Annotated in this window: 107 protein-coding genes, 1 tRNA gene, 1 other RNA gene and 4 pseudogenes (2 of these 113 only partly in view); 46 read left to right on the forward strand and 67 right to left on the reverse strand. The window is 72.3% G+C overall.

All coding sequences use genetic code 11. The features are described 5' to 3' along the window. A protein-coding gene (locus ACTMSW_RS05540; protein ID WP_441179335.1) for an aldo/keto reductase crosses the window boundary here: on the forward strand, positions 1-446 show its final stretch. 565 nt of this gene lie to the left of the window's left edge; only the last 446 of its 1,011 coding nucleotides appear in the window; its start codon lies beyond the left edge, outside the window; the stop codon is at positions 444-446. A gap of 176 nt (positions 447-622) precedes the next feature. After that, positions 623-1,522, forward strand: coding sequence for a TIGR01777 family oxidoreductase (locus ACTMSW_RS05545; RefSeq protein WP_441179336.1), 900 nt, complete (start codon positions 623-625; stop codon positions 1,520-1,522). Between the two features lie 64 nt (positions 1,523-1,586). On the opposite strand, the gene ACTMSW_RS05550 is transcribed toward ACTMSW_RS05545, so the two are convergent. After that, complete coding sequence (locus tag ACTMSW_RS05550; protein WP_441179337.1) at positions 1,587-2,810, reverse strand: extracellular catalytic domain type 1 short-chain-length polyhydroxyalkanoate depolymerase; 1,224 nt, start codon at positions 2,808-2,810, stop codon at positions 1,587-1,589. 229 nt (positions 2,811-3,039) lie between these two features. Here ACTMSW_RS05550 and ACTMSW_RS05555 point away from each other — a divergent pair, with 229 nt between their 5' ends. The 6 genes from ACTMSW_RS05555 (at position 3,040) to ACTMSW_RS05580 (ending at position 8,963) form a co-directional block, all read left to right on the forward strand. Further along, on the forward strand, positions 3,040-4,860 hold the full coding sequence (locus tag ACTMSW_RS05555; RefSeq protein WP_441179338.1) for a DUF2079 domain-containing protein: 1,821 nt from the start codon (positions 3,040-3,042) through the stop codon (positions 4,858-4,860). Between the two features lie 50 nt (positions 4,861-4,910). After that, the gene (locus ACTMSW_RS05560) at positions 4,911-6,170 is read left to right on the forward strand and encodes a TolB family protein (RefSeq protein WP_441179339.1); all 1,260 of its coding nucleotides are present in this window, start codon (positions 4,911-4,913) and stop codon (positions 6,168-6,170) included. A gap of 28 nt (positions 6,171-6,198) precedes the next feature. Beyond that, the gene (gene lipB / locus ACTMSW_RS05565; protein ID WP_441179340.1) at positions 6,199-6,840 is read left to right on the forward strand and encodes a lipoyl(octanoyl) transferase LipB; all 642 of its coding nucleotides are present in this window, start codon (positions 6,199-6,201) and stop codon (positions 6,838-6,840) included. 109 nt (positions 6,841-6,949) lie between these two features. Continuing rightward, entirely contained in the window at positions 6,950-7,654 is a 705-nt protein-coding gene (locus tag ACTMSW_RS05570) for a hypothetical protein (protein WP_441179341.1), read from the forward strand. 5 nt (positions 7,655-7,659) lie between these two features. Next, positions 7,660-8,325, forward strand: a complete 666-nt coding sequence (locus ACTMSW_RS05575) for a DUF4166 domain-containing protein (RefSeq protein ID WP_441179342.1) — start codon at positions 7,660-7,662, stop codon at positions 8,323-8,325. Then, complete coding sequence (locus ACTMSW_RS05580; protein ID WP_441179343.1) at positions 8,322-8,963, forward strand: TetR/AcrR family transcriptional regulator; 642 nt, start codon at positions 8,322-8,324, stop codon at positions 8,961-8,963. Before ACTMSW_RS05575 ends, ACTMSW_RS05580 begins: the two co-directional genes overlap by 4 nt. A gap of 99 nt (positions 8,964-9,062) precedes the next feature. On the opposite strand, the gene aspS is transcribed toward ACTMSW_RS05580, so the two are convergent. Next, complete coding sequence (aspS, locus tag ACTMSW_RS05585; protein WP_441179344.1) at positions 9,063-10,349, reverse strand: aspartate--tRNA(Asn) ligase; 1,287 nt, start codon at positions 10,347-10,349, stop codon at positions 9,063-9,065. 402 nt (positions 10,350-10,751) lie between these two features. On the opposite strand from aspS, the gene lipA reads away from it, so the two are divergent. Together lipA and ACTMSW_RS05595 are read left to right on the forward strand one after the other, a co-directional pair. Continuing rightward, a complete protein-coding gene (gene lipA / locus ACTMSW_RS05590) occupies positions 10,752-11,804 on the forward strand; it encodes a lipoyl synthase (RefSeq protein ID WP_441179345.1) in 1,053 nt (350 codons plus the stop codon). 64 nt (positions 11,805-11,868) lie between these two features. Next, the gene (locus tag ACTMSW_RS05595; RefSeq protein WP_441179346.1) at positions 11,869-13,464 is read left to right on the forward strand and encodes a hypothetical protein; all 1,596 of its coding nucleotides are present in this window, start codon (positions 11,869-11,871) and stop codon (positions 13,462-13,464) included. A 167-nt stretch (positions 13,465-13,631) separates the two neighbouring features. On the opposite strand, the gene ACTMSW_RS05600 is transcribed toward ACTMSW_RS05595, so the two are convergent. Further along, positions 13,632-16,703 (reverse strand): ATP-binding protein, encoded by a 3,072-nt coding sequence (locus ACTMSW_RS05600; RefSeq protein WP_441179347.1) that lies wholly within the window; start codon positions 16,701-16,703, stop codon positions 13,632-13,634. Continuing rightward, positions 16,700-16,906 carry a hypothetical protein gene (locus ACTMSW_RS05605; RefSeq protein WP_441179348.1) on the reverse strand — a complete coding sequence of 69 codons (207 nt, stop codon included), beginning with the start codon at positions 16,904-16,906 and terminating at the stop codon, positions 16,700-16,702. Before ACTMSW_RS05605 ends, ACTMSW_RS05600 begins: the two co-directional genes overlap by 4 nt. 159 nt (positions 16,907-17,065) lie before the next feature. Between ACTMSW_RS05605 and ACTMSW_RS05610 the strand changes: the two genes are divergently transcribed. Then, a complete protein-coding gene (locus tag ACTMSW_RS05610) occupies positions 17,066-17,755 on the forward strand; it encodes a DUF4191 domain-containing protein (protein WP_441179349.1) in 690 nt (229 codons plus the stop codon). 238 nt (positions 17,756-17,993) lie between these two features. On the opposite strand, the gene ACTMSW_RS05615 is transcribed toward ACTMSW_RS05610, so the two are convergent. Further along, complete coding sequence (locus ACTMSW_RS05615; protein ID WP_441179350.1) at positions 17,994-18,401, reverse strand: RDD family protein; 408 nt, start codon at positions 18,399-18,401, stop codon at positions 17,994-17,996. Between the two features lie 312 nt (positions 18,402-18,713). On the opposite strand from ACTMSW_RS05615, the gene glnA reads away from it, so the two are divergent. Continuing rightward, positions 18,714-20,138: a type I glutamate--ammonia ligase gene (gene glnA / locus ACTMSW_RS05620; protein ID WP_441179351.1), complete on the forward strand. Its 1,425-nt coding sequence runs from the start codon at positions 18,714-18,716 to the stop codon at positions 20,136-20,138. 80 nt (positions 20,139-20,218) lie between these two features. On the opposite strand, the gene ACTMSW_RS05625 is transcribed toward glnA, so the two are convergent. The 4 genes and pseudogenes from ACTMSW_RS05625 to ACTMSW_RS05640 form a co-directional block, all read right to left on the reverse strand. Then, positions 20,219-20,422 (reverse strand): hypothetical protein, encoded by a 204-nt coding sequence (locus ACTMSW_RS05625; RefSeq protein ID WP_441179352.1) that lies wholly within the window; start codon positions 20,420-20,422, stop codon positions 20,219-20,221. Positions 20,423-20,778: 356 nt separating this feature from the next. Continuing rightward, a complete protein-coding gene (locus ACTMSW_RS05630; RefSeq protein ID WP_441179353.1) occupies positions 20,779-21,954 on the reverse strand; it encodes an iron-containing alcohol dehydrogenase in 1,176 nt (391 codons plus the stop codon). Positions 21,955-22,543: 589 nt separating this feature from the next. Then, positions 22,544-23,653 (reverse strand): NAD(P)-dependent alcohol dehydrogenase, encoded by a 1,110-nt coding sequence (locus tag ACTMSW_RS05635; protein WP_441179354.1) that lies wholly within the window; start codon positions 23,651-23,653, stop codon positions 22,544-22,546. A 104-nt stretch (positions 23,654-23,757) separates the two neighbouring features. Further along, positions 23,758-23,900: pseudogene (locus ACTMSW_RS05640) on the reverse strand (GMC oxidoreductase); the annotation flags it as partial. A gap of 389 nt (positions 23,901-24,289) precedes the next feature. Here ACTMSW_RS05640 and ACTMSW_RS05645 point away from each other — a divergent pair. Continuing rightward, on the forward strand, positions 24,290-24,655 hold the full coding sequence (locus ACTMSW_RS05645; RefSeq protein WP_441179355.1) for a PadR family transcriptional regulator: 366 nt from the start codon (positions 24,290-24,292) through the stop codon (positions 24,653-24,655). Then, complete coding sequence (locus ACTMSW_RS05650) at positions 24,652-25,653, forward strand: hypothetical protein (protein ID WP_441179356.1); 1,002 nt, start codon at positions 24,652-24,654, stop codon at positions 25,651-25,653. Before ACTMSW_RS05645 ends, ACTMSW_RS05650 begins: the two co-directional genes overlap by 4 nt. Positions 25,654-25,699: 46 nt before the next feature. On the opposite strand, the gene mptB (ACTMSW_RS05655) is transcribed toward ACTMSW_RS05650, so the two are convergent. Together mptB (ACTMSW_RS05655) and mptB (ACTMSW_RS05660) are read right to left on the reverse strand one after the other, a co-directional pair. Then, positions 25,700-27,175, reverse strand: coding sequence for a polyprenol phosphomannose-dependent alpha 1,6 mannosyltransferase MptB (mptB, locus tag ACTMSW_RS05655; RefSeq protein ID WP_441179676.1), 1,476 nt, complete (start codon positions 27,173-27,175; stop codon positions 25,700-25,702). Between the two features lie 17 nt (positions 27,176-27,192). Beyond that, positions 27,193-28,605 carry a polyprenol phosphomannose-dependent alpha 1,6 mannosyltransferase MptB gene (mptB, locus tag ACTMSW_RS05660; protein ID WP_441179357.1) on the reverse strand — a complete coding sequence of 471 codons (1,413 nt, stop codon included), beginning with the start codon at positions 28,603-28,605 and terminating at the stop codon, positions 27,193-27,195. 45 nt (positions 28,606-28,650) lie between these two features. Here mptB (ACTMSW_RS05660) and ACTMSW_RS05665 point away from each other — a divergent pair, with 45 nt between their 5' ends. Both ACTMSW_RS05665 and ACTMSW_RS05670 read left to right on the forward strand, forming a co-directional pair. Then, a complete protein-coding gene (locus ACTMSW_RS05665; RefSeq protein ID WP_441179358.1) occupies positions 28,651-30,300 on the forward strand; it encodes a hypothetical protein in 1,650 nt (549 codons plus the stop codon). A gap of 95 nt (positions 30,301-30,395) precedes the next feature. Continuing rightward, positions 30,396-31,034 carry a class I SAM-dependent methyltransferase gene (locus tag ACTMSW_RS05670; RefSeq protein ID WP_441179359.1) on the forward strand — a complete coding sequence of 213 codons (639 nt, stop codon included), beginning with the start codon at positions 30,396-30,398 and terminating at the stop codon, positions 31,032-31,034. 31 nt (positions 31,035-31,065) lie between these two features. On the opposite strand, the gene ACTMSW_RS05675 is transcribed toward ACTMSW_RS05670, so the two are convergent. Both ACTMSW_RS05675 and ACTMSW_RS05680 read right to left on the reverse strand, forming a co-directional pair. Continuing rightward, the gene (locus tag ACTMSW_RS05675) at positions 31,066-34,077 is read right to left on the reverse strand and encodes a bifunctional [glutamine synthetase] adenylyltransferase/[glutamine synthetase]-adenylyl-L-tyrosine phosphorylase (protein ID WP_441179360.1); all 3,012 of its coding nucleotides are present in this window, start codon (positions 34,075-34,077) and stop codon (positions 31,066-31,068) included. Then, positions 34,077-34,844, reverse strand: coding sequence for a type 1 glutamine amidotransferase (locus tag ACTMSW_RS05680; RefSeq protein ID WP_441179361.1), 768 nt, complete (start codon positions 34,842-34,844; stop codon positions 34,077-34,079). Before ACTMSW_RS05680 ends, ACTMSW_RS05675 begins: the two co-directional genes overlap by 1 nt. A gap of 53 nt (positions 34,845-34,897) precedes the next feature. Between ACTMSW_RS05680 and ACTMSW_RS05685 the strand changes: the two genes are divergently transcribed. The 3 genes from ACTMSW_RS05685 to ACTMSW_RS05695 all read left to right on the forward strand — a co-directional run bounded on the left by ACTMSW_RS05685 (position 34,898) and on the right by ACTMSW_RS05695 (position 37,203). Next, positions 34,898-35,827 (forward strand): S66 peptidase family protein, encoded by a 930-nt coding sequence (locus ACTMSW_RS05685; protein WP_441179362.1) that lies wholly within the window; start codon positions 34,898-34,900, stop codon positions 35,825-35,827. A gap of 56 nt (positions 35,828-35,883) precedes the next feature. Then, positions 35,884-36,309 (forward strand): MarR family winged helix-turn-helix transcriptional regulator, encoded by a 426-nt coding sequence (locus ACTMSW_RS05690; RefSeq protein ID WP_441179363.1) that lies wholly within the window; start codon positions 35,884-35,886, stop codon positions 36,307-36,309. 63 nt (positions 36,310-36,372) lie between these two features. After that, positions 36,373-37,203 (forward strand): SDR family NAD(P)-dependent oxidoreductase, encoded by an 831-nt coding sequence (locus ACTMSW_RS05695; protein ID WP_441179364.1) that lies wholly within the window; start codon positions 36,373-36,375, stop codon positions 37,201-37,203. An 81-nt stretch (positions 37,204-37,284) separates the two neighbouring features. Here ACTMSW_RS05695 and ACTMSW_RS05700 read toward each other — a convergent pair whose 3' ends face one another. The 6 genes from ACTMSW_RS05700 to ACTMSW_RS05725 all read right to left on the reverse strand — a co-directional run bounded on the left by ACTMSW_RS05700 (position 37,285) and on the right by ACTMSW_RS05725 (position 44,859). Further along, entirely contained in the window at positions 37,285-38,169 is an 885-nt protein-coding gene (locus ACTMSW_RS05700; protein ID WP_441179365.1) for a Vgb family protein, read from the reverse strand. Between the two features lie 199 nt (positions 38,170-38,368). Beyond that, positions 38,369-38,749, reverse strand: a complete 381-nt coding sequence (locus ACTMSW_RS05705; protein ID WP_441179366.1) for a VOC family protein — start codon at positions 38,747-38,749, stop codon at positions 38,369-38,371. 110 nt (positions 38,750-38,859) lie between these two features. Next, complete coding sequence (locus ACTMSW_RS05710) at positions 38,860-42,201, reverse strand: NACHT domain-containing protein (protein ID WP_441179367.1); 3,342 nt, start codon at positions 42,199-42,201, stop codon at positions 38,860-38,862. A 66-nt stretch (positions 42,202-42,267) separates the two neighbouring features. Then, positions 42,268-42,960 (reverse strand): helix-turn-helix transcriptional regulator, encoded by a 693-nt coding sequence (locus tag ACTMSW_RS05715; protein WP_441179368.1) that lies wholly within the window; start codon positions 42,958-42,960, stop codon positions 42,268-42,270. 36 nt (positions 42,961-42,996) lie between these two features. Beyond that, positions 42,997-43,422, reverse strand: coding sequence for a DUF350 domain-containing protein (locus ACTMSW_RS05720; RefSeq protein WP_441179369.1), 426 nt, complete (start codon positions 43,420-43,422; stop codon positions 42,997-42,999). 87 nt (positions 43,423-43,509) lie between these two features. Then, positions 43,510-44,859: a glutamine synthetase family protein gene (locus ACTMSW_RS05725; RefSeq protein ID WP_441179370.1), complete on the reverse strand. Its 1,350-nt coding sequence runs from the start codon at positions 44,857-44,859 to the stop codon at positions 43,510-43,512. Positions 44,860-45,088: 229 nt separating this feature from the next. Here ACTMSW_RS05725 and ACTMSW_RS05730 point away from each other — a divergent pair, with 229 nt between their 5' ends. The 3 genes from ACTMSW_RS05730 to ACTMSW_RS05740 all read left to right on the forward strand — a co-directional run bounded on the left by ACTMSW_RS05730 (position 45,089) and on the right by ACTMSW_RS05740 (position 48,557). Further along, positions 45,089-46,849, forward strand: a complete 1,761-nt coding sequence (locus tag ACTMSW_RS05730) for an NAD+ synthase (RefSeq protein WP_441179371.1) — start codon at positions 45,089-45,091, stop codon at positions 46,847-46,849. A 108-nt stretch (positions 46,850-46,957) separates the two neighbouring features. After that, positions 46,958-47,803 (forward strand): 3-methyl-2-oxobutanoate hydroxymethyltransferase, encoded by an 846-nt coding sequence (panB, locus tag ACTMSW_RS05735; protein WP_441179372.1) that lies wholly within the window; start codon positions 46,958-46,960, stop codon positions 47,801-47,803. Between the two features lie 223 nt (positions 47,804-48,026). Further along, positions 48,027-48,557, forward strand: a complete 531-nt coding sequence (locus tag ACTMSW_RS05740; RefSeq protein ID WP_441179373.1) for a hypothetical protein — start codon at positions 48,027-48,029, stop codon at positions 48,555-48,557. 162 nt (positions 48,558-48,719) lie between these two features. Here ACTMSW_RS05740 and npdG read toward each other — a convergent pair whose 3' ends face one another. Together npdG and ACTMSW_RS05750 are read right to left on the reverse strand one after the other, a co-directional pair. After that, positions 48,720-49,418: an NADPH-dependent F420 reductase gene (gene npdG, locus ACTMSW_RS05745; RefSeq protein ID WP_396712660.1), complete on the reverse strand. Its 699-nt coding sequence runs from the start codon at positions 49,416-49,418 to the stop codon at positions 48,720-48,722. 67 nt (positions 49,419-49,485) lie between these two features. Continuing rightward, positions 49,486-50,919, reverse strand: coding sequence for an RNB domain-containing ribonuclease (locus ACTMSW_RS05750; RefSeq protein WP_441179374.1), 1,434 nt, complete (start codon positions 50,917-50,919; stop codon positions 49,486-49,488). Between the two features lie 97 nt (positions 50,920-51,016). Between ACTMSW_RS05750 and ACTMSW_RS05755 the strand changes: the two genes are divergently transcribed. Beyond that, positions 51,017-51,826, forward strand: a complete 810-nt coding sequence (locus ACTMSW_RS05755) for a hypothetical protein (RefSeq protein WP_441179375.1) — start codon at positions 51,017-51,019, stop codon at positions 51,824-51,826. Positions 51,827-51,884: 58 nt separating this feature from the next. On the opposite strand, the gene ACTMSW_RS05760 is transcribed toward ACTMSW_RS05755, so the two are convergent. Next, complete coding sequence (locus ACTMSW_RS05760) at positions 51,885-52,088, reverse strand: hypothetical protein (RefSeq protein ID WP_441179376.1); 204 nt, start codon at positions 52,086-52,088, stop codon at positions 51,885-51,887. A gap of 184 nt (positions 52,089-52,272) precedes the next feature. Between ACTMSW_RS05760 and ACTMSW_RS05765 the strand changes: the two genes are divergently transcribed. Both ACTMSW_RS05765 and ACTMSW_RS05770 read left to right on the forward strand, forming a co-directional pair. Beyond that, positions 52,273-52,830, forward strand: coding sequence for an NUDIX hydrolase (locus tag ACTMSW_RS05765; protein WP_441179377.1), 558 nt, complete (start codon positions 52,273-52,275; stop codon positions 52,828-52,830). Between the two features lies 1 nt (position 52,831). Continuing rightward, a complete protein-coding gene (locus tag ACTMSW_RS05770) occupies positions 52,832-53,602 on the forward strand; it encodes a nucleotidyltransferase domain-containing protein (RefSeq protein WP_441179378.1) in 771 nt (256 codons plus the stop codon). Between the two features lie 10 nt (positions 53,603-53,612). Here ACTMSW_RS05770 and ACTMSW_RS05775 read toward each other — a convergent pair whose 3' ends face one another. The 9 genes from ACTMSW_RS05775 to ACTMSW_RS05815 all read right to left on the reverse strand — a co-directional run bounded on the left by ACTMSW_RS05775 (position 53,613) and on the right by ACTMSW_RS05815 (position 59,905). After that, a complete protein-coding gene (locus tag ACTMSW_RS05775; RefSeq protein WP_441179379.1) occupies positions 53,613-54,587 on the reverse strand; it encodes a hypothetical protein in 975 nt (324 codons plus the stop codon). Continuing rightward, positions 54,581-54,913: a PadR family transcriptional regulator gene (locus ACTMSW_RS05780; RefSeq protein ID WP_441179380.1), complete on the reverse strand. Its 333-nt coding sequence runs from the start codon at positions 54,911-54,913 to the stop codon at positions 54,581-54,583. The genes ACTMSW_RS05775 and ACTMSW_RS05780 overlap by 7 nt, the downstream gene beginning before the upstream one ends. Before the next feature lie 58 nt (positions 54,914-54,971). Next, positions 54,972-55,838: a helix-turn-helix domain-containing protein gene (locus ACTMSW_RS05785; RefSeq protein WP_441179381.1), complete on the reverse strand. Its 867-nt coding sequence runs from the start codon at positions 55,836-55,838 to the stop codon at positions 54,972-54,974. A gap of 118 nt (positions 55,839-55,956) precedes the next feature. Then, entirely contained in the window at positions 55,957-56,337 is a 381-nt protein-coding gene (locus ACTMSW_RS05790; protein WP_441179382.1) for a VOC family protein, read from the reverse strand. Positions 56,338-56,392: 55 nt separating this feature from the next. After that, the gene (locus ACTMSW_RS05795) at positions 56,393-56,863 is read right to left on the reverse strand and encodes a DUF1707 SHOCT-like domain-containing protein (RefSeq protein ID WP_441179383.1); all 471 of its coding nucleotides are present in this window, start codon (positions 56,861-56,863) and stop codon (positions 56,393-56,395) included. Between the two features lie 69 nt (positions 56,864-56,932). Further along, the gene (locus tag ACTMSW_RS05800) at positions 56,933-57,865 is read right to left on the reverse strand and encodes an NAD-dependent epimerase/dehydratase family protein (protein ID WP_441179384.1); all 933 of its coding nucleotides are present in this window, start codon (positions 57,863-57,865) and stop codon (positions 56,933-56,935) included. Positions 57,866-58,002: 137 nt separating this feature from the next. Further along, a complete protein-coding gene (locus ACTMSW_RS05805; RefSeq protein ID WP_441179385.1) occupies positions 58,003-58,686 on the reverse strand; it encodes a DUF1345 domain-containing protein in 684 nt (227 codons plus the stop codon). 96 nt (positions 58,687-58,782) lie between these two features. Then, complete coding sequence (locus ACTMSW_RS05810; protein ID WP_441179386.1) at positions 58,783-59,196, reverse strand: contact-dependent growth inhibition system immunity protein; 414 nt, start codon at positions 59,194-59,196, stop codon at positions 58,783-58,785. A gap of 94 nt (positions 59,197-59,290) precedes the next feature. Continuing rightward, entirely contained in the window at positions 59,291-59,905 is a 615-nt protein-coding gene (locus ACTMSW_RS05815) for an SMI1/KNR4 family protein (RefSeq protein WP_441179387.1), read from the reverse strand. Positions 59,906-60,251: 346 nt separating this feature from the next. Between ACTMSW_RS05815 and ACTMSW_RS05820 the strand changes: the two genes are divergently transcribed. Beyond that, on the forward strand, positions 60,252-60,560 hold the full coding sequence (locus tag ACTMSW_RS05820; RefSeq protein WP_441179388.1) for a hypothetical protein: 309 nt from the start codon (positions 60,252-60,254) through the stop codon (positions 60,558-60,560). A 149-nt stretch (positions 60,561-60,709) separates the two neighbouring features. On the opposite strand, the gene ACTMSW_RS05825 is transcribed toward ACTMSW_RS05820, so the two are convergent. Next, a complete protein-coding gene (locus ACTMSW_RS05825; protein ID WP_441179389.1) occupies positions 60,710-60,973 on the reverse strand; it encodes a hypothetical protein in 264 nt (87 codons plus the stop codon). A gap of 647 nt (positions 60,974-61,620) precedes the next feature. Between ACTMSW_RS05825 and ACTMSW_RS05830 the strand changes: the two are divergent. After that, positions 61,621-61,748 (forward strand): annotated as a pseudogene (locus ACTMSW_RS05830). A gap of 412 nt (positions 61,749-62,160) precedes the next feature. Here ACTMSW_RS05830 and ACTMSW_RS05835 read toward each other — a convergent pair. Together ACTMSW_RS05835 and ACTMSW_RS05840 are read right to left on the reverse strand one after the other, a co-directional pair. Next, positions 62,161-63,198 (reverse strand): HNH endonuclease signature motif containing protein, encoded by a 1,038-nt coding sequence (locus ACTMSW_RS05835; protein WP_441179390.1) that lies wholly within the window; start codon positions 63,196-63,198, stop codon positions 62,161-62,163. Positions 63,199-63,326: 128 nt separating this feature from the next. Then, on the reverse strand, positions 63,327-63,755 hold the full coding sequence (locus ACTMSW_RS05840; protein ID WP_441179391.1) for a hypothetical protein: 429 nt from the start codon (positions 63,753-63,755) through the stop codon (positions 63,327-63,329). 143 nt (positions 63,756-63,898) lie between these two features. Between ACTMSW_RS05840 and ACTMSW_RS05845 the strand changes: the two genes are divergently transcribed. Further along, entirely contained in the window at positions 63,899-64,243 is a 345-nt protein-coding gene (locus ACTMSW_RS05845) for a hypothetical protein (protein ID WP_441179392.1), read from the forward strand. A 158-nt stretch (positions 64,244-64,401) separates the two neighbouring features. Here ACTMSW_RS05845 and rnpB read toward each other — a convergent pair. The 3 genes from rnpB to ACTMSW_RS05860 all read right to left on the reverse strand — a co-directional run bounded on the left by rnpB (position 64,402) and on the right by ACTMSW_RS05860 (position 65,547). Beyond that, positions 64,402-64,816: RNase P RNA component class A (rnpB, locus tag ACTMSW_RS05850), an RNA gene on the reverse strand. Positions 64,817-64,876: 60 nt separating this feature from the next. Next, positions 64,877-65,248 (reverse strand): hypothetical protein, encoded by a 372-nt coding sequence (locus ACTMSW_RS05855; RefSeq protein ID WP_441179393.1) that lies wholly within the window; start codon positions 65,246-65,248, stop codon positions 64,877-64,879. 11 nt (positions 65,249-65,259) lie between these two features. Further along, positions 65,260-65,547 carry a hypothetical protein gene (locus ACTMSW_RS05860; RefSeq protein ID WP_441179394.1) on the reverse strand — a complete coding sequence of 96 codons (288 nt, stop codon included), beginning with the start codon at positions 65,545-65,547 and terminating at the stop codon, positions 65,260-65,262. A 99-nt stretch (positions 65,548-65,646) separates the two neighbouring features. Between ACTMSW_RS05860 and ACTMSW_RS05865 the strand changes: the two genes are divergently transcribed. After that, positions 65,647-66,237 (forward strand): GNAT family N-acetyltransferase, encoded by a 591-nt coding sequence (locus ACTMSW_RS05865; RefSeq protein WP_441179395.1) that lies wholly within the window; start codon positions 65,647-65,649, stop codon positions 66,235-66,237. A 22-nt stretch (positions 66,238-66,259) separates the two neighbouring features. Beyond that, positions 66,260-67,021: a sulfite exporter TauE/SafE family protein gene (locus ACTMSW_RS05870; RefSeq protein ID WP_441179396.1), complete on the forward strand. Its 762-nt coding sequence runs from the start codon at positions 66,260-66,262 to the stop codon at positions 67,019-67,021. Between the two features lie 119 nt (positions 67,022-67,140). Here ACTMSW_RS05870 and mctP read toward each other — a convergent pair whose 3' ends face one another. The 7 genes from mctP to ACTMSW_RS05905 all read right to left on the reverse strand — a co-directional run bounded on the left by mctP (position 67,141) and on the right by ACTMSW_RS05905 (position 73,944). Further along, entirely contained in the window at positions 67,141-68,787 is a 1,647-nt protein-coding gene (gene mctP / locus ACTMSW_RS05875; protein ID WP_441179397.1) for a monocarboxylate uptake permease MctP, read from the reverse strand. Continuing rightward, a complete protein-coding gene (locus ACTMSW_RS05880; protein ID WP_441179398.1) occupies positions 68,787-69,044 on the reverse strand; it encodes a DUF3311 domain-containing protein in 258 nt (85 codons plus the stop codon). The genes mctP and ACTMSW_RS05880 overlap by 1 nt, the downstream gene beginning before the upstream one ends. Before the next feature lie 168 nt (positions 69,045-69,212). Then, a complete protein-coding gene (locus ACTMSW_RS05885) occupies positions 69,213-70,427 on the reverse strand; it encodes a bifunctional RNase H/acid phosphatase (protein ID WP_441179399.1) in 1,215 nt (404 codons plus the stop codon). A gap of 3 nt (positions 70,428-70,430) precedes the next feature. Continuing rightward, positions 70,431-71,168, reverse strand: a complete 738-nt coding sequence (locus ACTMSW_RS05890) for a zinc ribbon domain-containing protein (RefSeq protein WP_441179400.1) — start codon at positions 71,166-71,168, stop codon at positions 70,431-70,433. Next, positions 71,165-71,995, reverse strand: a complete 831-nt coding sequence (locus ACTMSW_RS05895; RefSeq protein ID WP_441179677.1) for a Nif3-like dinuclear metal center hexameric protein — start codon at positions 71,993-71,995, stop codon at positions 71,165-71,167. The genes ACTMSW_RS05890 and ACTMSW_RS05895 overlap by 4 nt, the downstream gene beginning before the upstream one ends. Before the next feature lie 127 nt (positions 71,996-72,122). Then, on the reverse strand, positions 72,123-72,698 hold the full coding sequence (locus ACTMSW_RS05900) for a flavoprotein (RefSeq protein WP_441179401.1): 576 nt from the start codon (positions 72,696-72,698) through the stop codon (positions 72,123-72,125). A 16-nt stretch (positions 72,699-72,714) separates the two neighbouring features. After that, positions 72,715-73,944 (reverse strand): helix-turn-helix domain-containing protein, encoded by a 1,230-nt coding sequence (locus ACTMSW_RS05905; protein WP_441179402.1) that lies wholly within the window; start codon positions 73,942-73,944, stop codon positions 72,715-72,717. A gap of 240 nt (positions 73,945-74,184) precedes the next feature. Between ACTMSW_RS05905 and ACTMSW_RS05910 the strand changes: the two genes are divergently transcribed. Then, positions 74,185-74,865: a bifunctional DNA primase/polymerase gene (locus ACTMSW_RS05910; RefSeq protein ID WP_441179403.1), complete on the forward strand. Its 681-nt coding sequence runs from the start codon at positions 74,185-74,187 to the stop codon at positions 74,863-74,865. 113 nt (positions 74,866-74,978) lie between these two features. Beyond that, positions 74,979-75,140, forward strand: a complete 162-nt coding sequence (locus ACTMSW_RS05915; protein ID WP_441179404.1) for a hypothetical protein — start codon at positions 74,979-74,981, stop codon at positions 75,138-75,140. An 83-nt stretch (positions 75,141-75,223) separates the two neighbouring features. Here the strand turns inward: ACTMSW_RS05915 and ACTMSW_RS05920 are convergent, their stop codons facing one another. From ACTMSW_RS05920 to ACTMSW_RS05940, 5 genes are read right to left on the reverse strand one after another with little or no spacing between them, the layout of a single operon-like run. Further along, positions 75,224-75,943, reverse strand: a complete 720-nt coding sequence (locus ACTMSW_RS05920) for an FAD:protein FMN transferase (RefSeq protein WP_441179678.1) — start codon at positions 75,941-75,943, stop codon at positions 75,224-75,226. Positions 75,944-75,989: 46 nt separating this feature from the next. Beyond that, entirely contained in the window at positions 75,990-76,598 is a 609-nt protein-coding gene (locus tag ACTMSW_RS05925) for an FMN-binding protein (RefSeq protein WP_441179405.1), read from the reverse strand. 15 nt (positions 76,599-76,613) lie between these two features. Beyond that, positions 76,614-78,032, reverse strand: coding sequence for a ferredoxin reductase family protein (locus tag ACTMSW_RS05930; RefSeq protein WP_441179406.1), 1,419 nt, complete (start codon positions 78,030-78,032; stop codon positions 76,614-76,616). Beyond that, positions 78,029-79,405, reverse strand: a complete 1,377-nt coding sequence (locus ACTMSW_RS05935; RefSeq protein WP_441179408.1) for a DUF1501 domain-containing protein — start codon at positions 79,403-79,405, stop codon at positions 78,029-78,031. Before ACTMSW_RS05935 ends, ACTMSW_RS05930 begins: the two co-directional genes overlap by 4 nt. A 20-nt stretch (positions 79,406-79,425) precedes the next feature. Next, the gene (locus ACTMSW_RS05940) at positions 79,426-81,531 is read right to left on the reverse strand and encodes a DUF1800 family protein (RefSeq protein ID WP_441179409.1); all 2,106 of its coding nucleotides are present in this window, start codon (positions 81,529-81,531) and stop codon (positions 79,426-79,428) included. A 452-nt stretch (positions 81,532-81,983) separates the two neighbouring features. Here ACTMSW_RS05940 and ACTMSW_RS05945 point away from each other — a divergent pair, with 452 nt between their 5' ends. After that, a complete protein-coding gene (locus ACTMSW_RS05945; RefSeq protein WP_441179410.1) occupies positions 81,984-82,241 on the forward strand; it encodes a DUF3040 domain-containing protein in 258 nt (85 codons plus the stop codon). 13 nt (positions 82,242-82,254) lie between these two features. Here the strand turns inward: ACTMSW_RS05945 and ACTMSW_RS05950 are convergent, their stop codons facing one another. The 3 genes and pseudogenes from ACTMSW_RS05950 to ACTMSW_RS05960 all read right to left on the reverse strand — a co-directional run. After that, complete coding sequence (locus ACTMSW_RS05950; protein ID WP_441179412.1) at positions 82,255-83,154, reverse strand: SWIM zinc finger family protein; 900 nt, start codon at positions 83,152-83,154, stop codon at positions 82,255-82,257. Next, positions 83,151-85,295, reverse strand: a pseudogene (locus ACTMSW_RS05955) (DEAD/DEAH box helicase); the annotation flags it as partial. The pseudogene ACTMSW_RS05955 and the gene ACTMSW_RS05950, both read right to left, overlap by 4 nt. A gap of 68 nt (positions 85,296-85,363) precedes the next feature. Beyond that, positions 85,364-86,303 (reverse strand): annotated as a pseudogene (locus tag ACTMSW_RS05960) (ATP-dependent helicase); the annotation flags it as partial. Between the two features lie 64 nt (positions 86,304-86,367). Here ACTMSW_RS05960 and ACTMSW_RS05965 point away from each other — a divergent pair. Both ACTMSW_RS05965 and ACTMSW_RS05970 read left to right on the forward strand, forming a co-directional pair. Further along, positions 86,368-87,240: a carbohydrate kinase family protein gene (locus ACTMSW_RS05965; RefSeq protein ID WP_441179413.1), complete on the forward strand. Its 873-nt coding sequence runs from the start codon at positions 86,368-86,370 to the stop codon at positions 87,238-87,240. 199 nt (positions 87,241-87,439) lie between these two features. Continuing rightward, a complete protein-coding gene (locus ACTMSW_RS05970) occupies positions 87,440-87,646 on the forward strand; it encodes a hypothetical protein (protein WP_441179414.1) in 207 nt (68 codons plus the stop codon). Positions 87,647-87,669: 23 nt separating this feature from the next. On the opposite strand, the gene ACTMSW_RS05975 is transcribed toward ACTMSW_RS05970, so the two are convergent. Beyond that, positions 87,670-88,818 (reverse strand): polysaccharide pyruvyl transferase family protein, encoded by a 1,149-nt coding sequence (locus tag ACTMSW_RS05975; protein ID WP_441179415.1) that lies wholly within the window; start codon positions 88,816-88,818, stop codon positions 87,670-87,672. Between the two features lie 72 nt (positions 88,819-88,890). Then, positions 88,891-89,472 (reverse strand): TetR/AcrR family transcriptional regulator, encoded by a 582-nt coding sequence (locus ACTMSW_RS05980; protein WP_441179417.1) that lies wholly within the window; start codon positions 89,470-89,472, stop codon positions 88,891-88,893. A gap of 76 nt (positions 89,473-89,548) precedes the next feature. On the opposite strand from ACTMSW_RS05980, the gene ACTMSW_RS05985 reads away from it, so the two are divergent. Next, on the forward strand, positions 89,549-90,127 hold the full coding sequence (locus tag ACTMSW_RS05985; RefSeq protein WP_441179418.1) for a dihydrofolate reductase family protein: 579 nt from the start codon (positions 89,549-89,551) through the stop codon (positions 90,125-90,127). Between the two features lie 41 nt (positions 90,128-90,168). After that, entirely contained in the window at positions 90,169-91,092 is a 924-nt protein-coding gene (locus tag ACTMSW_RS05990) for a phosphotransferase family protein (RefSeq protein ID WP_441179419.1), read from the forward strand. A 26-nt stretch (positions 91,093-91,118) separates the two neighbouring features. Here the strand turns inward: ACTMSW_RS05990 and ACTMSW_RS05995 are convergent, their stop codons facing one another. From ACTMSW_RS05995 to ACTMSW_RS06010, 4 genes are all read right to left on the reverse strand, one after another. Continuing rightward, positions 91,119-91,772 carry an alpha/beta hydrolase gene (locus ACTMSW_RS05995; protein WP_441179420.1) on the reverse strand — a complete coding sequence of 218 codons (654 nt, stop codon included), beginning with the start codon at positions 91,770-91,772 and terminating at the stop codon, positions 91,119-91,121. A 69-nt stretch (positions 91,773-91,841) separates the two neighbouring features. Next, a complete protein-coding gene (locus tag ACTMSW_RS06000) occupies positions 91,842-92,456 on the reverse strand; it encodes a dihydrofolate reductase family protein (RefSeq protein WP_441179421.1) in 615 nt (204 codons plus the stop codon). A 125-nt stretch (positions 92,457-92,581) separates the two neighbouring features. Continuing rightward, positions 92,582-93,475: a hypothetical protein gene (locus ACTMSW_RS06005; RefSeq protein WP_441179422.1), complete on the reverse strand. Its 894-nt coding sequence runs from the start codon at positions 93,473-93,475 to the stop codon at positions 92,582-92,584. Then, the gene (locus ACTMSW_RS06010; protein ID WP_441179424.1) at positions 93,468-94,022 is read right to left on the reverse strand and encodes a SigE family RNA polymerase sigma factor; all 555 of its coding nucleotides are present in this window, start codon (positions 94,020-94,022) and stop codon (positions 93,468-93,470) included. The genes ACTMSW_RS06005 and ACTMSW_RS06010 overlap by 8 nt, the downstream gene beginning before the upstream one ends. Positions 94,023-94,196: 174 nt before the next feature. On the opposite strand from ACTMSW_RS06010, the gene ACTMSW_RS06015 reads away from it, so the two are divergent. After that, positions 94,197-94,952, forward strand: coding sequence for an SDR family oxidoreductase (locus tag ACTMSW_RS06015; RefSeq protein WP_441179426.1), 756 nt, complete (start codon positions 94,197-94,199; stop codon positions 94,950-94,952). 19 nt (positions 94,953-94,971) lie between these two features. On the opposite strand, the gene ACTMSW_RS06020 is transcribed toward ACTMSW_RS06015, so the two are convergent. Continuing rightward, complete coding sequence (locus ACTMSW_RS06020; RefSeq protein WP_441179427.1) at positions 94,972-95,361, reverse strand: nuclear transport factor 2 family protein; 390 nt, start codon at positions 95,359-95,361, stop codon at positions 94,972-94,974. Positions 95,362-95,441: 80 nt separating this feature from the next. On the opposite strand from ACTMSW_RS06020, the gene ACTMSW_RS06025 reads away from it, so the two are divergent. Then, positions 95,442-96,209, forward strand: a complete 768-nt coding sequence (locus tag ACTMSW_RS06025; protein WP_441179429.1) for a helix-turn-helix domain-containing protein — start codon at positions 95,442-95,444, stop codon at positions 96,207-96,209. A gap of 356 nt (positions 96,210-96,565) precedes the next feature. On the opposite strand, the gene ACTMSW_RS06030 is transcribed toward ACTMSW_RS06025, so the two are convergent. Beyond that, positions 96,566-97,129: a GNAT family N-acetyltransferase gene (locus ACTMSW_RS06030; RefSeq protein WP_441179431.1), complete on the reverse strand. Its 564-nt coding sequence runs from the start codon at positions 97,127-97,129 to the stop codon at positions 96,566-96,568. A gap of 2,562 nt (positions 97,130-99,691) precedes the next feature. On the opposite strand from ACTMSW_RS06030, the gene ACTMSW_RS06035 reads away from it, so the two are divergent. Then, positions 99,692-100,441 carry a DUF899 family protein gene (locus ACTMSW_RS06035; RefSeq protein ID WP_441179433.1) on the forward strand — a complete coding sequence of 250 codons (750 nt, stop codon included), beginning with the start codon at positions 99,692-99,694 and terminating at the stop codon, positions 100,439-100,441. A gap of 537 nt (positions 100,442-100,978) precedes the next feature. Beyond that, positions 100,979-101,530 carry a site-specific integrase gene (locus ACTMSW_RS06040; protein WP_441179435.1) on the forward strand — a complete coding sequence of 184 codons (552 nt, stop codon included), beginning with the start codon at positions 100,979-100,981 and terminating at the stop codon, positions 101,528-101,530. Between the two features lie 132 nt (positions 101,531-101,662). Here ACTMSW_RS06040 and ACTMSW_RS06045 read toward each other — a convergent pair. The 5 genes from ACTMSW_RS06045 to ACTMSW_RS06065 form a co-directional block, all read right to left on the reverse strand. Next, positions 101,663-101,737 (reverse strand) — tRNA-Val (locus tag ACTMSW_RS06045). A gap of 91 nt (positions 101,738-101,828) precedes the next feature. Then, entirely contained in the window at positions 101,829-102,296 is a 468-nt protein-coding gene (locus ACTMSW_RS06050) for a peroxiredoxin (RefSeq protein WP_441179437.1), read from the reverse strand. Between the two features lie 81 nt (positions 102,297-102,377). Next, positions 102,378-102,815, reverse strand: coding sequence for a DUF3052 domain-containing protein (locus ACTMSW_RS06055; protein ID WP_357034416.1), 438 nt, complete (start codon positions 102,813-102,815; stop codon positions 102,378-102,380). A 111-nt stretch (positions 102,816-102,926) separates the two neighbouring features. Next, a complete protein-coding gene (locus ACTMSW_RS06060) occupies positions 102,927-105,299 on the reverse strand; it encodes a thiamine pyrophosphate-dependent enzyme (protein ID WP_441179440.1) in 2,373 nt (790 codons plus the stop codon). Between the two features lie 56 nt (positions 105,300-105,355). After that, entirely contained in the window at positions 105,356-105,835 is a 480-nt protein-coding gene (locus ACTMSW_RS06065; RefSeq protein ID WP_441179441.1) for a MarR family winged helix-turn-helix transcriptional regulator, read from the reverse strand. Positions 105,836-105,928: 93 nt separating this feature from the next. Here ACTMSW_RS06065 and ACTMSW_RS06070 point away from each other — a divergent pair, with 93 nt between their 5' ends. The 4 genes from ACTMSW_RS06070 (at position 105,929) to ACTMSW_RS06085 (ending at position 108,894) form a co-directional block, all read left to right on the forward strand. Further along, complete coding sequence (locus tag ACTMSW_RS06070) at positions 105,929-106,513, forward strand: NADPH-dependent FMN reductase (protein WP_441179443.1); 585 nt, start codon at positions 105,929-105,931, stop codon at positions 106,511-106,513. 213 nt (positions 106,514-106,726) lie between these two features. Next, a complete protein-coding gene (locus ACTMSW_RS06075; protein ID WP_441179444.1) occupies positions 106,727-107,206 on the forward strand; it encodes a GbsR/MarR family transcriptional regulator in 480 nt (159 codons plus the stop codon). Continuing rightward, positions 107,199-108,110 (forward strand): ABC transporter ATP-binding protein, encoded by a 912-nt coding sequence (locus ACTMSW_RS06080; protein ID WP_441179446.1) that lies wholly within the window; start codon positions 107,199-107,201, stop codon positions 108,108-108,110. The genes ACTMSW_RS06075 and ACTMSW_RS06080 overlap by 8 nt, the downstream gene beginning before the upstream one ends. Continuing rightward, the gene (locus tag ACTMSW_RS06085) at positions 108,097-108,894 is read left to right on the forward strand and encodes an ABC transporter permease subunit (protein WP_441179448.1); all 798 of its coding nucleotides are present in this window, start codon (positions 108,097-108,099) and stop codon (positions 108,892-108,894) included. The genes ACTMSW_RS06080 and ACTMSW_RS06085 overlap by 14 nt, the downstream gene beginning before the upstream one ends. A 68-nt stretch (positions 108,895-108,962) precedes the next feature. Here ACTMSW_RS06085 and ACTMSW_RS06090 read toward each other — a convergent pair whose 3' ends face one another. Together ACTMSW_RS06090 and ACTMSW_RS06095 are read right to left on the reverse strand one after the other, a co-directional pair. Beyond that, entirely contained in the window at positions 108,963-109,367 is a 405-nt protein-coding gene (locus ACTMSW_RS06090) for a YjbQ family protein (RefSeq protein WP_441179449.1), read from the reverse strand. A 52-nt stretch (positions 109,368-109,419) separates the two neighbouring features. After that, positions 109,420-109,881, reverse strand: coding sequence for a hypothetical protein (locus tag ACTMSW_RS06095; protein ID WP_441179450.1), 462 nt, complete (start codon positions 109,879-109,881; stop codon positions 109,420-109,422). 195 nt (positions 109,882-110,076) lie between these two features. Between ACTMSW_RS06095 and aceE the strand changes: the two genes are divergently transcribed. Beyond that, positions 110,077-112,434, forward strand: partial view of a pyruvate dehydrogenase (acetyl-transferring), homodimeric type gene (aceE, locus tag ACTMSW_RS06100; protein ID WP_441179451.1) — the 5' portion only. 387 nt of this gene lie beyond the right edge of the window; only the first 2,358 of its 2,745 coding nucleotides appear in the window; the start codon lies at positions 110,077-110,079; the stop codon falls past the right edge of the window.

Consider the following 112,434-nt stretch of genomic DNA (forward strand, 5'->3'; position numbering starts at 1 on the left):
ACCAGTCGGTGTTGAAGGACAACGCGGCGATGTTCGCGGTCTGCGAGGAGTTCGACCTGGCCAGCCTCAACCGGGGACCGCTGGCGATGGGCCTGCTCACCGACCGGTACCAGGCCGCTCCGGCGGCCAAGGGCCGCGACGACGTGCGCGGGGTGGCCCCCGAGTGGCTGTCCTGGTTCACCGACGGCGTGCCGAACGCCGAATGGGCCGAGCGGGTGGCGCGGGTCCGCGAGGTCCTCACCGCCGACGGTCGTACCCTCGCCCAGGGCGCGCTGGGCTGGCTGCTCGCGCGCAGCCCGCGCACGGTGCCCATCCCCGGCTGCCGCACGGTGGTGCAGGCGGAGGAGAACTTCGGGACCCTGGCGTACGGTCCGCTGCCCGAGGCGGCCTTCGCCGAGGTGGAAAGGCTCCTCGCCGAGCTGCGCACCGCCGCGCCGACCGCCTGAGGCGGCCGCTGCTCGGCGTATCGGTGGAAGGGTGCGTGGGTGGAACACCATGGCTCTCTCCGCACCGCCTTGACACCCATGGTGTTCCACTCACCGACGCCACCGGCCGGTCGAGCAGGTGAGGGCTCTTGCCGCTCGGCGCATCCAAGACCGGCCCCGTGGCCGAAGATAGGAGCATGCGGATCCTCATGGCCGGCGCGTCCGGCTTCCTCGGCACCCGGCTGGTCGACCGGCTCACCCGGGACGGGCACCAGGTCGTCCGGCTGGTCCGGCGGACGCCGCGCAATCCCGACGAACGCCGGTGGGACCCGTCCGCCGGTCAGCTCGACCCGACGGTGGTCGCGGAGGCCGACGCCGTGGTCAACCTGGCCGGTGCGGGTGTCGGCGACAAGCGGTGGACCGACGAGTACCGGCAGCTCATCCGGACCAGCCGGGTCGACACCACGACCACCCTCGCGGTCATGATCGCCGGCCTGCCGGCTGCCGACCGGCCGAAGGTGCTGCTGAACTCCTCGGCGGTGGGTTGGTACGGCGACACCGGCGACCGGTCGGTCGAGGAGGACGCCCCGGCGGGCGAGGGCTTCCTCGCCGACGTGTGCCGGGTGTGGGAGGCGGCGACGCGGCCGGCCGAGGACGCGGGTGTACGGGTGGTGCGGCTGCGCACCGGCCTGCCCCTGCACCGCGACGGCGGGCTGCTCAAGCCGCAGCTCCTGCCGTTCCGGCTGGGCGTCGCCGGGCGGCTCGGCAGCGGCCGGCAGTGGCTGCCCTGGATCTCGATGACCGACTGGCTCGACGCGACCCGGTTCCTGCTGGACCGGGACGACGTGGCCGGCCCGGTGAACATGGTCGGGCCGGCGCCGGTGACCAACGCCGAGTTCACGAAGGAACTGGCCCGGCAACTGCACCGGCCGGCGGTCATCCCGATCCCGGCCCTGGCGCTGAAGGTGGCGCTCGGTGGTTTCGCGCAGGACGCCCTCGCGAGCACCCGTGTCCTGCCGGGCGTCCTGCCGAGGGCTGGCTTCACCTACCGCCACCCCGACCTGTCCAGCGCCCTGCACGCCGCCCTGACGGAGTAAGGAAGGGCCCCCCGTTAACGCCTGGTGTAGAGCAGGGGGCCCTTCTTAACGCGGGTCGGTCGGGTCAGCAGCCGATCACCCAGTAGCCGGGACCGGTCTGCCTGAGGGTGCTGCTGTAGAAGGTGTTGTTGAGGCCCATCCGCTGGTTGGAGCCGTTGGCGTACGCGTACCCGCCGGAGGCGTAGGCGCGACCGGCGGTGACGTGCGCGTAGTTGCTGGCGGTGACGCAGGTCGGGCTCGTCGGGGTGGGGGTCGGCGTCGCGGTCGGGCTGGGCGTCGGGCCGGTGGTCGGCGTCGGGGTGGGGCTGGTGCCGCCGCCGTTCAGGCCGAAGAAGAGCGCGTCGTGGTACGTCGAGCAGATGGTGTCCAGGATGTACGCGCCGGCGGTGCCGCACTGGTCCTGCGCCGGACCCGGGTCGACCGGCGTGCCATGGCCCATCCCGGAGACGCGGTAGACCCGCACGTCGTTGTCGCCGTACACCTCCAGGCTGGTGCTGGCGGGCAGCGACGCCGTGCTCGTCGGGGTCTGCGGGACACCCCGGACGTTGGTCCACTGGTCGCGCAGCTCGGTGGCGTTGGCCGGCACCACGACGTAGTCGGACGTACCGTGCCAGATCGAGACCCGGGGGTACGGGCCGGTGTAGCCGGGGTGGGCGTTGCGCACCAGGTCACCCCAGGCGGCCGGCGTCTTGTCGACGCCGCTGTACTGGCAGGTGCTGGTCGTGGCCGGCGGCGAGCAGCGGTACGGCAGGCCGGCGATGACCGAGCCGGCGCGGAAGACGTCCGGGTACGTGGCGAGCATGACCGCGCTCATCGCGCCACCGGCGGAGAGCCCGCTGACGAAGACGCGTCCCGGGTCGGTGCCGTAGGTGGTCCTGGCGTGGTCGACCATCTGCTTGATCGACAGCGCCTCGCCCTGACCGCGCCGGATGTCGCCCTCGACGAACCAGTTGAAGCAGGAGTTGCTCTGGTTGGCGCTGGACTGGCCGGCCACGATCACGACGAACTTCCACTGGTCGGCGTACTTCTGCCAGCCGGTGCCGTTGAAGTAGCCGGTGGCGTTCTGGGTGCAGCCGTGCAGGAGCACCACGACGGGGGCGTTGGCCGGCAGGTTGTCCGGACGGTACGCGTACATGGCCAGGTTGCCGGGGTTGGAACCGAACCCGGTGACCTGGGTGAGGCTGGCGGCCTGGGCGGGGGCGGACACCGCGACGACCGCCGCGGCGGCCAGGACGAGCCCGGCTGCCGCGCCGGCCAGCCGGGCGAGGAGGGTGGGGTTGCGGCGCACGGGGGCCTCCTGTCGGATGTGTGAACTGGGTCACCCGCGAGTTGCCGCGACGTTACGTCGATGTGTCGGTGATGTGACATGGGCCACCGTCACACATTCGCGGCCGTCGAGGTGTGCGGTCGGGGTCGCCCGTTAAGCGGGGGCCCTTCTCCTACGCGAGGCGTTAACGGGGGGCCCTTCCTTGCACGTCTGACCGGTGTGCCGAGATCCGGTTGGTAACGTCCGCTGCGTGCCGACCTCCCCGTCCCTGGCTCCCTCGCCGCCCTCCGTGCCCCGTGCCGTCCGCGACCGCCGGGCAGATCTCGTCGTGGTGGTGGCCGCGCTGATCCTGGCCGTCTGGGTCACCAGCGGCCTGTGGCGGGACCCGAACGGCCGCGCCATCACCGTCAACTCCAGCGACCAGGCGCTCTTCGAGTGGCTGCTGGCGTTCGGCGGCCACGCGGTGACCCACGGGGAGAACCCGCTCTTCACGTACCTGATCAACGTCCCGGACGGGGTCAACCTCGCGGTCAACACCTCGATCACCGTGTACGCGGTGGTCTTCGCGCCGCTGACGTACCTGATCGGGCCGCCGGCCACCTTCCTGGTGATCCTCACCCTGAACCTCGCCGCCACCGCGCTGGCCTGGTACTGGCTGCTGTCCCGGCAGTTCGGCCTGAGCGGGCTCGCCGCCGGCGTCGGCGGGCTGTTCGTCGGCTTCTCCCCCGGCATGGTCTCCCACGCCAACGCCCACCTGAACTGGACCGCCGGCTGGCTGGTGCCGCTGCTGATCTGGCGGGTCTTCGCGTTGCGCCGTCCGGAGAGCCGGCTGCGCAACGGGGTGATCCTCGGCGTGCTGGTCGCGGTCGCGTTCTCCATCGCGGCCGAGGGGCTCTTCTTCACCGCCCTGGCGCTCGGCGTCTTCGTCGCCGTGTGGGCACTGCACCCGGCCACCCGGGCGGAGGCGCGGGCGGTGCTGCCCGGCTTCCTGGGCGGGCTCGGGGTGACCGCCGTGACCGCCGGCGTGCTGCTGGCGTACCCCCTGTGGCTGCACTTCGCCGGCCCGCAGCGCTTCCACGGCACCGGGTTCGACCCGGTGATCCACTCCGAGGACATCGCCGCGTACGGGGCATGGCCGAGCCGGTCCGTCGCCGGCGAGGCGGGGCTGGATACTCCGCTCGCCCCCAATCCGACCGAGGAGAACTCGTTCTTCGGCTTCCCACTGCTGGTGCTGACGGTCGCCTGCCTCGTGCTCCTGTGGCGCCGGGCCACTCCCGGGCGCCGGGCCACCCTGTGGGCGCTGGGCGTGGTCGCCGTGACCTTCACGGTGCTCTCCTTCGGGCCGGTGGCGAAGATCGACGGCCGCCGGATCGACCTGCCGCTGCCCTTCGACCTGCTCGGGGAGCTGCCGGTGGTGAACGCCGCCCTGCCCGCCCGGCTGGCCCTCGTGGTGGCCCCGGTGATCGGGGTGCTGCTGGCGTACGCGGTGGACCAGCTCCGCGCCGATCCACCGCGGCGGCGGCCCGCGCGGCTGGCCTGGGGCGCGGGATTCGCGGTGGCGCTGCTGCCGCTGCTGCCGACGCCGCTGCTGACCGTCGCGCGCGAGCCGATCCCGAGGTTCATCACCTCCGGCACCTGGACGGAGTACGTCTCCCCGGGCGGCGTGCTCACCCCGCTGCCGCTGACCCTGGACGTGTACCCGGACGGTCAGCGCTGGCAGGCGCACGCCCTCGCGCACCGGCAGGGCGAGTTCGCCATCCCGGCCGGGTTCTTCCTCGGCCCCGGCGGCCCGGACGGACGGGGTCAGATCGGCCCGCCGCGTCGACTGCTGAGCGACCTGATGGACCAGGCCGGCCGTACCGGGCTGGTGCCGATCATCACCACCGGCACGATCGACGTGGTCCGGGCCGACGTGCGGCACTGGCGGATCGAGACGCTGGTGCTCGCCGACGAGGTGCACGGGGCCAAGTGGCCCGTCGACGAGGACGCGATCCGGCGTACCGCCACCGTCCTGTTCGGCGAGCCGCAGCGCGTCGACGACGTGTGGGTGTGGCGGGTACGTCAGGACTGAGGCACGCGCCGGGACACCACCGCGGCGCGCCGTCGGGTCTAATGGGCGGTGTGTCGACCGTCCGGAAGCGTGCCGTCGCCGCAGGCGTCGCGGCGGTGGCCTTCGTGGTGCTCGCCGCGCAGGCCCCCGGCTGGCTGGCGGGCCGCCGCGACCCGGTGCCCGCCACGGCCGTACCGGTCCGGGTGCACACCCCGTGGCTGTGGCAGGCGACCGTCGGGCAGCACCCGGTCGGCCCGGCGTCGGTGCTCTTCCTCACCGACCGCACCCGCTACGGGGAGGCCACCGGGGTGGTGGTCGGGCGCGACGGCGACTACCGCCTGCTGCCGCTGCAGGTCGGCGAGGAGCACGGCGCGCTGTCCCCGGACGGCCGGTGGTATGTGCGGTCCGGCACCGGTGGGCTGATCGACCTGCGGACCGGCGACGAGCAACGCACGCACCGCCGCGGCCTGCGCCCGCTGACCTGGTCCCCGGACGGCCGGCAGCTCCTCGCGACGCGGACCAACGACGACGCCGTCATCACGTACGGGCCGGACGGGGCGCAGCTGAACGATCCGGCGAAGCCGGACGACCTGGTGACCGTCGACCCGTGGAGCGGTGTGGAACGGGTGCTCACGGTGGGCACCTTCGCCAGCCACGCCGCGGCGTCCTGGTCACCGGACGGGTCCCTGCTCGCGGTGGCCGGGCCGGTGGACCCGGGCCAAGAGGTCGCCGAGCGGCACCGGCTCGTGGTGACCGATCCGGCCGGCGGGGTGCGCTGGCAGGTCGACCTGGCCGAGCGCCGGACGCTGGCCGGTCCGGCCGCCTGGTCCCCGGACGGACGGCGGGTGGCCCTGCTGGCGTACGACGGCTGCCAGGTCTGCACCGACACCGCCGAGCTGATGCGGCGGGCGTGGCGCATCGAGTACCTGGACGCCGCCACCGGTCGCCCGGCCGGTGACGCCGTGCCGGTCGCCGGCTCCGCGGCGGAGCTGGTCGGCTGGCGGGGGGCCGACCCCGTGCTGGAGCGGCACTCTCCGGACGCCGACCACGAGCGCCGGCACACCGCCCTGGTGGCGGTCACCGGCGGTGGGGAGCAGGTACTGCTGGACTCCCCGGGCGGCGTCACCGACCTGGTGGTGCCGCGCGACCTGCTGGACCGTGCCGCGTACGGCGGGCCGGCCTCGCGCCCGTCGCCGTTCGCCGCGCCGCCCTGGCTCCTCGCGCTCCTGGTCGTGTCGGCGGGGTTGCTCGGGACGGCACTCCACCGATGGTCGGCCCGGCGGCGGAGGCTGGTGGTGCCGGCCCGCCGTGAGCCGGCTCACCCGGGGTGACCGGCCGGTACGGGTCTAGGCTGGTCAGGTGACCGCCACGACCTCCGGCCTCACGGCCGTCCGCGCCGGTGTCCTCGACTACCGGGCCGCCTGGGACGAGCAGCGCCGGCTGCACGAGTCCGTGGTGGCCGGCGAGCGGGGGGACACGGTGCTGCTGCTGGAGCACCCGAGCGTCTACACCGCCGGCAAGCGCACCGAGCCGTGGGACCGCCCGATGGACGGCACCCCCGTCGTGGACGTGGACCGGGGCGGGAAGATCACCTGGCACGGCCCGGGTCAGCTGGTCGGCTACCCGATCCTGCGGCTGCCCGACCCCGTCGACGTGGTCGCCTACGTCCGGCGCACCGAGCAGTTGCTGATCGACGTGTGCGCCGAGTTCGGGCTGACCGCCGGGCGCATCGAGGGGCGCAGCGGCGTGTGGGTGCCGGAGGACGACCGGGGCCCGGCCCGCAAGGTGGCCGCCATCGGCATCCGCGTCGCCCGGGGCGTCACCCTGCACGGCTTCTCCCTCAACTGCGACTGCGACCTCACGTACTTCGACCGGATCGTGCCCTGCGGCATCCGCGACGCCGGCGTCACCTCGCTCACCGCCGAGCTTGGCCGACCGGTCACCGTCGCCGACGCGCTGCCGGTGGTCGAGCGGCACCTGCCGACCCTCGTCGAGGGCTGAGAAGAATCCTTCGCGTGTTCCGCCCCGGCGGGACCGTGACACCTCTTGAGCACTCGCTCAAATGCCGTTACCCTGCGCTTTGAGCGATCGCTCAAGAACGGGGGCCGGCATGCGCGCCATCTATGTCGAGACACTGATCGGCGTACCGCTGGAGCATGTCTGGCGAGCGACGCAGGACCCCGGGGCCCACCGTCGGTGGGACGCCCGCTTCGGCCGGATCGACCCGGTCCCGGGCAGCACGCCGGCCCGCTTCCGGTACGCGACGACGGTGGCTCCCGGGGTGTCGATCGGCGGTTGGGGCGTACAGGTCGGGGAGCGGGAACGCCCGGACGGCACCCGCACCTCCGCGCTGCGGTTCGGCTCGGACGACCCGCGCTCGCTGATCGCCGCGGGCTCGGGTTACTGGCGCTACGTGCCCGGTCCGGCCGGGGTGCGGTTCCTGACCGGCTACACCTACACCCCCCGGTGGGGACCGGTGGGCCGCCTCGTCGACCTCGCCTTCCGCCCGTTGTTCGGCTGGGCCACCGCCTGGTCGTTCGACCGGCTCCGGCTCTGGGTGGAGCACGACGTACCGCCGGAGCGGGCCCGGCGCAACGCGGTCCGGGAGGTCGCCGTACGCCTGCTCGGGGTGCTGGCCGTCGGCCTGCTGGCCGGCCCGGCCGGACGCGCCCCGGCGGCCGTCGCGATCCTCGCCGCCTCGCTCGTCGCGGCGGTCCTGCCGCCGCATCCGCACACCCCGGCCGCCCGTCGCTGCCGGCGCCGCCCGCCGGACCGTCTCGCCGCCCGTCCGCCCGCCCTGTTGGAGACACTGTGACCTCCGTGTTCCGTCGCGCTCTGGGCGCCGACTTCGACCGGCTGCACCCGCAACTCCAGCGCCGCTTCGGCGTCGACGGCGCCGACCACGTCGGGTGCGTGGGCACCGGCGTGATGGACCGCGTGTGGCGGGGCGCCGCGTTCACCGCCCCGTTCCTGCACCTGGGCACCCTGCGGCACGTCCTGTTCCCGGAGACCGGCGAGCAGGTGCCCTTCACCATCGAGAACTACGCCTACACCGACTCGTACGGCCGGCCCACCCTCACCTTCGTCCGCACCTTCCAGGTGTCCCCGCACCGCCGTCGTCGCTTCGACGCCACGATGGTGTGGAGCGAGCAGCGCGGCGTCCTGGTCGACTACCTCGGCACCCACCAGCACCTCGCCGTGGACCTGCACCTGGGCGTCGACGCCACCGGCGCGCTCACCATCCGCAGCGGCACCTACCGCTCCCGCAGCGGTCTGCGCTGCCCCGCGACGGTGACCGGCGAGGCCCGCCTGCGCGAGTGGTACGACGAGGGCACCGGCCGCTTCGGCATCCAGGTGGCGGTCACCAACCACCGGTTCGGGCCGCTGTTCGGCTACACCGGTAGCTTCAGCCTGCGGTACCTGCGCCCCGACCGGGCACCGGTGCCCGCCGCCGTGCGACCACTGCGGGAGAATGCGCGGGAATGACCGAAGGGACCCGCATGCCCGCCACCCGCGACAAGCTGATCGACGGCGCGCTCGCCGCGATCCGGGCCCACGGTATCGCCGGGGTGTCGGCCCGGACCATCGCCGCGGCCGCCGGGGTCAACCAGGCCCTCGTCTTCTACCACTTCGGCAGCGTCGACGACCTGCTCACCGAGGCGTGCCGCAGCGCGACCGCCGCCCGCGTCGCCGTCTACCGCGAACGCTTCGCGGACGTCCGCTCGCTGCGCGAACTGCTCGACCTCGGGCGCGCGCTGCACGAGCAGGAGCGCGCCGAGGGGAACGTGGCCGTGCTCGCCCAGATGCTGGCCGGCGCCCAGACCGACCAGCGGCTCGCCGAGCCCACGGCGTCGGCGCTCCGACTCTGGACGGCGGAGATCGAGACCGTGCTGCGGCGCCTGCTGCGCGACTCCCCGCTCGCCCCGGTCGCCGACCCGGCCGGGCTGGCCCGCGCCATCTCCGCCGCCTTCGTCGGTCTCGAACTCTTCGAGGGCGTCGACAACGCCGGTGCCCGGGACGCGTTCGACGCCCTCGAACGACTGGCCGTCCTGGTCGAGGTGGTGGACGACCTGGGCCCCCTGGCCCGCGCCGCCCTCCGCGCCAAACTCCGCCCCCGAACCTGACCCCCCGGAGGCTGCAGACCGGCGTTGATCAAGAGGTTTGCGTCAGGATCCGCGCGCGATCTGACGCAAACCTCTTGATCAACCGGGTGGTGTGGGGGGTCAGGGGGTCAGGCGGTGGAGGTCTCTCGGGAACGCGGTGACCTCGCGGACGTTCGCGGCGCCGGTCAGGCGGGCGACGAAGCGTTCCAACCCGATGGCGAAACCGCCGTGCGGGGGCATGCCGTGGCGGAACGCGTCGACGTAGCCGGCGTACGGCTCGACCGGCTCGCCCCGGGCCGTGAGCGCCGCCAGGTAGTCGGCGTGCCGATGCAGCCGCTGGCCTCCGCTGACCAGCTCCAGTCCCCGGAAGAGCAGGTCGAAGCCGTTGGAGTACGCCGGCCGCTCCGGGTCGGGGTGGGTGTAGAAGGGTCGCTTCGCCAACGGGTACCCGGTGACGAAGAGGAAGTCCGAGCCGTGCTCGGCGCGCGCCCACTCCCCCAGCGCCCGCTCGTGCGCCGGGGCCAGGTCCGGCTCGTCGGTCGGCGCTCCGGCGATCGTCAGCGCGTTGGTGAAGTGCACCGCGGGGATCTCCGCCGGCACCTCCGGCACCGCCACGTCCAACACCGCCAGCGCGGCGCCGGCCCGGTCGGCGACGGTGTCGAGCATCCCGGCGAGGGTGTCCCGCAGCACCGCCATGACGTCCCGGTGGTCGGTGACGAAGCCCAGCTCGGCGTCGAGCGACGTGTACTGCGCCAGGTGCCGGACGGTGTCGTGCGGCTCGGCCCGGAACACCGGCCCCACCTCGTACACCCGCTCGAAGACGCCGACCATGAGCTGCTTGTAGAACTGCGGCGACTGGGCCAGGTACGCGGGCCGGCCGAACCAGTCCAGCGCGAACACGTTCGCCCCGCTCTCGGTGGACGAGCCGACCACCTTCGGGGTGTGGATCTCGACGAAGTCGCGGGCGTCCAGGGCGGCCCGGAAGCCGGCCACCGCCGCCGCGGAGATGCGCAGCGCGGCGGACCGGGTCGGGTGCCGCAGCGCGACGGGCGCGTGGTCGAGCTGGGTGGGCAGGGTGGCGGTGAGGGCCGGCCGGTACAGGTCGAAGGGCGGTGGCTCGGCGGGTGCGCCGAGTGGTCGTACTGTCGGCGCGGTCAGCTCGACCCCGGCGGGCGCCGTCGCGTTGACGACCACCGTGGCGACCACCTCGACGACGGTCTCCTCGGGCAGCGTCTCCACGGCCGCGCGCACGGCGGCGTCGGTGACGACCACCTGGGCGAGCCCGGCAGCGTCCCGCACGATCAAAAAGGCCACCGACTTGAGCAGCCGGCGGCGGTGCACGTGACCGGCGATCCGCACGGTCTCGCCGACATGGGCGATGAGCTGGGAGGACAGGATGCGTTGCACGGCGGTTACCTCCTCGATAATCGCAACGCGATCCCCGGGAGGTGTGGGCGAGCGGGTTCCTCGCGGTGCCACCACACCTTCGCCCCCGCCGGAGCGGGAGCCTCGTTCGTCGCCTTTTCACCGGGGCCAGCCGGGCGGGGTCTACTGGGTCGTTAAGAGGGGACCCTTCCTCTACCGGAGGCGTTAAGAAGGGGCCCTTCCTTACCGTTCTTCCCGCAGCTCGGGAGGGTCTTCACGCACCGGCGCCAGACCGCCTCGCAGCAACCGGCGGCTCTCTTGAAACTGGCGTCCCGGTGCCCTACTCGGCTCCGTCACAGCTCTGCGGGCACGCTAGCACCACCGGCGCCGTCCATGTGACGCGGTTTTTTCGCCCCCGGTGTCCGGCGTCACAAGAATCCGGGCGTGACGGCCGTCGCCCGACGTGCATCGACCACGGCCGACGGGCGTAGGCTCGGTTTTGTGACGATCGAGCACTCCGCGCCGACGACCGGCCAGGCTGCGCGCCCCGCGACCGCCGCCCCCGAAGGGCGACGGCTGCTGCGGATCGAGGCGCGCAACGCCGAGACGCCGATCGAGCGCAAGCCGCCGTGGATCAAGGTCAAGGCCAAGATGGGCCCGGAGTACACCCAGCTGCGCGGGCTGGTCTCGCGCGAGGGGCTGCACACCGTCTGCCAGGAGGCCGGCTGCCCCAACATCTACGAGTGCTGGGAGGACCGGGAGGCGACGTTCCTCATCGGTGGCGACCAGTGCACCCGGCGCTGCGACTTCTGCCAGATCGACACCGGCAAGCCGGCCGAGTTCGACGCCGACGAGCCCCGCCGCGTCGCCGAGTCGGTCGTGTCGATGGGTCTGCGCTACGCCACCATCACCGGTGTCGCCCGGGACGACCTGCCCGACGGCGGCGCCTGGCTCTACGCCGAGACGGTCCGGCAGATCCACGCCCTGCAGCCCGGCTGCGGCGTCGAGCTGCTGATCCCCGACTTCAACGCGGTTCCCGAGCAGCTCGCCGAGGTCTTCGGCGCGCGCCCGGAGGTGCTGGCCCACAACGTGGAGACCGTGCCACGGATCTTCAAGCGGATCCGGCCGGCGTTCCGCTACGACCGGTCCCTCGACGTGATCCGGCAGGCCCGCGCGGACGGCCTGGTCACCAAGAGCAACCTCATCCTGGGCATGGGCGAGGAGCGCGCGGAGATCTCCCAGGCGTTGCGCGACCTGCACGACGCCGGCTGCGAGCTGATCACCATCACGCAGTACCTGCGCCCCACCCCCCGGCACCACCCGGTCGAGCGCTGGGTCAAGCCGGAGGAGTTCGTGGAGCTGCGCGAGGAGGCCGAGGAGATCGGCTTCGCGGGCGTGATGAGCGGTCCGCTGGTGCGCTCGTCGTACCGCGCCGGACGGCTCTACCGGCAGGCCCTGGACGCCCGCGAGGCCACCCCGGTCGGCACCGCCGGCTGAGGAATCCGGCCGCCGCACCCCCACCGCGCCGCGGCGGCCGACCGCCGAGTGCCATGATCGGCCCATGACCGCCGGGGTACGCCAGGAGCGACGCCACGCGCTGCGCGCGCTCCCGTCCTCCTGGCCCCGGCTGCCCACGCTGCTGACCCTTCTCGCGGTGGTGGCCGGTGTCGCGTACCGCCTCGGGTTGCTGCTCGCCGACACACCGCGGACGAACAGCGACGAGGCCACGATGGGGTTGGCCGCCCTGCACATCGCGCAGGGGCAGGACTTCCCCGTCTGGTTCTACGGCCAGCGGTACATGGGGACGCTGGAGGCGTACCTCGCCGCACCGGTGTTCGCCCTCGCCGGCCCGTCGACCCTCGGCCTGCGGCTGCCCACCCTCGCCCTGTACGCGATCTTCCTGGTGCTCGCCTGGCGGCTCACGATCCGGCTGACCGCCGACCGCTGGTTCGGCCTGCTGGTCGTGGTGGTCCTCGCCCTCGGCTCCGACCGGGTGGTCAAGAACCAGCTCATCGCCGGGGGCGGCTACCCCGAGATGAACGCCGCCGGGATGGCGCTGGCCGTCCTCGCGTACGACCTGGCGACCGGCCGGCCCGACCACCGACTCCCCCGGTGGGCGGGCTGGGGCCTGCTGGCCGGACTGCTGCTCTGGGTGGACCCGCTGGTGCTGCCGTACGTGGCCGCCGCCGGGGCGGTGCTGGTCGCCTACCGGTGGCGGGAGGTGCGCGGCCGAGCCGGGGCGCTGCTCGGGCTCGGCGCGCTGGTCGGGGCCGCCCCGCTGCTCGTGGACAGCCTCGCCGCCGGACGCAACCCGCTCGACGCGGTGCTCGCCGCCGCCGGTTCCGGCCAGTCCGCCGGGTGGGTCGACCGCCTGCACGGGGCACTCGTGCTCGGACCGCCGCTGGGGATGGGCTTCTGCTCCCCCGGGCGGTGCGCCGGGTGGCAGCTCTGGTGGGCCCTGGCGCTCCCGGTGCTCCTGCTCGTCGCCGGCCTCACCGCATGGCGCGCCCTGCGGACCTCCGCCGCTCGGACCCCGTCGGCCCCGGCGGTGCGGGCCGCCCTCTCGCTCGCCCTGGTCGGGGCGGCCGTCGCGACCCTGGCCGTCTACCTGTCGAGCAGCGCGGCCGGCCGCACCCCGATCGAGAGTGCGCGGTACCTGTCCTGCCTGCTCATCTCCGTACCGGTGCTGCTGTGGCCGCTGTGGAACGCGGCCCGGCGGCGGCCCGCCGAACCCGGCCGGCCAGCCGCCGCGCGCCTGGTCGCTGCCGGGGTGCTCGCGGCGGTCCTGGGCACCGCGGCCGTCGCGACGGCCGGTGCGATCGCCACCGCACCCGCCGCCCGGGCCGAGCAGGCCCGCCACGACGTCCTGGTCGAGACCCTGCGGCAGCTCGGCGTCGCGCACGTGCACGCCGGTTACTGGACCTGCAACCGGCTCACCTTCGCCAGCGGCGAGGACGTCGTCTGCGCGGTGGTGGACGACGATCTGAGGCCCGGCCACGACCGCTACCGTCCCTACCGGGAGCGGGTGGACTCCGCACCGGACGCGGTGTGGGTCGCCCGGACCGGCTCGCCACTGGACGAACGCCTCCGCACCGACCCCCGCCTGCGCGAGGTGTTCACCATCCCCGACTGGCACGCCTACCGCCCCACCCCCTAACCCCCCACCCCACCCCACCCCCACCCACCCCCGCCGCAGTTCCACGGGAAGAGTGGCTATTCCGCCTCCCATGGCCACTCTTTCCGAGAAAGTGCGCGCGGAGCCCGCGGGCGCGCGGGGCGCGGGGCGCGGAGCCCGCGGGCGCGCGGGGCGGGCGGGCGGGGCGGTCAGTCGGGGTCGGACAGGAGGTTCAGGCGGTGGGCCAGGGCGGCGGCCTCCACCCGGTTGTGCACGTCGAGCTTCGCGATGATCCGGGACACGTGCACGCTGGCCGTCTTCGGCGAGATGAAGAGCTGCTCGGCGATCCGGCTGTTGCTGTGCCCCTCGGCGACCAGCCGCAGCACCTCCCGCTCGCGGGCCGTCAGCAGGTCGGCTCCCGGACGACCCCGGGTCGCCCCGCGCAGGCCGACGCGGCGGGCCAGCGTGGCGGCCTGCCCGGCCAGCGGCGTCGCGCCGAGCCGGCCGGCCAACGCCGCCACCTCGGCGACGGCCTCGGCCACCTCGTCCCGCTCCCCCGTCGCGGCGGCGGCCTCCGCGAGCGCGAGCAGCGCGCGGCCGAGCGGCCACGGCTGTCCGTCCGCCCGCCACGCCGCGACCGCCGTACGCCAGGCCGCCAGCTCGTCGTCGCCCGGCGCGACGCTCGCCGCGACCTGCGCCGCGTGCGCCCGCTCGGCGGGGAACCGGACCGGTACGGCGGCGGCGAGCGCGGCGACCCGACCGGCGAGCCGCTCGTCGCCGAGGTGCCGGGCGACCCGGGCGACGGCGGTCAGCAGCGGCCACCCGTAGCGGGGGCAGTCGACGAGGCTGGTGTCGGCCAGAGCCGTCTCCGCCGCGCGCCGGGCCTCGGCCTCGTCGTCGGCGGAGAGGGCCGCCTCCAGGCGCAGCTCGGTCAGCGGCAGCCGCTGGTTCGGGTGCAGGTAGGGCTTGGACAGGAAGCTCAACGCCCGGCCCACCGACTCGTCCGCGCCCGGGTGGCCCTGGGCCAGCCGCAGGCCCGCCCGCAGTTGCTGCCAGTGGGAGCCGGTGACGCCGGGCGGGTCGATCCGCGCGGCCTCCGCGCAGACCTCCCCGGCCTCGGTCCAGCGGCCCAGCGCGAGCAGCGCCTCGGCCCGGTTGGAGAGCAGGTACGCGCCGGTGGACCGGCTGATCCCCACCCGACGGGCCTCGGTCACCCCGTCGCTGGCCGCCCGTGCCGACTCCTCGTACCGGCCCAGCTCGAAGAGCACGTCGGAGATGTGGACCAGGGCGCTGACCAGCGCCGGCACCGCGTCGGCGGCCCGGGCCAACGCCTCGCACCGGCGCAGTTCGGCCAGGCCCAGGTCGGGTGCGCCGGCGCGCCGGTCGGCGACGGCGAGCTGGATCGGCAGCTGCGCGTCCAGCCCGGCGGCCCGCGCCGCGGCGGTCACCTCCGCGGCGATCCGGGCCCCCTCGGCGCGGTCCACCCGGCCCAGGTGGGCGGCGACGTCGGCGAGCAGCCGCAGCCGCTCCGGGCCGTCCGGCCCCTGTTTCGCCAGCCGGTACGCCTCCCGCAGCTCGGCGGCACCGTCGCTCTTGCCGAGGATGGACAGCATCCGGCCACGCCGGTCCAGCAGCCGCGCCGCGCGCAGCGGCTCGGCGCCGGTGTCCACCTCGGCCAGCGCGGCCCGGGTCAGGGTGAGAGCCCGCTGGTAGTCACCCGCGGTGGTGGCCGCCGCCAGGGTCTCCTCCAGTACGGCCAGGTGGTCCATGCCGAGCCGGTCGGCGGCGTCGGGCACCAGCTCCCACAGCTCCAGCACCCGCTCCAGCAGCCGGCTCTGCTCGGCGTACGCGTACCGGTCGGCGGCGGCGCGAGCGGCGGTGCGAGCGGCCACCAGGGCGCGGGGGTGGTCGTGTGCGGCGTACCAGTGGTGGGCGATCTCGGCCGGCGCGCGTCCGGCGGCGACGAGGTTCGGCTGGGCCTCGATGGCCGCCGCGTAGCGGGCGTGCAGGCGGGCGTGTTCGCCGGGGAGCAGCTCGTCGTGGACGGCCTCGCGGACCAGCGCGTGCCGGAACTCGTAGTCGCCGTCCGGGTCGGCCACCACGAGCTGGGCGGCGACGGCGGCCCGCAGCGCGTCCTCCAGCTCGGCCTCGGGCAGCCCGGCGACCTCGGCGAGAAGCTGGTGGGCGAAGCGGGTGCCGCCGGCGGCGGCCATCCGCAGCACCCGTTGAGCCCCGTCGGGCAGCCGGTCCACGCGGGCCAGCAGCAGGTCGCGCAGGGTGTCCGGCAGCACCGCACAACCGACCGGGTCACCGGCGGCGGCCAGCTCCTCGATGAAGAACGGGTTGCCCTGGGTACGGTCGTGGACGTCGTCGACGGACCGGGCGGCGGGCTCGGCGCCGAGCAGGTCGGCCAGGATCGCCGCGGTGCCGTCCCGGTCCAATCGGCCCACCTCGACCCGCTCGACCCCGCGGGCCCGGTCCAGCTCGGCGATGAACGGGCGCAGCGGGTGGCCGCGGTGCAGCTCGTCGGTGCGGTACGTGCAGACCAGCAGCAGCCGGTCGGTGCGCGCCGCGCGGACCAGGAAGCCGATCAGGTCCCGCGTCGAGCGGTCGGCCCAGTGCAGATCCTCGATCACCAGCACCAGCGGCTGCTCGGCGGCGAGCCGGCCGAACAGCTCCGCGACCAGGTCGAACAGGTATCCGCGTGGGGCGTCGGAGACACCGGCCGCGGCCGGTACGGCGGCGCCGAGCGGTCCCCGGGCCAGCTCGGGCAGGAGGCGGGCGAACTCCGCCTCGTACCCGTCGAAGACCCCCGGGCCGTCCTGGCGCAGCACGGCCCGCAGCGCCGCCGCGAACGGCGCGAAGGGCAGGCCCGCCTCGCCGAGTTCCAGGCACTGCCCGACCAGCAGCCGGGCGTCAGCCACGCCGGTCCGGTGGCCGAACTCCTCCAGCAGCCGGGTCTTGCCCACCCCGGCCTCACCGCCGACCAGGACGGTGGTCGGCTCGCCGTCGCGGGCCCGGGCCAGGGCGTCCCGCAGGGCCGCGAGCTCGCGCTGGCGACCGACGAGAACGGTGCGGGCGGCGCGTGCGGTCACGGCACCGAGCATGCCACGCCGCCCCTCGTGCCCCTGCCCACCGATCGGCCGGTCCGCGACCGTACCGCCGGGGCGGTGCCCGGTCCCGGACACGTCGCCGGAACGCGGACCGGCCCCGCCGCCCGGATCGGGCTGCGGGGCCGGGTGCCGCTCGGCGGTCGCCGCCGCCGGAAGGGTGGCGGTCACCGGACGGCTGCGTCGCCGCGGCCGGCGTGGTGCCGGCGACTGAGCCAGCCGCGCGCCGACCGGCGCGGCAGCGTCCGGGCCAGCCGGTCCGCGGCGGCCTCCGCGCGCAGCTCGGCGGCGTGCGTACGGTGGACGCTGAGCAGGTATTCGGGGTCGTTGGTGAACATCTCGGGCTCCTCGCGGTCGTCGTCCTTCGCTGACACCGACTCTCCGCGCGAAGGTGCCCACCGGGCATGGGTGCGCTGCCTGATCTTCGGAGGCCGCACCTCCTTACCGGCGGCCCCCGGCGGGTGTACGGCGGCGTAAGGTACTCAGCCGCCCGCGGATCACCCGGCGCGCGGGGCACCACTAGACTCTGGGTCATGGCAAAGCCCCAGGAGAAGGTCTCGTTCGGCCAGCGGCTGAAGCAGATCGGGATGGTGTTCCGGTTCACCGCCAAGCAGGACAGGTGGTTCGCGCCCCTGGCCTTCGCCGCGGTGGTCCTCCCGCTCGCGCTCACCGTGGTCGCGTTCCTCGCCTGGGGCTGGATCTGGATCCCGCTGGGCATCCTGATCACGCTGCTCTGCCTGCTGATCGTGCTCAACCTGCGGTCCAACCGGGCGATGATGAACGCCGCGGAGGGGCAGCCCGGCGCGGCGGCGCAGATCATGGAGAACATGCGCGGCGACTGGCGGGTCACGCCCGCCGTCACCTCCACCACCCAGATGGACATGGTGCACCTGGTCATCGGCCGCCCCGGCGTGATCCTGCTGGCCGAGGGCAACCCGCAGCGGGTGCGCGGCCTGCTCGGCCAGGAGAAGCGTCGGCTGGCCAAGGTAATCGGCAACGCGCCGCTGCACGACTACGTGATCGGCACCGAGGAGGGCCAGCTGCCCATCCGGAAGCTGCGAATGACCCTCATGCGGCTGCCCCGCAGCCTCAGCGGCAAGGACGTCAACTCCCTCGACAAGCGGCTCAAGGCCCTCACCGCCCGCCCGCAACTGCCGAAGGGCGCGATCCCCAAGAACATGCGGCCGCCGCGCGGCGCGTTCCGCCAGTCGCGGGGCCGCTGACCCCGCCCGCGTACGCGACGAGAGGGCCGGACTCCCGACGGGAGCCCGGCCCTCGTCGTCAAGGAGGCACGGGCCGGCCACTCCGCCCTCGGCCGTCGGCCCTCGCTCGGCGATCTTGCACTTCTGGTCGCCGGATCGCGAAGAACATCCCATTCGCGGCGGCAGAAAGCGCAAGATCGCGGGGCGGATCGGGGCGGAGCAGGGGCGGGGCGGGGCGGGGCTGAAGGCCGCGGCGCGTTCAGGCGGGGCGGCGGGGGGCGTCGACCATCACCGAGCCGGTGAGGCGGTCGTGCAGGCCGCGACGCTTGTCGTCCATGAGCAGGGCGGGCACGACCAGCGCCAGCAGCAGGCCGCGCAGCAGACCACGGATCAGGCCGATGCGGCCGCCGTCGGTCCACGAGACGCAACGGATCTTCGTGATGTACATGCCGGGGGTCTGCGCGAAGAGGCCGAGGAAGAAGCCGTACTCCAGGATCAGCACCAGCACCGGCGCCCAGCCGTCGGTGACCGGGTCGGCGAAGCCTCGCGCGACGAGCAGGCAGAGCACCCAGTCGATGATCAGCGCGCCGAACCGCCGGCCCAGGGTGGGCGGCGTGAAGGTCGGGTCCGAAGCGGGCGGTCGGGGGCGTTCCTGCGGCGTGGTCACAGCGGTCAAGGGTATCCAGGGGACCGGGACGGCCCGGAACAGGACCGGGGTGGCGTGGGCCGTCCGGAGCGACAGGCCCTCCGCCCGGAGTGGGGCCGTGCCGAGGACGCAAAAAGGGGCCAAATGGAGCAAGTGTTCATACAATGGCACAGTCGGCGGCGTCCCGGCGAGCGGGTGGGTCCGGCCCGACGGACGCGGATGACGCTCCGCGAGGGACGTAACACGGCAGAAACACTCAAGACATGGCCGGGCAACCGCCTGGCCATAGCGTCGCCAAGAGCCTAGCCACCCGTGGACGTGCCAGGAGGACGTGTGTTCGCCAATTCCGAGGAACTCCTGCGATACCTCAAGAACGAGGACGTGAAGTTCGTCGACGTACGGTTCTGTGACCTGCCCGGCGTGATGCAGCACTTCAACATGCCGGTCGAGTCCGTCGACGACGCCCTCCTCACCGAGGGCCTCGCCTTCGACGGCTCCTCGATCCGCGGTTTCCAGGCGATCCACGAGTCGGACATGCTCCTGCTCCCGGACGTCGCCACCGCGTTCATCGACCCCTTCCGGGCGCAGAAGACGCTCGCCCTCAACTTCTTCATCCACGACCCGTTCACCCGTGAGGCGTACTCCCGGGACCCCCGGAACGTGGCGAAGAAGGCCGAGGCGTACCTCGCCGCCAGCGGCATCGCCGACACGGCCTACTTCGGTGCCGAGGCGGAGTTCTACATCTTCGACTCGATCCGCCACGAGACCTCGGCGCACCAGTCGTTCTACTACATCGACTCGGTCGAGGGCGCCTGGAACACCGGCCGCGAGGAGCCGGGTGGCAACCGTGGTTACAAGACCGCCTTCAAGGGCGGCTACTTCCCGGTGCCGCCGGTGGACCACTACGCCGACCTGCGCGACTCGATCGTGCGGCGCCTGGTCGACAGCGGGTTCACCGTGGAGCGCTCGCACCACGAGGTCGGCACCGCCGGCCAGTCCGAGATCAACTACAAGTTCTCGACCCTGCTGCACGCCGCCGACCAGCTCCAGCTCTTCAAGTACATCGTGAAGAACGAGGCGTGGGCGAACGGCAAGACCGCCACCTTCATGCCGAAGCCGCTCTTCGGTGACAACGGCTCGGGCATGCACACCCACCAGAGCCTGTGGCTGAACGGCGAGCCGCTGTTCTACGACGAGACCGGTTACGCCGGCCTGTCCGACACCGCCCGCTGGTACATCGGTGGTCTGCTGCACCACGCGCCGTCGCTGCTGGCGTTCACCAACCCGACGATCAACTCGTACCGCCGCCTGGTGCCGGGCTTCGAGGCGCCGGTGAACCTGGTCTACTCGCAGCGCAACCGCTCCGCCTGCACCCGTATCCCGGTCACCGGCAGCAACCCGAAGGCCAAGCGGGTCGAGTTCCGCGTGCCGGACCCGTCGGCCAACGTCTACCTCGCCTTCTCGGCGATGATGATGGCCGGCCTGGACGGCATCAAGAGCAAGATCGAGCCGCCGGCGCCGATCGACAAGGACCTGTACGACCTCCCGCCGGAGGAGTGGGGCGACGTCAAGCAGGTGCCGGGCTCGCTGTCGGCGGTGCTCGACTCCCTCGAGGCCGACCACGACTACCTGCTCGACGGTGGGGTCTTCACGCCCGACCTGATCTCGACCTGGATCGAGTGGAAGCGCACCAACGAGGTCGACCCGGTGCGTCTGCGCCCGACCCCGCACGAGTTCGCCCTGTACTTCGACTGCTGAGGTCCATCAAGGCGCTGACCTGGGCCAACAGGATTACCCTGATCTTGGGTACAGGTCGGGTACAACCTCACGGACGGCGGTCATGCCCGGCTCACAGCCGGCGTGGCCGCCGTTCCATGTTGACCGAGCGCGCCGTCGATGAGCAGCCAGGTCCGGTCGAGCACGTCCGGCCACTCGTGGACGTAGGTGTCGAGCGTGACGGTGGGCGTGCTGGGGCCAAGCGAAAGCTCGACCGTCTTGACCGATGCGCCGGCAGGCCGACCGCTTCCCGAGCGGTCGGCCACGTCCGGGAGAAGGTCGCTGCATTGACAGGCTCGCCACCCACACCTTGAACAGCAGGCGTGCGGCCCGGCGGACCGGCCGGCGGCGGTCCGGGTCGTCCTCGACTTCGACCGCGTCGCACCCGTCGGCCGGGTGTCGACGCAACGCCACCACTACGACATCAGGTAGCTCGACGGTGCAGGCGCAGCGGACATACACCCCTCGCGCATCAAGGTCGATGTCGTCCACTTCCAGGCCGACGATCCCCTTGTCGCAGGGGCTGGCCGAGATCAGCCGGCCCCGGACCGCCATGGCGAACATCGAGCCGAGGTGCCATGCCATCCAGTCGATCGAGGTGCATGGCCCGGGCCGCCTCGGCTCAGTCCCACTTTTCTTCCCAGGCTGCTCGATACAGATCTGCCATTTCCTCTGGCGTCGGCACACGGGGATTCAACGCCGGCCCACCTGTGAGGAAAGCTTGTTCAGTCATGGTGCCGATCTGTTCGAAGTACCGCTGCTTGTCGAGACCGTAGACCTGCATGGACGGCAGTCCCAGATCCCGGTTGAGCGCCGTTAGCTCGTCTGCGACCAACTGGGAGGCGGTTGCGTCGTCGTGGCCGTCCGCAGCGAGCCCCAGCGCCCTGGCAGCCGTGGCGTATCGTTTCTGCCCGGCGCTGGTTGACCACCGGTGCACGGTCGGCATCACCATCGCGTTCGACACCCCGTGCTGGATGCCGAACAGGCCCCCGAGTGGAGCGGTCATACCGTGCACCAGGGTGACACCAGCGCTGGTGAATGCATAACCTGCCTGGGTTGCGCCCAGCATTACCCGTCGGCGCGCTTCACGATCACTCGGTTCGCTGATGACGGTGCGCAGGTTTGGGCCGATTAGGCTCAACGCGCTCAGTGCCATGGCATCGCTGAAGGGGTTGGCTCCCGTGGAGGTATATGCCTCTAGCGAATGTGCGAGTGCATCAATTCCTGTGGATGCAGTCAGCGAGGCGGGCACATTCAAGGTCAATTCGTAGTCGATGACCGCAGCACTCGGTACACAGCTCTGCCCGAGGTACACGAGTTTCTCGCCTGTAGCAGTATCCTTCAGAATGCAGGCATTGCTGACTTCGGACCCGGAGCCGGCGGTGGTGGGGACGCAAACTATCGGCACAGCGACCCTGTCCGCCGGAGTGTGCGGCACCACCCAGCGCCGGTAGTCCTTTCCAAATGTCTCAGTGATGGCCAGCGCTTTGGCGGAATCCATTGCACTGCCGCCACCGAAGGCGATCAGGCCGTCGTAGTCGTCGCTCTCGAATTTTTCGCGGAGTGTGTCAATCGAGCCCGTGGTCGGCTCGGGGAGGGTTTCGCGGAACAGGCCGTACTCCACACCCGCCTCAACCAGCGGCTGAGTTACCTTCTTAATCAGGGGGCTGTCAGCGAGGAACTTGTCTGTGACAATGAGCGGCCGGCTGACGCCGAACGACCGGCATATCTCGGCTAGTCGCTCGAGTCCGTCGGCACCAAATTCCACAAGTGCGGGAGAACGGAAAGTTGTGAACATATCGCCTACCCCCCTGTTGGGCGCTCCTTCGCGATGGCCAGGTCTCGCTGCATCTCGCCTCAGCGAGGCATTGGTGAGGCCAGCATCGATCATCGCGAGAGAACTGGAACTGAAGTTCCTCAACTCGTGAACAGTGCACCGTCAGCGAACCTTTGCGGGCACACGCTCCCGCTTCGAGAGAGACTGCTGACAAACGAAGCCGCGATCTGGCAGTTCCCGCTGAGCGGCAGGCTTAACCAGGTGGCGAAGGTGCGGGTGCTCGGTGCGCCAGCAGACAGCGGCCGTCCACGTGACGTGGGATCGCCGGCCGCGGTTACGGATCGCATCTTCATCACCCTCAACTCGAATGATTGAAGCTTGAACCATATGTGGCGTAATGGCGCTCGGGTTCTGTTTCACGAGTGGAGTGCCAACCGCCACCTGGCATCGTCAAGCGCGGCTGAGCAGGGCGCACCCTCTCGGGGCTACAGCTAATCCCGGAGCTGGGCGACGGCGTCGGTGGCGGGGGCGGCAGCGAGCGCGAGAGTCATGGCCAGGCTTGCGGCGGCCGCCCGGATGTGGCCGATCGTGGTCATGGAAGGGGCCTCGGTCAGGCCGCATGGGTGAGGACGGCCTTGGCGGTGCTGCCTGTCTTCACGTCGGCGACGGCGGTGTTGATGTCGGCCAGCGGGTAGGTGCTGATCATGCGGTCGAAGGGGAAGCGGCCCTGGCGGTGCAGGCCGAGCAGACGGGGGATGAGGACACCAGGGGCCTGGTGTCCCATGACCGAGCCGGTGATGGTGCGGCCCTTGAGCAGTTCGAAGACGTTGGCGTGCAAGGTGGCGTCCAGGGCGGCGACACCGAGGATGGCCGCGGAGCCCAGGGGGGCGAGGGCGGCGATGGCGGTGTTCATCACCGCGACGACGCCCGTCGACTCGACGCTGTAGTCGACCCCGCGGCCTCCGGTCAGGGCGGTGATGGCCTCGGTGGTGTCGGCGGTTACCGCGTCCACCAGGTCGGTGGCACCCAGCTCCTTGGCCAGGGCGAGGCGTTCGGGCTTGGTGTCCACGGCGATGACACGCGTGGCGCCGCAGGCGGCGGCCGCCATCAGCGCGGAGAGTCCGACCGATCCCACGCCGAAGACGGCGACAGTGCTGCCTGCCTGGACCCGGAGGGAGTTGAAGACCGCTCCGGCGCCGGTGACGATGCCGCAACCGAGAGGGGCCAGTGTCGCCAGCGGCACCTCGTCGTCCACCTTGATCAGGCCGCGCGGGTGGGCGAGGCCGTGGCTGGCGAAGGAGGACTGGCCGAAGAAGTGGTCATGAACCGGCCCGGCACTGTCCGTGAGTCCGACCGAGCCGTCCGCGCGTTGGGACTCGAAGTTCAGCGGGACGTGTCGCTCGCAGTAGGCGGGCTGCCCGGCCAGGCAGTTGCGGCAGGTGCCGTCGGAGTCGAGGCTGAGCACGACCCGGTCACCGGGCCGGAAGCCGGTGACCCCGGAGCCGACGGCCTCCACGACACCGGCACCCTCATGGCCGAGGACGACCGGGTGCGGGGTGGGCAGACGACCTGCGGCGGCTTCCAGGTCGGTGTGGCACAGGCCGGCCGCGGTGTAGCGGACGAGGACCTCATCCGGACGCGGGTCCTCAAGTTCCAGCCGCTCGATCGAGAAGCCGTGCTGTCCGGTGCGGGCCACTGCTGCGGTGACGGTCGTGGGCATGGTCTTCTCGCCTTCTGCTCAATGGGTTCGCGGTTGTGCAGGTGCCGGTGTCGTACGGGGCTGGCTGCCTGGACGGCACCGGATCGCGCAGGAGCTGTGCCCGGTCAGCCGGCGCTGCGGCCGAGAATCAGGTCCGCGGCCTTCTCGCCGATCATGATGCTGGGGGCAGTGGTGTTGCCGCTGGTCTCGTGCGGCATGACCGAAGCGTCGGCGACACGCAGCCCCGTATCCCGTGCACCCGCAACTCGGGGTCGATCAGAGGCTCTCCTCTTGCTGCTCATTGTCGCCCACCTCGTTGTACCGATGTGGCGAGTTGCCTGGGGACGCGGCTGTACGGATCAGTCACGATGACTGGTGTACGGGGTAAGGCCAGGAAGCCTGTCCAGCAAGGCTGGTAGACCTCGTGGTGCCTGGCGAGGTGATCTGCTCGGCTGATCTCTGCGGAGGGTCGGGGTTCGGGGCGGAGCCCTCGGGCCTACTCGCCCCGGACCCTCGGCGACTCTGGGATGCCCCGGCCGCGACCGGCGTCCCATCGCGCACCGAAGGCCACCAGACCACGCGGGGCCGGCCCGGCCGCTTCGTTGTCCGCCACCGTCGAGGCCCCCGCAATACCTTCGTGTCCGATATATTGCCGGAGTGGACACGCCACTGCGCGAACCGACGTTCCTCATCCTGACCGCGCTCGCCCGCGAGCCGATGCACGGCTACGCGATCATCGGCGAGGTCGCCGCCCTCTCCGACGGGCGGCTCTCCCTGCGCCCCGGCACCCTCTACGGCGCCCTGGACCGGCTCACCGACGCGCACCTCGTCGAGGTCGACCGGGAGGAGACCGTCGACGGCCGGCTGCGCCGCTACTACCGTCTCTCCACCGCCGGTGAGGCCACCCTCGCCGCCGAGACCGAGCGACTGCGCCGCAACGTCGAGGCGGCCACCGCCCGGCTCGGCGCCCGGTCCCGCGCCACCCGGCCGGTGGCACCGCGTACCGCAGGAGGGCTGGCATGAGTGACCTGGAGCGCCGCTACCGGCGGCTGCTGCGCGCGTACCCGGCGGACTACCGCCGCGAGCGCGGCGACGAGATCGTCGGGACGTACCTCGACCTGGCCGGACCGGGACGGCGCCGGCCCTCACCCGCGGACGCCGCGGACCTCGTGCGCGGCGGCCTGCGCCAGCGGCTGCGGGCCGCCGGCGCGGCGGACCTGACCCCGGGTGTACGCCTCGCGGCGGCGCTCGCCTTCCTGACCGCGGTCCCGCTGGCCGCCGCGTGGCTGGTGCTGGAGCAGCACCCGCCACCCGCGGTCTGGGGCGTGCCGCACGTCGGCCCGTTCGTCTCCCTCGGCGTCGGCGTGTGGCCGCTGTGGCTGCTCGCGGTGCTGCCCCTGGCCGTCGGGTCGCTCCGCTGGACGCGACGCCTGCTCGGCCTCGCCCTGCTGGCGACCGTCGCCGTGGTTCCGGCGGCGGCCCTGACCGGGCTGCCCCGGCCTCCGCTGTTCGTGCTCCTGCCCCAGGTCGCGCTGGGGCTGGTCGCGCTGGCACTGCCGGACCGGCTGCCCACGGCGGCCCGGCTGCTGCCGCTGGTGGCGGTGGGGTGCGCCGCCGTCGCCGCGCCGAACCTGCTGCCCCGGGCGGAGGACTTCTATGTGAGCTACTACGGCTGGACGGCCAGCCAGATCCTGCCCGGCGCGGCGGTGGCCCTGCTAGTGATCGTCCTGCTGGTCGGCGTCGGCCTGGCGCTGCGGGGCGATTCGCGGGCCGGATGGGCCGGTCTCGTCCTGGCCACGCCGCTCGGCCTTATGTCGCTGCACGTGCTCGCCGGGGCGCTGGACGGTGCCGTGCGCGGCGCACCGACGCCCGGCTGGTCCGCCCTGGCCGGCACCGCGGTGACGCTGACCGTCGTCGGTCCCGCGCTGCTGCCCATGATGATCGTCCTGCGCCGGCGGGCGACCGCGCGGTCGAGCGCCCCGACCGTCGAGCGCTGCCCGACCTGCGGGACGGCCCGCTGACGCCCCACCGGCCGCCGCCCCACCTGTGAGGCGGTTCGACAGCGGCTCAGTCCACGTCGATGGTCGCTCGGCGCAGGCGGGGCAGGCCCCACACCGCCACGGCGACGACCAGGACCGCCATCACCACCGCGCCCGGGGCCTTGGTCAGCCGGGCCAGGTTCGTGCCGTCGGGCAGGGTGAGGAACATCGCCACCGCGCACGGCGGCACGAACCAGAGGGTGCGCCGGCCGGCGACGGCGAGCAGGGCCAGCGGCCACGTCGCGTACCAGGGGTGGAAGACCGGGGCCAGCACGACCGTGGCGGCCAGCGCCAGCCCGGCGCCGAGCAGGGCCACCCGGGGGCGGGCCGCCTCCAGACGGGTCACCCGCTGCCGGACGTCGTTGAGCCCGCGCAGTGCGGCCCAGGCGCGCCACCACAGCAGCACCAGCAGCGCGGCGAGCAGCACGAGCGCCAACGCGCGGGCCACCGGCACCGCCGCGGGATTCCACCCGACCAGTTCGCCGAGGTAGTCGACGACCATGCCGACGGCGGTCGGCGGCGACGTCCACTGCTGGGCGTCGCCGCTGCGGTGCAGACCGGTGACCCAACCCGGCCCCAGGCCGGAGAGCAGGGAGGCGCCGAGGAGGGCGACCAGCACCCCGCCGGCCAGCCAGCCGCCGTCGCGCAGCAACGCGCGGACGGTGTAGCGGCCCAGCACGGCGGCCAGCGCCGCGAACGGCAGCACCACCACGGCGGTGGCCTTCACCGCCACGGCCAGCCCGAGCAGCACCCCGGCCACCACGAGCGCGCGGGGCCTGCCGGGGAGACGAACCAACACCAGCAGACCGAGCAGCAGCAGGCCGAGCATCACCGCGTCGTTGTGCGCGCCGGCCACCAGGTGCACGCCGACCAGTGGGCAGGCCAGCGCCAGCCAGGCCGCCCGGCGGGTCGGTACGCCGGCCGCGCGGGCCAACCCGGGCAGGCAGAGCGCGGACAGCAGCACCCCGGTGAGCGCGACCAGCCGCAGCAGCACGACCGTGGCGGTCAGGCCACCGCCGACCGTCGCCGCGAGCGCCGCGAGCACCACGAACACCGGCCCGTACGGTGCCGGCGTGTCCCGCCACATCGGCGCCACGTCGTCCACCCACGGACACCCCGCCCCGGCCACCCCGACCGCGTACGGGTCCACGCCCTGCGCGTACGCCCAGCCCTGGCACGCGTACGAGTAGACGTCCCGGCTGCCCAGCGGCGGGGCGACCAGCAGCGGCACCAGCCACAGCCCGGCGGTCACGTACGCCCAGCGGGTCGACGGCGCGCCGCGGCGCAGCGCCCACCAGGCCCCGGTCAGCAGCAGCGTGCCAGCCAGCCACAGCGCCACGGTCAGCGGGCCGTCGTCGGAGTTCCACACCTTGGTCGCCGTGGCGCCGGGCAGCGCGCCGCCGACGTACCCCCCGACGGTGAGCAGCACCGCGCCGGCCAGCCCGGCCCAGCGGGCACGACCGGCGGTCCGGGGTGGTGTCTCCGGTGCGCCCGCGCGCGTCACCGGCGTATCGAGTCGGATCACCCGTCTCCCGCTTCGACGGTGGCCGGCCGGCGGCCGACCCGGGCCGACCGTACCAAGCGGACCGTCACCACGATGACCACCAGCGTCATCATCGGCGCGCCGGCGGTCTTCGAGTACCGGGCCAGGCCCGTTCCGTCCGGCAGCAGCAGGAACGAGGAGAGCAGCGTGACCACCGCGAACCAGCCGGTGCGCCGCGCGGTGGCCGCGAGCACGGCGAGCGGCCACATCCAGTACCAGGGGTGAAACAGCGGGGCCAGCGCCACCGTGGCGGTCAGCGCCAGGGCCGCGTGCCACAGCGGCTCACGGGTCCGCGCCCGCCACCAGAGCCACACCAGCACCAGGGCGAGCACCCCCATGCCGATGCCCCGGGTGACCGGGAGGGCGTCCACGTGCCAGCCGAACGGCAGCGCCAGGTACCCGACGGTCTGCCCGACCGCGGTCGGCGGTGACGTCCACGCGATCACGTCGCCGCCCCGGGCGAGGCCACTGATCCAGCCGAAGTCCAGCCCCGCGCCGAAGGTCGTACCGGCCACGGCCGCGAGCGCGCCGCCGGCCACCCACCCGCCGTCACGCACCAGCGCCCGCACCGAGTACGCCCCGACGATCGCGGCGAGGGCCGCGAACGGCACCACCACCAGCGCGGTCGCCTTGAGCGCCCCGGCCAGGCCGAGGACCACACCGGCGGCCACCAGCGGACCCGGGCGGCCCGGGCGGGACGCCACCAGGGCCAGCCCGGCCACCAGCAGCCCGACCATCAGCGCGTCGTTGTGCGCGCCGGAGACCAGGTGCACCCCGACCAGCGGGGAGCCCAGCGCCAGCCAGAGCGCCCGCCCGGCGGGTACGCCGCAGCGGCGGGCCAGCACCGGCAGGCAGGCCGCCGCCAGCCCCAGCCCGGCCAGGGCGAACAGCCGGAACAGCACGATGCTGCCGACCAGCGACCCGGTGACCTTCACCACCGCGCCGGCGAGAAGCACGAAGAGCGGCCCGTACGGCGCCGGGGTGTCCCGCCAGATCGGCGACACCGTCTCCAGCCACGGGCAGGGCAGCGTCGACACCCCCTGCTCGTACGGGCTGAACCCGGCGGCGTAGGTGGCGCCCTGGCACGCGTACGCGTAGACGTCCCGGCTGCCCAGCGGCGGCGCGACCAGCAGCGGGACCAGCCAGAGCCCGACGGTGACCAGCGCCCAGCGCGCGGACGGCACCCGGTCGCGCAGCGTCCACCACGCGTAGCTCATCAGGCCGAGGCCGACGAACCAGATCGCGATCAGCAGCGGCCCGTTCGGGCCCAGCCAGATGCTCAGCGGGTTCACCTTGTGGGGCGACGAGGGCAGAGCGCCACCGACGAAGGCCGCGACGGCGAGGAGGGTCGATCCGGCCAGGCCGGTCCAGCGCGCGAGGTGGAGAGGCACGGGAGGACATGCTGCCAGTACGGTGGTCGCGGTACGGAGGTGGGCATGCGGCACGGTCGGGTGGTGGCGGTGGCCGCGGGTTTCGCCGCGGTGCTGGGAGCGGCGTACCTGATGCTCCCCCCGACGGGCTCGGACCTCGCCGCCCAGGTCGCCCGGGCCGACTTCTTCGCCGCCCACGGCCCCGCTCCGGTGGACCTGCGCTGGTACGGCGGAGTGCAGCAGTTCGGCTACAGCCTGCTGTCCCAGCCGTTGATGGCGGCGCTCGGTGTGCGGGTCGTCGGGGCGCTGGCACTGGTGGCGGCGGCCACCGCGTTCACCGCCCTGCTGGTACGTACGCGGGTGCCCCGCCCGCTGCTCGGCGGCCTCGTCGGGGTGGTCACGATCGCCGGCAACCTGGTCTCCGGCCGCGTCACGTACGGCCTCGGGGTGGCCTTCGGGCTGGCCGCCCTCCTCGCGCTCACCCTGCCCTCCCGGGTGGCGACGGGCGGCCGGCGCCGGCCGCCGGCCCGGCTGGTGCTGGCGGCACTCGGCGCCCTGCTCGCCTCGGCCACCAGCCCCGTCGCCGGGCTCTTCGTCGGGCTGGCCGGCGCGGCCCTGCTGCTGTCCCGCCGGTACGCCGACGGCCTGACCCTCGGTGTCGCGGCGGCGCTGCCGCTCGGCGTCACCGCGCTGCTGTTCGGCGACGGTGGGTGGATGAACATCAGCCGCACCGACACGTTGCGCGCGGTGGTGGCCAGCCTGCTGGTGGCGGCGCTGGTGGCGTACCGGCCGGTGCGGGTGGGTGCGCTGCTGTCGGCCGGTGGGGTGCTGGCGGCGGCGTTGGTGCACACCCCGGTCGGCCTGAACGCGACCCGCCTGGCGGTGATGTTCACGTTGCCGCTGCTCGCCGCCGCCGCCCGCCTGCCGGCCGGCGCTGCTCGCCCGCCGGCCGGCGCTGCTCGCCCGCCGGCCGGCGCCGGCGCGGCGTTAAGAAGGGGCCCTTCCTCTACCTCAGGCGTTAAGCGGGGGCCCTTCCTTGCGCTTGGCGCGTTGCTGGTGGGGGTCGCGTGGTGGTTGCCGCCGGTGCCGCCGGCGGACCTGCGCAGCGTCGGCGACCCGACCAACCGACCGGCCTACTTCGCGCCGCTGCGGGACTTCCTCGCCGGGCAGCGGCTCACCGGCCGGGTGGAGGTCACGCCGACGCGGAACTACACCGAGGCCGCCGCGCTGGGCGAGGTGCCGCTGGCGCGGGGCTGGCTGCGGCAGGCCGACATCGACCGGAACCCGCTGTTCTTCACCACCGTTCCGGGGGCGGCCGGTACGGGTGTCCCGCTGACCGCCGACACGTACCGGACGTGGCTGGCCGACAACGCGGTGCAGTTCGTCGCGGTGCCGGACGCCCCGCTGTCGTGGGTGGGCCGGGCCGAGGCGGAGCTGGTCCGCGGCGGTCTGCCGTACCTGACGCCGGTCTGGTCCGACCCGCGCTGGCAGGTGTGGGCGGTGACCGACCCGACGCCGGTCGTCGGCGCTCCCGGCGAGCTGGTCCGGTCGGACGGGGCGTCGGTGACCTTCCGCGCGCCGCGGGCCGGCACGGTGCCGGTCCGGGTACGGCACAGCCGGTGGCTGCGCGCGTCCGGCGGGGCGACGGTCGCCGCCGACGGCGCCTGGACGACGGTCACCGTGCCGGGCCCCGGGGAGTACCGCCTCGACAGCTGATGTTGCCACTTCGGCAACGTCGCTTGCCGGTGGTCCTACGGGCCCGCCACCGTGGTCGACGGGCCGACCGGCCGCCGAGCACCGCAGGAGGAACCGTGCACCACAGCGACGACACCACCGAGACCGCCCGGTTCTGGGACGACCTCTACGGACAGCGCGAACGGGTCTGGAGCGGGCGGGCCAACCCGCACCTGGTCGACGTCGTCGGTCCGCTGCCCGCCGGCACCGCCCTGGACCTCGGCTGCGGCGAGGGCGGCGACGCGATCTGGCTGGCCGGGCGGGGCTGGCAGGTCACCGCCGTGGACGTCTCGGCCGTCGCCCTCGACCGGGCCCGGGCCGTCGCGGCGGACGCGGGGGTGGACTCGCGCATCGAGTTCCACCGGCACGACCTCAGCCGCGGCTTCCCGACCGGCACGTACGACCTGGTGTCGGCACAGTTCCTCCAGTCGCCGCTGGACTTCCCGCGCCTGGACGTGCTCCGCGCGGCGGCGCGGGCGGTGGCACCCGGGGGCCGGCTCCTCGTGGTCGAGCACGGCGCGCTGCCGCCCTGGGCCAACGCGGAACACCACCGCGACGCCCGCTTCTTCACCCCGCAGGAGACCCTCGACGGCCTGGACCTGGAGCCCGGCGAGTGGGAGACCGAGCGACTCGAGACGCCGCGCCGGACCGCCACCGGCCCGGACGGCCAGACCGGCGAACTGGTCGACCACCTGGTGCTGGTCCGGCGCCGGTAGCCCCGGCCGCGCGGCTCCGCGTCGGCGGCGGTCAGCCCTCCAGCACCCGTTCCGTCGCCGCCCGGGAGCGGCGGCCGGTCCGCAGGTACTCGTCGAGGAACTCCCCGGGGTCGTCCCGTCCGAGGAGCCGGACCACGCCGGCCAGTTCCACGCCGTGCCGGGGCAACTGGTCGCCGGCCCGGCCGCGGACCAGCATCAGCGCGTTGCGGACCTGCGCGGCCAGCGTCCAGCCGGCCGCCATCTCCACGGCGTCCGCCGGGTCGACCAGGCCCGCGTCCCGGGCGGCGGTGAGGGCGTCGAGGGTACGCGTGCCGCGCAGCTCCGGGTATGCGCCGGCATGCCGGAGCTGGAGCATCTGGACCGCCCACTCGACGTCGGCCAGGCCGCCCCGCCCGAGCTTGGTGTGGGTGGCCGGGTCCGCGCCGCGGGGCAGCCGCTCGGTCTCCACCCGCGCCTTGATCCGCCGGATCTCGACCACCTGCTCGCGGGTCAGCCCGTCGGCCGGGTACCGGACCGGGTCGACCAGCGCCACGAACTCCGCACCGAGGTCGGCGTCACCGCACACGAACCGCGCCCGCAGCAGCGCCTGCGCCTCCCACACGCGGGACCAGCGGGCGTAGTACTGGGCGTACGCGGCGAGGCTGCGCACCAGTGGGCCCTGCCGACCCTCCGGCCGCAGGTCGGCGTCAACGCCCAGCGGCGGGTCGGGGGCCGGCATGCCGAGCAACCGGCGCAGCTCCTCGGCGATGCCCCGGGCGGTGGCGCTGGCCGCGCTCTCCTGGGCACCCTCCGGCGGGTCGTACACGAAGAGCACGTCGGCGTCGGACAGGTAGTTCGACTCGTACCCGCCGAGGCGGCCCATGCCGATGACGGCGAACCGCAGGCCGGGCATCGCCGGCTGCGTCGCCCGGGCGGCCCGGAGGGCGGCGGCCAGGGTGGCGTCGGTGACGTCGGCCAGGGCGACGCCCACCGCGGTCACGTCGGCGAGGCCGAGGGCGGCCCGCCCGTCGGCCCGGGGCAGCGACGGTGCCAGCGAACCGGCGCGGCTGAGCAGGTCGGCGCAGGCGAGCCGGACCAGCTCCCGGCGGCGCAGCGCGCGAACGGCCCGGGTCGCCTCGACCGGGTCGGCGTGCCGGGCCGCCGCCGCGGCGAAGCCCTCGCAGAGCACCTCCCGGGGACGGGGCGTCAGCTCGGTCTCCTCGGCCAGCAGGCGCAGCGCCTCGGGCTCCCGGGCCAGCAGGTCGGCGGCGTACCGGGAGGAGGAGAGCACCCGGGCCAGCCGGCGGGCGACCGGGCCCTCGTCGCGCAGTAGGCGCAGGTACCAGGGGGTGCTGCCCAGCTTGTCGGAGACCTGGCGGTAGTTGAGCAGCCCCCGGTCCGGCTCCGGCGCGTCGGCGAACTCGCTGAGCAGCACCGGCAGCAGCGTGCGCTGGATCGCCGCGGTGCGGCTCACCCCGCCGGTGAGGGCCTGGAGGTGCCGCAGCGCCCCGACCGGGTCGGCGAAGCCGAGGATCTCCAGCCGGTGCCGTGCCGCCTCGGGGGTCAGCCGCAGCCCGTCGGCGGGTACCCGGGCCACCGACTCCAGCAGCGGCCGGTAGAGGAGCTTGGCGTGCAGCCGGCGTACCTCGGTGGCGTGGGTGACCCACTCGGCGCGGAACGCCTCGACGGCGCTGCGCCCCGGCGAGGCCGTGTAACCGAGCGCGCCGGCCAGCCACCGCAGCGCGGTCGGCTCGGTGGGCACCGTGTGGGTGCGGCGCAGGCCCTGGAGCTGGAGGCGGTGCTCGACGCCGCGCAGGAAGCGGTAGCCGCGCAGGAGCGCCTCACCGTCGGCCCGACCGACGTAGCCGCCGGCGACCAGCGCGCGCAGCGCCGGGATGGTGCCGGGCACCCGCAGCGACTCGTCGCCCCGGCCGTGCACGAGTTGCAGCAGTTGCACCGCGAACTCGATGTCGCGCAGGCCGCCGGAGCCGCGCTTGATCTCCCGTTCCTGCTCCTTCGGCGGGATGTTGTCGATGATCTTGCGCCGCATCGCGCGGACGTCCTCGACCGCCTCGGGACGCTCGGCGGCCCGCCAGACCAGGGGGGCGAGCTGGTCGATCCACTCCTGGCCCAGGTCCAGGTCACCGGCGGCCGGCCGGGCCTTGAGCAGCGCCTGGAACTCCCAGGTGCGGGCCCAGCGCCGGTAGTAGGCCAGGTGGCTGGCGAGCGTCCGTACCAGCGGGCCCCGGTTGCCCTCCGGGCGCAGCGCGGCGTCGACCGGCCAGGCGACCAACCCGCAGATGTGGATCAGCCGGGTCGCGACGGTGGTGGCCGCCGCGAGGTCCTCGTCGGACGCGCCGACGAAGATGACGTCGACGTCGGAGACGTAGTTCAGCTCGTCCCCGCCGCACTTGCCCATCGCCACCACCGCCAGGCGCGGCCGGGGCGTGCCCTCGGGCAGCTCGTCGAGGGCGATGTCGTACGCCGCCGCCAGGGTGGCGTCGGCCAGCGCGGACAGCGCCGCCATGATCTGCTCCAGACCCCGGCCGCCGGTCAGGTCGGCCGCCGCGATCCGCAGCAGCGCCAGCCGGTACGCCCGCCGCAGCACCGCCACCGCCGGGCCCTCGCCGGACAGGTCGAGCCGCCCGTCGGCGGCCGGCGCCAGCCCGTCCGACGCGGTCCGCAGCGCCGGCCACTGGTCCGGGTTGGCCACCAGGTGGTCGCCGAGCGCCGACGACGCGCCGAGCACCGCGAGCAGCCGGCGGCGCAGCCCGGGGTCGTCGTGCAGGGCTTCCAGCAGCGCCCGGCCACCGTTCGCGTCGGCCCGGCGTTCCGCCTCGACGATCCGGTGCAGCTGGCGCAGCGCCAGGTCGGGGTCGGCGGCCCGGGACAGCGAGGACAGCAGCTCCCCGGCCCGCTCGTCGGTGGGCTCCTGTTCGTCCGGCCGCCAGAGGCCCAGCCCGTCCGGGCCGAGCAGGTCGGCCGCGCGGGAACCGCCGTCGCCGTCCGCGCCGCCGAAGCCGTACCGGGCGAGCCTGCCGGGCGCCCTGGTCGGTCGGCTCATCAGTGCCCGAGCAGGGGCAGGCTGCGGCGGGTGGCGTCGTCGTCCAGCTCGCCGAGGGCCAGCGCGGCGAACCGGGCGGCGAACGGCTGCCAGACCTCCTCGACGTCGACCATGACCGCGTCGCAGGCGGCCACCACCAGCTCCGGGTCGTAGCCCAGCTCGGCCAGCAGCTCGGAGCCGCTGGCCCAGTCGGCGATCATCGCGGTGTCGCACTCGATGTGGAACTGGAGGCCCCACGCGCGGTCGCCGAGGCGGAAGGCCTGGTGCGGGTAGCGGGTCGAGGCGGCCAGCAGGGTGGCACCGGCGGGCAGCTCGGTGATCTCGTCGGAGTGCCACTGGAGCACGTCCGGTATCAGCGGTACGTAGCGGAACAGCGGGTCCCGCTCGGCGGCGTCGCGCCGGCCCACCACGCCGGGGCCCACCTCGGGCCCGGACGGGCTGCGCTCGACGGTCCCCGCGTGCGCGGTGGCCAGCAGCTGCGCACCGAGGCAGATCGCGAGGGTGGGGACCCGGTGCCGGACGGCCTTGCGGAGCAGCCCCTCCAGAGCCGGGAACCAGGGCGCGTCGGGCGACCCGTCGGCCCGCGGGTACGCCTGCTGGTCCCCACCGAGCACCACCAGCGCCGACCAGCCCTCCAGGTCGGCGGGCAGCTCGTCCCCGGCGTGCGGACGCACCACCCACAGGTCCAGGCCGGCCTCGGTCAGCCACTCCCCCAGCCGGCGCAGGTCGTCGGTCGGGTCGTTCTCGATCACCAACGCGGTTGCCACGACGTCGAGGCTATCGCCTACCCGCGTACCGGGGCTGACTAGGCTCGTCGGCTGTGATCACCGACGAGGTCCTCCGCCCGCCAGCGCTGCGCCCCGGCGACACGGTGATGCTGGTGTCGCCGTCCGGGCCGACCAACCCGGAGCGGGTGGCCCGGGGCGTGGAGCTGCTGACCGGCTGGGGCCTGCGGCCGGCGCCCGCCCCGCACGCGTACGCCCGCCAGGGCTACCTGGCCGGCGCGGACGAGCTGCGCGCTGCCGACCTCAACGCCGCCTTCGCCGACCCGGACGTACGCGGGGTGATCTGCACCCGGGGCGGCTACGGGGCGCAGCGGGTGGTGGACGCGATCGACATGTCGGCCGTCCGGCGGGACCCGAAGGTGGTGGCCGGCTTCTCGGACATCACCGCCCTCCAGTTCGCGCTGTGGCGGGGTGCTCGGCTCGCCACCGTGCACGGACCGGGTGCCGCCTGGCGGGACGAGCGGACCCCACTGGACTCGGCGGAGTCGCTGCACCGCGTCCTGACCGTCGCCGAGCCGGTGACCGTCGCCGCCGTGGCCGGGCAGGAGACCTCGGCCGTACGCGTGCCGGGGCGGGCGGAGGGCCGGCTCCTCGGCGGCAACCTGTGCCTGGTGGTGGCCTCGCTGGGCACCCCGGACATGCCCGACCTCACCGGGGCGGTGCTGCTCGTCGAGGACGTGCAGGAGCCGCCGTACAAGGTGGACCGGATGCTCACCCAGCTGCGCCGGGCCGGTGTGCTGGACGGACTGGCCGGGGTGGCGGTCGGCCAGTTCACCGGCTGCGCCGACGGCTGGGCGGTGGACGTGGCCGACGTGCTCACCGACCGGCTGGGCGACCTGGGCGTACCGGTGCTGGGCGGGCTGCCGATCGGCCACGGCCCCGGCCAGCTCACCGTGCCGGTGGGCACCGGGGCCGTCCTGGACGCCGACGCCGGCACCCTCACGGTCTCCCCCGCCGTCCGCTGACCGCCCGCACCGGGCCGCGCTGGGCGGCGACGTTGTTTAGGGCTAAACTCATCGGCGTGACGGACGACCGGAGGACCCCGTCGAGCGGCGAGGTCTACGCCGCGCTGGTGCGCGTGGCGCACTGCGTCGCCCAGGAGGGCGCCCAGGAGCTGCGCGCGTACGGGCTCACCCCGGCGCAGTACCAGGTGCTGGTCGCCGCACACCAGCGGGCGGGGGTGACCCAGCAGGCACTCGTCGAGCGGCTGGGGGTCACCAAGGGCGCGGTCAGCCAACTGGTCGCCCGCCTGGACGACGCCGGTCTGCTACGGCGGGTCCCGGTCGGCGCGAGCAACGAGTTGACCCTCACCGAGCAGGGGCGCGCGCTGGTGACGCGTCTCATCCCGGCGCACCGGGCCTTCCTCGATCGCCGCTTCGCCGGCCTCGCCCCCCACGAGCGCGCCACGCTCCTCGACCTGCTGCACCGACTGACGCCCGGCTGCTGAGACCCCCGTCCGACCCGCGTGACCACACAACCCTTTGTTTAGCCCTAAACATCAGGAGGAGCCATGTCCACCCCCTCACCCCGCGTCGCCGTCGTCGTCGGCGGTACCCGCGGCATCGGCCGGGAGATCGCCCGGCACCTCGTCACCGAGGGCCACCGGGTGACGATCGTCGGCCGCACGGCGGACACCGGCACGGCCACCGCCGCCGAGATCGGCGCCACCTTCCTGCGGGCCGACGTCTCCGAACTGGCGCAGGTGCGCCGGCTCGCCGGCGAACTCACCTCCCGGCACGACGCCATCCACCACCTCGTCCAGGCCGCCGACGTCATCAAGGCCACCCGGGTCGACACCACCGACGGCTTCGAGGTCGGCTTCGCGACCAACTACCTGTCCCGCTTCCTGCTGGTCGATCTGCTGCTCGACCGGCTGCGGGCGGGCGACGCGCACATCCTGCACGTCGCGGCCGCCGGAGCCGCCGGAAGGCTGCGGCTGGCCGACGTGCCGCCGGGGCCGCGCACCGGGGCCTTCCGGGCGCACGGCGTCGGCCAGGGAGCCAACGACGTGTACGGGGTGGAACTCGCCGCCCGCCTCGCCGGCACGGGCGTCACCGTCCACGTCGCCAACCCGGGCGCGGTGGAGACGGGCATCCGGGACGAGGTGGCCCGGACACCGCTGGGCCGGCTGCTCAACCCGCTGTTCGCGCGGTTGATGACCGTACGCCAGCCGGCCGAGGTCGCCCGGACCCTGCTCGACACCGCCCGCCGGCACCCCGACGCGGTGCTGATCGGCATGAAGGGACCGGTCCCGCTCCCCCGCCGCGCCCGCGACGAGGCTCTCCGACGCACCCTGTGGACCCGCACCGCCCACCTGACCACCCCCCACCCCCAGGGTTGATCAAGAAGTTTGCGTCAGCAGAGGGCACGCCCATGACGCAAACTTCTTGATCAACGAGAGCGGGGGGCCGGGGCCGGGGGGTTAGGGGGTCAGGTGGGCCAGGGCGCCGGTTTCCAGGGCTGCCCAGACGGTGTCGTCGGGGGTCACCGTGATGCCGTGCGGCTCGCTGGACGGGGTGGGCAGGTCGTACGCGACGATGACCCCCGAGCCGTCGACGTGGCCGATCCGGTTGCCGGCCCACTCGGTGAACCAGCACCCGCCGGCCGGGTCGGCGACGATGGCGTGCGGCCGGGCCGTCCGGTCCGGCAGCGGGTACTCGTCGATCCGGCCGTCCGGGGTGATCCGCCCGACCTGACCGGCGCCGATCTCCACGAACCACACCGCGCCGTCGACCCCGGCGGTGACGCCGACCGGCGCGGCGTCCGGCGTCGGCAATGGATGCACGACCACCCGTCCGTCGTCCGGGTCGATCCGGCCGAGCGCGTTCGCGCGGTTGAGCGTGAACCACACGCCGCCGTCCGGACCGGCCGTGACCATGGACGGCATCCCCGCCTCCACCGGCACGGGGAACCACGTCACCGTCCCGTCGGTGGTGACCCGACCGATCGTGTCCGAGGTCATCCCCGCGTACCAGAGGGCACCGTCCGGACCAGCGGCGATGCCGCCGGGGCCGGTCCCCTCCGGGAGCACGACGGCGCTCTGCTCTCCGCCCGGGGTGATCCGGCCGATCCGGTCGTCGCCGGACCGCGTGTACCACAGGGCCCCGTCCGGGCCCGGCGTGATGATCAGTGGCCGGCTGCCGTCCCCCACCGGCCAGGTGCGCCGCTCGCCGTCCGCCCCGACCCGGGCGATCGCGCCGGCGTGCACCAGCGTCAGCCACAGCGCGCCGTCGGGGCCGGCCGTGACGCCGTACGGGCCGGCGTCCGCGTCGCTCACCGAGATCTCCCGGATGGTCCGTTCCGTCACGGCCGGCCGCCTTCCGTCGAAGTCCACCCGACGCCGCCGGGTCCGTCGAGCGACCACCCTCGACGGCCGGACGTCCCGACGCAACCGGTTTCGTGAAAGGAAGGGCCCCCGCTTAACGCCTGGCGTTGTACCGGGGGCCCTTCTTAACGCCCGCTCCCCCGCGCACGGAGCGAGGCTTCCGCCGCGGAGCGGGGCCCGCTCAGGCGTCGGCCGACGGTGACGCGAAGACGCCGAACCGGTTGCCGGCCGGGTCGGCGAGGTGCGTCAGGGTCAGCCCGCCCGGGGTGGTGGTCACCGGTGCCAGCACCTTTCCGCCGGCCGCCTCGACCTGCCGGCAGGTCTCTGCCACGTCGGCGACCTGGACGTAGAAGACCGCGTAGTTCGGCCCCACCCCGCCGGTCGCCCGCACTCCACCCTGGATCGATCCCTCCGGGCTCGACTCCACCGACCGGTACGGCGCCTCCGGGGTGCCCTCGTCGACGAAAGCCCAGCCGAAGACGTCGGCGTAGAACCGCTCGGTCTCCACCGGCCGGTCCGTGCCGACCTCGAACCAGGTGACCGCGTTGGTGATCGTGGACATGTGTCGCCTCCCGTTCCGCGCCGGCCGGCCGGCCGGCGTCGTCAGGAGTCAGCCTCGACCTCGTCCGCGACACCGTCCTGTCGGTGTTTACCCGAGTTCCGCGATGCTGCTCAGGCACCGTCCCGCTTCGGCAGCGAGGGCTCCATGAGGCGACGCAGCCGGCGGGCCAGGTCCGGCCGGGTGGCGTCGAGCAGCGGCACGAGCACCTCTTGCATGTCCTGCGAGTTGAACGCGTGGCCGCTACCCCGGTCGACAAGCCGGAGCTCGACCTCCGCCACGAGGAGCATCACGTCGTTGTCGTGGAACGGTAAGGACGGAATGAGGCCATCGACAAGGACGGCGAGCCGCTCGTCGACCACCGGCGGCTGGTCGAGCACCGATCGACAGCACCGCAGGACCGATCGCAGCACACCCGCGTCTGGAACCCTCCTGAAGTGCCTTTCCAGCAGGTTGACGATCACCTCCGCGCTCACCCGCGCGTCGGTGGCCAGCCGGTCGAGGAGCAGCAGCGTCACGTCACGACGCGGCACACCCCGCCACAGCTCGACTCCCGCCGTCGCCTCGGACAGGGCCAACGCTTCCTCGTACACGCGTCCGCGTTCCCGCTCCGAGAGCTCGCTGAACGGCGGCAGCAGAGCGGTCAGCAGGGTATTCGCCGCCGAACGGTACTCCTCACCGACCTGACCGAACGAGTTCACCGACGGTGGGATACGCCGCCACAGCGGTTCCAGGGCATGCGCGGTGATGTCGGCGTTCAGGCCGCACTCGAAGTTCGTCATCCGGTGCACGACGTCCGCGTCCGGGTCCGGCCACACGTCCACCCACGAGCCGCCGTCCAAGGACGTGCGCTCCGCGGTAATGCCGTACGTCCAGGAGGGATCGATTGGTGGTGGTCGCCAGTGCCCGTTGTCGAGGGACAGCCGGATCTCCCGGCGCTCCCCGGGGCCGAGCCGCTCCATCCTCAGCGCCATGACCAGGCTGCGGTACTCACCGGCGCCGAGCTGGGAGCGCCACAGCAGCGCCTGCCGGGTCCACGGCGACCGCACGTCGTCGGCCGACTCCGGGAACAGCTCCGAGCCGTGGACCTCGTCACCCACGCAGAGCACGAGCACCAGGAGGTTCGCGCTGTAGGCCGCGTGCCGGGCGGGCACCGACATGGCCGCCGGCCGGTACGACGCGAACTGCCGGGGTGCGCGCGGGGCGTCCGCCGCGCGGAAGAACTGGAGCAGCAGATCGGTCACCGCGAGCCGACGGTCCGTCGGCAGCGCCTGCATCGACTCCGCGAGGAACGCGACGATCGGCGCGCGCCCGGTGACGGTGGCGAACGAGAGCAGGGCGTGCAGCGGGTCGTCGTCGACCGAGGCGGCGCTGAGCAACGAACTCGCCGCCGCCCGGTCCGCCGTCGCACCGAGGACCAGGGCCACCGTACGCGCCACCAGGAACTCGCCGAAGGTGGCGTGCAGGAACTCGTACGTCTCGAGCCGGTGGTCGTCCCGCAGGGCCCGGGACCGGTGCACGAAGAAGAACCGGCCCAGCACGATCTCGGCGGGCCGTAACGGTGCCTGCAGGTCGGTGCCGGCCCGGGCGATGACCGGCCCGCCGGTCAGGAACGGCAGGGCGGCCAGATCGGACTCCAGGTCGTTCTCTGCGACCCACTGCACCCCCCGGTTGAACATGGCGAACGCGACGACCGCCAGCCGGCGCAGCTCGCCCTCGATCGCCCGGTCCAGTTCCCGGTCGGGTAGACCCGGCCGGTGCTTGACGACCTCACGGCGGGCGAAGCGGTGCAGCAGGCGCTCGTAGAGTTCGCCGCGACGCAGCTCACCGGCCGACCGCAGGTCGTTGCCGTCGGCGTCGTACAGGGCGAGCATCAACAGAAGGAGTGGCTGCTCGGCCAGCTCGCGGTGGGCGATCACCGCCGACGGGTCCAGTGGCGCCACGCCCAGTGCCGGGAACCGGTCGGCGTTCACCGCGTTCCACGTCGACACCCAGCTCGTCATCCGCGTCTCGTCGAAGGGCTCCAACCGCAGCGCCACCGTGCCCGGCGGCGGCTTGGCCCGGTCGGCGACGCTGGTCCGGGTCGTCACCAGCACGGCCACCGGCCGACCCTGCGCCGCCTCCCGCCGCTGGAACGCCGCCACCTTGAGCAGGTAGTCCGTCTGGGTGACACCGGTCGCCTGGAGCAGTTCGTCGAATCCGTCGAGCAGGACGACAGGGAGCGCGTCGCCGGCCGAGCGCGCCAGCGCCGGCCACTCCAGTCGCTCGCCCGTCTTCGCGCGGATCGCCTGCTCGATCTGGTCCTGCAGGTCCGCTCCGGTCTGCACCTCGCGCAGCACCACCCGGACCACGAGGAAGTCGGCAGCCGGCAGGTGCGCGGCCAGTACCCGGGTGAGGACGGACTTGCCCGAGCCGGGCTGGCCCAGCACCAGCAGCGGCGCACGGGTGGCGCCCGGCGAGGTGACGTGACCGGTCAGGAAGTCGGTCAGGTCGGCGCGGACCTCCCGGTCCGCCCACCAGGACTCGTCGCTGGGTCGGGCATCGCCGTCGAGGGCCGCCACGCGACACAGGGGCGGCACGTACCCGGTGCCGAGGGTGGGCACCCGCAGTCCGGCGGGAACGTCGCCCGAGGAGATGATCGGCCCGGTCAGCTCGTCCGCGTACGCTCGGGCGAGCGCGGCCCGGCGCTCGTCGGGAACCCGACCGGTCGACAGGTCCTCCAACGCGTGGCGCAGCTCCACCAGCCCGGTCGCGACCGTCCGCACCTCCGCGCGGGTGGCCTCGTGCGCGTGCAGACCCGCCCAGAAGGAGACCTCCGGGAACTGGACCGCGAGCTGGGTCAGCAGGTCGTGGTGCCGGTCGACGGCGAGTTCCGTCAGCTTGTCGACCCGTTCGCGGAACACCGCCTGCCGCTGCGCCCCGAGCCGCTCCCAGGCGCTCAACCCGGTGACGAACCGCAGCAGATGGCCGGTCATGACGCGGTAGTAGCTGCCCAGCGCGCCACGCAGCTCCGGGTAGGGCAGGTGCGGGTTGAGCCCCGGAGCCGAGGTGGCGAAGAGGGCGTGGGTCAGCGCGGAGGGATCGACGACAGCCGCACCGCCCAGGAACAGCTGCTCGGGCTTCTCCGCCCGCAGCTCGTCGACGTCGAACGGAAAGTCGATCCCGTCGAGTGCCTCGAAGAAGGCCGTCACGGCGATCACCGCGTGCGCCGCCTCCAGCCGTTGCGTGCGCCCGTACCGGGACAGGCCCGACCGCTTCTCGCTGACGGTGCGCACGAGGTCGTGGCCGAGCCGGACGAACTCCGCCTTGGCGTCGAAGAGGCCGAGCAGCGCCGGCACCGGCACCGAGGCGGCCAGCAGGGCTCCCCCGGTCAGCTTGTCGAACCAGTCGACGAACCTGCTCTTCTCCCCGCCCAACAGGCGTACCGCGTCGGCGTAGCTGAGCGTGTCGGGCACGCATTCCTCCCCGGGAACGGCAGACCGTCCAGGATCCCGGATCGGAGAGGGCCGCGCTGTCGGGTTTCAGACCAGGCTGAGCGGGCGGATCCGCTCGTGCGGGATGTCCACGTCCTCGGGACGCAGCTCGCGCCGCACCTCCTCGGCCAGCGGCACCACGCCGAGGATCCGGTCGGTGCGGAAGCAGCGCAGCTCGTCGCGCAGCCGGCACCAGGCCAGCAGGTACCAGTACCGGGCGTTGCCGAGGTAACCCAGCGGCTCGACCTCCCGCAGCGACGAGGAGCCGGTGCGGTCGGCGTACGACAGCCGGAGCACGCGCCGCGCGGACACCGCGTCGGCGACGACGGCCGGGACGGGTGTCACCGGCCCGTCGCCGACCAGGTGCACGCGACCGGCGAGGCGGTGCGCCTCGGCGGCGTCGGCGGCCGCCATCACCGCGAGCAGCTTGCGCAGCGCGGTGCCGGCCGCGGCGGCGAACGGGGTGCCGCGCAGCCGGTGCAGGGCGACGGCCATCGCCACGGCCTCGGCGGCGGTCAGGTTGACCGGCGGCAGGGTGCGGGCGCGGTCCACCACGTAGCCGCCGCTGCGGCCGGGCTCGGCCCAGATCGGCACGCCGGAGCCCTGCAACGCGGCGATGTCCCGTTCGATGGTGCGGGCACTGACCTCGAAGTGCCCGGCCAGCCAGCGGGCACTGCGCGGCCGTGGCGACACGGCGCGCAGCTCCTCCACCAGGGCGTACAGCCGATCCGTACGATTCACACCCCGGACGCTAGCCCCCGGGTACGACGGAACACCTCAGGCGATGCAGGCGCAGACGATCAGGGCCGCCCCGAAGTGGGTGGCGGCGCTGACCCGGGCCGCCGGGTGCGGCTCCTCCGAGCAGATGACCTCGCCGAGCTTGCCGGGGGTCAGCAGGTCCAGGACGAAGAAGGCCAGCGCCATGATGAGCAGGCCGACCAACCCGAAGATCACTGTGGACGCGAGGCCCTTGCCGAAGTCGCTGTAGCTGGTCAGGATCGCGGTGAACACGATCCCGGCGATGCCGAGCTGGTTGGCGGCCAGCAGCAGCGCGGCGTTGCCGTTGCGCCGCACCCAGATGAGCTCCCGCAGCCGTCCCGGCGTCAGCAGGTCGACCAGCAGGAACCCCGCCGCCATCAGGCCCACCCCGACGACGCCGAACACGACGCTCTGCCATGCTCCGCTGAACAGGTCCTCCAGCACCGAACGCCTCCCGGGCTCCACCGCCCGGCGGGGTGCCGGCGGTGATCGAGACGATAGCGGTCCCGCGCCGGCTCGGGGATCCTCCGATCAGAGCGACAGGTAACGCTGCCGCTCGTACGGGGTGACCTCGCGGCGGTACTGCTCCCACTCGGCCCGCTTGTTGCGCAGGAAGAAGTCGAAGACGTGCTCGCCGAGCACCTCGGCGACCAGCTCCGAGCCGGCCATCACGTCGATCGCCTCGGACAGGTTCTCCGGCAGCGGCTCGTACCCCATCGCCCGGCGCTCGGCGCTGGTCAGCGCCCACACGTCGTCCTCGGCGCCCGGCGGCAGCTCGTACCCCTCCTCGATGCCCTTCAGGCCGGCGCCGAGCAGCACCGCGAAGGCCAGGTACGGGTTGGCGGCCGAGTCGGGCGAGCGGACCTCGACCCGGGCCGAGTTCGGCTTGCCGTACGCGGGCACCCGCACCAGCGCCGACCGGTTCAGGTGACCCCAGCAGACGTACGCGGGGCTCTCGGTGACCCGGTCCGGCAGGTGCTGCGGGAAGAGACGCTTGTAGGAGTTGACCCACTGGTTGGTGACGGCGGTGTACTCCCGGGCGTGTACCAGCAGACCGGCGATGAACGCACGGGCCACCTTCGACAGCTTCATCGGGTCACCGGCGTCGTGGAACGCGTTGCGCTCGCCCTCGAACAGCGACAGGTGGGTGTGCATGCCGCTGCCCGGCTGGTCGGTGAAGGGCTTCGGCATGAAGGTGGCCTGCACACCGGTGGAGAGCGCGACCTCCTTGATCACGTGCCGGAAGGTCATGATGTTGTCGGCGGTGGTCAGCGCGTCGGCGTACCGCAGGTCGATCTCCTGCTGGCCCGGAGCGACCTCGTGGTGGCTGAACTCGACCGAGATGCCGATCCGCTCCAACGCCAGGACAGCCTGGCGGCGGAAGTCCCGGGCGACCGCGTGCGTGGTGTGCTCGAAGTAGCCTCCGGTGTCCACCGGGACCGGCACCGAGCCGTCCATCGGGCCGTTCTCCAGCAGGAAGAACTCGATCTCCGGGTGGGTGTAGAAGGTGAAGCCCTTCTCGGCGGCCTTCGACAGCGCCCGGCGCAGCACGTGGCGCGGGTCGGCCCAGGACGGTCCGCCGTCGGGGAGCAGGACGTCGCAGAACATCCGGGCGCTCTCGCCGCTGACCCCGCCCTCGAACGGGAAGACCTGGAAGGTGGTCGGATCGGGCATGGCCACCATGTCCGACTCGAAGACCCGCGCGAAGCCCTCGATCGCCGAGCCGTCGAAGCCGATGCCCTCCTCGAAGGCCGCCTCCAGCTCCGCAGGGGCCACCGACACGCTCTTGAGCGTGCCCAGCACGTCGGTGAACCAGAGCCGGACGAACCGGATGTCCCGCTCTTCCAGCGTACGGAGGACGAACTCCTGCTGACGGTCCACTTCCACTCCTCGCGACACCTTGTCCGCCTTGGTCCGGTTCCCCGGCCTGACCGACCAGTTTCCACCGGCCCGGTTACGCCGACGTTACGCGACCGCCCCGCGTGCGTCCCCTCCTGTCCCGGGGGTGCAGGTCCGTCCGGCGCCGGCGTCCCGGCGGCGGCCGTGCGGGTGGCGGTCGTCTCGCGCGGGCGGCCGTGTCGGCGCCCGGACGCTGGGGCAAGATGAGGGCATGCCCACCCTGCGTCTCGCCCTGTGCCAGGTGAACCCGACGGTCGGTGACCTGACCGGCAACGCCGAGCTGGTCCGGGTCTGGACCCGCCGCGCCGCCGACACCGGCGCCCAGCTCGTCGCGTTCCCGGAGATGATGCTGACCGGCTACCCGGTCGAGGACCTGGTCTTCCGCCGGTCCTTCGTGGCGGCGTCGAAGGCCGCCGTCGCGCGGCTCGCCGCCGACCTCGCCGCCGACGGTCTGGGCGGCGTGCCGGTCCTGGTGGGCTACCTGGACGCCGACGGTCCACCGCAGGTCAGCGGCGACGCCCAGCCCGGCCGCGGGGCCCGCAACGCGGCGGCGCTGCTGCACGACGGCGGGGTGGTCGCCACCTACTTCAAGCACCACCTGCCCAACTACGGGGTCTTCGACGAGGACCGGTATTTCGTGCCCGGCGACATGCTCACCGTGGTCCGGATCGGCGACGTGGACGTGGCGCTGACGATCTGCGAGGACCTGTGGCAGGCCGGCGGCCCGTTCGCCGCCGCCCGGCAGGCCGGCGTCGGCCTCGTGCTCAACATCAACGGCTCGCCGTACGAGCTGAACAAGGACGACATCCGGCTGCCGCTGGTCCGCCGCCGGGCCGCCGAGGCCGGGGCCACCATCGCGTACGTCAACATGATCGGCGGCCAGGACGAGCTGGTCTTCGAGGGCGACTCGATGATCGTGGGCGCGGACGGCGAGCTGCTCGCCCGGGCCCCGCAGTTCGTCGAGCACCTGCTCGTGCACGACGTGGACCTGCCGGCCGCCGCTCCCGCCCCGAACGACGACGCCGAGCTGGCCGACGGGCTGCGGGTGGTCCGCGCGGCGGTGCGGGGCGACCTGCCCGCTCCGGACGGTCCGGCCGCCACCGGCGGTGTCATGGAAACGGTCGCCGACGAGGCCGAGGTGTGGCACGCGCTGGTGCTCGGACTGCGGGACTACGTCGACAAGAACCGCTTCCCCTCGGTGGTGCTCGGCCTGTCCGGCGGCATCGACTCGGCCGTCGTGGCCGCCCTGGCCGTCGACGCGCTCGGCCCGCAGCGGGTGGTCGGGGTATCGCTGCCCAGCCAGCACTCCTCCGAGCACTCGCGGGAGGACGCCGCCGACCTGGCCAAGCGCACCGGTCTGGACTACCGGGTCGAGCCGATCCAGCCCATGGTGGACACCTTCCTGGCCAACATGTCGCTGTCCGGCGTGGCGGTGGAGAACCTTCAGGCCCGGGTGCGGGGTGTCATCCTCATGGCCCTGTCGAACCAGGAGGGCCACCTGGTGCTGACCACCGGCAACAAGAGTGAGCTGGCAGTCGGCTACTCGACGCTCTACGGCGACTCGGTCGGCGGTTTCAACCCGGTCAAGGACGTGTGGAAGACGCTGATCTGGCGGCTGGCGAAGTGGCGCAACGCGGACGCCACCCGGCGGGGCGAGACGCCGCCGATCCCGGAGAACTCGATCGGCAAGCCCCCGTCCGCCGAGCTGAGCCCCGGGCAGTTGGACAGCGACACCCTGCCCGACTACGACGTGCTGGACCCGATCCTCATCGGCTACGTCGACGGCGACCTGGGCCGCGACGGCCTGGTCGAGTCCGGCCACGACCCGGCCGTGGTCGACCGGGTGCTGCGGATGGTGGATACCGCCGAGTACAAGCGCCGCCAGTCCGCCCCGGGCACGAAGATCTCCATGAAGGCGTTCGGTCGGGACCGGCGGCTCCCCGTCACCAACCGGTGGCGCGAGGACAGCTGACCCGGGAGTGACATCCTCCACTCCGCCCTGCCGTCGCGCCGTCGGGTGGTGCGACGATCGCGGCGGAACCCGGGGACCGCGTACGCGGCCTCGAGGAAGGAGAGAACCATGGTGGAGTCCACCCCGTCCGAGGTGACCGCCCTCTACGGCGGTCCGGCCACCCGACGGGTACGCACCCGCGACCTGATCGCCGCCAAGGAGCGCGGCGAGAAGTGGTCGATGCTCACCTCGTACGACCAGTACACGGCGGCGATCTTCGACCAGGCCGGCATCCCGGCGCTGCTGGTCGGGGACTCGGCCGCCAACAACGTCTTCGGTTACGAGACGACCCTGCCGGTGACCGCCGAGGAGCTGCTGCCCTTGGTCCGCGCGGTGGTCCGGGCGACGAAGCAGGCGCTGATCGTCGGCGACCTGCCGTTCGGCTCCTACGAGGAGGGCCCGACGCAGGCGCTGCGGACCGCGGTGCGGTTCATGAAGGAGGGCGGCTGCCACGCGGTGAAGCTCGAAGGCGGCCGGCGCTGCGCCGACCAGATCGCCGCGATCGTCGGCGCCGGCATCCCGGTGATGGCGCACATCGGCTTCACCCCGCAGAGCGAGCACACCCTGGGCGGGTACCGGGTGCAGGGGCGTGGCGACACCGCCGAGGAGGTGGTCGCCGACGCGCGGGCCGTGGCCGAGGCCGGCGCCTTCGCGGTGGTGCTGGAGATGGTGCCCGGCGAGGTCGCCAAGCGGATCACGCACGAGCTGTCCATCCCGACCGTGGGCATCGGTGCCGGACCGGACACCGACGCGCAGGTGCTGGTCTGGCAGGACATGGCCGGTCTCCGTACCGGGAAGGCACCGCGCTTCGTGAAGCGCTACGCCGACCTGGCCGGCGCGCTGGCCGACGCGACCCGCCGCTTCGCCGACGAGGTACGCGGCGGCGAGTTCCCCGCCGCCGAACACACCTTCTGAGGTGTAAGGAAGGGCCCCCTCTTAACGCCTGGTGTAGAGGAGGGGGCCCTTCTTAACCGCCACCGCCCGGGGCGGTCGCCCCGGGCAGGGGCCGACGCCGTGCCTGGTGGGGGCTGGCGCTCCGTCCGCGAGGGTGTGCCGGCAGATTCTTCCGGTCGCCGCGTTCCCGCCGTGGCGGGACGGGAGCGCAGAGGACCGGGGGAAGCGGCTAACGTACCCGCCCGTGAATCGTTCTCGTTTTCTTCCGGTCATCCTGACCTGCGTCTCCCTGATGGCACTCGCCGCCTGCGGCGCCGAGCAGACCGGCACGACGACCGGAGCAGCGCCGTCGGCCACCGCGCAATCGGCCATCGCGCCGTCCGCCGCCGCGCCGTCCCCGACGCCAGCCTCCCCCTCCGCCGCCGCCGTGCCGACGACGGCCACCGTCAGCGACAAGAAGCTCTGCGAGACGGCGAAGAGGGCCAGCGCCGACATGAAGGAAACCCTCACCGACGCCCTGAAGTCCGGCGAAGCACTGTCGCCGGCCTTGTTCGGGAAGGTCCTGAGCGGACTGGAGAAGAAGATGACCACGGCGGCCACCACCGGCGACCCCGCGAGTCCGGTGACCGCTGCCCTGAACGCGTTCGGCGCGGAGGCCGGCGAAGCGGCGAAGGCCGCGGATCCGGCGACGGCCGCTGCCAACCCCGCCTTCGAGAAGGCCGGCACGGCCCTCTCCACCGCCTGCAGGAAGGCCGGCGTCGCCGTCACCTTCTGACCGCCCCTCCGAACCCCGATCGCCCTCGCTCCGCCCCGCCCCACTCCGCGATCTTGCAGTTGCGGCCTCGTCATGAAGGACGAAAGCCGCAGAACACAGACCCAAAGTGCAAGATCGCGGGAGCGGGAGCGGGGACGGGAGCGGAGGGCGGGAGGCGCCGGCTCAGAGGTCCGTGACGCGGATGCCGGCGTGTGCCTTGTAGCGCTTGTTGATGGCGATCAGGTTGGCGGTGAACGCCTCGATCTGGTGGGCGTTGCGGAGCCGACCGGCGTAGATGCCGCGCATGCCGGGGATGCGGGCGGCCAGCGCGCCGACCACGTCGACCAGTTCCCGGTCCTCGGTGCAGATCAGCACGTCCAGCTCGATCCGGTCGATCTCCGGGTCGGCCAGCAGCGGGGCGCTGACGTGGTTGAACGCGGCGCACACCCGGGAGTCGGGCAGCAGCGCGGCGGCCTGCTGCACGGCGCTGCCCTCCTCGACGCGCAGCGCGTACGGGCCCTGCTTGTCGAAGCCGAGCGGGTTCACGCAGTCGACCACGATCTTGCCGGCCAGGGGCTCGGCGAGCGCGGCGACGGTCGCGGCGTGCCCGTCCCACGGGACGGCGATCACGACGACGTCGCTGCGCCGGGCCACCTCGTCGTTGTCCGCCCCGGTGACCACGACTCCGGCGGGTACCCCGGGGAGGGCCGTGATCTCCTGTGCCGACTGGGCGGCACGCTCGGCGGACCGGGACCCGATCAGCACCGTCTGACCGGCCCGGGCGAACCGGTAGGCGAGACCTCGCCCCTGGTCACCGGTGCCACCGATGATGCCGACGGTGAGCCCGGAAACGTCGGGCAGTGTGCTCGCGTCGTATGCCATGCGCCCATCCTCGCAAAACCGCCGCGCCCGCAGCAGTCTCGGGCGCTGTGACGAACCCCGCCGGGGGTCAGGCCCGTTCGAAGGCGATCGACCGGGTGGACGGGTCGGCGGTGACCAGGCGGACCCGGATCCGCTCCCCCAGTGGCAGGTCGCCCAGGCACCGGGCGCGCACCGGCGGGTCGTCGAGGGCGACCGTGCCGCCGGGACGGCGGCCCGGCTTGGACCGGGGGCCGGGCGGCGCGTCGACGTCCATGACAGCCGCGTCGAAGACCTCCCCGACGCGGTGTTCCAGCAGGACCGCCTCGGCGAGTTCGATCGCGCCGCGGGTGGCCGTCGACGCGGTCCGGTCGGTCGCGGCCATCACCTCCGGCAGCTTCGGCAGCGCCGCCCGGGCCCAGTCGGGCACCGCGCGGCCGGAGTGCAGGGCCAGGCAGACCTCGGTCGCGTACCGGTCGGCCAGGCGCCGCAGCGGCGCCGTGACATGGGCGTACGCGGCCGCGACCCCGCCGTGGGCGGACTGCTCGGGCAGCGTCCCGTCGAAGGCGGTGTACGCCGCCCCGCGCATCAGCTCGGCCGCCTGGTCGATGAAGGCCGCCGCCCGGGGTTGCGCCGGGTCCAGCCCCGCGATGACCGCGCCGGGGCCGGCCCCGTCCGGCCAGTGCACGCCCAGCGGGGCGGCGGCGGCCCGTAGCCGTTGCACCGCCTCCGGATTCGGCGCGGGCATCGTCCGCAGCAGGCCGATCCGGCCGGCGAGCATGATGTCGGCGGCGGCCATGCCGGTCAGCAGGGAGATCTGGGCGTTGTGTTCCTCCATCGGCACCGGGCCACGCAGTACGAGCCGCCAGCCGTCGCCGTCGGGCTCGACGTCCTGCTCGGGCAGCGGCAGGTTGATCGCGCCGCGACGCAGCCCCCGGGCGGTGAGCAGTGCGCCGATCTCCGGCAGCAGGGCGATGGGCTCGGGCAGGCGGCCGGCGTCCGCATCCGCCTGCACCGAGACGTACTCCAGTTGGGCCCGGCTGCGCACCAGCGCCCGCTGGAGGTCCACGGCGACGGTCGCGCCGTCGGCGTCCAGGTCGATCGTCCACACCACGGCGGCCCGGTCGACGTCGGGCAGCAGGCTGGCCGCGCCCTCGCTGAGCGTCCTGGGGTGCAGGGGCAGGGTGCCGTCGGGCAGGTAGATGGTCTGCCCGCGCCGCCAGGTCTCCTCCTCCAGCGGGCCGCCGGGGCGCACGTGGGCGGCGACGTCGGCGATCGCGTACGTCACCCGGAACCCGCCACCCGGGCGGCGCGCGAGATGCATCGCCTGGTCGAGGTCCCGCGACCCGGCCGGGTCGATCGTGACGAACGGGACGTCGGTGCGGTCGACGGCCGGCCGGGGCGACGCGGACGCCGCCTCGTCCGCCTCCCGCTGGGCGGCGGCCGGGAAGCTCTCGGGCAGGTCCATCTCGCGGCGCAGGGAGCCGAAGTCGATGCGGGGGGCGAGGACGCGTCTGATCACCACGCCGCCCATCCTGACAGCGCGGCGCACGATCCGCCCTCCGACGACGCGCCGGTCCTTGGTCGTCGGCGCGCCGCAGGGAAGCGGGTCGGGTCAGCCGGTGGCCTTGCGGGCGGTCGCCCGTACGCTCCGGGGCGGGGTGGCTCGTGCGGCGACCGGCCGGGCCGGGGTCTTCCGGGCGGTGACCTTCTTCGCGGGCGTCTTCGCGGCGACGGTCTTCTTCGCGGGCGCCTTCTTCGCGGTGGCCTTGCGGGCCGTGGCGGTCGACGTCGCCTTCCGCGCCGGGGCCTTCGTGGCGGCGGCCGTGCCGCTGGGACGGGTCGCGGTGGCCTTCCTGGCCGGCGCCTTCTTCGCGGGGGCCTTCTTCGCGGGCGACGTGGTCTTCGCCGTCGAGGTGACCTTGCGGGCGGCCGTGGAGGTCTTCGCGGGGGCCTTCTTCGCCGCGGTGGTCGTCTTCGCGGTCGCCGTCTTCTTCGCCGCTGCCGTCTTCTTCGCCGCCGTCGTCTTCGTCGCGGCGGTCGTCTTCTTCGCGGTGGCCGAGGCCTTCTTCGCCGTGTCGGTGGCCTTCGTCGCGGCCTTCTTGGCGGGCGCGGTGGCCTTCTTCGTGGCCGTCGTCCTCTTGGCTGGGGCCGTCTTCTTCGTCGCCGTCGTCTTCTTCGCCACCGCCGACTTCGCGGCGGCGGCCGTCTTCGCGGTGGTGGTCTTCTTCGCGACGGGGGACTTCTTCGACACGGCACGGCGGGCCGAGCCGGCCGCCTTCGTGGCTGGTTCCCGCTTCGCGCTGACGGAGGTGGACGGGCGGGTCGCGCCCGCGGTCCGCTCCGCCGCGGTGGTCTTCTTCGCGGTGCTGCGCCGGGCGGCCGGGCGGGTGGTGGCCTGCTGTGCTTCGGCCATCTCGGTTCCCTCCTAGGGGCGTGCTTCGCCCTCGCGGAGCACGGAGTACCTCGGCGCGGGCCGTCCCGCGCCGCCTATCTGCCCTCCCCGGCCCAGCGGGCGTCCTCGGCGTCCCATGCCTCGTTGCGCTCCCGCACCTGCTGGAGCGCGTTCTCCGCGTCCGCCGGTGAGTCGTAGGGGCCGAGAACGTGCCGGGCGGGGCACACGTCGGCGTCGGTCTCGACCCGGTGGTGTCGGGTGCACCAGTAGTAGTGGCCACCGCTTCCGCTGTCACTCATGCGATCACTGTGCACCGCGACGCACCCGGACGCCACCGGAACACCGCAAGCGCCGATGATCTCCACAGTAGAGGCGCTGCCGCCGGTAGGGGCGCGAACAGCGAAAACCGACGCTGAGGTGGTGGGCGGTCGCCCCGTCGGCCACCCGGTCGGGCGTGCCGCCGACCCCGCATAGGATCGCCGGATGGCAGTACCGGAGTACATCCGCCGCATGCGCCGGCACATCGGCACGGAGCTGCTCTGGCTCCCGAGCGTCAGCGCCGTCGTCCGCAACGACGCCGGGGATCTGCTGCTCGGGCAGCGGGCCGACGACGGGCGCTGGTCGGTCGTCAGCGGCATCGTCGAGCCGGGTGAGCAGCCGGCCACCGCCGTCGTCCGCGAGGTGCGGGAGGAGACCGGCCTGGAGGTGGAGCCGGCCCGGTTGAGCAGCGTCCTCGCCCATCCGCACACGTACCCCAACGGCGACCGCTGCGAGTTCCTCAACCTCGGCTTCCTCTGCCACCTGGTCGACGGCACGGCCCGCGTGAACGACGACGAGTCGGTGGCCGTCGGGTGGTTCCCGCCGGACGCGCTGCCGACGCTGGACCGACACGCCCGGCTGGTCATCGCGCACGCGCTGGGCATCTCGGAGAAGGTCCTGGAGGCCGGGGAACAGCCACCTGCCCCGGCCGCGCCGGACGCGGCAGGGCCGGCCTGGTTCCTGCCCGCCGGCACCGCCTGGTCCGAGTCACCGGAGGACTGACGTGGACCGCGCCGTTCGGGACTACCTCGCCGCGCTGGTGGACCGGGCCCGCGCGGTGCTCGGCGACGACCTCGTCGGGGCGTACGCGGCCGGTTCGGTGGCGCTGGACGCGTACGAGCCGGGGCGCAGCGACGTCGACGTGGCCCTGGTCTGCGCGGCGGCCCTCGACGACGGGCGCAAGCGGGCCCTGGTGGACGCGCTGCGGCACGAGGCGCAGCCGTGCCCCGCGCGCGGGCTGGAACTGGTCGTCTACCGCCGTGACGTGGCCCGCTCCGGCACCCCGGACCCCGGCTTCGAGGTCGAGCTGAACACCGGAGCCCGGATGCCGTTCCGGGTCACCTGGTCGGCCGGCGAGCGGCCCGTCGAGGACGGCCGCTTCTGGTACGGGCTGGACCGCAGCATCCTGCACCAGGGCGGGTACGCCCTGCTCGGCCCTCCGGCGGCGGAGGCGTTCGCCGACCTGTCCCACACCGACCTGCGGGCCCTGCTGGTCGACGCGTTGCGCTGGTGGCTGGCCCTGCCGCTGCCGCCCGGTGACGGACCGGCCCCCGGGGCCGAGGACGCGGTGCTCGGCGCGGCCCGCTCGCTGGCGCGGGTCCGCCACGGCGTGTGGCTGTCGAAGGTCGACGCCGGCCGGCGGCTGATCGCCGACGGGTGGCCCGCCGACCTGATCGACCGGTCCATCGCGGCGCGGAGGGGCGGGCCGCCGCCGAGCGGTCCGGAGGCCCGCGCCTTCCAGCGCCGCGTCCTGGCCGAGGTCCTGGTCCCCTGACCCCCGGTGCTCAGGGGACCAGGACGGTCGGGGCCGCGGCGGTGAGGTCGGGCTCCCGGCGGCGCCGGGCCGCGCGGATCACCCACGCCAGCGCGTACGGGGTGGTGGCCAGGAAGAACAGCGGCTCGATCAGCACGTCGTCGGTGATCAGGAAGATCTCCCCTTCGGTGGGGCGCGGCAGCCCCAGGGACGAGTTGGTGTAGACGGCGAACAGCCACAGCGGCGCCGAGATCGGATCGATGGTGTCGCCCTGCGGCAGGCCGTCTATGACGCTCTCGGGGCCGGTCGGGACGTTGCCCAGCACGGCGAGCACCACGGCGAGGTCGGCGACGGCCAGCGCGCCGAGCACGCCGGCGACCCACGCCGCCCGGGTACGTCCCCGCTGCGCGAGGGCCGCCACGGCGCGCAGCACCACCGCCAGGGCGGCCAGCCAGAACATCAGCGCGACAGCGGTGTCCAGGGTCTGTTCAGGGGTGTAGCTGAATGCGTACGCGATGAGGAGGCCGGTCGCCGCGAGCGGTGCCGTCACCGCGGCGACCGCGCGCCACCCGCCCGCCGGGCCTCCACTGCGGGCGAGCCGGTCGGCGAGGATGGCCGGCCCGACCGCCGACGCCGCGATCATGGTGCTGGCGATGGGCAGTTGCAGGTCGAGGGCCCAGACGCCCGTCCACGCCAGGGTGTCGAGCAGCCGGTTCGCCACCGTCAGCGCGGCGAGCACGATCGCGGCGCAGGCGGTCGGGGCGAGCAGCAGTGGCAGCGCGGTGCGCAGCAGGCGCCGGCCGAGCGGCGCGCGATCGGTGGGCGGGACACCCGAGCGGCGGGCGGCCAGGCTCGCGGCGAAGAGCAGCATCCGGGCCCGCCGCCCCTCCGACGCCAGGACGTGCAGCTCGGCCTCCCACTCCCGGTGCAGCTCGTCGCGCAGGTCGACCGGCCAGCGGCGGCGGGCGAGCACGAGCAACTGCCCGGCGATCTGGCGGGTCACCATGCCGGTGCCCCGCCCGGCTGGGCGCCGCCGAGGCCCGGCCGGGGGTCCGGTGCGAGGGCCCGCAGCTCGGCGAGCGCCCGCCGGGCCTCGACGACGCCCTCGGCCGTGAGCCGGTAGTAGCGCCGCGCCGGTCGACCCACCGTGGACGGGTCGACCGGCTCCCACTCGGCGGCCAGCCAGCCGGCCGCCCGGAGCCGGTGCAGCACCGGGTAGAGGGTGCCGCTGGGCAGGTCGGTCATCGCCATGAGGTCCAACCCGTAGTGCTCGGTCTCCGGCTGGGCCAGCAGCGCGGCGAGCACCCGCGCGACCGGGATGGTGATCCGCATGGCCGGACTATATCGGAACTCTACATAGGGGTGTGCCCCGATCCGCCTCTCTGGAGCATCAGGTGGGTACCCGCTCGACCGGGATCCACAGCTCGGCGTCCGCGTGCGTGCCGTCGGCCGAGACCCGCGTACGGGAGATCTCCGGCCCGGGCCGACTGCGGTACGGGTTGGACGGGAACCACTGCGTGAACACGTCCCGCCACAGGTGCTGCACCGCGTCCGGGAACGCCCCGGAGGTCTCGAACACCGCCCAGTCACCGGCCGCCACCGGCAGCGCGTCCAGGTCGTCCGGTGCGTCCGCGCCGGTCACCACGCCGTACCAGTAGTCCAGTTCGGTGCCCTCCTCGCGGCTGCCGGTCAGGCCGTCACTGACGTTGACGATGCCCCGCGGTTCCTGGTCGGACAGGGCCTCGATGCGGCCCTTCGTCTCCGCGTCGAGGCTCCGGACGAAACCGACGATCGCCGGGTTCATGCCCTCGTGCACGAGCGGAACCCGCGCCTTCCGGCCGACCAGCCGGAACCCGTCCTTGCGCACGATCCGGTATCGCATGCTGCTGCTCCCTTCGACGACGATGCGGAAGGACATCCGGGGCTGGGAGCGCAGTGCCGCCCCCGTACGCCTCGCTTCTCCCGGACCCACGCCGTGCACGGCCTGGAACGCACGGGCGAACGCCTCGGTGGAGCCGTAGCCGTGGCGGACCGCGACGTCGAGCAGCGTCCGCTCCCCCGCGAGCACCTCCGCGCCCGCGACCGTGAGTCGCCGGCGACGGACGTACTCGGACAGCCCGACGCCGGCCAGCGCGGAGAAGAGCCGCCGGAGGTGGTACTCCGACGTCATGGCGATCCGCGCCAGCTCGGCCACGTCGACCGGCTGGTCGAGGTGCCGCTCGATGTGGTCCATGACCTGGTTGAGCCGCTCCAGCACCCGGGTCTCCTTCCCTGTCGCCGACCACGCTAGGTCGGTCGGAGGGGTCGGCACCCGACATGCCGTGCCCGGTTCGGTCGGGTGCGGCAGCCCGACTCGTCGGTGTCGGCAGGGCCGGTCAGGGCCAGGTGCGGGCCTGCGCGTCGAAGACCTCCGCCGGCGTCTCCTGCGGCAGGACGCAGAGCAGGTGCCCACCTGGGGCCCGCAGCACCCGGCACTCCTGCCATTGCGTCACCTGGGTAGCGCCGAGGGCGATCAGCCGGGCGGTCTCCGCCTCGACGTCGTCGGTCTCGATGTCCAGGTGGAACCGGGGCGCGTCGTCGACCGCCTGCACCGCGGTCACCACCCCCGGCAGGGCGTCGTGCAGGCTCGTGAACTGGGGTTCCGGCGCGTACGTCTCGGCCCGGGCGCCGAGGGCGGCGGACCAGAAGGCCGACGCCTGCGCGGCCTCGTCGGTGGGGGTGTCGATGATCAAGGCGAACACGCGGCTTCGATGCATGCCGGGCAGATTATCGATGGCTTTTCGTCGTCGCGACCCTTCCCGACAACGGAGGTCAGTCGGACGGGTCCGGTTCGCTGCTCTCGACCGGCCTCCGTGACGACTGACGCAGGTGTTCGACGTAGGTCATCGCCACCGTCACCGCGACCGGTACGGCGAGGGCCCACCAGGTGCCGTAGGCGAATCCGAGCACGACGGCCACCGGGATCCCCAGCCCCAATGTCAGGCAGCCCGGCACCACGCCCGGTGGGATGTCCATGTCCTGGTCGGCCCGGGTCGGCGCAACGGCGGACGACGGCATCGCAGGGTGGGGTGCGGGAAGGTCGGCGAATATCCGGAACAGCTCCGCCTGGTTGCTCGCGTGCTGGCACGCCTCCACCCGCCGCTCGAACTCCTCGGCGTCGAGTCGCTTCTCGCTGAGATGGACCTCGAGTGCGAACTCGGCCGCCCGGCGCTCCGGGGTGCCGATGCGGATGTCGGGCGATGGCGCGCTCGGGTCCACGCCATGGTCGTCGGGGCTGGTCACGGCGGGAGCCTAGCGACGAGCCGGCCTACGCGGGGGGCCAGGACCGGCCGGCCCGTCCGCGCAGGGCGATCAGCTGAACACCTCCCGGAAACCCTGCCGCCAGGACGGGTACGCGAGGTTCAGCCCCAACTCGGCCTTGGCCTTGGCGTTGCTGGCGGCGGGGAGCTGGGTGCCGTAGTACACGGCTTGCCCGCCGACCTGTTCCTCGGCCTCCTTCTCGGAGACGCGCCGCGGCTGCGGGGCGCCCAGGATCTCGGCCAGGTACGGCAGCCACTCCGCCTGGGGTGCCGGCTCGTCCCCCACGATGTTGTAGATACCGGGGCTTCCCCTGTCGACCGCCTGCACGGTGGCCGACACCGCGTCGCGGACGTGGACGAACGGATACCGGCCGGCGCCGTCGCCGACGATGGGCAGCTCGCCCGACTGGATCGCGGTCGCCCATTCGCCACCCGGTCCGATCGCGGTGCCTTCGCCGTAGAGAAACCCGTACCGAAGGACGACGCCTTCGATGCCCGGTGTGTCCAGCACCAGGGCCTCGGCAGCGATGTTCGCCTGGATGTGGCTCCGGATCGGCTCCGGCGCTTCCCGGTACAGCGGCGCCGACTCGTCCGTGGGCCCCGATCCGACCGGCTGGGTCATGAAGCTGGCGCTCTGCGCGATCACCCGACGGGTGCCGGCTTCACAAGCCGCCGCGATCAGCGACCTGGTGCCCTCGCTCCGCAGCCGGTTGGTCGTCTCCAGCCACTTCCCGTAGTCCCGGGACGGCGCGGAGAGCGCCGTGATCTGGTTGATGACCACCTCGGGCCCGGCCGCCATGATCGCCTGCCGCACCGCGGCGTCGTCCAGCCCGTTCATCAGGGCCGGCCGCGCCCCGAGTGCCTCCACCACGGAGAAGTTCTCGCTGCGGTGGGTGCTGGCCGTGACCTCGTGACCCAGCTCGACCAGCGCCTCGACGAGGGGCCGACCGACGACCCCGGTTCCTCCCGCCACGAAGATCCGCACCACCGTCTCCCTACTGCCGGGGTCTGCTCGTCGCCGGCTGTCGTCGAGTGACCGTATCGCCGGTTGCCCGCCCGGTGGCGGGACCCGGCCCGCGGTACGCCGAACGGGCGTTCCTCCCCTGGACCACTCCGAGACGGTCAGCGGGCCAGGTCGGCGACGAGGTTGACGGAACCGGCCACGATCACCACACCGAAGACGTACGACAGGACCGCATGGGACAGCACGCTTCCCCGGACCTGCGGGTCGCTGATGGACGTGTCCGACACCTGGTAGGTCATGCCGATGGTGAAGGCGACGTAGGCCAGGTCGCGGTAGGTGGTCCCCCGCTGCTCGGACTGGCCGCCGAAGTCGAACCCCCCGTTCTGCGATCGGAAGTGCAGGTCGGCGTAGCGCAGGGTGAAGACCGTGTTGACGACGGTCCACGACAGCAGGACGGTCAGCATCGCGACGCCGACGAGCAGCACTCGCGTCGACCCGCCCTGCCGGCTGGCGAGACTGAGAGCGAGACCGACACCCAGCAGACTGACGACGCCCGCCGCCACCAGCAGCACTGCGGCGGTCACCCGCGTCTCGTCCTCACGCATGGCGAGCTCCTCCGTGTGGGAGCTGTCCGCTCGGAGGATGACCGGCCAGATGGTGACGAGGAAGGCGAACGCGGCGGCGTCCCAGCCTCCGACGGCGGCCAACTCCCACGCCATGAAGGGCAGGAGCGCGAGCGCGACGACGAGCCCGATGGAGGCGACGATGACGGCTCGCCTCAGGGCAGGGGCGTGCCAACCCAGGCATCGGTGATACCACGTCTCCGGGGGCATTCCGGTCATCGTCCGAGTTTGTCCCACCGCAGCGCGTTGGCGTGCCCATAGCGGCGGCTACCAGCCTCTCGGACGATCTACGCCGGCCGGCGAGGGGACCTGCCCTCACCCACGAAGGAACCGCACGATGGCGTCACGAAGCAGCCGGTCCGGATCGCGAGGCTTCAGGTCAGGGTCGGAGAACGGGGGCCCGGCAACGAGCTCGGCCAGAACGGACGCCAGCCGTTCTCGTTCGGCTCGAAGGCTCGACCAGGCCGAATCGGGTAGCCGCAGCACGTTGGTGAGCAGGTCGCCCGGGTAACAGTCGCCCTCGGCCAACGGATCGCGGAGCAGTACCTGCACCGCGCGAGGCAGCAGGGCGGACACGCCGATGTGCTGTCCGAGCATGATCCGCATGTCCTCGACCGTGAACTCGGTCAGCGGTTGACGTCGCAGCTCGGTACAACGCCTGATGAGCGGGGTGGCGTCCGGACCGGGATCCGGCCAGACCTTCCGCTCAAGCTGCTCGATCGTCGTCACGGCGGTCAGGGTAGTGGTCCGCACCGGACCCCGGGAACGTCACAGCCCGACAGCGGCAGACCCGTTGAGCAGCGGCAGAGAAGGAGTGGGGTCGTCAACGACGGTCTGACCTCGGTATCCGATCTCCTATCCCACGCTCCCACTCCAATTCCCCGTCTTCGACGACGACCTTCACAGGATCCGGCGCACGGGGATAGTTGTAGGGGATTCGGTGAGCCAAGCCGACGGCTCGTCTTTCCAGCAGAGCCAACATCTCCGTGAGCAGATCGTTCAGGCTTGCCCACGTCGAACCGAACGGGCCGTCGACCTTGTCGAACTCGAAAATCCGCCCATACGGTGGCTGCGGCTGAGTATCGAGGACGAGACAGCCACCACACAGATCGCTTCCCAACGCGATCCAGGTCGGGTGCCAGGCATCGCCCCAGATTGAGGCTCTCTGTCGGGTGTCGCGAGCGATCCACGAGCTATCCATCATGTGGTAGCCCGGCGGAAGCAGGATTATGCCGGTGACACCTCGTGCGCCGTCGGAACCGTTGAGGTTCTGGAGCAGCTCCACCAAATCAAGGGGAAGCTCGGTGCCCAATTCTGAAGCGAGCTCAGCCAGTGCCTGGTCATCCGCTGGAGGGTTGAGCTTTTCGAACGTGAGAGGCGCGTTCTTCCGTAACCACTCGGCGATCTGCGTCCATAGGAGAGTGATCGAGTCCGGCATGGCTCACCAACCTAGCGTAGGCAGCCCGCTTCCACCGGCCCCTGCCAGAGGGCCTGGGTTGGGAGCCAGTGGTGGGAGCCACCGGGGTGAACGGGGTCGGACAAGATCGAACCGATCCAGGAATCTACGGATCAGCTTGCGGGTGTTGGGTCACCCCTCTTGCTGGTCGTTGGGAGTTTCCACCCCGAGAGGGCGGCCTTGCACGTTTGGGCCCGCTGCTGAGACCTCTTGTCGGGCCGTGCTGCTGCCAGGCTGATCGAGGTGGGTCAACACATCGGCACTCCCTCCTTCGGTGTCCGCCCCGGGATGCCCCGCGAACGCCCTTGGTGCCGACGGCCTCGATTGCTTGGGCATCTTCTTCTACCGAGCTGCGGGCACCACCTACCTGTGTAGTGGCGCCGGCGGTGCCGCTACCGACTGGCATGCGAACCTTCTCGCCAATCCCGACTTCACCTTCCACCTCAAGAAGGGGATCCGCGCAGATCTGCCTGCACGGGCCACGCCTGTCACCGACCCAGCTGAACGTCAGGCCGTGCTGACGGAGATCGTCGCGGATCTCAATCAGCCCCACGACCCCGGCACCATCCGGCCGACTCGGCTCGAAGACTGGGCTGACAGTCGGCTGATGCGCATCAGCTTCCGCCACCGGCCGTGATCGCGAATCCCTCGACAGATGGCCTGCTCCCAGGGACTGGGGTGTAGTCGCGGCTAGGGCAGCTCTTCGCCAGATGAGGGCTGTAGCTGGCGAAGCGGTCCCAGATGGATGTCGAGGTTTCCAGAGGGAAAGGCTGCCCCGTGCCTCGCTTAGCCGGCTGGGCGCACGATTGATTCGAAAAGCACCGGCGTGAAGCAAGATGACCACACCAACGCGAACACCAGGTCCACGTTGGAAGGCAGGCAGAACCACAGCAGCGGCCCCCGGCGCCGCCTACTGCCGTCCGCCGCCCGGCGCAGCGCCCAATCGAGCTCGTTCCCCGCTGTGACGACGAAGCCCACCCTCGCTCCGCTCGCCACGGCAGCCCCGCCAGCAAACATCACCACCGCAGTAAGCGCGGTGAGCACGACCACCGAGGCGCACCCCGTTCGCCGCCAGCTCCGGTCAGCAACGCGAGGGGAACCTGGCACACCATCCCGCCGATGAGCACGCTCGCCCACCCGAGAACGCGCGCCAAATTGGCCAACTGAGCATCGATCGCCTTCTGTGGGAAGTCACGCGTCCACGAACGTAGCTCCGCCGCAGTCGTCACCTCTTCTCCTGGTGCCAGGTTGCGGTTGAACCAGAAGTAGCGCAGGGGCCGGGAAAGGAGTAGCGGCACATAGCCGCCCAGATCACGCAGTTGGTCAGCCGGCATCATCTCCGACCCCTCTCCCTGCCGTCGGTAGCGCACCGTATCGCCACCTCTCAACTATCGACAAGCACGGCCAGGCCGCGGAGCGGCGCAGGCGCGGACGCGGTGCTTGCGGGTCGTCTTCAGGTGCGGGCACATCTCTTGAAGCGGCAAGCGTCCATCCATCGAGCGGCGGTGTGAGAAGCCATTGCCTCGCGCGGGCCGCGTGCCTGTTGTGTGCCCGACACAGCGGTCAACAGGGGGGCCGCACAGGCACGCAACGTCGCCGGGGATCGACAGTTGGCAGCGATGTCCCGGGTGACGCGGCTACCCGCCGTGCAGGTCAACACGATTCCCAAGCTGGCAGTGTCCAGGCAGACTGTCGGCGGACCGGTGGCAGAGCCGGGTTATTGCAGCGCTGCGATGCCGAGTGCCGTGCCCCGCGCGGTGGCTCGAAGCGCGTGGGGCCACTGGCGTGCCATGCCCCACCGGGGGTTCAAATCCCCTCCGGTCCGCTCTTGGTTCCCGGTGGAGGCGGGTGACTATCTGGGTGACAACCGGGACGGACGCCCATGGACCGTGCCGGACACTGCGGGACCGCTGTAGCAGCTCAGCGGTAGGTCACGCATTCCCACTACCGCAGGGTGGGCCAACCAGCGGCAGCCGCCTCCTCGTGATCTCTCACGGCGTCCCACCTCTTCGAGGCAGGGTGCGTCCGTACTGAATTGCGCAGATGGTGCCGATCACTGGTAGGAACGCCGCGCCCCAGCCGGCTACATGGGCAAGAACCGCTATCGATATGCCGTTTGCAAACAACATTACAAGGAGGTAGAGGGCGAGGCGCCCCTCCAGAAGAGACAAGCGTGGAGTATTGCGGACGAGCGCAAACCGGGTGTGGGCGACGGACGAGTCGACCTGTACGCCGTACTATGAACGTGAGACATGCCCTGAGCAGGCGCTTTGGCCTTTTGACACCCGCTCAGGGCGCCAGGCGCGAGAAGTGTCATCGCCTGCGAGGTCCCTGAGCTGTACTCGCTTCTTGGCCACGTTGTAGGCCCATGCGTAGGTCGAGACCTTGCGATCAACTCCGAAATGCTTGCCGGTTGCCTGCTCTAGAACGACATAGAAATCGTCAAGCACCCGACTCCACGCGAGCCCTTCAAAGTCACTTTCCATCCAACCATAAAGTTCGACCAACTCACGCTTTACCTGCTCAAAGAATGTGCCCGTAGGGCGGACCGGCTCAGGAACCGGATCAGAAATCAGCGCAGGCGCCACTTTATGCATAAGCGCAAGGCGCTTCCCCGCCTCCTTATCGCAGGCATAGTCGATCCAACTCCAAAAGGATTCCGCGTCGATCACATCCGGAGCTTGCCGATGATGCTCCTCACAGAGAGGGGCGAAGTTTCGGACATCATTCGAACCACCCAAGCCGTCCGGTACGGCGTGAGCACGATGGACCGGCGTCGACCAGCATATTATGCAGGCCGCTTCCTCTACCCCGAGATAGTCGGCGATCATCGACAGCGGCGGTCTTGACCGGCGACCGTCTTGGGCCCGCCCCCTAACTCGCATTTCCAGGTTAAGCAACTCGTCCGGCCCCTCGTCGGGGTCTCTGATCTCCAGGACTTCAGGAACATCCTTCCGCTGCACCCTGGAATTTCGAAACGCCCCGAGCGGCGTGTGAACCTCTGTAAGATACGGCATCAATAAGCCGATCAAGAACTCTTTAAGAATTTCGTATGCGTCTCGATCGTAACCGCCTGCGTCGTTTTTGTGACCCTGAACATCCAGGTACAAGTACCGCTTCTTACGGGGTTGCGTTCGAGCAGCGAATGCCACTGTTTCCACCAAACGCTTCGCGCAGCGCTCGAAATTGTCTTCGACACGCATGTCGTAATAAATCGCTATTCCCTTTTGGTCGCGACTTGGGGAATTCTTCTTCTTCCGGCGAGACCGAGACATAGGCGGAGACTACAAGGCACCCCTGACGGTCTAGCGGGCCCAAGCCATGGCGCTCGTTCCTCATTGCCCACGAGCCGCTGAGAAGAGTCTGTCGATCGCGCTACGGGTGCGTTCCTCGCTGGCCGGCATCAGATGGGTGTAGACCCGGAGCGTGAAGCCGGGTTCGGCGTGACCAAGGTACGACGCGAGGGCCTTATGCTCTCCCCCGCGTCGAGCAACGCCGAGGCGTAGAAGTGCCGCAGCGCGTGCATCCCGGTCGCCCGGGTCGGCGTGATGCCGGCCGCGAGCACGGCGGGACGCCAACTCTTGTCGTCGAAGGTGCGCCGGTTGATCGAACCGCGCCGGGTGGTGGTCAACAGCAGCGGCACCGTCACCCGCTCGTCGTCAGCCGGGTTCTCCCACGGCAGGGTGAGCGCCACCGGATCGCAGTCCTCGATGTGCTGCCTCAGCACCAGGGCGACGGAGTCCGGCAGCGGCACCCGACGGTCACGGTCGTTCTTGGGCAGGCCGAAGACGAGCCGGGGGCGGACGAGCTTGACCTGACGTGAGACGTGCACCCAACCCGCGTCAAGGTCGATGTCGTCGACGCCGAGCCCCAGGATCTCCCCCTATCGGAGCCCGCAGCCAGCCGGCCCCCACGGTATCCCGCCGCCGATGAGGACCAAGCGCCCAATGACCTCCTCGCCTTACCCTGACGCGCATGACCGACAGCGTCGAGGCAAGTGAATCTGCGAGCACCGACAGTTGGGTCTTCACCGCGAACGTCCGCCCATTGGTCGAGTCGCTGGCAGTCCTGGTCGACTACGAGGCCGACGACTGGGACTGGGACGCCATCGAGGCAGGGCTGAGCGGTACCGACGCTGAAGACCCACAAGGGTGGTACGACTACCCACTCATCGGGACCACCACGCTCCGTCTGGAGATGGCGAACGACCCCGGGTCCATCGTCACGATGGTTCAGGTGCATCACCCGCCCGACGAGCTACTGACAGCCCGCATCGAAACCATCATGTCGATGCTCTCCCGCTACCAGTTCGTCGCTTAACGATCCCAGGCCACCGCGCCGCAAGATCAGGGCGTCTCCAGGGCTTCAGGGCGTTCTCTGGGCGTCAAACGCCGGCCAAAGTTGACCAAGAACGACCATCGACACCCGGACGTAGAACCAGCTCAGAGCCTGGATCAGGTCTCTGAGCTGGTGGGCGACGGACGAGTCGACCTGTACGCCGGATTCTGTGCGCGGCGCGTACCCCGAAGGGTCCGCACCGGCGGCGGTCATCCATCTCGGCCTGCCGTCGCCGACAGGCTCATGCGGCCTACCCGCAGACATCGGGCGGGCCACCCTCGAACGTCTGCGCCGGGTCGTCATCTTGCGGTGACGACCCTTGCTTGACCTTGCTCCGGGTGGGGTTTACCGAGCCACCCCGGTCACCCGGGGTGCTGGTGGGCTCTTACCCCACCGTTTCACCCTTACCGTCCCGTGCGGGCCGGCGGTCTGTTTTCTGTGGCACTGTCCCGCGGGTCACCCCGGGTTGCCGTTAGCAACCACCCTGCCCTGTGGAGTCCGGACGTTCCTCGGCGACGGGCCGCAGCCCGCCGACGCGACCGCCCGGTCGACTCGTCCGTCGCGCCCTCATTCTAACGACGCCGGGGCCGCGGCTATTGCCGCCCCACGACCGCGTCAGGTGACCCGCATCGTCACGACACCCGTACCGGCGTACGCCTTGGGGGTTTCGGTGAGCACGACGCGCCCTTGCGGCCATTCCGCGTCGGGACGGCCCAGCACCGCGGCGTGCGCGTACTGCCAGTCCATGCCCTGCCGCACCAGCCGACCGACCACCAGGGCGGAGGCAAGGGTGAGATCCACGACCTCCAGCGCGGGCAATGCCCCGACATGGTCGCCGAGGGCGGGACGAGACGAGGAGGCGGCGGCCAGGCAGAGCGCGGGTACGTGGACGTGCCGGCCCGCGCCGCGGTGGGCTTCCACCACGAGAGCCGAGAGCGCCCGGTTGCCCGCTCCGAGCGCCAGCAGCGCCGAGTGGTCGAGAACCACCCCGTACGACCTCACGCGGCCCGCCCCGGCGTGGATCGCGGCAACACCTCCGGCGTCTCACCCGCCTCGATCGCCGTCCAGGTGTCTGTCGCGACCGCGAGATCCGTCTCCGTCAGGTGCGGAGCGAGGTGCTGTCGGACGTACTCCTCCGCCCGCGAGGCACGCTCGCGGAGTTCGTCGTCGGTCGGAGTGGCTCGGGCGAGTTCGGCGACCAGCTCCCGCATCGTCAACCCGCGCTCCCGGGCCAACACCGCGAGCCGATCGCGTACGAGGGCGTCGACCTTGATCGTGGTGTCCACCGCACGAGTATACCGACGGTATACCAACGTCCGGACACACAGGCGGGGCGCGGCAGAAAATCCACTGATCGGCGTACGTGGCCCGCGTACCCTGCGCGGATGCTGAAGCCCTCGTTCCCGATCCGGACCGAACGGTTGGACCTGCGGCCGTTCGCCGCCTCGGACCTGGACGCCTTCCACGCCTACTTCTCCGACCCCGAGCAGCACCGCTACGTGAGCATCGGCGGGCCGACCGACCCGGAGGGCAGCCGGACGGTGCTGGAGCGGCGGCAGGGGCGGACGGCCCTGACGAAGGAGGGCGACTCACAGCAACTGGCGGTCGACGTACGGGAGACCGGCCAGCTCGTGGGGGACGTGGTGTTGATGTGGCGGAGCGCCGAGCACCGGCAGGGCGAGGTCGGCTACATGCTCCACGCCGACCACCGCGGCCGGGGGTACGCGGGCGAGGCGGCGACCGCCATGCTGGCGGTCGGCTTCGACCGGCTGGACCTGCACCGAATCGTCGGGCGGATCGACCCGCGCAACACGGCGTCCGGGCGCGTCCTGGAGCGGCTGGGCATGCGGCGGGAGGCGCACCTGCGGGAGAACGAATTCCTCCAGGGCGAGTGGACCGACGAGGTGGTCTACGCGATGCTCGCCCGGGAGTGGCGGGCGGCGCAGCCGGACACCGGCGCGGGGCGCCCGGCCTGAGGCCGTACTAGCCTCACCGATCATGGAGTTCTCCGACGCCGCGCTGCTGCTCGCCGCCGGTCTCGCCGCGGGCACGGTCAACGCGGTGGCCGGCGGGGGTTCGCTCATCACGTTCCCGGCGATGATCGCGGTGGGCCTGCCCCCGGTGCCGGCCAACGTGAGCAACTCGGTGGCGGTGTTCCCCGGGTACGTGGCGAGTGTCGCGGGCAGCCGGCAGGACCTGCCGCGCGGGCGGGCGATCGCGACGCTGTTGCCGGCCACCGTCCTCGGGACGATCGCCGGGGCGTTGCTGCTGCTGGCCACCCCGGCGCGGGCGTTCGAGCTGGTCGTACCCTTCCTGGTGCTCGGGGCGACCGCGGTGCTGGCCTTCCAGGACCCGCTGCGCCGGCTCGTCGGGCACCCCCGCGACCTGGCGCCGCGCCGCCGTACGCTCACCGTGCAGGCCATGGTCGCGGTCGGCGCGGTGTACGGAGGCTACTTCGGCGCGGCGCTCGGGGTGATGCTGGTGGCGGGCCTGGCCCTGGTGCTCGACGCGACCCTGGCCCGGGTCAGCGCGATCAAGAACCTGCTCTCCGCGGTGGTGGGCTGCACGACGCTGGTGGTCTTCGCGCTGCTCGGGCCGGTCAACTGGGCGGCGGTCGCGCTGGTCGCGCCCGCGACGGTGGCCGGGGGGTACGCGGGCGCCCGGCTGGTCCGCCGGCTCCCGCCGGTGGTGCTGAAGACCCTGATCGTGGCCTTCGGCACGGTCATCGGGCTCTACCTCCTGTGGCGCGCGCTCCGCTGACCCGCTGCGCGCCCAGCTTTCCCGGAGGGTCGCTGTGCGCCGATGCCGCCAGAGAGCGCGCGTTAAGAAGGGCCCCCTGTACAACGCCAGGCGTTAACGGGGGGCCCTTCCTTACACCCTCAGGCGACGGGTTCCGGGGCCGCGTCGGCGTCGCGGGTGGTGCCCGCCGAGACACGGGGATCGCCCTCGTCGGCGAAGTAGTCGTCCGGCGTGGTGCCGTCGCCGCCGTCGTGCGCCTTCACCGCCCGCAGCAGCAGCGTCAGCAGGGCCGCGACCAGCAGGTTGACCAGGACGGCCACGAAACCGACGTAGATCGTCATCGTGGTGTCGAAGCCGAACTTCTCCAGCGGGAACGCCGAGCCACCGAAGTGCTTCCGGGTCGGGCTGGACACCTGGTACAGCATCCACATGCCGACCGCCATGCCGATCGCCCAGCCGGCGATCAGGGCGTTCCGGTGGAACCAGCGGGTGTAGAGGCCCAGTGCCACCGCGGGCAGCGTCTGCAGGATGATCACGCCGCCGATCAGCTGGAGGTCGATGGCGTACTGCGGGTTGAGGAAGACGATGAACGCCACCGCCCCGACCTTGACCAGCAGCGAGGTCACCTTGGAGACCTGCGCCTCCTGCGCCGGGGTGGCGTCCCGCCGCAGGTACTCCTTGTAGATGTTGCGGGTGAACAGGTTCGCCGCCGCGATGGACATGATCGCCGCCGGCACCAGCGCGCCGATGCCGATGGCCGCGTACGCCACGCCGGCGAACCAGTCCGGGAACTGCTGGTCGAACAGCACCGGCACGATGGTGTTGCCGTCCACCGTGCCGTCCGGACCCGCCAGCGGCTTCACACCGGAGGCGATGGCCATGTAGCCGAGCAGCGCGATCAGCCCGAGCAGCAGGCTGTACGCCGGCAGCGCGGACATGTTCCGCTTGATCACGTCCCGGTTCCGGCTGGCCAGCACGCCGGTGATGCTGTGCGGGTAGAGGAAGAGCGCCAGCGCCGAGCCGAACGCCAGGGTGACGTACTGGAGCTGGTTGTTCGCGTTCAGCAGGATGCCGTCGTTCGGGTTCGGCGAGGCGTCGAACTTGGCGTCCGCCGCGTTGAAGATGTCGCCCCAGCCTCCGAGCTTGTACGGCAGCCAGATCACCGCCACCAGGATCACGATGTAGATCAGGGTGTCCTTGACGAACGCGATCAGCGCCGGTGCCCGCAGCCCGGACTGGTAGGTGTACGCGGCCAGGATCGCGAACGCGATGATGATCGGCAGGTGCCGGGCGACGGTGCTCTCGCCGGTCACCCCCATCGTCTTCAGCACCGCCTCGATGCCGACCAGTTGGAGCGCGATGTAGGGCATCGTGGCCACGATGCCGGTGATCGCGACCAGCAGCGCGAGGATCGGCGAGTCGAACCGGTTGCGGACGAAGTCCGCCGGGGTGACGAAGCCGTGCCGGTGCGAGACCGACCAGAGTCGGCAGAGCACCAGGAAGACCAGCGGGTAGATGACGATGGTGTACGGCACCGCGAAGAAGCCCATCGCGCCCGCGCCGAACACCAGGGCCGGCACCGCCACGAAGGTGTACGCGGTGTAGAGGTCACCACCGACCAGGAACCAGGTGATCCAGCCGCCGAAGTTGCGTCCGCCCAGCCCCCACTCGTCGAGGTGGGCCATGTCCTTGGGTGCCCGCCACCGGGCCGCGACGAATCCCATGGCGCTGACGAACAGGAAGAGCGCCGTGAAGACGATGATCTCGGTGAGGTGGTCGCGCCACATCAGCGATCACCCCGCTTCTTGGTCATCTGGTAGACCAGTGTGGTCGTCGCCACCCCGAGCAGGATGTAGGCGAGCTGGAGCCAGTAGAAGCGCGGGAAGCCGAAGACCCGGGGCGAATCGGCGTTGAAGAACGCCGGGATCAGCGGCACCAGGATCGGGATGAAGAGCAACCAGTTCCAGCGACTCTTGTCCTTGGCCCGGGACGACGCCGTCAGGCGGGTCTCCGGATCGGGCGTAGCCGGTTCGGATAGGGCCATGCCACACACCTCCGGGTGGTCGTGATCAGCGCGTAACGGCCGGAGGCTACGACCTTGTGAACGCGGTCACATCCGAGCGGTGGACGCCGATGCGCCGAACGGCCGATCGGCTGCGCCGAACGGCTCTACTCGCCGACGCGGCCGGGGCGGTGGCCGGGCGTGACCGGTTCAGGCGTCGGTGAGGTGTGCGGTGTCGTTGACCGAGCGGACCGCGACGCCGCCGTCGGGCCACATGTCCACGACCGAGATGCCGGCCGCGTCGAGGAAGAGGCGGTGCAGGAACGCGTCGCCGGCCGCGAGGGCGTCGCGCAGCACCAGCTTGATCGGCGAGACGTGGGAGACGACCACCACGGTCTCGCCACGGTACGCGTCGAGCAGCGCGGTGATCGCCCGACCGGCGCGCTCGGCGACCTCGGTGAACGACTCACCATCCGGCGGAGCCACCCGGGTCGAGGCGAGCCAGGCGTCCATCTCCCCCGCCCAGCGCTCCCGCACCTCCGCGAAGGTGCGCCCCTCCCAGGCCCCGAAGTCGCACTCGATCAGGTCGTCCTCGCGGCGGACCGGGAGGCCGCCGAGCGCCTCGGCGATCGCCTCGGCGGTGGCCGTACACCGGGAGAGAGGGGAACTGACGACGGCCGCGGCGGCCGGGGCGAGCGCGGCCACCCGCGCGGCCGTCGCCCGGATCTGGTCCCGGCCCCGCGCGGAGAGCGGGACATCGCCGCGACCGGAGTAGCGGCGCTGCTCGGTGTACTCGGTCTCGCCGTGCCGAACCAGGATCAGCCGGGTGGCGGTGAAGCTGGGACGCGGCTCCCAGGAGGCCGGCGCGGTCGCCGGATCGGTGCCGGTGGTGCGCGCGGTGGATGCCCGGGCCGCCGCCTCGCGGGCTGCGGCGCGTGCGGGCGAGTCCGGGGCGGCGACCTCCCGGGCAGGCTCGGCGACCGGGGGTGCCGCCGGGCGGGCCGGGGCTCCTGCTGCGGCGGCGTCCATGGCGGCGTTGGCGAGCGCGTCGGCGTGCCGGTTGCGCTCCCGCGGAATCCAGCTGAACCGGACCGCGGCGAAGCGATCGACCAGCCCGGCCGCCTGCGCGGCGAGCGGGCGCAGGCCGGGGTGCTTGATCTGCCAGCGGCCGCACATCTGCTCGACCACCAGCTTGGAGTCCATCCGGGCCTCCACCTCGGTGGCGCCCAGCTCGGCGGCGGCCTCCAGGCCGGCGATCAGCCCCCGGTACTCGGCCACGTTGTTGGTGGCCCGACCGATCGACTCGGCACGCTCGGCCAGCACCTCGCCGGTGTCCAGGTCACGAACCACCGCGCCGTACCCGGCCGGGCCGGGGTTGCCCCGGCTCCCGCCGTCGGCCTCGATGACCACCACGCGCGGCGCCATCGGCTACAGGCCGGACTCGTTGGTGCGGACCAGGATCCGCCGGCACTCCTCGCAGCGGACCACCTCGTCGGGGTCCGCCTTGCGGATCCGCGCGAGGTCGGCGCCGGAGAGCTCCAGGCGGCAGCCGCCGCAGCGGACCCCGGTGAGCAGGGCCGCGCCCAACCCGCTGTCCTCCCGGATGCGGTCGTAGAGGGTGACCAGGTCGGTCGGGAGGTCCGCCGCAAGCGGCGCGCGGGCGCCCCGCTTGAACTCCTCCTCCTTCGCGATCTCGGCCAGGCTCCCGTCGCGACGCTGCTCGACGTCGGCCCGCTTCTCCCGGGCCGCGGCGATCCGCTGCTCGATCCCGTCGAGCACCGACTGGGCGGTCTCCCGCTGCTCCATCAGCTCCAGCTCGGCGTCCTCCAGGTCGCCCTGGCGACGGTTGAGCGAGACCAGCTCGTGCTGGAGCGCCTCCAGCTCACGGGCCGGGCCGCTGCCGGAGGCCAGCCGGTTCTCGTCCTTGGTCTTGCGGGCGCGGACCTGATCGACGTCCTTCTCCAGGCGGGCGATGTCGCGGTCCAGGTCGTCGACGGCAACCTGGGCGCGGACCCGCTCGTCCTCCAGGGCGGACAGCTCCCGGGCCAGCGCCTCCAGCTCGGCCCGCTCGGGCAGCGCGCGACGGCGGTGGGCGAGCTGGGCGAGGGCGGTGTCGATCGCCGCCAGATCGAGCAGCCGGCGCTGGACCTTCGGGTCAGCCTTCACTGTCGGGGCTCCTTCTCGTCCGCCGCGGGTGGGGCGGCGTGTACGGTCCACGGGTCGGTGTCCCGGTCGGACACCAGCGTCTCGACGCCCGGCGACTCCCGCAGGAGCGCGGCCACGTCGTCGAGCCACGGTCGTTCGGTCGCCCAGTGGGCGGCGTCGAGCAGCGCGGGGCCGCCGGCGGCGAGGTGTTCGCCGGCCGGATGGTGGCGCAGGTCGGCGGTGAGGAACGCGTCCACCCCGGCGGCGGTCGCGTCGGCGAGGAAGCTGTCCCCCGAGCCGCCGCTGACGGCGAGGGTACGAACCATACGCCGGGGGTCACCCGCGGCGCGAACTCCCCAGGCCGTGACGGGCAGCACCGCGGCGGCGTGCCGGGTCAGCTCGGCGAGGGTCATCGGCTCGGGCAGCTCGCCGATCCGGCCGATGCCCCGCCCGGCGCCGTGTGCGGGCGAGCCGGGCGCGGGGCGGTGCAGCGGGCGCAGCCCGGTCAGCCCGAACCGGGCGGCGAGCGCGTCAGAGACGCCCGGGTCGGCCACGTCGGCGTTGGTGTGCGCCACGTACAGCGCCACGTCGGCCTTGATCAGCTGGTGGACGATCCGCCCCTTGAACGTCGTCGGGGCGACCGAGGACACCCCGCGCAGCAGCAGCGGGTGGTGCGCGACGATCATGTCGGCGCCCGCCGCGATCGCCTCGGCCACGGTCTCCGGCACCACGTCGACCACCAGGAGCACCCGGCGTACGGGGGCGCTGGGCTCGCCGAGCACCAGTCCCACCCGGTCCCACTCCTCGGCCCAGGACGGCGGGTAGCGCCGCTCCAGCTCGCCCACCACGTCGGCGACGGTCGGCGGAACTGCGGGTGTGCTCACGGCGGGCCAGCTTACCGTCGCCGGGGACGTCCGGGGGCCGCGCCACCCGGAGCCGACGGCGGTGGCCGGCGCCGGATGGCGGGTCCCGGTGTCAGGCAGCGGCCGGGCAGTGCCGGTTCCGCACCGCTTCCAGGGGCAGGGCCCACGGGAACTCGTGCTGGTGCCGCTCCCCCGTGCCCGGCGGGTGCAGCGGGAAGAACTCGTCACCGAAGAGCACGCTCACCCCCCACTCCGTCAGTCGGGCCAGGCTCGCCCGGAAGGCCGGGTGGGTCGCCATCGCCGCGTTCGTGTACGGCACCGCCACCAACGGGATGTCCAGCCCCTGCGCCTCCACGAGCAGGCCGACGGCGAGCGTGTCGGTGATCCCCGCCGCCCACTTGTTCACCGTGTTCACCGTGGCCGGGCAGACGATCATCGCGTCGGCCGGTGGCAGCACGTCCAGGTCACCCGGGTTCTTGTAGTGCGTGCGTACCGGATGCCCGGTCTGCCGGGCCACCTCGGCCCGGTCGACGAACTTGGCGCCGTCGGGCGTGGTGACGACGCAGACGTCCCACCCGTCCTCCCGGGCCAGCCCCACGAGCCGACCCACGTGGCGTGCCAGCGGCGAACCGCAGGCGATGACGTAGAGCACCGGCGGGTGCCCACTGTTGCGGCGCGGCCCGGTCATCAGGCCGACTCCGCGCTCATACCCCTACTCCCATGTGCTCAGCCAACTCCGCGATCGGAGAAGGCGGCGCACCACGTGTGCGACGGAGGATGTCGGACATCACCTCGTGCGCGATCGGACGGCACCGGATCTCCGACGGCGCCAGCCGGTCACCGCGCAGCAGCATCTCGCCGGCGTTGGCCACGTCGCCGATCTGGGCGAAGCCCCGGGCGATGTCGAGCAGGTGGTGGGCCCGCCGCTCGGGGAGCAGCGCGTTGAACGCCGGCTCGGGGATCCGCTGCTGGTGGATCTCCACCGCCCGGCCACCGTCGCCCAGCTCGACCGCCGCGGCGGCGCGGTGCAGCTCCACGTTGGTGGGACCGAACGACGTCCAGTAGTGGTTCTCGTCCGCTCCGAGCAGGGTGGCCGCCTCCTGGGCGCCGTTGAGCAGGTCGTCGACGGTGGCCGAGTCGCCGATCCGGGCGGCGGCCATCGCGCCCTGGAGCAGGAGCATCCCGTACACCGAGAGGCGCTCCGGTGTCGCGTCGTTACCCCCGCCCGGGGTGAGCCGGTTGGCGATGGTGACGTTCAGCTCCAGGGCCGGACGGGCCCGGCCCATCGCCGCCAGCGCATTGCAGACGCGGGTCGTCGCGATACCGGCCAGGAGCTGGTCGTCGGCGCGCTGGGAGACCGCCATCGAACGGTCGGCGGCGAGCCAGGCCAGCTCGCACTCGCCCAGCTTGCGCAGCACCGAGGAGGAGATCTGGTAGACCTGCCCCAGCAGGTGCGCCGCCTCCCGCGAGTCGTCGCCGCACGAGCCGGCGTCCGCCGCCTGGGCGTCGCGCAGCAGCTTCGGCAGCGCGCGGGTGAGCATCCCGTACCGGCCGTACTGGTAGGTCAGCCAGGCGTGCGTCACGGCCTTGCGCATGTCGGTCAACGGCGGCGGGTACGGCGCGGCGTCGAAGTACGCGCTCATCGAGTCGTACCGCTCCAGGGCCGCGCGGATCTCCTGCACCTCGACCTGGTCGATGCAGTTCAACGCGTCGGTACGCCGCTCGGGGTCCTTGCCGAGCAGCAGTTGCACGTCCATCTGGAGGACGTCGGCGATCTCGTAGACGACCGAGAACTTGTCGAGCCGGCGCACCCCGCGCTCGACCTTGTCCACCCAGCTCTTCGATTTTCCCAACCGGTCCGCGAAGACCTGCTGCGACATCTTGCGTCGCCCCCGCCAGTAGGCCACCCGCCGCCCAATGGGTAACTCGTCCATCTCCCCATCCCTCCCCCTCGCGTCCACTCCGGAAGGTCCACCGGAGGGTGTCCGCGGGCGCGGTGATCCGTGCTTTTCAGGTTTTACCTGGTCGCACAGCCTGTACGTCGGCCGTACAGCCAGTCCTCATAGCTTTCGTGCAAGTTGCACCAGCCATTCGTCAGCTCAACGATCGCGGGTTACGGCAGTGACGGTGTTCGACATGCGACCTGGGCGCCGGCCGGGTCCGCCGAAGGGGAGATGACAAACATGTGGGGGAATGTCGGACCACGCGTGGCACATCTGTCGTCGCTGGAGCGTGTACGACTGCGCCGGGTGGCCGTCCGCTACGCGATGCACGGGTGGGAGGTGACACCCGGCGCGTGCCTGGCCCGTAGCCGCTTCGTCTGCGGCCGGCCCGGTTGTCCGACGGTCGGCTGCCACCCCGCCCTGGAGAACTGGGAGCGCGCGGCGAGCGCCGACCCGGCCCGGGTCGCGACGTGGTGGCGGGACCGGCCGCACGGCGTACTGCTGGCCACCGGCCGAACCTTCGACGTGCTGGAGGTTCCCGCGCACCTGGGCCGGCACGTCCTCGACGTCGTCCGGACCCACCCGGCCGGGACGGGCGTCCGCGGCCCGGTGCTGGCGACACCCACCGGCCGGTGGATGTTCCTGGTCCGGCCGGGCGACCCGCTACGTCCGGAGTTGGACCACTGCTTCCACGTGGTCCGGCACGGAACCGGCTCCTGGATCCCGGCGCCACCCACGCGGCTGCCCGAGGGCACCGTCCGCTGGGTCGTCGCACCCGAGCAGGCCCGGTGGCAGGTGCCCGACTCGTACCTGGTGCAGAACGCGCTCATCGGGGCGTTACGGGCCGCCGGGGTCACGCTCACCTCCGAACTGCTCCCCGGCCACCTGCCCCTGCCGCGGCGCGGCGCCTGAGGGCGTGTCCGGCCCTGCCGACGCGCCGCCCCATCACCCGGGGCAGCGTCGTCCCCGGGCCTCCGGTCGTTGAACCTCACGACGGCGCGGACGCGCCAGGAGCGGGGGTTGCCATGTCCACCGACGACACCACGCGCCAGCCGGGCGGCGCCGAGCCGCCCCGCCAGCACCGTCCCCGGCACCGCTGGGCGGGCACGCGGCCGGCCGGCTCCCGTCCGGGCCGTCCCCGGCCCTCCGGTTCCCGCCCCGCCGGCACCCACCGCCCCGCCCGCTGAGGGGGGCCCGGCGGCGCCCACTCCGTGGGTGGGGTTAAGCGGGGGCCCTTCCTCTACCGCAGGCGTTAAGCGGGGGCCCTTCCTTACACCAGCGGCAGGTCGGTCGAGTGCAGGCAGCGGCCGTCCTCGGTGACCACCGCGTGCCGGTGACCGGGCAACCGGTCCAGCCAGCCGATCCCGGCGACGCCCATCGCGACGGCCGCGGTGGCGTACGCGTCGGCGACGCCGAGGTCCGGCCCGACCACGGTGACCGAGCGGAGCCCCCGCCCGGGGATGCCCCGGCGCGGGTCGAGCACGTGGTGCCCGCGCTCGTAGACGCCGGAGGTGGCCACGGCCAGGTCGGTGCCGGTGAGGGTCAGGCAGGTGGCGTTCTCCTCCCACGGGTGCCGGATGCCGATCCGCCACGGCCGGCCGGACGACGACCGTCCCCGGACCCGCACGTCCCCGCCCGCGTTCAGGCAGTGGTTCGCCGCCCCGGCGGCGAGCAGCCGGTCGGACGCGACCTGCGCGGCCCAGCCCTTGACGTACCCGGACGGGTCGAGGCCACCGGTGGCGTACGCGTCGAAGAACCCGTCGGTGCCGCCCCACAGGTCGGCGCAGCGCTCCAGGACCAGCCGCAGGTCCGCCGACGCCTCGGAGAGCAGCAGCTCGCCCCGGTCGAAGCGGCAGACCTCGCTGTCCGCACGGTACGTGCTGAACCGGGCGTCCACCTCGCGCAGCCAGCCGAAGACGTCCTCGGCCAGCTCGTGCAGCCGGTCGGCGGGCAGGTCGTCGGCGATGTCCAGGCTGATCGCCGTACCCATGATCTGCTCGACCTGCCGCAGCCCGGGGCGCGTCAACGCCGGCACGTCAGTTCGCCCGGTCGATGGCCGCCTGCAACGACTGCTTGTACGAGGTGCTGGTGGCGGTCGCGCCGGAGACGGTGTCCAGGTCGGCGCCCTGCTCCTGCACCACCAGGCCGCCGCTGCCGCTGTACCGGTCGTCGACCTGCTCGCTGCGCTGGTCGGACTGTGCGGTCTCCTGCGGCAGCTCCAGCGCCCGCGCCTCGACGATCCGGGAGCCGGACAGCACGATCTGGACCTGGACGTTGCCGTACTCGTTCTCCACCAAGGGGCCGGTCACCGTGCGGGTGGTCGGCTGGGCCGGCGGCTTGGTGGTGGTCCGCGGCGGGGACGACGTGCGGGTCTGACCGCCCGAGTCCGATCCCGAGCCGGTGGTGGGCCGGGCCGACGGGGCGCGGCTGGCACTGCGGGTGGGCCGGGGCGAGGCGGCGGCGACCGTGGGCGAGGGATCGGCGGTGACCCCGCCGGTGGCCGTCGGCTCGGCGGAGCCGGGGACGACCGGACGGTCGACGGGCAGGTCCTGGGCGACCTGGCTGGTCCCCGGCGAGCCCTTGAGCACCACCAGGACGGTGGTGCTGGCTGCCAGGCCGGTGATCGCGAGCAGGGCGCGGCGCATGGGAGGTTTGCCTTCCTACAACTCGAACGTGGCGAGGTGGATCTGCCGACGGGGCACGCCGGCCCGGCGCAGCACGGCGAGGGACTGCTCGACCAGGCCGGGTGGTCCGCAGAGGTAGACGTCCCGCCGGACGAGGTCCGGCACCAGCCGGCGCAGGCCGTCCGGGCTCAGCACCTCTTGGGGGCCGGGGTCGTGCCGCGAGCCGACGACGTACCAGATGCGGGCGTCCCGAGCCTGGGCGAGCCAGTCCAACTCCCGGTGCAGCAGCACGTCGGCGGGAGTGCTCGCGCGGTAGATGAGCGCCGCGCCCGGCGGCAACTCCTCCAGCATCGCGCGGATCGGGGTGATGCCGCTGCCGCCGGCGATCAGCAGGGCCCGCTCGCGGACGCGGTGGGCGGCGGTGAACGTACCGGACGGCCCCTCCGCCCAGACCCGCGTGCCGGGGTCGAGGTCACGCAGGTCGCGGGTGTGCGCGCCGACCACCTTGACGGTGAGCCGCAGCCAGCGGCCGTTGGCGGCGGCGGAGACCGAGAACGGGTGGGACTGCCACCACATGCCGGGGGTGAGGAACCGCCAGCGGAAGTACTGGCCGCCGAGCAGTTCCAGCCGGTTCAGCCGGTCGCCGGTCAGGTAGACGGAGATGGTGTCCGGGCTCTCCGCGACCACGTCGGCGACCCGCAGGTTGTGCCGCAGGTTCAGCCGCAGCGGGGCGACCACGCGGCCCCAGATCAGGGCGACCACCACGATCACGTACATGGCGATCCACATGGTGCGCACCGGACCGGGCCGGAACAGCTGGGCGCCGTTGCTGAACTGGTGGGCGAAGCCGAGCAGCAGCACCAGGTAGCTGGACAGGTGCAGCGCGTGCCAGAGCTCGTACGGCAGGGCGGAGCGGACCGCCCGGACGCTGGTGAAGCCGACGACCACCATCAGGCCGGCGGCCGCGAACGCGGACACCATGTCCTCGTAGTCGCGCAGCAGCACGCCCGCCTCGGTGAACACCGAGTTGTCCTCCAGGTCGGCGTACCCGACCAGGATCAGCGACGCGTGCGCGAGCACCGCCACCAGCAGGGTGGCGCCCACGTCCCGGTGCCAGCGGGCCAGGTTCTCGCCGCCGATCCAGCGTTCCAGCACCGGAAGGCGGCTCATCATGAGCACCTGTACGAGCAGCAGGTAACCGGCGACGAGGCCGGTGATGCGCCCGGCGGCGGTGACCGTGGCGGCCGAGTTCTTCAACGAGCCCGCGGGGGTGTCGAGCCACCAGGGCAGCACGCTGGCGAGCAGGCCCACCACGAGCAGGACGGCCACGGCACGCCGCCCACCGGGGCCGCGCCGCGGCGGCACTCCCGGCGGGACGTCCGCAGCCGACCGGCCGCCGTGCCGGGACGAGGTCCCGGTGCGGCGGCCGGAGGCGTGCGGGTGCGGGTACGTCACGCGTACAGCTTCATCGGCTTGTAGGTCCGATTCTCCTGAGGGAAGAGCATCTTATCGACCTGGGCGTTGGTGAGACCGAACCGGCCCTGCGCCACCGCGCCGTACACGTCGAACATGTTGTTGAACTCGGGCACGTCTCCCGAGTCCGGCTTGTCCAGGCCGTTCCAGGTACCGAGCAGCGAGCCGGCGAGCTTGCGGCCGGACAGCACGGTAACCACGCCGCCGTGCCCGTGGTCGGTGCCGCCGCTGTTGGAGGCGATCCGCCGGCCGAACTCGCTGGACACCATGATCGTCACGTCGTCGGCGCGGTCGCCGAGGTCGGTGAAGAACGCGGCCATCGCCGAGGCCAGCTCGTTGAGCCGCCGCCACAGCTGGCCGCCCTCAGCGGTGCCCTGGTTCTCGTGGGTGTCGTACCCGCCCATGCCGACGGTGGCGACGCGCACGTTCGCCCCGCCCTTGATGAGCTGGGCGAGCTGCTGGAACGCGTAGCCGACGCCGTCGTACGTGACGCCCTCGGCCGGCTGGTACGGCTTCGCGGCGAGCCGCTGCGCGGTGGCCAGGGCGCTCAGGCCGTCCTGGACGGCCTCCTCGACCGGGTGGTTGATGCCGGTGAAGAGACCCTTGATGGCCTTCTCGGTGGCGGCGCGGAACCTGTCGTCGCCGTTGAGCCGCAGCGAGCCGACGTTGTTCAGTGACAGCGCGCCGTTGTTCCCGATCAGCGACCGGGGCAGCGTGCTGCCGATGCCGACGCTGCGGAACGCGGTCCCCGCGCCGAGATTGTCGACCAGGTTGTCCAGCCAGCCCCGCCCGCCGGTCTCGCCGGGCAGGCCGCCGAGGTTGCAGGCGTCGGCGGCCTGGAAGTGGCTGCGGGACAGCCGCTCGTCGGAGACCGCCGGGATGAACCCGAGCTGGTTGGACTTCAGCCACGGCTCCAGCGGCTTGAAGGCGCTGGTCAGCTTGAAGCCGCGACCCACCGCGAGGGAGTCGTTGCCGAGCAGCAGGTCGGGACGGGACTTGGCGAGCACCGGGTCGTTGTCCGGGGCGACCAGGCTCAGACCGTCCAGTCCACCGTAGAGGAAGACGTGGACCAGGGTGCCGGTCTTGGTCGCCGCGAACGACGCCGAGGTGGTGACGAACTGGGCGGTGGCCAGCGCGGTGGCGGTGGCGGCGGCACCGGCGACGAACGTCCGCCGGGTCACCCCGCGACCGTCCTGCTGGGCCTCCTCCAGGTCCTCGAGCCGGCGGTAGCGGTCCCGCTCGGCGGCGTTCTCGGCGGCGACGATGTCGGCCTCGGCCCGCAGCAGCGCCTCGGCCGGGTTGTCGGCCAGCCGGCGCACGTCGGGGCAGTCGGGGTGCAGGGGGAACGTGTGCACAGTTTTCTCCATGGCAGGCCTCACCGAAGGTGGTGCTGGGGGGAAGCGAGGATCGCCCGCGCGACGGCGTTGACGGCCCCGTTGAACGTCGCGTCGACGCGGGCGCCGGAGGCGACACCGGCCACGCCGAGGATCAGCGACTTCTCCTTGGCGCTGAGCTTCTGCCCCACCAGGCGCAGGGCGAGCGCGTCGACGTAGGCCCCGGCCGTGGCCGGCGGCTTCGCCACCAGCTTCTCCGCCTTGGTGTGCGTGAAGGCGGTCCGGTAACCGGCGAGGATCTCACCGGCCTCGTTCCAGCCGTTGACCATCGTGCCGGCGGAGGTCCAGGCGACGTAGACGTCGGGGTAGCCGTCCGGGGTGGGCTGACCCATCGGGTACTGGCCCAGCTCGCGCATCTTGTCCTGGATCTGCCGCAGGCCGCGGCCGTACGGGGTGCGCTTGCTGTCGCCGTTGTCGTGGTTCGGCGCGGCATCCGGCGAGACGCCCACCGAACGGTACGTGGCGACCAGGTACTCCATCGGCCGGCGCACCTTCTGCCCCACGGCCGCCCAGAACTCCGAGGAGCTGAACAGCGTCATGAGCAGCGGCTTGACCATGCCCTTGTTGACCGTGTACGCCTTCGCCAGCCGGTCCACCAGGGACTTCGGCGGGGTGTCCGATACGAAGCGGGTCGCCAGGCTCTGCGCGACGTACCGCGCGGTCGACGGGTGCAGTGCGATGTACCGGAGGTACGCGTCGATCGCGGCCTCGGCCTTCTTCGGGTCCGCGGAGTTGTTGGCGTGGGTGAAACCGAGGATCTTGACCTTGCCGACGTAGTGCTGATGCGCGCGGAACACGTACTTCCCGTTGTCCACGCCACGACCGGTCTGCAGCATCGCGGCCTGGCGGACGTCCTTCTCGGTGTAGCCGCCGTCGACGCCCACCGAGTACAGCTCCAGGTTCTCCCGGGCCAGGTTCTCGTTGACCGCGTCGGCGCGGGAGTCGTTCTGGTTCAGGTAGAGCAGCAGCGCCGGGTGCTTGTTCGCGGCGAGCAGCATCTCCGGGTAACTGCCCAGCGCGTGCGCCCGGACGACGTCCCGGTCGAACGAGCTGCGGTACACCTCGCCGCCGTCGAAGTCGGCGGCGACGTGCAGGAAGTCGTTCCAGAAGTCGACCATCACCTCGAAGAGCTGGCGGTCCGACCAGATCTGCCGGGCGATGGTGGCGTCCACCATCTCCCGCTCCGGGTGGGCGTCGCGCTCGTTGAGCTGGTCGCGCTGCTCGCGCAGTTCCTCGGAGGTGAGCTTGAGGGTCGGCAGCTCGGCGAGCTTCAGCTCGGCCTTGGTGGGGGCGATCTTGTCGGGGTCGAGCTGCCACCGCAGCCACCCGTCGATGCCGCGCTCCTTGATCTGGGCGATGACCTTCGGGGTGACCCCGAAGGTGGCGCGCCGGGCCAGGTGCAGCACCGGGTCCTTGGCCAGGACCGTCTTGACGGTCACCTTGGTCTCCGCCGCGGCGGCGGCCGGCCCGGAGAAGGTACGGCCACCGGCCGGGTTGTTCTTCTTCAGCGCCTCGCCCGCCCGGGAGCCCATGTAGCTCTCGTTCTGCTCGGTGTAGGTACGCACCGTGCTGGGCTGCTGGCCACTGGGGCGGGCCGCGGTGCCGTCGGTGACGGCGGCGCCCGTGGCGTCGCCGGCCGCCGCGGCCTCGTCGCCGAAGAGGCCACGGATCTGCGGGGTCATCGCCAGGGCGGCGCCACCGGCGACCACCGCGGCGGTGCCGCCGATCGCGGCCAGCGCCTTGCGCCGGTCGACCTTGCGGCCCGGCTCACCGTCGTCGTCCAGGGTGGGCAGTCCGGAACCGGCCGCCGGTACGCGGGCGGGCTGCCCGAAGCCCTGCGGGCCCACCCACTGCGAGCCCTGCGGGGCGGACTGGGCGTACGGGTTGTGGGAACCGGCCTGCGCCGCGTACCCGGGCTGGGCGTACTGCCCCCGGGGGTCGGCCTGGGGCGGGTAGCCGCCCTGCTGGGGGGAGTCGTAGCCGTACGGCGTGGACGTGTAGTCGTCGTACGCCGGGGAGGTGGGGCGGTTTCCGTCCCACCCGCGGTCGTCCCGCGGTCGACGTGGTGGCACATTCTGGTCGGCCATGTACCAATCCTGTTTTCTCTTGCGCCGCAACGACCGGGACCGGGGAGGGTTCGGGTGCGGCGGCTGATGCCTGAGGAGGTTGCTACGGGAAGGTAGCCAAGGGGTGCAGCGCCTTCAAGCAGCGCCGAAGGGCGGCCGGACGTCACTTAAGACGGTGCTGAGCGGCCCGCTCCCCTCCCCGGTCGCGGTCCGGTCGGCGACAGACCTCGCAAGCAGGGCGGACGCGACACGGCGGGGCCCGGAGGTGACGTTTCCCGCACACGCGGCGCTTTTCGCGCCGTTCACCACCACAGGCAAACTTAAGGAACTGCTAAGCCTGGCCTCACCAGCCGCACGGGCGTCCCGCCGTACGTGGCGGGGTCTTCGTCGGCAAAGTAGCAGCAGAGGGGGAGCGTGAGCCACCGTCGCAGCGGGTATGCCGCCGGACCGCTGAACGCGTGAGGGGAAGGCACATGCTCAGCAAAGAGGATCAGCGCAGGTTCGAGCAGATCACCCGTCATCTCCGGGAGAGCGACCCGGCGTTCTTCGCCAAGGTGGACAACCGGGCGCGGGCCAACCGCGGCCGCTACCTGATGCTGTTGACCATCGTGCTGTGGGCCGCGTTGCCGGCGATGACCGTGCTGGCCGGAAGGCTGGCCGGTGCCATCTGCGCGGTGGTGCTGATGGCCAACGCCGCGCTCATGTGGCGCTACCGCCGTCGCTGGCTGTGAACGTCCGCCGCTCTCACCGGCCGAGCTGCCGGTACGCCCGGCGCAGCCGTTCCACCAGACCGGGACCGCCGATGGCGGGGGCCGGTGCGCCGAGCTGCCGCAGCAGCAGGTCCGGGCCGGTCGCCAGGGTGGGCGGCCGGTCGGGCAGCGGGACGGGCGGTACCCAGAACCGGTCCACCGTCTCGGCCAGTGGCGCCGGCGTGAGGCCGGCGAGCGCCCGTGCGGCCCCGGCGGGTGCGGCTTCCGCACCGGCGTCGACGGGACGGTCCACAGTGGCGGCGGCGACCTCGTCCACCGTGGACGACCCGCCGGACCCGCGGAGGGCCCGCAACCGGTCCAGCAGCTCGGCACGGCTGCGGCCCCGCCAGTGCAGCAGCTCGAACGGGTCGGCGTCGAACGCCTCGGCCAGCAGGTAGAAGGTGGCCGCCAGGTGTTTGCAGGGCACCGCGAAGTCCGGGCAGCTGCACCGCTGGCGAAGGTCGGCCACGCCGGTCGGGAAGAGGGGCGCGCCGGCCTCGGCGAACAGCTCCTCCAGCTCGCCCGGCAGGTCGCCGGCGAGCAGGCGGGCGCTGAAGAACGCCTGCCCGGCCAACTGCTCCTCGATCCGCGACCAGAGGGCGGGCGGAAAGACCGGTAGCGCGACGCGGACCTGGTAGGGCTCCGCCCGGGACCCCTGCACCACGGCCGTGACCTCGCCGGGCGCGACGTCCAGACGGACGACCTGGCCGGCCCGCGCGTACGACCGGCCCCGGGTGAGCCGGGTGCCCAGGGCGAAGGACTCCAGCACCTCCAGGAAGCGGCGCGACCACCACGACCGGCCGATCGCGCCGCGGGTGCTGCGCGCCTTCAGGCCGCCGTCGACGCGGCGGGGCCGGCCGTAGTCGGCGAACCGGCCGCCCGCGGAGTCGGTCACCGCGCCACCGCCGGATCGTCCAGGGTGAACAGTTCCCGCAGCTGGGTGGTGGACAGCTCGGTGACCCACTGCTCGCCGCTGCCGACGACCCGCGTCGCCAGGCTCCGCTTGTCGGCGATGAGCGCCGCCACCTTCTCCTCCACCGTGCCCGCGCACACGAACTTGCGGACCTGGACCCGTCGCCGCTGACCGATCCGGAACGCCCGGTCGGTCGCCTGGTCCTCGACCGCCGGATTCCACCACCGGTCGACGTGCACGACGTGGTTGGCGGCGGTGAGGGTGAGCCCGGTGCCGCCAGCCTTGAGGGACAGGACGAACAGCGCCGGCCCGTCCGCGGACTGGAACCGGGTGACCATCGCGTCCCGGTCGGCCTTGCCGACCCCGCCGTGCAGGAAGAGCACCTCCCGGCCGAAGCGGGCCGAGAGGTGGCCCCGCAGCATGCCGCCGAACTCGGCGTACTGGGTGAAGAGCAGCGCCTTCTCCCCCGCCGCGAGCACCTCGTCGAGGATCTCCTCCAGCCGGGCCAGCTTGCCGGACCGGCCGTCCAGCGCCGAGCCGTCGCGCAGCAGCTGGGCGGGGTGGTTGCAGACCTGCTTGAGCCGGGTCATGGTGGCCAGCACCAGACCGCGCCGTTCGATGCCGTCGCTCGCCTCGATCTTCGCCAGCATGTCGTCGACCACCGCCCGGTAGAGCGCGGCCTGCTCGGCGGTGAGCGTGCAGACCACCTCCATCTCCAGCTTCTCGGGCAGGTCGGAGATGATGGAGGAGTCGGTCTTGAGCCGGCGCAGCACGAACGGGCCGGTGATGCGGCGCAGCCGCTCGGCCGCCTCGGCGTCGCCGTGCCGCTCGATCGGTTCCGCGTACCTCTTCCGGAACGTCGCCGCCGGGCCGAGCAGGCCCGGATTGGCGAACTGCATGATCGACCACAGGTCGGCGAGGCGGTTCTCCACCGGCGTGCCGGTGACCGCGATCCGGTGCCGGGCGGGCAGTGCCCGTACCGCCTCGGCCTGCCGGGTGGAGGCGTTCTTGATGGCCTGCGCCTCGTCCACCACCACCCGGTGCCAGTCGATGCCGGCCAGGTCAACCCCGTCCCGGGCAGCCACCGTGTAGGTGGTGAGGACCAGGTCCGCGTCGTGCACGGCCGTGGTGAAGGCCGCTCCCCGCGCCCGTTCGGCGCCGTGGTGCACGTGTACGCGCAACGCCGGCGCGAACTTCGCCGCCTCCCGCTGCCAGTTGCCGACCAGCGACATGGGGCAGACCAGCAGGGTCGGGCCGGCGGTCGGCGGGTCACCGGCGAGCAGGGCCAGCAGCTGCACCGTCTTGCCCAGGCCCATGTCGTCGGCGAGCACGCCACCGAGACCGAGCGACTGGAGGAAGGCCAGCCAGGCCAGCCCGCGCCGCTGGTACGGGCGCAGCGTGCCCTGGAAGGTGGGCGGCGGGTCGAGCGGGATCAGCCGGCGCTCGACGGCACCGGCCAGCAGGTCACCCAGTGCCCCGTCGGCGGCGATCTCCAGCACCGGCAGGGCGTCCGGCTGCCCGTCGTCGCCCAGGCCGAGCCGGAGCAGGTCGCCGACGGTCAGCTCGCCGGACGCCCGGAGCAGCCGCAGGCCGGCGGCGAGCCGCTTCGGGTCCAGCTCCACCCAGCGGCCCCGCATCCGGACCAGCGGCGTCTTCAGCGCGGCCAGTGCGGTCAGCTCGTCCACCGTCAGCGGCTGGTCGCCGAGGGCCACCTCCCACCGGTAGTCGACCAGGGCTTCCATGCCGACGCCGCCGCCGGTGGTGGCGACCGTGCCCGGAGCGGTACGGCTGCGCGCCTGCAACCGGGCGCCGAGCCGGGACGAGGGCCGCTGCCACCAGGAGGGCAGCAGCACCGTGAAGCCGGCCGCGTGCAGCACCGGCGCGCCCTCGCGGAGGAACCGGTGCGCGCCTTCGACGTCCAGCTCCAACGCCTCCGGGGTGGCGGTCCGCAGCGCGGTGTCCACCTCGGGCCAGAGCCGGCTGGCCCGGCCCAGCTCGGCCAGGAGGGTCTCCTGCGGGGCGGCGAGGCGGGTCACCGTCTCCGGGGCGGACCAGATGGTCTCGGCGTCGACGTGCAGGCCCGGCTCGTCGGCCGCCTGGAGACCGAACTCGACCCGCCACCGGTCGGCCACCGGCACCGGCGTCTCCGGGTCGGCCGGCACCACGACCAGCGGTCCGTCGACCTCGCCGGCCGGCGGCTCGACGAGGCGGAAGCTCGCCCGGACCGCCCCACCGGCGGCGTCGCGCTGCCAGGCGTCCAGCTCACTGCGGAGTGTCTCCAGCGCCACCGGGTCGGCGGTGAAGTCACGGCACGCCCCGCTGAGCGCGGCGAGCCAGTCCGGCACCGCGCCGAGGCGCCGTACTCCCCGGGCCAGCGCGGCGTCGGCGAGGCGGGCCCGTACGGCGGCGTCGGTGAGCGCGTCGAGGACCTCCGCGACCAGCACGCCGGGCGGGTGCTCGGCGCCGCCGCCCGGCGATCCGGCGGCCCGGGGCACGACGGTGGGATCCTGCGGGCGTACCTCGGTGACCGCGCGGGCCGCCGGGGGCAGGGCCAGGGCCAGCGACCGGGCCCAGGCCGCGTCCGTGCCGGTGAGCAGGGGCCGCCACACGGCGCGGGCGGTGACCGTTCCGCCAGCGCCGGCGACGTCGGCGGCGGGTCCCTCCGGACCGGTCACGCCGGGCAGGACCCGGCCCCGGGCTGCGAGGTCGACCGCGAACGCGGCCACCTCGGCGAGGTGCCGCAGGGTCGCGCCGGGCACGGCGGCCAGTTCGTCGAGGCGGACCAGCAGGCTGAGCGCGGCGTCCGGCGCGTACACCAGGACGGGGACCCGCCACCCGGCCAGGGTGACCGGCCCGCGGACCGGTTCGGCGACGGCGGTCCGGACCAGTTCGGGGGAGTCGAGCGGCGAGCCGGCCCGGGTCGGCAGGGTGACCAGCGCGGTGCCCGGGTGGGTCGGCTCGGCGGCCCCGGCGGACGCGGCGACCAGAACGGCGTGGTCGGCGGCGAACGGGTGCGGGCGTTCCCGGGGCGCGCGACCGGGTCGCCGCGGCGCCCGGGACGGCAGGGCGCTGTCCTCCGCCCACAGCGCCAGCCCGCCGCCGGGCCACCACACGCCGTGGATGACCAGCACGCACTCCCCCTCGTCGACGCCCGCGCCCAGGATAGGCCGAGCCGGTCCGGCTAGGGTCGTCGCCATGTCCGACCTCCTCGTGATCGGCGGCCTGGGCGTGGACGTCCGGGTCCGCGTCCCCGCGCTCCCGCTGCCCGCCGCCGACTCCGCCACCGTCGATCCCATCGACCTGCGCATCGGCAACACCGGGGCCGGCGTCGCCCTCGCGGCGCACGCGCTCGGGCTGCGGGTGACGCTGGTGGACGTGCTCGGCGCGGATCCGGCCGGCGACGTGGTGCGGGCGGCGCTGGCCCGCACGTCGGTCGGTACGGTGCTGGTCGAGGCCCCGGCGGGCACCCGCCGCTCGGTGAACCTGGTGGACCCGGCCGGCCGGCGCAGCTCGCTCTACGACCCCCGGCCGTGGCAGGGGCCACCCCCGTTCACGGCGGCCGCGCTGGGCGCCCTGGTCGCCGAGGCGGCGCACGTGCACCTGTCGATCATGGATTGGACGGTGGACCTGCTGCCGGACGTCCGCGCCGCCCTCCGCGACGGCGCCACGCTCTCCACCGACCTGCACGACTGGGACGGCGCGAACCCCTACCACCGCCCGTTCGCCGAGGCCGCCGGCCTGGTGTTCGTCAGCGGAGTCCGGCTGGGCGAGGGTGCGGACGCGCTGGCGGCGGCCCTGGCGCCCCGCACCGCGGTGGTGACCCGGGGCGTCGACGGCGCCGACCTGTACCCCGCCGGCGTCGGCCCGGTCCGGGTGCCGGCGGCCGACCCGCCCGCGCCGGTGGTCGACACCAACGGCGCCGGGGACGCCTTCGCAGCCGGAGTGATCGCCGGCCTGTTGGGCGGGGCGGAGCTGCCGGACGCGGCCCGGTACGCGGCCCGGGTGGCAGCCGCGGCCTGCACCCACGACGGCATGGAGTACCCACCCGGCCTCCTCCCGCTCCCCTGACGCGGACCGCCCCCGCCGCCCCGCCGCCCCGCCGCTCCGCCGTTCCGCCGTTCCGCCGTTCCGACGCGCAGTTTCGGGGAAACAGTTGCCTCACGGGCGCCGGAGGCCACACTCTCCCCGAAACTGTGGGCGGCGGGTCAGCGTGCGCCGGCCCGCGCTATCCCCTGCGCGCCTGCGCCGGCCGGTGCAGGATGGGCGCATGGCATCAACGGTAGAGATCCCCCTGGTGGGCGGCACGGCCGACGGGCAGAGCATCACGGTCGAGCTGGACCCGAACGGCCGGCCGCCGCTGACCCACCACCACATCGGCGCCGAGGGCCTGGCGGGAGCGGAGATCTACGAGCTGGAGTCCATGGACGCGGGCAGCGGCCAGTGGCGCTACCGCTGGCGGGGTCCGGCGGTCTGACCCGACCGGCGCCGCCGTCCGCCTCAGGCGCTCGATCGGGTCAGCGCCCGGCTGCGGATGCTGTCCAGGACGGCCCGGGTGACCTGGGAGGTGCCGCGGGCGTCCTCGCAGACCTCGGCCACCCGCCGCGCCGTGGCATCGGCCCGCTGCTCCCGCTCGTCCCAGAGCCGGTCGACCTCGGCCAGCAGCGGGCCCTCCACCTCCCGCTCCACGCCCCGCAACGCCGGTACGCCGAGACGCTGGGCCAGGTCGAAGACCTTGCCGGCGTACGGCAGCGGCAGGAACGGCGTGCCCACCATCGCGGCGAAGATCAGGAAGTGCAGTCGCATGCCGACGGCCAGGTCGAAGTGGCGCATGAGACCGAGCACCTGTTGCGGCGAGTAGGTGCCGTGCAGGATCCGGCCGTGGTCGGCGGAGGTCATGTGCGACAGCACCCCGTGCGAGTGGCGGATGTCGTCGCGTTCCATCGGGACGAACAACACGTACGCGTCGATCCGGTGCACCAGGAAGTCGCCGATCTGGGCGAGCAGTCGGTGGTAGCCGTCCACGTCGAGGCGTTCGGCTGCCCGCCCGGGCTCCCGTACGCTCATGCCGACCAGCCGCTTGCCGGCCGGCACCCCCTCCTCGCGCAGCAGTTGCGCCGGGAAGTCCTCGGCTTCGAGCAGGAACGCCGGGTCGGCGGTGACGGTGATCGGGTTCAGCAGGCCCGCCTCCTCCAGCGCCATCCGCGACTCCTGGTCCCGGACGGTGACCTGGGTGGCACTGGCCAGGGTCTCGCGCACCATGCCCGTGTCGACGCCCTCGCTGAGCGGGCCCACCCCGACCGCGTACGTGAGCAGGGGCAGCCCACGCTCCTGGGCGACCCGGACGACCCGCAGGTAACGGCGGGCCTCGCGGTCGTAGAGGATGCCGCCCCCGCCGAGGATGAGCAGGTCGAGCTGGGCCAGCACGAGTGCGGAGTCGGTGCGGCTCACGCCCTCCCAGGGCACCGCCTCCACGTGGGGGTGGACGAGGCGGGTATGGGCGGGGTCACGGGAGAAGACGATGATCCTCGCGTTCGGTTCCTGCTCGCGAAGGTCGGCCAGGAGGCCGGTGAGGATCGCCTCGTCACCGAGGTTGCGACCGCCGTACGAGCCGAGAATCCCGATGGTCAGACCGGCGCCATGCGTCATCCGTCGCCCCTCCCCGGAGTGCGTCCCGCGGCGTTTTCCCGGTGCGCCGGGGAACAGTCCTCCGCCGCGCCGTCACCGGGCGTCGGCCGCCCCCACCAGGCGCGACACGAGGGTCGCCACCACGTCGTCGGGGTCGAACCCGGCACCGATCGACGTGGTGAGCAGGTCGAGGAGGAGGCCGTCGACGGCGTAGTGCAGTAGTGCCACCTCGAACGCCCCGCCGGGCAGCCCGGCGGCGACGTGGAAGGCGACGTCGTCGCGGTAACCCCGGCGCAGCGTGTCGCCGAGGATCGCCGCCAGGTCGGGACGGCGGGCGGCTTCCAGCCGGAGCTCGATCAGCGCCCGGGTGAGGTCCGGCTCCCGGGTGGTGCGTTCGACGATGTAGCGGACGTAGTCGGTCAGCAGCTCCGGTGAGGGCTCCCGGGTGGCCAGACCGGCCACCACCGCCTCGTCCGGGGCGAACCGCTGCAAGATCCGCTCCCCGAGCGCGCCGAGCAGGGCGTCCCGGGATCGGAAGTAGTTGGAGGCGGTACCGACCGGCACGCCGGCCTCGGCGTCCACCGCGCGGTGGGTGAGACCCCGTGCGCCCGTCGCGGCGAGGACCCGCAACCCCGCGTCGGCCAGGGCCGCCCGCCGCTCCACGTTCCGTGCCACGAAAAGACCCTAGCAACAACCACGACAGTTGTCGTACGCTGTCAACTACAACATCAGTAGTGAATCAGGAGTCCGCTTGCGTAAGCTCGTGTACTACGTCGCCGTCACCCTCGACGGTTTCATCGCCGCCCCGGACGGGTCGCCCGACTTCTTCGGCCTCGAACCGGACCTGGCCGCGCACATCGCGACCCACTGGCCGCAGACCCTCCCCACGTTCCTGCACCCCCAGTTCGGCATCGAGGCGCCGCAGGGCCGCTTCGACGCGGTGGTGATGGGCCGCGCCACCTACGACCCCGCCCTGAAGGTCGGGATCACCAGCCCCTACGCGCACCTGCGGCAGTACGTCTTCTCCCGCTCGCTGCCCCCGTCCACCGACCGCGAGGTGGAGATCGTGGCCGGCGACCCGGTGGAGTTCGTGCGGGCGCTCAGGCGGGAGCCGGGCGGCGACATCTGGCTGTGCGGCGGCGGGCAGTTGGCCGGTCAGCTGCTGCCGGAAGTCGACGAGTTGGTGCTCAAGCTCAATCCGGTCGTCGCCGGCAGCGGCGTTCCGCTGGCCGCGCGCGGGTTCGAGCCACACCGGTTCGCGCTGGTCGAGAGCGTGCCCCTCACCAGCGGGACCGTCGTCCTGCACTACACGCGCCGCGAGCCCGCATAATCCGCTTGCCCGGTGCCCGCCGGCCCGGCCACGGTGGAGCCATGGGGACCCGGATCGGCTGGACGGAGCTGCCCGGCCACGTGTGCGCCGCCGTCGAGGACGTGCTCGGCGACCGCGTGGTCGAGGCGGTCTCGCAGCCCGGCGGCTTCTCCCCCGGAACCGCCGACCGGGTGCGTACGGCCGGCGGGCGGCGGGCGTTCGTCAAGGCGGTCAGCCCGACGCAGAACGCCGACAGCGTCCGCCTGCACCGCGCGGAGGCGCGCAACACCGCAGCCCTTCCCGCGTACGCACCGGCCGCCCGCCTGCTCGGCGTCCACGACGACGGCGAGTGGGTGGCGCTGGTCCTGACCGACGTGGACGGACGGCACCCGGTCCTCCCGTGGCACCCGGACGAGCTGGCCACCGTGCTCACGGCGCTGGAGGCCCTGGCGGCGGCCGTCACCCCGAACCCGGTCCCGCACGCGCCGACCGTGACGGCGCAGCTCACCGAGGACTTCGCCGGCTGGCACCGGATCGCCGCCGACCCTCCGCCGGACCTGGACCCCTGGGCCCGGGCCCACCTGACCGAGTTGCGGGAGGCCGCGGACTGCGGCCTCGCCGCGCTCGACGGGGACACGCTCTGCCACCTCGACCTGCGGGCCGACAACCTCCTGATCGACGACGCCGGCCGGGTCACAGTGGTGGACTGGCCGCACGCCGGGCGCGGTCCGGCCTGGCTGGACACGGCGCTGCTGCTGGTCAACGTCGCCCTGCACGGCGGGCACGACCCCGAGGCGCTGCTGCGCCGCTCGCCGCTCACCGCCGACGTCGACCCGGCCACGCTCACCGGCGTGTACGCCGGGATGGCCGGCTTCTTCACCGACGGTGCCCGGCGACCACCGCCGCCGGGCATCCCGACCGTCCGCGCGTTCCAGCGCGCCCAGGCCGAGGCCCTGCTCCCCTGGGTCGCCCGTCGCCTGCGGTGACGTACGGGCGGGTCCCACGTGACGGCTCAGGAGGGCACCGTGACGGCGGTCTGCCGGGCGAGGAAGCGCCGGGCCGACGCGGCCATGTCGGGGCGGCGCAGGTCCAGCTCGTTGTGCCCTCCGTCGGTGACCGACACGTGCACCGGGTGACCGGCGGAGATCAGCGCTGCGGCCAGGGCGAGGGTCTGCGTCGGCGGTACGGCGACATCGCCCACGGCGTGTGTGAGCAGCACCGGCGTCCCCACACCCGCATGGGTGGCGACGGTGCAGTCCCGCGTTGACGGATCACCCGGGGCGGGTAGATGTCCCAGGAGACGGTGCCACGGGCTCCCCTCGGCCCGGGCCCGCGGCCAGTCGGGCGCCAGGGGGTCGGACGGCGCTTCGAAGGCCAGCACCGCGGCCACGTCGCCGGGACGGTCCACGCCCCGCAGACCGAGGTGCAGGGCCAGGTGCCCGCCGGCGGAGACACCGGCGACCAGGATCGGCCGGCCCGGCACCCGGGCGGCGCGCGCCTCGGCGCGCAGGTCGTCGAGCTGCGCCGGCCAGGTCGCCTCACCGCTGAGCCGGTACCGGGCGTGCACCACCCGCAACCCGAGTTCCTCGAAGAACGACACCTCGGTGGTCTCGCGGGAATGCCAACCACCGCCGTGCACCCACAGCAGCACCGCACCGTCACCCATGGCCGGCGATCCTACGAGTCACGGCTCACCTCCGCTGTCCCGTGAGGACGGCCCGTCGGCCTGCGTCCGTCAGGCCCCGATCGTGCCGAACTCCGGCGCCCCGGCACCGTCGTAGGTCAGCATGAGCACGCCACTGCCGGACGTCCTGCTGTCGGTGAGCCGCAGGCCCGCCGGGGGAACGCCGTCGGCGAAGAGTCGCCGCCCGCGCCCCAGGACGACCGGAAAGACCAGCAGCCGGTACGTGTCGATCAGTCCCTCCCGCATCAGCGACGCCACGAGCGCGCCGCTGCCGTGCACCTGGAGTTCCCGGCCGGGCTGCCCCTTGAGCGCGGTCACCGCCTTCGCCAGGTCACCGTTCAGGGGCCGGGTGCCGTTCCAGGGCGCCAGGTCGTCGGGCCGGCTGGTGGCGACGTGCTTGGGCAGCCGGTTGAGGGCGAGGCCGACGCCGTCCTCCGGGTCGTCGACGTTCGGCCACCAGGCGGCGAAGATGTCGTACGTGTGGCGGCCGAGCAGGAAGGCGTCCGCCTCGCCGAAGACCCCGTCCAGGTACGACCCGATCGCGTCGTCGAAGTGCGGCGGCACCCAGCCGCCCAGGTCGAACCCGCCGGTACGGTCCTCGTCGGGAGCGCCGGGAGCCTGCTGGACGCCGTCCAGGGTCAGGAAGCTGGTGACCGTGAGTCGCATGATTGTCCTCCTGGTGTCGCCGGTACCGTTTCCGGCTCTCACCATGCCGACGGTCGGCCGACGACCGATCCGACGTCCCGCTCCCGGGAAAGAGGTGACCTGGATCACATCCTCCCTGCCCGGCGTCAGCTCGTCGTCGGTCTCGGCCTTCCGGTGGAGGATTCCGCCGTGACCACCACCTGCGACACCTCGATGTCCACGGCTTCGGCGGCCCGAGCACGCAGCAGGTCGAAGGTGGCGCGCTCGATGGCCGGTCCGACGTACGTGGCGCGTACCCAGTTGACCCAGCGCTTCTGCGCGTCACGTTGCTGCCCGCCGGCGGAGCCACGGACGGGTGTCCCCCCGAGGTCGAGGATCGCCGGCTCCCCACGGCCGGAGACGGCGGGGCCGGTGGCCGACACGGTGAACCACAGGCCGGGCACCTCGACGACCCGCGCGTCCTGCACGCCGTCGAGCACGCGGAGGTTCGCGGCGGCCCGCTCCAACTCAGCTCTCGTGACCGACTGGTCGATGGGGACTGCCGGGCCACCGACCGGAGCGTCGGGGAAGAGGGTCCGCAGATCGTCGACCTCGGAGTAGTCGTGATCCCCCGGCGCGAGCGCGGAGAACACCGCCGTACGGAACTCGTTCGTGGACGACACGTCCGACGCCTCGCGTCCGTTCTTCGGTGTCCAGGTGAGGATGGGGATCTCCGTCCAGTACTCGCGCAACGACGGGTCGAGAACGGTGGCCGAGGCCGCCGGTCGCGGGTCCTCGTCGCGGCCGGGCCCGGCGCCGGTGACGGCTGCGACCCCGATCACCAGGACGAGCACGGCCCCGAACACACCGGCCGTCGCGATCCTTCCGGTACGGCGACGTCGTGCCAGACCCTGGACCAGGTCGTACGGCGGCACGAACGCCCGACGCGTCGCGTCGTCGGCCGCGTCCCGGAGCATGGTGTCCAGGCCGGGCAGTGGGCTCTCCGGGTCAGGGTTCTCGACCATGGGGCTCTCCCGGTCGGGGTACTGGCGTTCAGGCATGACGACGCTCCAGGTTTGTGATGTCGTCTGGTCGGTCGGACCGGCGCGGCGTACCGGCCGGCGGGTGCGAGACGTCCGGCTCGTCGAGGATCTGTCGTAGGGCACTCCGCCCGCGCGACAATCGGGCCTTCACCGTTCCGGAGGGCACCCCCGTCTCGACGGCGACCTGGTCGACGGACCGATCGCACAGGTGGTGCAGCACGATCGCGCGCCGCTGCTCCTCGGGCAGACGTTGCAGGGCCGCCACGATCAGCGGAGTCTCCACGCCGGGTGCCGGCACCTGCGGAACCAGCCCGTGGCGCCGCCACGCCGCCAACCCGGACCGCGCGGAGCGCCAGCGGCTGACGGCGATCCGACGGGCGACGGTTCTGATCCACGCCTCCGGCTCGTCCCCGGCGGCGAACCGGCCACGTCTGCTCCAGGCTCGGACGAACGCCTCCTGAACGGCGTCCTGCGCCTCGGCGAAGTCGCCGGTCAGCAGGTACACCTGACCGACCAGACGCGCGAACGCGGATGCGTAGAACGCCCGGTAGTCCTCCTCTGTCATGCCGACCCAACTCTCCTCGGTGGCTGCTCCTCCCACTCACGCAGCGAAGCGACGCCACGGTTGCACCGGATCGGGAACATGTCCGCTGGCTGGTTCGCCGGGGGTTGCGGACGCCCGGCCGGAGGGAGGCGGTAGACATGACGGGCGAACACTTCGCCTGGGGAGGACCGACCGGTGACGCGACGCGTGACTGACAAGGCCGTACTGGTCACCGGAGGAAGTTCCGGTATCGGCGCCGGCCTGGCCGCACGATTCCACTCGCGCGGGGCTCAAGTGATCATCTCCGGCCGGGACCGGTCCCGGCTGGAAGAGGTTGCGGCTCGCCATCCCGGGATGTCGGTGGTCGTCCTGGACGTCGCCGATCCGGATTCCGTCACCGAAGCGATGGCCGACGTTGCCGCCCGGGTCCCGCACCTCACCACTCTGATCAACAACGCCGGCATTCAACGGCTGCTCGACTTCTCCGCCGCCGAGCCGCCGGGACCGCGCGACGTCGCGCCCGAGATCGCCACCAATCTGACGGGGCTCATCAACGTCACCGCCGCAGCGCTACCCCTGCTTCGTCGCGCTGAACGCTCGCGTGTCGTCCACGTCGGCTCCGGCCTCGGTTTCGTCCCCTTCGCCAACACACCTGTCTACTCGGCGACAAAAGCCGCCGTTCACTCGTTCACCCTGAGCCTGCGGCGGCAACTCGCCGGGTCGAGCGTCCAGGTCGTCGAGATCATCCCCCCGGTTGTCGACACGCCACTCCATCGTGACCTGCCGTCACCGCCACCCCGGGCGATGCCGCTGGACGTCTTCCTTGATCGCGCGATGCGAGGCTTGGACGCGGGGAAAGACGAGATCGGGATCGGTCTCGGGCGGGTGTCGCAGATCGGGGCCCGGGTAGCTCCGAAGCGGTTGTTCGCTCTCATCAACGGTCGCGCCTGACGTTCCACCACTCGCATGGTCAGCGCTGAGCAGACTCCCACCACACCAGGTTGGCGGCCACCTGGGCCATCGGCTCGATGATCTCCCACCCCTCGGCGATCAGCCCGTCGTCGATCCGCCAGATGTCGACGACCGCGATCTCCGGCCCTGCATCGGGAAGCCAGCGCCGTGAATACACCACGACGCGATCACCATCGGCCAGCACCTGGTGAATCTCGACCTGCATGCCGACGAGCGACACCAGCGCAGCGCGGACGGCGGCGAGCCATTCCCCCTTGGTCGATGTGGTTGGACCCGGCCTGTGGTGGACGAAGTCATCAGTCAGGAACTGTCCGAGCGCGTCAACGTCACCCGTCTCGATGAGCCCTGCCAGCGCCTGTTGGACGATCCTCGTGTTCTCGGTGGTCACAGACGCAGTGTTTCCGCGACTGCTTCGATTGTCGATGAACTCGGATGTCATGGCGTCCGCCCCGACGATTCGTACGCTTCATGATCGTGGACACGGTCGGGGAACTCTTGCGGCAGTGGCGACACCGGCGGGGACTCAGCCAACTGGATCTCGCGATCGCGGCGAACGTCTCCGCTCGTCACGTCAGCCTGGTCGAGACGGGCAGATCCAAGCCCAGCCCCGACATGGTCCTCCGACTCGCGGATCAGCTCCACGTGCCGCTGCGTGACCGCAACCGGCTCCTGCTCGCCGGGGGCTTCGCACCCCGGTACGCCGAGCGTCCGCTCGACGACGACGCATTGTCGGCCGTCCACGACGCCGTCCGCAGGGTCCTGCGCGCACACGAGCCGTACCCGGCAGTGGTCTTCGATCGCCGGTGGAACATCGTGATGACCAACCGCGCCGTCGACCCGTTCTTCGCCCAGGTGGATCCCGACCTGCTGCGGCCGCCAGTCAACCTGGTGCGGCTGGGACTGGACCCGCGCGGGTTGGCTCGTATCGTCGTCAACCTCGCCGACGTACGCGCGGTGTTCCGCAGCCGGATCTCGCGCCAGCTCGCCACTGCTCCCGACCCCGAACTCACCGCACTCTACGACGAACTGCTGGCGCCCGAACCCGACGAGGCATCGAGCCAACCGATCGACACGGACGTCGTGATCCCCATGATCCTTCGCGTCGGCGGACGAGAGCTACGGCTGTTCTCGACCATCACCACTTTCGGCACTCCGATGGACATCACGATCGACGAGATCGCGGTCGAGTCCTACTACCCGGCCGACGCGGAGAGCGCGGCGTACTTCATCGAGTGATGCGCTGCCATGCCGCTGACCGCACGCCTCGGACGGACCGTAGTTCCGGTGACGGGCTTCGGGTGGGTGGCGAGAATGTGCGTCGCGGGGGTGCGGCCGCGGAGGACCCTTGTGAATGGGTTCACCTGAGCGCCGTTGCTGTCACCGCCCCGAGGAATGATCTTCTCGGGGCGGTTGCCGCTGGTGGCACTGGTGGGCGCGGCAGGTTTCGAACCTGCGACCCGTCGCTTGTAAGTTCTAGGCACTTCGTCCGGAGGGGTCCGCATCCGCAGCCTCGGGCAACTGTCCACGCTCGGCCGCCAACCGACGTCCTCGTCCCTGCTCGTTGCTGTCAGCTACTCGCGTCACGGAGCACGTCAGCCAGAGAGCGCCGCCGACCGCGATAGCCACTCCCGCGCCAACATCGCGAACACCAACCGGTCGGCCCACTCATCCCGAAACAAGTAGCTCTCGACATGCCGCGCCTCGCACCGCATCCCCAGCCGCGTCATCAGCCGGGCCGACGCCTCGTTGCCAGCGTGGCACCGACCGTAGACGCGGTGCAGGCCGAACTCCCCAAAGCCCCATCCCAGCAGCGCCGCCACCGCCTCGGTGGCCAACCCTCGACCTGAGAAATCCGGATTGAAGACGTAACCGATCTCGGCGGTCCGGTCGGCCTGGCTCCGCCAAACCAGCTCAACGGTGCCAGTCAATCGTCCGTTCGCCTCGGCAGCCAAGGTTAGAACGTCACCCTCGACCCGCAGCCCGACCTCACTGGCCATCGACGCCACCGACTTCTGCGACTGCTCGCGGCTACGTGGCTCGTTGCCGAGCATCCAACGGCACACGTCGGGCCGACGCTGGTACGCGTACACGTCGTCCAGGTCGTCCATGGTGACCGGCCGGAGGGTAAGCCGGCGGGTGCGAATCGGGGTGAACACGGCCGCAGCGTACGGGATCCGGCCCGCTCCAATCGGACAGCTCGTCAGACGTCGAAGCGGAACTTAGGTCGACTCGTCGATGACCTGCACCGATATGCCTGCACCCCAGATCCCGCAGCGCTGCTGCCTCACAGTGCTACCGGCTACTTGCCGACGTTTGACGGTGTCTTGTGCCCCATCTGTCCCCCGAATGGACTGCCGTACCTCCGGTCTCCCGGGAGGCAGCCGCAGCGGGTAGACCAAACTCAGGCCTACTCCGGCCGTACGGTTACCCGCCGACCGCCGAGAAAGGTCTTGTAGCGCTCCCTCCGCTCAAACGAGGATAAGGGCCAGATTGCAGGTCGCCCGACCTCTTCACAGAGGTGCAATATCTCGTCCTGTGGCATCGCCACTCCGACGTGAGCGCCATACGGGTTTTGAGTAGAGTTGAAAAAGACCAGGTCAAAGGGCCTGATTGAGCCCGAGGTGACGGGCTCCAGTTCGATGGCCGACCAAAGTTCACTGGAACGCAACGGCGGCACACATAGATCGAATAACGCCAGGACCGAGTAGGCATAGCGCTGGCAATTCGCACCCGCACCCACCGGGAAAACCGGGCGAGACTGTGGATGACGGGCACCGTCGTAGGGCGCATCCCAGACCCACGATGGCCACCCACCGAGCGGCGTGGGCCATCCGGGTGTCAGACCTGCCAAACGCTCATAACGAAACCCCATCGGATTGTCCCTGTCGCTCATGACGTCCAACTTAGAGATACTGAGTCCGCTGCGGTAGCGCCTCAACTACGGCTAACCCCGCCATCCCGTCTGCCATCGACCCGCCTACCTGGGAGTGGGCCGCCGCCCGGCCCACCACGTCAAGCGGACCTTGACACAGGTTCGGACGCTGGCGGGTCGGGCGGTGGTCTGCTCGGCTTGCCCGGGTCGGTGGCAGGCGGGATGGCCTACCGCAACCACCCACGGACCGCGACGCGCCGACGCAGCCCCGGCCACCCTGGAGCCGAGAGCCCCCGCCGGAGGCGCCCTAGCCGCAGCCCGGCGACCATCGCCAGCTCGCCGACGCGGCCGGCGTGCGCTCCCCTGCGCCGCGCGGGTGCTGGCCGCGCGGCCCGGCCGGCTGCCGGCCCACCACACCACCGGGAACGTCCTGTCGTCATCCGGCGGCCCACCGGGCTCCCCGCCCTCCGCGCCAGCCGCCGGGCGTTTCTGCGTGGCCGGAGTCGGAGCGCCAGCGGAGCGACGGACGCGCGCCCAGGCGGCGGCGCGTGCGGCCCGTTCAGGGCCGCCTTGAAGACGTACAGAAAGTTTGAACCACTTCGCCGGCAGCCGGTGTCGTACTCCGCTTGATGCGTTACACGGTGACTTCAGTTGATGGGTTACACGGGGTTGAGCATGCCGAATACGGACCGTGACGCCGACTGTCCACGACAGCTGGTGTGCCAGGCATCCGCTTCTGCCGAGTTGAGTGCACTCGATCTACGGCCTGATATGAGCAATAATCAGCGGCGTGAATACCGTCGTCGCCATCTCCCAGGTCGTTTCCACTCTAATCGTTGCTCTGGCGCTGCTAGTTGGCGCTCGTCAGGCCCGACACGCTGGGCGGCAGGTCGAGGCGGTATACCGTTCACAGCAGGTTCAAGGCACGATGGAGGTGGTCAATTTGATAACCTCGCCCGAAATGCGGTCCGCCGCCCGGGTACTGCCGTCGGTCATCGAAGCGCCCTACAGCCAGTGGACCGAGGAGCAGAAGACAGCAGTCACGGTCCGTTGTAACGGCTTCGATGTGGCGGGATGTTCGTTCGTGCCAATATGGCCGACGAGACTTTCATTGTCAACAACTGGGGCGCTTCCATTCTGGAAATCCGTGAGATAGCGAGCCCGCACATCGCCGAAATGCGGAATAGGTACCGGGTCGAGAGCTACTGGGGAACCTGGTGTGGCTGGCAGGCCGATGGGAGTCCAGGCAGGCACTGCCGTCAACGCGCGAATCGGTCGCCGCCGAAGCAGCTAAATCAGCATCTACCTAATTTGCGGCGATGATTATCCGGGCAGCCGCGCATCTTCTATTTCTTCGCTTTGAGTTTCGAGTAACGAGATCACTCTCATGCCGCTGATCGCGCGTCTTGACCGGCGTCGAGGATCGGCATGCCACAGCGATAGGCGGCACGCCAGTTACGCACCGTGACAGCCGAGCCCGGAGAGAGCCGGCCAACTGTCACCCTTCAAGTGAAGTCGATGTGTAACGGATCAAGTGGAGCCCGGCATCGCCGGCAGCCGGTGTCCGACTCCGCTTGATGCGTTACACGATGGCTTCGCTTGATGCGTGACACTCCGCTGGGTGCTGGTGGAGATGAGCGTGACCGAACAGCGGTACCGGGCCGTCCAAGATGTGCCTGCCGGATCCGCAGTCACGAACGTCCCGCACCACCATGCCCATCCCCGGTTCAAGGTCCGCAAACCCGAACCCCGACGCAGCGGGACCAAAAGAAGGGCAGTGGCGACCGATGAAGAATCGGACAGCGGCCGGTCTGTACCTACATCCGAACGACACCGAGGAGGACCCATGTCCGACGTGCCCCCGATCGTCGACCGCGCCGCATGGCTGAAGCGGATCGATGAGTTCCGCAAGCGGGAGAAGGCCCACACCCGCGAGGGCGACGCGATCGCCGCCGCTCGCCGACGGCTGCCGATGGTCGAGGTCGACGCGTCGGCGCCGCTCGTGGGCGCGGACGGAGAGGTGACTCTGCTGGACGCCTTCGAGTGCCGTTCGCAGCTGTTCGCGTCGTACCACATGTGGCACACCGGCAACTCGGCCGCCGACCAGTGCGAGGGCTGCACGATGTTCAGCGGAAGCGTGCTCGAGCTCGGCTATCTGCACTCGCGGGACGTGACCTTCGCCGTCTTCTGCCAGGGCCCGTTTGCCGAGAGCAACCGGTATCGGGAGTTCATGGGCTGGCAGATGCCGTGGTATTCGGTGCCTCGGGAGTCCCTCGACCGGCTCGTCGCCGGGCGCCACTTCGGGATGAAGTGCTGCTACCTGCGCGAGGGCGACCGCGTTTTCGAGACCTACTGGACGACCGGGCGCGGATGTGAGCCTATGGGCAGCTCCTACGGGATGCTCGATTTGACCCTCTACGGCCGTCAGGAGACCTGGGAGGACTCGCCCGACGGGTGGCCGCAGCGCTTCGGGACCACCGGTGAGCAGTTCCGTCTCGACGGCCGCCCGACATCGCAGTGGTCCCGAATCGCCGCCGGTCGCTCCGACGACCTCGGCACCACCCCCACCGCCGACTCCGGGCACCGCTGCCACTGACAATTCGGCCTCTAGGTGTGGCGGCGGGCTGGTGGTGGACCACACGGCGGCCGACTGCTGGAGCCTGTCTCGGACTCAAGCAGCTTCGCCGAGAGGTTCGAAACACCATCGCTCGGCACGCCGAACGTTGGCCAACTGAAGAACAAGGTCGTCTAGCGGAAGTGTCACGCCTCATCCGACACCGATCCGTCGGCTGGCTCCTGTCCGCCGTCCCGGCACTGGCGTTCATGCCCTGGTCAAACTCGCCCTCGCCCCAACCCCGGCGTCGTCCGAGAACGCTGCGCCGGTCACGCCGGCCGCACCGATCCGCGTCCAAGTGGCCGAGCAGGTCACCACCGAACCCGCACCGCCGGCCGCCATCACCGCACCGGAACCCACCCCGGTACCCGAACCGGGCTGCTCAGTCGGCAGGTGTTGCCAGCGCTACCCCAGCGCCCGGCAACTCCAATTCGTACACGCGGTGCTCCGCAATGCGCTCCAACATGCCATGCGCGAGGAACTGGTGTCCCGTAACGTCGCCAAGCTCGTCCGAGTCCCTTGCCGCGTTACAGAGTCGGTAAGGGCCTCTCCGTCGAACAGGTCCGAAAGCTCCTTGCAGCTTCCGAGGGTCACCGCCTGCACGCCCTCTATCTCGTCGCCGCGACGCTCGGACTCCGGCGCGGTGAACTCCTCGGACTGCGCTGGTCGGAGCTCGACACCGGCACGGCCGCCATCGGTCAGACCGTGCAGCGGGCCGGCGGCAAGCTACACCTGCAAGACACCAAGACAGAGGACTCGGACAGCGTCCTACCCCTTCCCGACTGGACCTGGGTGGCGCTACTCGACCACCAGGAGCGTCAGCGACGGGAACGGGAACGGCTGGCCGAGGTCTGGCAGGAACACGACCTGGTCTTCCCCTCCGAGGTCGGCACCCCGATGGAGCCACGCAACCTCAACCGTCACTTCGCCGGGCTCCGGGAGAAAGCCGGCTGCCCCGATGTCCGGCTGCACGATCTTCGACACACGGTGGTGTCGCTGCTGATGGAGCTGGGCGTCCCCCGCACGTCGTCCAGGCGATCGCCCGCCACGCCGACGTGGAGATCACCCTAAAGGTGTATTCCCACGCCAACCTCGACGTGATGCGGCAGGCGCTCGGCAAGCTCGATGGGCGGCTCTCCCAGACCCCATTGCTGTCACCGCCCCGGGAAGTGATCCTCTCGGGGCGGTTGCCGCTGGTGGCACTGGTGGGCGCGGCAGGTTTCGAACCTGCGACCCCTCGCTTGTAAGGCGAGTGCTCTCCCACTGAGCTACGCGCCCGGAACGCCCGTACGGCGGGCCGGAGGCTGGCAAGCTTACCCTGCCCTCCGTTGGCCCGGTCGTACGGTCGTGCCCGAAGTGGGATCCGGGATCAGCCGGCGACGGCGTCGGCGAGCGCCTTGCGCCAGCCCTGCTGGTCACGCGCCTCGCCCGGCATGTTCATCTCGGCGAAGCGGACCACGCCGTCCCGGTCGATGACGAAGGTGCCCCGGTTGGCGATGCCGGCGACCTCGTTGAACACCCCGTACGCCTGGGCCACCGCGCCGTGCGGCCAGAAGTCGGCGAGCAGCGGGAACTGGTAGCCCTCCCGGTCGGCCCAGATCTTGTGGGCGTAGACCGAGTCGACGCTGACCGTGAGCACCTGGACGTCGTCGTTGACGTAGTCGTCCAGGTTGTCCCGCACCTCGCACAGCTCACCCTGGCAGATGCCGGTGAAGGCGAGCGGGTAGAAGACCAGCAGCACGGTGCGCCTGCCCCGGAAGTCCGAGAGCCGGACCTCCTGGTTGTTCTGGTCCTTCAGCAAGAAGTCGGGCGCCTCGGCGCCAACCTCGATGGGCATGCGAGCTCCTCGGGTCGGATCTGAGTGGCACCAGCCTGCCACACCGGCCGGACCGTGCCGCCGGGTGCGGGAGATGTCGGGCTACTTCTTGGCCTTGGCCCCCCGGCGGAGCACGAGACGGGCCCCGCTCCAGTCACGTCCGGCGTTGATGGTGGAGGTCTGCTGGAGGCCGGCGGTGGGCGCGGACTCGGCGACCTCGCTCGGCTCGACGTGCCCCTCGCGCCCGGCCTTGGGCGTGAGCAGCCACACGACACCGTTGTCGGCCAGCGGGCCGAGGGCGTCCACGAGGAGTTCGAAGAGATCACCGTCGCCGTCGCGGTACCACACCAGCACGGCGTCGACCACCTCGTCGGTGTCCTCGTCGACCAGCTCTCCACAGCGGTCGGTCAGGGCGTCCCGGAGATCCTGGTCGACGTCGTCGTCGTACCCCATCTCCATGACGACCATCCCCGGCTCGATCCCGAACCGGTCCGCCAGGCTGCGTACCCCGTCGGCGGCCTGACCAGCGGTCGCGCTCACTGTCGCGTGCCTCCTCATCTCATCCCTGCTCGCGGCGTCGTGCGACGCCGTCAGGCAAAGTCCACACAGTTGTGGCTCCCCGCGCAAGTGGCGCACCGGGTGGAACGGAATTTACCGTGCCAGCAGTGTGCGGGCACCCTGGGTGATGGCATCCTCGGAGACCAGCACCTGATGCGCAGCCGGGCCTAATGGTACAAACGAGTCGACTCCGGCAACCCGCCGCGCCGCTCCGACATAACCCGCGTCCACCAGGGCGGCGATCACTCCCTCCCCGACCCCGCCGGACCGGCGTGTCTCGTCGACCACCAGCACACGGCCGGTCGCGGCGGCCTCCCGGATGAGGTCGCCGACCGGCAACGGGGCGAGCCACCGCAGGTCCACGACCCGGGTACCGACCCCTTCCTCCGCGAGGGCGGCTGCCGCCCGCAGCGACATCCGGACCCCGTTACCGAACGTCACGATGGTCAGATCCTCGGCGGAGCCGACGCCGTAGACGCGGGCCCGGCCGACCGGCACATGTCCGCCGCTCCAGGCTCCTGGCTCCGCGTACTCGGCCAACCACTGATTGTCACCCTCCGCGTACAGGTCGCGGGTGTGGTAGAGCGCGATGGGCTCGAGGAAGACGCAGACGCTGCCGTCGACCGCCGCGCTGGCCAGGCAGGTCCGCAGCATGGCCGCCGCGTCGTCCGGCCGCGCCGGCACCGCGATGAGCAGGCCGGGCACATCCCGGAGTACGGCCACCGAATTGTCGTTGTGGAAGTGCCCGCCGAACCCCTCCTGGTACGCGAGGCCGGCCACCCGCACCACCATCGGGTTGCGGAACGCGCCGGAGGAGAAGAACTGCATGGTGGCCGCCTCGCCGCGCAGCTGGTCCTCCGCGTTGTGCAGGTACGCGAGGTACTGGATCTCCGGCACCGGCAGCATCCCGGCCAGCCCGGCCCCGAGGCCCAGCCCGAGGATGGAGGTCTCGTCGAGGAGGGTGTCGAAGACACGGGCCGGACCGAAGCGGTCACGCAGGCCCTTCGTCACCCCGTACACCCCGCCCTTGGCGGCGACGTCCTCGCCGAAGACGGCCATCTGCGGGTGGTCGAGCATCCCGTCGGCGAGCGCGGCGTTGATGCTCTGCGCGAGCGTCAACGGACCGGACAGCTCGGGCGGTTTCCCGCCGAACGCCTCGGCCCGCGCGGCGGCGCCGGGCCCGCTGGCCCGCGTTGCCGCGTCGGCCACCGCCCGGGCCACCCGCACCGGCCGGCGGGGCGCCAGCGGCGTGACCACCTCGGCCGGGCTGGCGAGCTTCGGCTCGTCGAGCACCTCCTCGGCGACGCGGCGCACCTGCCAGCCGATCTCGTCGTAGCGGGCCAGCAGCTCCGCCCCGGTGGCGACGCCGACCCGCGTCAGCAGGGCCGCGGCGGCGACGACCGGGTCCCGGTCGAGGTCGGCCTCGATCTCGGCGGTGGTGCGGTAGGCGGTCTCGGCGTCCGCGCCGGCGTGTCCCATCAGCCGTACGGTCGACAGGTGCAGCACCGCCGGGCGCCGGTGCCGGCGCACCCAGGCCGCCGCCTCGGTCGCCACCGCGTACGCCTCGACGAGGTCGCCGCCGTCGGCGGCGAAGTAGCGGATCCCCGGCCGGGACCGCAGCGCGGTCTCCACCCAGCCCTTCGGCGAGCGGACGCTGATGCCGAGCCCGTTGTCCTCGCAGACGAAGAGCACCGGGATGCGCAGGCCGGCATGGTCGGACCAGCCGGCGGTGTTGAACGCCGCGGTCGCGCTGGCGTGGTTGACGGAGGCGTCGCCGAACGAGCAGACGACGATCGCGTCGGCCGGCCAGGGCGCGTGTTGCGCTCCCCCGCCGCCGCCGAGGCGCACCTCGTTGCCGGCACGGCGGCCCGCCGGGTCCAGCCGGCGCAGCCGCTCGAGGGCGATTCCCAACCCGACGGCGCGGGGCAGGTGCGAGGCGATGGTGGAGGTGGTGGGGACGATGGCCAGGTCGGCTCGGCCGAAGACCTTGTGCCGGCCGCCCGCGATCGGTTCCCGGGTGGAGGCGACCATTCCGCGCAGGACGTCGCGGGCCGCCTCGGCGTACACGGGGGTGAAGGGACCGCTCCCGGCGGACCCGGAGTCGTCCTCGGACGCCGGTGGCGTGGCCTGGGCGGCGCGGGCGCAGTAGAAGGCCCCGGAGCGGTAGTGCAGCAGCGCCGGGTCGGTGGGCCGCAGCGCCGCCGCCACCGCGGCGTTGCCCTCGTGGCCGGCCGAGCCGATCGTGTAGAAGCCCTCCCCGAAGCTGCGCAGCCACCGCCCGGCGAGGTCCAGCTGGCGGCTGACGACCTGGGCGTCGAAGAGGTCGAGAGCCCGGGCGCCGGTCAGGAGCGCGCCGTCGACGACCGGCTCGCCCGGGTCACGCCGCTCGTCGGCGGCGTCCAGCGTGGTGAGCCTGTCGCGGAACCGGTCGTCGAGATCTTGCGGGGTGGTCACGTCGGACAGCATTACCGACGAGCGCCGCCGCCGCCCACTCGGACACGACCCACCGTCGGCATGGCGACCTAACTGCCGCAGTCCGTCTCCGGACAGCCGCCGTCGGACACCTTCCACACCAGCTCACGCAGGGTGGCCAGCTCGTCGATGGTCAGACCGGCGAGGAGACGGGAGTCCGACATCACCTGATGGACCCGCGCCCGCGTCCGCCGGCCGGCGTCGGTGACCACCAGCGTCTTCTGCCGCCGGTCGGCGGGGTCGACGCGGCGCTCCACCAGCCCGGCCTGCTCCAGCTTGTCGACCAGGGCGGTCACGTTGGACCGGTCACAGCGCAGCTGCTCGGCGAGGTCACGGGCGGGCAGCGGACGGTCCGGGTCGAGCTGGTGCAGCGCGCGGGCGGCCGCCGGGGTGAGGCCCAACTCGGCGATCTCCACGTCCTGGTAGTGCCGAATGGCCGAGGCGATGTGCATGATCCGGCGTACGGCGTCGCCAGCCACCACGGTTCGGTCGCCCACCTTGGATTCCGCCGGGACGGTCTTCTGCGCCATGTCTCACATCCTACTTGCCATTCAACAGTTGAGCACCTCTACTATTTACTTGCTCATGCACCTGGCGATGAGCCACGAACAGAGGAGACTCCGATGTCCACGTTCTCGATCCTCGCCATCTCGGGGAGCCTGCGGGACGCGTCTTTCAACACCGCGCTGATCCGGGCCGCCCAGCGGCTCACCCCCGACAGCCTGACCATCGAGCGGTACGACAACCTGGGCGCCATCCCCGCCTTCAACCAGGACATCGAGGCGGAGCCGCCGGCATCCGTGGTGGACCTGCGGCAGAAGATCGCCGCCGCCGACGGGCTGCTGATCGCCACCCCGGAGTACAACTACGGCGTGCCGGGCGTGCTGAAGAACGCGCTGGACTGGGCCTCGCGGCCCTCCTTCCCGGTCACCTCGTGGGTGTCCCCGCTGGCCCACAAGCCGGTCGCCATAATGGGCGCCGCCCCGACCGGCATGGGCACCGTCCGGGCCCAGCTCCAGCTCCGGCAGCTCTTCCTGTGGACCGACTCCGCCGTGCTCAGCAAGCCGGAGATCATCGTCACCAACGCCCACGAGAAGCTGACCGTCGACGGTGAGATCAAGGACGAGACCACCGAGACGCTGCTGCGCGGCCTGCTCGACGCCCTCGCCAACCGCATCCGCATCGCCCAGCTCGCCGCCGCCGCCTGAGGTGTAAGGAAGGGCCCCCCGTTAACGCCTGCGGTAGAGGAAGGGCCCCCGCTTAACAACCCGCACGACACAACCGCACACGAACGGATGTGGTGTCCCGATCGGGACACCACATCCGTTCTTTCATGTGCGGGGCCGTCCCGGCTCTGGACGTTGAGGCCGCGTCGGCGTACCGTACGTTCAGAACTTATTGAACGTTTGAAACGAGGGACCATGTCGGAGTTCTCCGACCAGCGCCGGTACGCCGAGGACGCGGCCGTCGTGCTGGGCGGGCTGGGCCTGCCGCCCGCGTACGGCAAGTTGCTCGGCTGGCTGCTGATCTGCGATCCACCGGGACAGACCAGCACGCAGCTGGCCACCGCACTCGGGCTCTCCAAGGGCTCGGTCAGCACCGGCATGCGGCTGCTGGAGACCAGCGGGCTCGCCCGCCGGGTGCCGGTGCCCGGCCACCGCGGCCACGCGTACGAGGTCCGGCCGGACGCGATCATCCGCATCGCCGCCGACGCCACCAAGTTCCGGGTGTTCCGCGAACTGATGGAGCGCGGTCTGGACGTTGTCGGCGGCGAGGACGCCCCGGGGACCGAGCGGCTGCGGATGATGCGCGACTTCTACGCCTTCATCGAGCGCGAGATGCCGCAACTCGTCGAACGTTTTGAAGCCGAGTACGGGGCGAAGGGAGACCGCGATGGCTGAGCCCGCCATCCACACCGAGGGTCTGGTCAAGGCGTACGGCCGCAACCGCGGCCTGACCGGCCTGGACCTGCGGGTCGAACCCGGGGAGGTGTACGGGTTCCTCGGCCCGAACGGGGCCGGCAAGTCCACCACGATCCGGCTGCTGCTCGACCTGATCCGGCCCACCGCCGGGCGCGTACGCGTGCTCGGCACCGACCCGCGCCGCGACGGCGTGGCGCTGCGACGGCGGATCGGCTACCTCGCCGGTGACTTCGTCGTCGACGGCCGACAGACCGCCCGGGAACTGCTGACCTATCTCGGCAACCTGCGCGGCGGGGTGCCCCGCGCCCGGATCGACGACCTGGCCGCCCGGCTGGACCTCGACCTGAGTCGGCCGATCCGAGGGCTGAGCAAGGGCAACCGGCAGAAGGTCGGCGTGGTGCAGGCGTTCATGCACTCCCCCGAGCTGCTGATCCTCGACGAGCCGACCAGCGGGCTCGACCCGTTCCTCCAGCACGAGTTCCTCGCCATGGTCCGCGAGGCGCGAGCCGACGGCCGTACGGTCTTCATGTCCTCCCACGTCATGAGCGAGGTCCAGCAGACCGCCGACCGGGTCGGGATCGTCCGTGCGGGTCGGATGGTCACCGTGGCCCGGGTGGAGGAGCTGCGCGAACAGGCCGTCCGGAAGGTGGAGGTCACCTTCGCCCGCCCCGTCGACGCGGCCGAGTTCGCGGACCTGCCGGGCGTGAGCGAGGTCCACGTCAGCGGCACCGTCCTGCGGTGCCGCCTCGACGGTCGCGCCGACGCGCTGGTCAAGGCCGCCGCCGGGCACACCGTCGTCGGGCTGCTCAGCGAGGAGCCCGACCTGGAGGAACTCTTCTTCGGTTACTACTCGCGCGAGGAGGCCACCCGTGCTGCTGCGTGACCCCTTCACCAAGGCACTGCACGACGCGCGACGGTCGCTGGTCGGCTGGGCCGTCGCGATCGTCGCCGTGGGCAGCATGTACGCCGCCTTCTGGCCGACCATGCAGACCCCGGAGATGACGAAGGCGCTCGAGGCGTACCCGGAGGGGCTGCTGGAGGCGTTCAACTACAGCGATCTGACCAGCGCGGCCGGGTACCTCGGCAGCGCGGTCTACGGCCTGCTGGTCCCGCTGCTCGTCGCGGTGTTCGCGATCGCCGCCGGCGCCCGGGCGATGGCCGGCGACGAGGAGGCCGGCACCCTCGACCTGGTGCTCGCGCACCCGGTGGGCCGGGTCCGGCTGGCCCTGCTCCGCTTCGCCGCCGTCGCGGCCGGCGTGGTGGTGGTGACCGTGCTGCTCGGGCTCGCCCTGGTCGCCCTGCGCGGGCCGGCACGGCTGGACAGCATCACCCTCGGCGGCTTCACCGCGATGACCCTGCACCTGACCCTGTTCGGGCTCGCCTTCGCCGCACTGGCCTTCGCCGCCGGGGCCGCCACCGGTCGCCGGGCCGTGGCCCTGGGCGCCGGCGCCGGCGTCGCCGTCCTCGGCTACCTGGCGAACTCGGTGTTCCCGCAGGTGGAGGGGCTCAGGTGGGCGCAGGACCTGTCGCCGTTCCACTGGTACCTGGGCGGGTCCCCGCTGGTCGACGGTGTGCAGCCGGTCGGCGCCCTGCTGCTGCTCGGCAGTGCCGCCCTGCTCGTCGCCGCGGGCACCGCCGCCTTCACCCGCCGTGACGTCGCCGTCTGAGGTGTGTGGAAGGGCCCCTTCTTAACGCCTGGCGTTAAGAAGGGGCCCTTCCTTTCACCGCGGCGGGGTCATCCCGGGAGGAACGAGAAGCGGACCTGGCGGGTGGGGTTGTCGCCGTTCGGGTCGACCAGGCACACCGACTGCCAGGTGCCGAGCGCGAGCCGCCCGTCGACCACCGGCAGGGTCGCGTACGGGGGCACGAACGCCGGGAGCACGTGGTCGCGACCGTGGCCGGGGGACCCGTGCCGGTGCCGCCAGCGGTCGTCGGTGGGCAGCAGGGCGTCGAGCGCGGTCAGCAGGTCGTCGTCCGAGCCGGATCCGGTCTCGATGATCGCCAGGCCGGCGGTGGCGTGCGGGACGAAGACGTGCAGCAGCCCGTCGCCCTCGCCGGAGACGAAACGCTCGGCCTCGGCCGTGATGTCGCGGACGGTGGGCCGGGAACCGGTCTGAACCGTGATCACCTCGGTACGCATAGGCCGCATTCTGCCGGAGCCGAGGGGGCTCCGCCGTGACGATCGGCCCGCGTCACGAGCTGCCGCCGCCCCCACCGGAGTCGCCGCCCCCACCACCCGAGGACCAGCCGCCGCCGGAATCGCCCCCGCCGAAGGACCAGCCGCCCCCGGAGTCCCCGCCGGACGACCAGCCGCCCGGGTCACCGGTGCCGCCGTGGTGCCGGTCGTCGTCGTGGTGCCGGTCGTCCCGGCCGTCGTCGTGCAAGCCGCCGTACGAGGCGCCGTGGTCGCCGGTCGGCCCGGGGATGTAACCGAGGGTGCCGGTGTGACGTGCGCGCATCACCGACCGGGGTGCGGAAGCGCGGGCCCCGGCTCGCGCCAGGAGCATGCCCATGAGGACCAGCCCGCCGCCGAGGACGAGGACCGGCAGGGCCGCGAGGTCGTCCGCGCCGAGGACCGCCCCGCCCGCGATGACCACCAGTGCCAACCCACCCAGTGCCAGCAGTACGCCCATGCTCACCTGTCGTCCGTTCATACCCGCACGGTAAGGAGAGCCCGCAAGACCGCCCGGCGGACGGTCACCGGCGGATGAACCTCCGACCAGCAGAAAGTTACCGACGGGTACCTGTGTTGAGCGTCGCGTCTGGGGGAGGGAGACGTGACGCCGGGTGCCGCGAGGGGGCAGGATGGCGCTAGAGACCTATCCCACACACAAACTGAGGGAACGCCTGTGGCTACGGAACGCAAGCGCCCGGTGATCACCGCTGGTCTGCCGAGCCAGCTTCCGGACATCGACCCTGAAGAGACCAGCGAATGGGTCGAGTCGCTCGACGGTGTCATCGACGAGCGCGGGACCAAGCGCGCCCGGTACGTCATGCTGCGCCTGCTGGAGCGGGCCCGTGAGCGCCAGGTCGGGGTACCGTCCCTGACCACCACCGACTACATCAACACCATCGCGCCGGAACGCGAGCCGTGGTTCCCGGGTGACGAGCACGTCGAGCGGCGGATCCGGGCGTACGTCCGGTGGAACGCGGCGATGCTGGTGCACCGGGCGCAGCGCCCGGAGATCGGCGTCGGCGGGCACATCTCCACCTTCGCCAGCTCCGCCTCGCTCTACGAGGTGGGCTTCAACCACTTCTTCCGGGGCAAGAGCCACCCGGGCGGCGGCGACCACATCTACTACCAGGGGCACGCCTCCCCCGGCATGTACGCGCGCGCGTACCTGGAGGGGCGGCTGAGCGAGCACCAGCTCGACGGGTTCCGGCAGGAGCTGTCGCACCCGGGCGGCGGGTTGCCGTCGTACCCGCACCCGCGGCTGATGCCGGACTTCTGGGAGTTCCCCACCGTCTCCATGGGTCTCGGTGGCCTGAACGCCATCTACCAGGCCCGGTTCAACCGGTACCTGCACCACCGGGGCATCAAGGACACCTCCGACCAGCACGTCTGGGCGTTCCTCGGCGACGGCGAGATGGACGAGCCGGAGACGCTCGGCGCGATCGGGGTTGCCGCCCGCGAGGAGCTGGACAACCTCACCTTCGTGATCAACTGCAACCTCCAGCGGCTGGACGGGCCGGTGCGGGGCAACGGCAAGGTCATGCAGGAGTTGGAGGCCTTCTTCCGGGGCGCCGGCTGGAACGTCATCAAGGTGGTCTGGGGCCGGGAGTGGGACCCGCTGCTCGCCGCGGACACCGACGGCGCGCTGGTGAACCTGATGAACACCACGCCCGACGGCGACTACCAGACCTACAAGGCGGAGTCCGGGGCGTACGTCCGGGAGCACTTCTTCGGCCGCGACCCGCGGACCCGCAAGATGGTCGAGCACCTCTCCGACGACGAGATCTGGAACCTCAAGCGGGGTGGCCACGACTACCGCAAGCTCTACGCGGCCTACAAGGCGGCGACGGAGCACACCGGCCAGCCGACGGTCATCCTGGCCAAGACGATCAAGGGCTGGACGCTCGGCTCGCACTTCGAGGGCCGCAACGCCACCCACCAGATGAAGAAGCTGACGCTGGAGGACCTGAAGACCTTCCGCGACCGGCTCTTCCTGGACATCCCGGACAAGGCGCTGGAGGACAACCCCTACCTGCCGCCGTACTTCACCCCGGGCGAGAAGTCCGACGAGATCGCGTACCTCAAGGAGCGGCGTCAGCAGCTCGGCGGCTACCTGCCGTCCCGGCGGACCAGCACCAAGCGGCTGGCCATCCCCGGCCCGGAGCGCTTCGCCGACGTCAAGCGTGGCTCGGGCAAGCAGAAGGTGGCCACCACGATGGCCTTCGTCCGCCTGCTCAAGGACGTGATGAAGGACAAGGAGTTCGGCAAGCGCTGGGTGCCGATCATCCCGGACGAGGCGCGCACCTTCGGCCTGGACTCGATCTTCCCGACCGCCAAGATCTACTCGCCGCACGGCCAGCGGTACACCTCGGTCGACCGGGAACTGTTCCTGTCGTACAAGGAGTCCACGACCGGTCAGATCCTGCACGAGGGGATCAACGAGGCCGGCTCGGTCGCCTCGTTCACCGCCGCGGGCACCTCGTACGCCACCCACGACGAGCCGATGATCCCGATGTACATCTTCTACTCGATGTTCGGGTTCCAGCGCACCGGCGACGGCTTCTGGGCGGCGGCCGACCAGATGACCCGCGGTTTCGTGCTCGGCGCCACCGCCGGCCGGACCACCCTCAACGGCGAGGGGCTCCAGCACGAGGACGGGCACTCCCTGCTGCTGGCCGCCACCAACCCGGCGGTGGTCGCCTACGACGCGGCGTTCGCGTTCGAGCTCGCGCACATCATGGAGAACGGCCTGCACCGGATGTACGGCGAGGGGCAGGAAAACGTCTTCTACTACCTCACCGTCTACAACGAGCCCATCCACCAGCCGGCGGAGCCGTCCGACGTGGACGTGGAGGGGCTGCTCAAGGGCATCTACCGCTACTCCCCCGCGCCGCAGGTCGAGGGGGACGCGCCGAAGGCCAACCTCCTGGCCTCCGGCACCGGCATGCAGTGGGCGCTCAAGGCGCAGCAACTGCTCGCCCAGGACTGGGGGGTGGCCGCCGACGTCTGGTCGGTGACCTCCTGGACGGAGCTG

The sequence above is a fragment of the Micromonospora sp. BQ11 genome, assembly GCF_052068135.1.
GTDB lineage: Bacteria > Actinomycetota > Actinomycetes > Mycobacteriales > Micromonosporaceae > Micromonospora.

Bases quoted from the DNA above. Each gene is read 5' to 3' on its own strand.
- ACTMSW_RS05545 (WP_441179336.1), top strand. From the start codon at position 623: ATGCGGATCCTCATGGCCGGCGCGTCCGGCTTCCTCGGCACCCGGCTG.
- ACTMSW_RS05570 (WP_441179341.1), top strand. From the start codon at position 6,950: ATGCGCGCCATCTATGTCGAGACACTGATCGGCGTACCGCTGGAGCAT.
- ACTMSW_RS05580 (WP_441179343.1), top strand. From the start codon at position 8,322: ATGACCGAAGGGACCCGCATGCCCGCCACCCGCGACAAGCTGATCGAC.
- ACTMSW_RS05595 (WP_441179346.1), top strand. From the start codon at position 11,869: ATGACCGCCGGGGTACGCCAGGAGCGACGCCACGCGCTGCGCGCGCTC.
- ACTMSW_RS05610 (WP_441179349.1), top strand. From the start codon at position 17,066: ATGGCAAAGCCCCAGGAGAAGGTCTCGTTCGGCCAGCGGCTGAAGCAG.
- ACTMSW_RS05630 (WP_441179353.1), bottom strand. From the start codon at position 21,954: ATGTTCACAACTTTCCGTTCTCCCGCACTTGTGGAATTTGGTGCCGAC.
- ACTMSW_RS05635 (WP_441179354.1), bottom strand. From the start codon at position 23,653: ATGCCCACGACCGTCACCGCAGCAGTGGCCCGCACCGGACAGCACGGC.
- ACTMSW_RS05650 (WP_441179356.1), top strand. From the start codon at position 24,652: ATGAGTGACCTGGAGCGCCGCTACCGGCGGCTGCTGCGCGCGTACCCG.
- ACTMSW_RS05665 (WP_441179358.1), top strand. From the start codon at position 28,651: ATGCGGCACGGTCGGGTGGTGGCGGTGGCCGCGGGTTTCGCCGCGGTG.
- ACTMSW_RS05675 (WP_441179360.1), bottom strand. From the start codon at position 34,077: ATGAGCCGACCGACCAGGGCGCCCGGCAGGCTCGCCCGGTACGGCTTC.
- ACTMSW_RS05695 (WP_441179364.1), top strand. From the start codon at position 36,373: ATGTCCACCCCCTCACCCCGCGTCGCCGTCGTCGTCGGCGGTACCCGC.
- ACTMSW_RS05705 (WP_441179366.1), bottom strand. From the start codon at position 38,749: ATGTCCACGATCACCAACGCGGTCACCTGGTTCGAGGTCGGCACGGAC.
- ACTMSW_RS05730 (WP_441179371.1), top strand. From the start codon at position 45,089: ATGCCCACCCTGCGTCTCGCCCTGTGCCAGGTGAACCCGACGGTCGGT.
- panB (WP_441179372.1), top strand. From the start codon at position 46,958: ATGGTGGAGTCCACCCCGTCCGAGGTGACCGCCCTCTACGGCGGTCCG.
- npdG (WP_396712660.1), bottom strand. From the start codon at position 49,418: ATGGCATACGACGCGAGCACACTGCCCGACGTTTCCGGGCTCACCGTC.
- ACTMSW_RS05760 (WP_441179376.1), bottom strand. From the start codon at position 52,088: ATGAGTGACAGCGGAAGCGGTGGCCACTACTACTGGTGCACCCGACAC.
- ACTMSW_RS05765 (WP_441179377.1), top strand. From the start codon at position 52,273: ATGGCAGTACCGGAGTACATCCGCCGCATGCGCCGGCACATCGGCACG.
- ACTMSW_RS05775 (WP_441179379.1), bottom strand. From the start codon at position 54,587: ATGGTGACCCGCCAGATCGCCGGGCAGTTGCTCGTGCTCGCCCGCCGC.
- ACTMSW_RS05780 (WP_441179380.1), bottom strand. From the start codon at position 54,913: ATGCGGATCACCATCCCGGTCGCGCGGGTGCTCGCCGCGCTGCTGGCC.
- ACTMSW_RS05790 (WP_441179382.1), bottom strand. From the start codon at position 56,337: ATGCATCGAAGCCGCGTGTTCGCCTTGATCATCGACACCCCCACCGAC.
- ACTMSW_RS05805 (WP_441179385.1), bottom strand. From the start codon at position 58,686: ATGACCGGAATGCCCCCGGAGACGTGGTATCACCGATGCCTGGGTTGG.
- ACTMSW_RS05815 (WP_441179387.1), bottom strand. From the start codon at position 59,905: ATGCCGGACTCGATCACTCTCCTATGGACGCAGATCGCCGAGTGGTTA.
- ACTMSW_RS05835 (WP_441179390.1), bottom strand. From the start codon at position 63,198: ATGTCTCGGTCTCGCCGGAAGAAGAAGAATTCCCCAAGTCGCGACCAA.
- ACTMSW_RS05845 (WP_441179392.1), top strand. From the start codon at position 63,899: ATGACCGACAGCGTCGAGGCAAGTGAATCTGCGAGCACCGACAGTTGG.
- ACTMSW_RS05865 (WP_441179395.1), top strand. From the start codon at position 65,647: ATGCTGAAGCCCTCGTTCCCGATCCGGACCGAACGGTTGGACCTGCGG.
- ACTMSW_RS05870 (WP_441179396.1), top strand. From the start codon at position 66,260: ATGGAGTTCTCCGACGCCGCGCTGCTGCTCGCCGCCGGTCTCGCCGCG.
- mctP (WP_441179397.1), bottom strand. From the start codon at position 68,787: ATGTGGCGCGACCACCTCACCGAGATCATCGTCTTCACGGCGCTCTTC.
- ACTMSW_RS05880 (WP_441179398.1), bottom strand. From the start codon at position 69,044: ATGGCCCTATCCGAACCGGCTACGCCCGATCCGGAGACCCGCCTGACG.
- ACTMSW_RS05885 (WP_441179399.1), bottom strand. From the start codon at position 70,427: ATGGCGCCGCGCGTGGTGGTCATCGAGGCCGACGGCGGGAGCCGGGGC.
- ACTMSW_RS05900 (WP_441179401.1), bottom strand. From the start codon at position 72,698: ATGACCGGGCCGCGCCGCAACAGTGGGCACCCGCCGGTGCTCTACGTC.
- ACTMSW_RS05905 (WP_441179402.1), bottom strand. From the start codon at position 73,944: ATGGACGAGTTACCCATTGGGCGGCGGGTGGCCTACTGGCGGGGGCGA.
- ACTMSW_RS05910 (WP_441179403.1), top strand. From the start codon at position 74,185: ATGACAAACATGTGGGGGAATGTCGGACCACGCGTGGCACATCTGTCG.
- ACTMSW_RS05915 (WP_441179404.1), top strand. From the start codon at position 74,979: ATGTCCACCGACGACACCACGCGCCAGCCGGGCGGCGCCGAGCCGCCC.
- ACTMSW_RS05920 (WP_441179678.1), bottom strand. From the start codon at position 75,943: ATGGGTACGGCGATCAGCCTGGACATCGCCGACGACCTGCCCGCCGAC.
- ACTMSW_RS05925 (WP_441179405.1), bottom strand. From the start codon at position 76,598: ATGCGCCGCGCCCTGCTCGCGATCACCGGCCTGGCAGCCAGCACCACC.
- ACTMSW_RS05940 (WP_441179409.1), bottom strand. From the start codon at position 81,531: ATGGCCGACCAGAATGTGCCACCACGTCGACCGCGGGACGACCGCGGG.
- ACTMSW_RS05945 (WP_441179410.1), top strand. From the start codon at position 81,984: ATGCTCAGCAAAGAGGATCAGCGCAGGTTCGAGCAGATCACCCGTCAT.
- ACTMSW_RS05965 (WP_441179413.1), top strand. From the start codon at position 86,368: ATGTCCGACCTCCTCGTGATCGGCGGCCTGGGCGTGGACGTCCGGGTC.
- ACTMSW_RS05970 (WP_441179414.1), top strand. From the start codon at position 87,440: ATGGCATCAACGGTAGAGATCCCCCTGGTGGGCGGCACGGCCGACGGG.
- ACTMSW_RS05975 (WP_441179415.1), bottom strand. From the start codon at position 88,818: ATGACGCATGGCGCCGGTCTGACCATCGGGATTCTCGGCTCGTACGGC.
- ACTMSW_RS05990 (WP_441179419.1), top strand. From the start codon at position 90,169: ATGGGGACCCGGATCGGCTGGACGGAGCTGCCCGGCCACGTGTGCGCC.
- ACTMSW_RS05995 (WP_441179420.1), bottom strand. From the start codon at position 91,772: ATGGGTGACGGTGCGGTGCTGCTGTGGGTGCACGGCGGTGGTTGGCAT.
- ACTMSW_RS06000 (WP_441179421.1), bottom strand. From the start codon at position 92,456: ATGCGACTCACGGTCACCAGCTTCCTGACCCTGGACGGCGTCCAGCAG.
- ACTMSW_RS06005 (WP_441179422.1), bottom strand. From the start codon at position 93,475: ATGCCTGAACGCCAGTACCCCGACCGGGAGAGCCCCATGGTCGAGAAC.
- ACTMSW_RS06010 (WP_441179424.1), bottom strand. From the start codon at position 94,022: ATGACAGAGGAGGACTACCGGGCGTTCTACGCATCCGCGTTCGCGCGT.
- ACTMSW_RS06025 (WP_441179429.1), top strand. From the start codon at position 95,442: ATGATCGTGGACACGGTCGGGGAACTCTTGCGGCAGTGGCGACACCGG.
- ACTMSW_RS06035 (WP_441179433.1), top strand. From the start codon at position 99,692: ATGTCCGACGTGCCCCCGATCGTCGACCGCGCCGCATGGCTGAAGCGG.
- ACTMSW_RS06050 (WP_441179437.1), bottom strand. From the start codon at position 102,296: ATGCCCATCGAGGTTGGCGCCGAGGCGCCCGACTTCTTGCTGAAGGAC.
- ACTMSW_RS06060 (WP_441179440.1), bottom strand. From the start codon at position 105,299: ATGCTGTCCGACGTGACCACCCCGCAAGATCTCGACGACCGGTTCCGC.
- ACTMSW_RS06065 (WP_441179441.1), bottom strand. From the start codon at position 105,835: ATGGCGCAGAAGACCGTCCCGGCGGAATCCAAGGTGGGCGACCGAACC.
- ACTMSW_RS06070 (WP_441179443.1), top strand. From the start codon at position 105,929: ATGTCCACGTTCTCGATCCTCGCCATCTCGGGGAGCCTGCGGGACGCG.
- ACTMSW_RS06075 (WP_441179444.1), top strand. From the start codon at position 106,727: ATGTCGGAGTTCTCCGACCAGCGCCGGTACGCCGAGGACGCGGCCGTC.
- ACTMSW_RS06080 (WP_441179446.1), top strand. From the start codon at position 107,199: ATGGCTGAGCCCGCCATCCACACCGAGGGTCTGGTCAAGGCGTACGGC.
- ACTMSW_RS06090 (WP_441179449.1), bottom strand. From the start codon at position 109,367: ATGCGTACCGAGGTGATCACGGTTCAGACCGGTTCCCGGCCCACCGTC.
- ACTMSW_RS06095 (WP_441179450.1), bottom strand. From the start codon at position 109,881: ATGAACGGACGACAGGTGAGCATGGGCGTACTGCTGGCACTGGGTGGG.